At 53.7% G+C, this 110,340-nt stretch carries 127 protein-coding genes, 1 tRNA gene, 3 pseudogenes and 1 other annotated feature (1 of these 132 only partly in view); of the genes and pseudogenes, 60 read left to right on the top strand and 71 right to left on the bottom strand.

Translation table 11 applies throughout. The annotated features are described in order from the left end of the window. A protein-coding gene (locus M2407_RS00640) for a LysR family transcriptional regulator (RefSeq protein WP_165366287.1) crosses the window boundary here: on the bottom strand, nt 1–363 show its 5' end (the start). The gene continues 525 nt to the left of window position 1, outside the view; 363 of the gene's 888 nt are visible here — the first part of the coding sequence; it begins with the start codon at nt 361–363; the stop codon falls past the left edge of the window. 96 nt (nt 364–459) lie between these two features. Here M2407_RS00640 and M2407_RS00635 point away from each other — a divergent pair, with 96 nt between their 5' ends. The 5 genes and pseudogenes from M2407_RS00635 to M2407_RS26295 form a co-directional block, all read left to right on the top strand. Then, nucleotides 460–1,395: an NADP-dependent oxidoreductase gene (locus M2407_RS00635; RefSeq protein ID WP_128864454.1), complete on the top strand. Its 936-nt coding sequence runs from the start codon at nt 460–462 to the stop codon at nt 1,393–1,395. 92 nt (nt 1,396–1,487) lie between these two features. Continuing rightward, entirely contained in the window at nt 1,488–2,477 is a 990-nt protein-coding gene (locus M2407_RS00630; protein ID WP_259216537.1) for a zinc-dependent alcohol dehydrogenase family protein, read from the top strand. 41 nt (nt 2,478–2,518) lie between these two features. Beyond that, nucleotides 2,519–3,382 (top strand): SDR family NAD(P)-dependent oxidoreductase, encoded by an 864-nt coding sequence (locus M2407_RS00625; RefSeq protein ID WP_142815756.1) that lies wholly within the window; start codon nt 2,519–2,521, stop codon nt 3,380–3,382. A gap of 201 nt (nt 3,383–3,583) precedes the next feature. Then, nucleotides 3,584–4,003, top strand: a complete 420-nt coding sequence (locus M2407_RS00620) for a DoxX family protein (protein ID WP_142815757.1) — start codon at nt 3,584–3,586, stop codon at nt 4,001–4,003. A gap of 175 nt (nt 4,004–4,178) precedes the next feature. After that, a pseudogene (locus M2407_RS26295) lies at nt 4,179–4,286 on the top strand (hypothetical protein); the annotation flags it as partial. Nucleotides 4,287–4,624: 338 nt separating this feature from the next. Here the strand turns inward: M2407_RS26295 and M2407_RS26235 are convergent. After that, a complete protein-coding gene (locus M2407_RS26235; protein ID WP_169534190.1) occupies nt 4,625–4,771 on the bottom strand; it encodes a DNA polymerase III subunit theta in 147 nt (48 codons plus the stop codon). Between the two features lie 1,109 nt (nt 4,772–5,880). Beyond that, nucleotides 5,881–6,039: a hypothetical protein gene (locus M2407_RS00610; RefSeq protein WP_259216536.1), complete on the bottom strand. Its 159-nt coding sequence runs from the start codon at nt 6,037–6,039 to the stop codon at nt 5,881–5,883. Between the two features lie 160 nt (nt 6,040–6,199). Between M2407_RS00610 and M2407_RS00605 the strand changes: the two are divergent. Beyond that, nucleotides 6,200–6,616, top strand: a pseudogene (locus tag M2407_RS00605) (tyrosine-type recombinase/integrase); the annotation flags it as partial. Between the two features lie 260 nt (nt 6,617–6,876). Here the strand turns inward: M2407_RS00605 and M2407_RS00600 are convergent. After that, nucleotides 6,877–7,985 (bottom strand): IS3 family transposase gene (locus M2407_RS00600; protein ID WP_409049644.1). Its coding sequence is split into 2 segments (ribosomal slippage): nt 6,877–7,724 and nt 7,724–7,985, totalling 1,110 coding nucleotides; the frame shifts between segments, so codons are not numbered across the junction. Nucleotides 7,986–8,038: 53 nt separating this feature from the next. Between M2407_RS00600 and M2407_RS00595 the strand changes: the two genes are divergently transcribed. From M2407_RS00595 to M2407_RS00585, 3 genes are all read left to right on the top strand, one after another. Continuing rightward, entirely contained in the window at nt 8,039–8,311 is a 273-nt protein-coding gene (locus M2407_RS00595; protein ID WP_259216534.1) for a hypothetical protein, read from the top strand. Between the two features lie 597 nt (nt 8,312–8,908). Beyond that, the gene (locus M2407_RS00590; RefSeq protein WP_165801832.1) at nt 8,909–9,052 is read left to right on the top strand and encodes a hypothetical protein; all 144 of its coding nucleotides are present in this window, start codon (nt 8,909–8,911) and stop codon (nt 9,050–9,052) included. Between the two features lie 2 nt (nt 9,053–9,054). Beyond that, nucleotides 9,055–9,291 carry a hypothetical protein gene (locus M2407_RS00585; RefSeq protein ID WP_259216533.1) on the top strand — a complete coding sequence of 79 codons (237 nt, stop codon included), beginning with the start codon at nt 9,055–9,057 and terminating at the stop codon, nt 9,289–9,291. A gap of 215 nt (nt 9,292–9,506) precedes the next feature. Here the strand turns inward: M2407_RS00585 and M2407_RS00580 are convergent, their stop codons facing one another. Beyond that, nucleotides 9,507–10,343, bottom strand: coding sequence for an AraC family transcriptional regulator (locus M2407_RS00580; RefSeq protein WP_259216532.1), 837 nt, complete (start codon nt 10,341–10,343; stop codon nt 9,507–9,509). Nucleotides 10,344–10,485: 142 nt separating this feature from the next. Here M2407_RS00580 and M2407_RS00575 point away from each other — a divergent pair, with 142 nt between their 5' ends. From M2407_RS00575 to M2407_RS00535, 10 genes are all read left to right on the top strand, one after another. Continuing rightward, nucleotides 10,486–11,031: a GNAT family N-acetyltransferase gene (locus M2407_RS00575; protein WP_115059008.1), complete on the top strand. Its 546-nt coding sequence runs from the start codon at nt 10,486–10,488 to the stop codon at nt 11,029–11,031. Between the two features lie 98 nt (nt 11,032–11,129). Beyond that, nucleotides 11,130–11,564 carry an N-acetyltransferase gene (locus M2407_RS00570; RefSeq protein WP_259216531.1) on the top strand — a complete coding sequence of 145 codons (435 nt, stop codon included), beginning with the start codon at nt 11,130–11,132 and terminating at the stop codon, nt 11,562–11,564. A gap of 133 nt (nt 11,565–11,697) precedes the next feature. Then, entirely contained in the window at nt 11,698–12,234 is a 537-nt protein-coding gene (locus M2407_RS00565; protein WP_115059010.1) for a GNAT family N-acetyltransferase, read from the top strand. Nucleotides 12,235–12,784: 550 nt separating this feature from the next. Further along, nucleotides 12,785–13,042 (top strand): hypothetical protein, encoded by a 258-nt coding sequence (locus tag M2407_RS00560; RefSeq protein ID WP_115059012.1) that lies wholly within the window; start codon nt 12,785–12,787, stop codon nt 13,040–13,042. Nucleotides 13,043–13,267: 225 nt separating this feature from the next. Further along, entirely contained in the window at nt 13,268–13,453 is a 186-nt protein-coding gene (locus M2407_RS00555; protein ID WP_259216530.1) for a hypothetical protein, read from the top strand. 519 nt (nt 13,454–13,972) lie between these two features. Then, complete coding sequence (locus tag M2407_RS00550; protein WP_115059798.1) at nt 13,973–14,353, top strand: hypothetical protein; 381 nt, start codon at nt 13,973–13,975, stop codon at nt 14,351–14,353. A gap of 15 nt (nt 14,354–14,368) precedes the next feature. Beyond that, nucleotides 14,369–14,551: an ANR family transcriptional regulator gene (locus M2407_RS00545; RefSeq protein ID WP_259216527.1), complete on the top strand. Its 183-nt coding sequence runs from the start codon at nt 14,369–14,371 to the stop codon at nt 14,549–14,551. Between the two features lie 2 nt (nt 14,552–14,553). Then, on the top strand, nt 14,554–15,216 hold the full coding sequence (locus tag M2407_RS00540; RefSeq protein WP_259216526.1) for an MT-A70 family methyltransferase: 663 nt from the start codon (nt 14,554–14,556) through the stop codon (nt 15,214–15,216). Between the two features lie 158 nt (nt 15,217–15,374). Continuing rightward, on the top strand, nt 15,375–15,734 hold the full coding sequence (locus tag M2407_RS26290) for a helix-turn-helix domain-containing protein (protein WP_390901173.1): 360 nt from the start codon (nt 15,375–15,377) through the stop codon (nt 15,732–15,734). Beyond that, nucleotides 15,617–16,774 (top strand): tyrosine-type recombinase/integrase, encoded by a 1,158-nt coding sequence (locus M2407_RS00535; RefSeq protein ID WP_409049646.1) that lies wholly within the window; start codon nt 15,617–15,619, stop codon nt 16,772–16,774. The genes M2407_RS26290 and M2407_RS00535 overlap by 118 nt, the downstream gene beginning before the upstream one ends. A gap of 278 nt (nt 16,775–17,052) precedes the next feature. Here the strand turns inward: M2407_RS00535 and M2407_RS00530 are convergent, their stop codons facing one another. The 7 genes from M2407_RS00530 to M2407_RS00500 are packed head-to-tail and all read right to left on the bottom strand — an operon-like array spanning nt 17,053 to nt 23,849. Beyond that, entirely contained in the window at nt 17,053–17,853 is an 801-nt protein-coding gene (locus M2407_RS00530) for a hypothetical protein (protein ID WP_259216524.1), read from the bottom strand. Then, nucleotides 17,850–19,976, bottom strand: coding sequence for a hypothetical protein (locus tag M2407_RS00525; RefSeq protein WP_259216523.1), 2,127 nt, complete (start codon nt 19,974–19,976; stop codon nt 17,850–17,852). The genes M2407_RS00530 and M2407_RS00525 overlap by 4 nt, the downstream gene beginning before the upstream one ends. 31 nt (nt 19,977–20,007) lie before the next feature. Further along, nucleotides 20,008–20,991 (bottom strand): hypothetical protein, encoded by a 984-nt coding sequence (locus M2407_RS00520; RefSeq protein WP_259216522.1) that lies wholly within the window; start codon nt 20,989–20,991, stop codon nt 20,008–20,010. After that, the gene (locus M2407_RS00515; protein WP_259216521.1) at nt 20,992–21,570 is read right to left on the bottom strand and encodes a DUF2612 domain-containing protein; all 579 of its coding nucleotides are present in this window, start codon (nt 21,568–21,570) and stop codon (nt 20,992–20,994) included. It lies immediately after the preceding gene. Continuing rightward, complete coding sequence (locus M2407_RS00510; RefSeq protein ID WP_259216520.1) at nt 21,567–22,757, bottom strand: baseplate J/gp47 family protein; 1,191 nt, start codon at nt 22,755–22,757, stop codon at nt 21,567–21,569. Before M2407_RS00510 ends, M2407_RS00515 begins: the two co-directional genes overlap by 4 nt. Continuing rightward, nucleotides 22,750–23,100, bottom strand: coding sequence for a hypothetical protein (locus M2407_RS00505; protein WP_259216519.1), 351 nt, complete (start codon nt 23,098–23,100; stop codon nt 22,750–22,752). Before M2407_RS00505 ends, M2407_RS00510 begins: the two co-directional genes overlap by 8 nt. After that, the gene (locus M2407_RS00500) at nt 23,097–23,849 is read right to left on the bottom strand and encodes a Gp138 family membrane-puncturing spike protein (RefSeq protein ID WP_259216518.1); all 753 of its coding nucleotides are present in this window, start codon (nt 23,847–23,849) and stop codon (nt 23,097–23,099) included. The genes M2407_RS00505 and M2407_RS00500 overlap by 4 nt, the downstream gene beginning before the upstream one ends. Nucleotides 23,850–24,064: 215 nt before the next feature. Here M2407_RS00500 and M2407_RS00495 point away from each other — a divergent pair, with 215 nt between their 5' ends. Further along, nucleotides 24,065–24,424 carry a hypothetical protein gene (locus M2407_RS00495; RefSeq protein WP_259216517.1) on the top strand — a complete coding sequence of 120 codons (360 nt, stop codon included), beginning with the start codon at nt 24,065–24,067 and terminating at the stop codon, nt 24,422–24,424. On the opposite strand, the gene M2407_RS00490 is transcribed toward M2407_RS00495, so the two are convergent. The 32 genes from M2407_RS00490 to M2407_RS00335 form a co-directional block, all read right to left on the bottom strand. Then, the gene (locus tag M2407_RS00490; protein WP_259217296.1) at nt 24,425–24,754 is read right to left on the bottom strand and encodes a hypothetical protein; all 330 of its coding nucleotides are present in this window, start codon (nt 24,752–24,754) and stop codon (nt 24,425–24,427) included. A gap of 18 nt (nt 24,755–24,772) precedes the next feature. Then, nucleotides 24,773–25,858 carry a hypothetical protein gene (locus M2407_RS00485; RefSeq protein ID WP_259216516.1) on the bottom strand — a complete coding sequence of 362 codons (1,086 nt, stop codon included), beginning with the start codon at nt 25,856–25,858 and terminating at the stop codon, nt 24,773–24,775. Nucleotides 25,859–25,861: 3 nt separating this feature from the next. Next, nucleotides 25,862–26,167, bottom strand: a complete 306-nt coding sequence (locus tag M2407_RS00480; RefSeq protein ID WP_259216515.1) for a phage baseplate plug protein — start codon at nt 26,165–26,167, stop codon at nt 25,862–25,864. Beyond that, entirely contained in the window at nt 26,164–26,796 is a 633-nt protein-coding gene (locus M2407_RS00475) for a phage baseplate protein (protein WP_259216514.1), read from the bottom strand. The genes M2407_RS00480 and M2407_RS00475 overlap by 4 nt, the downstream gene beginning before the upstream one ends. Further along, nucleotides 26,796–28,787: a lytic transglycosylase domain-containing protein gene (locus M2407_RS00470; protein ID WP_259216513.1), complete on the bottom strand. Its 1,992-nt coding sequence runs from the start codon at nt 28,785–28,787 to the stop codon at nt 26,796–26,798. The genes M2407_RS00475 and M2407_RS00470 overlap by 1 nt, the downstream gene beginning before the upstream one ends. After that, entirely contained in the window at nt 28,777–28,929 is a 153-nt protein-coding gene (locus tag M2407_RS00465) for a DUF6889 family protein (protein ID WP_209638478.1), read from the bottom strand. The genes M2407_RS00470 and M2407_RS00465 overlap by 11 nt, the downstream gene beginning before the upstream one ends. A 35-nt stretch (nt 28,930–28,964) precedes the next feature. Continuing rightward, a complete protein-coding gene (locus M2407_RS00460) occupies nt 28,965–29,363 on the bottom strand; it encodes a phage tail assembly chaperone (RefSeq protein ID WP_259216511.1) in 399 nt (132 codons plus the stop codon). Between the two features lie 10 nt (nt 29,364–29,373). After that, nucleotides 29,374–29,814 carry a DUF3277 family protein gene (locus tag M2407_RS00455; RefSeq protein ID WP_209638482.1) on the bottom strand — a complete coding sequence of 147 codons (441 nt, stop codon included), beginning with the start codon at nt 29,812–29,814 and terminating at the stop codon, nt 29,374–29,376. Between the two features lie 11 nt (nt 29,815–29,825). After that, nucleotides 29,826–31,304, bottom strand: a complete 1,479-nt coding sequence (locus M2407_RS00450) for a DUF3383 domain-containing protein (protein ID WP_259216510.1) — start codon at nt 31,302–31,304, stop codon at nt 29,826–29,828. Nucleotides 31,305–31,307: 3 nt separating this feature from the next. Next, on the bottom strand, nt 31,308–31,850 hold the full coding sequence (locus M2407_RS00445; RefSeq protein WP_409049643.1) for an LIC_12616 family protein: 543 nt from the start codon (nt 31,848–31,850) through the stop codon (nt 31,308–31,310). After that, a complete protein-coding gene (locus M2407_RS00440; RefSeq protein WP_209638488.1) occupies nt 31,851–32,243 on the bottom strand; it encodes a head-tail adaptor in 393 nt (130 codons plus the stop codon). Continuing rightward, on the bottom strand, nt 32,243–32,749 hold the full coding sequence (locus tag M2407_RS00435; protein WP_259216509.1) for a hypothetical protein: 507 nt from the start codon (nt 32,747–32,749) through the stop codon (nt 32,243–32,245). Before M2407_RS00435 ends, M2407_RS00440 begins: the two co-directional genes overlap by 1 nt. Then, nucleotides 32,746–33,156, bottom strand: coding sequence for a DUF4054 domain-containing protein (locus M2407_RS00430; RefSeq protein WP_259216508.1), 411 nt, complete (start codon nt 33,154–33,156; stop codon nt 32,746–32,748). Before M2407_RS00430 ends, M2407_RS00435 begins: the two co-directional genes overlap by 4 nt. Beyond that, nucleotides 33,125–33,547 (bottom strand): hypothetical protein, encoded by a 423-nt coding sequence (locus M2407_RS00425; RefSeq protein WP_259216507.1) that lies wholly within the window; start codon nt 33,545–33,547, stop codon nt 33,125–33,127. Before M2407_RS00425 ends, M2407_RS00430 begins: the two co-directional genes overlap by 32 nt. Before the next feature lie 42 nt (nt 33,548–33,589). Then, nucleotides 33,590–34,537 (bottom strand): DUF2184 domain-containing protein, encoded by a 948-nt coding sequence (locus M2407_RS00420; RefSeq protein WP_259216506.1) that lies wholly within the window; start codon nt 34,535–34,537, stop codon nt 33,590–33,592. A 10-nt stretch (nt 34,538–34,547) separates the two neighbouring features. Beyond that, entirely contained in the window at nt 34,548–35,051 is a 504-nt protein-coding gene (locus M2407_RS00415; RefSeq protein WP_259216505.1) for a hypothetical protein, read from the bottom strand. Nucleotides 35,052–35,061: 10 nt separating this feature from the next. Next, nucleotides 35,062–36,327, bottom strand: a complete 1,266-nt coding sequence (locus M2407_RS00410) for a DUF2213 domain-containing protein (RefSeq protein ID WP_259216504.1) — start codon at nt 36,325–36,327, stop codon at nt 35,062–35,064. Between the two features lie 50 nt (nt 36,328–36,377). Next, the gene (locus M2407_RS00405) at nt 36,378–36,926 is read right to left on the bottom strand and encodes a phage minor head protein (RefSeq protein ID WP_310445069.1); all 549 of its coding nucleotides are present in this window, start codon (nt 36,924–36,926) and stop codon (nt 36,378–36,380) included. Between the two features lie 55 nt (nt 36,927–36,981). Next, a complete protein-coding gene (locus tag M2407_RS00400; protein WP_259216503.1) occupies nt 36,982–38,451 on the bottom strand; it encodes a DUF1073 domain-containing protein in 1,470 nt (489 codons plus the stop codon). 216 nt (nt 38,452–38,667) lie between these two features. Continuing rightward, on the bottom strand, nt 38,668–39,906 hold the full coding sequence (locus M2407_RS00395) for a PBSX family phage terminase large subunit (RefSeq protein WP_259216502.1): 1,239 nt from the start codon (nt 39,904–39,906) through the stop codon (nt 38,668–38,670). 71 nt (nt 39,907–39,977) lie between these two features. Beyond that, the gene (locus tag M2407_RS26285; RefSeq protein ID WP_259216501.1) at nt 39,978–40,691 is read right to left on the bottom strand and encodes a terminase small subunit; all 714 of its coding nucleotides are present in this window, start codon (nt 40,689–40,691) and stop codon (nt 39,978–39,980) included. 35 nt (nt 40,692–40,726) lie between these two features. Beyond that, nucleotides 40,727–41,167 (bottom strand): lysis protein, encoded by a 441-nt coding sequence (locus M2407_RS00385; protein WP_259216500.1) that lies wholly within the window; start codon nt 41,165–41,167, stop codon nt 40,727–40,729. Beyond that, complete coding sequence (locus tag M2407_RS00380; RefSeq protein WP_310445066.1) at nt 41,076–41,651, bottom strand: lysozyme; 576 nt, start codon at nt 41,649–41,651, stop codon at nt 41,076–41,078. The genes M2407_RS00385 and M2407_RS00380 overlap by 92 nt, the downstream gene beginning before the upstream one ends. Nucleotide 41,652: 1 nt before the next feature. Continuing rightward, a complete protein-coding gene (locus M2407_RS00375; protein WP_187961408.1) occupies nt 41,653–41,949 on the bottom strand; it encodes a hypothetical protein in 297 nt (98 codons plus the stop codon). Between the two features lie 265 nt (nt 41,950–42,214). After that, nucleotides 42,215–43,048, bottom strand: a complete 834-nt coding sequence (locus tag M2407_RS00370) for an antitermination protein (protein ID WP_259216499.1) — start codon at nt 43,046–43,048, stop codon at nt 42,215–42,217. Then, a complete protein-coding gene (locus M2407_RS00365; protein WP_259216498.1) occupies nt 43,045–43,239 on the bottom strand; it encodes a hypothetical protein in 195 nt (64 codons plus the stop codon). Before M2407_RS00365 ends, M2407_RS00370 begins: the two co-directional genes overlap by 4 nt. Further along, on the bottom strand, nt 43,236–44,210 hold the full coding sequence (locus tag M2407_RS00360; RefSeq protein ID WP_259216497.1) for a DUF968 domain-containing protein: 975 nt from the start codon (nt 44,208–44,210) through the stop codon (nt 43,236–43,238). Before M2407_RS00360 ends, M2407_RS00365 begins: the two co-directional genes overlap by 4 nt. After that, complete coding sequence (locus tag M2407_RS00355) at nt 44,207–45,229, bottom strand: helix-turn-helix domain-containing protein (RefSeq protein WP_259216496.1); 1,023 nt, start codon at nt 45,227–45,229, stop codon at nt 44,207–44,209. Before M2407_RS00355 ends, M2407_RS00360 begins: the two co-directional genes overlap by 4 nt. Continuing rightward, nucleotides 45,226–45,408, bottom strand: a complete 183-nt coding sequence (locus tag M2407_RS00350; protein ID WP_195869453.1) for a DUF4222 domain-containing protein — start codon at nt 45,406–45,408, stop codon at nt 45,226–45,228. The genes M2407_RS00355 and M2407_RS00350 overlap by 4 nt, the downstream gene beginning before the upstream one ends. Beyond that, on the bottom strand, nt 45,398–46,138 hold the full coding sequence (locus M2407_RS00345; protein ID WP_259216495.1) for a KilA-N domain-containing protein: 741 nt from the start codon (nt 46,136–46,138) through the stop codon (nt 45,398–45,400). The genes M2407_RS00350 and M2407_RS00345 overlap by 11 nt, the downstream gene beginning before the upstream one ends. Nucleotides 46,139–46,434: 296 nt before the next feature. After that, nucleotides 46,435–46,749 carry a hypothetical protein gene (locus M2407_RS00340; protein ID WP_234530822.1) on the bottom strand — a complete coding sequence of 105 codons (315 nt, stop codon included), beginning with the start codon at nt 46,747–46,749 and terminating at the stop codon, nt 46,435–46,437. Between the two features lie 41 nt (nt 46,750–46,790). Next, nucleotides 46,791–47,012 (bottom strand): helix-turn-helix transcriptional regulator, encoded by a 222-nt coding sequence (locus tag M2407_RS00335; RefSeq protein ID WP_259216494.1) that lies wholly within the window; start codon nt 47,010–47,012, stop codon nt 46,791–46,793. Nucleotides 47,013–47,118: 106 nt separating this feature from the next. Here M2407_RS00335 and M2407_RS00330 point away from each other — a divergent pair, with 106 nt between their 5' ends. The 20 genes and pseudogenes from M2407_RS00330 to M2407_RS00240 all read left to right on the top strand — a co-directional run bounded on the left by M2407_RS00330 (nt 47,119) and on the right by M2407_RS00240 (nt 57,594). Continuing rightward, nucleotides 47,119–47,799 carry a S24 family peptidase gene (locus M2407_RS00330; RefSeq protein ID WP_259216493.1) on the top strand — a complete coding sequence of 227 codons (681 nt, stop codon included), beginning with the start codon at nt 47,119–47,121 and terminating at the stop codon, nt 47,797–47,799. A gap of 334 nt (nt 47,800–48,133) precedes the next feature. After that, the gene (locus M2407_RS00325; protein ID WP_259216492.1) at nt 48,134–48,715 is read left to right on the top strand and encodes a hypothetical protein; all 582 of its coding nucleotides are present in this window, start codon (nt 48,134–48,136) and stop codon (nt 48,713–48,715) included. Nucleotides 48,716–49,119: 404 nt separating this feature from the next. Then, complete coding sequence (locus M2407_RS00320; protein ID WP_259216491.1) at nt 49,120–49,338, top strand: hypothetical protein; 219 nt, start codon at nt 49,120–49,122, stop codon at nt 49,336–49,338. A 139-nt stretch (nt 49,339–49,477) separates the two neighbouring features. Further along, nucleotides 49,478–49,714, top strand: coding sequence for a hypothetical protein (locus M2407_RS00315; protein WP_259216490.1), 237 nt, complete (start codon nt 49,478–49,480; stop codon nt 49,712–49,714). A gap of 3 nt (nt 49,715–49,717) precedes the next feature. Next, on the top strand, nt 49,718–50,560 hold the full coding sequence (locus M2407_RS00310; protein WP_259216489.1) for a chromosome partitioning protein ParB: 843 nt from the start codon (nt 49,718–49,720) through the stop codon (nt 50,558–50,560). Continuing rightward, the gene (locus M2407_RS00305; RefSeq protein ID WP_259216488.1) at nt 50,544–51,083 is read left to right on the top strand and encodes a hypothetical protein; all 540 of its coding nucleotides are present in this window, start codon (nt 50,544–50,546) and stop codon (nt 51,081–51,083) included. The genes M2407_RS00310 and M2407_RS00305 overlap by 17 nt, the downstream gene beginning before the upstream one ends. Further along, entirely contained in the window at nt 51,080–51,613 is a 534-nt protein-coding gene (locus M2407_RS00300) for a hypothetical protein (RefSeq protein WP_259216487.1), read from the top strand. The genes M2407_RS00305 and M2407_RS00300 overlap by 4 nt, the downstream gene beginning before the upstream one ends. After that, nucleotides 51,610–52,305 carry a site-specific DNA-methyltransferase gene (locus M2407_RS00295; RefSeq protein ID WP_259216486.1) on the top strand — a complete coding sequence of 232 codons (696 nt, stop codon included), beginning with the start codon at nt 51,610–51,612 and terminating at the stop codon, nt 52,303–52,305. The genes M2407_RS00300 and M2407_RS00295 overlap by 4 nt, the downstream gene beginning before the upstream one ends. Continuing rightward, a complete protein-coding gene (locus tag M2407_RS00290) occupies nt 52,298–52,489 on the top strand; it encodes a hypothetical protein (protein ID WP_259216485.1) in 192 nt (63 codons plus the stop codon). Before M2407_RS00295 ends, M2407_RS00290 begins: the two co-directional genes overlap by 8 nt. Then, complete coding sequence (locus M2407_RS00285) at nt 52,486–52,968, top strand: hypothetical protein (RefSeq protein ID WP_046372830.1); 483 nt, start codon at nt 52,486–52,488, stop codon at nt 52,966–52,968. Before M2407_RS00290 ends, M2407_RS00285 begins: the two co-directional genes overlap by 4 nt. Further along, nucleotides 52,968–53,189 (top strand): hypothetical protein, encoded by a 222-nt coding sequence (locus tag M2407_RS00280; RefSeq protein WP_259216483.1) that lies wholly within the window; start codon nt 52,968–52,970, stop codon nt 53,187–53,189. The genes M2407_RS00285 and M2407_RS00280 overlap by 1 nt, the downstream gene beginning before the upstream one ends. Then, nucleotides 53,182–53,550 carry a hypothetical protein gene (locus M2407_RS00275; RefSeq protein WP_259216482.1) on the top strand — a complete coding sequence of 123 codons (369 nt, stop codon included), beginning with the start codon at nt 53,182–53,184 and terminating at the stop codon, nt 53,548–53,550. The genes M2407_RS00280 and M2407_RS00275 overlap by 8 nt, the downstream gene beginning before the upstream one ends. Then, nucleotides 53,551–53,784, top strand: a complete 234-nt coding sequence (locus tag M2407_RS00270) for a hypothetical protein (RefSeq protein WP_259216481.1) — start codon at nt 53,551–53,553, stop codon at nt 53,782–53,784. It abuts the gene before it with no gap. Beyond that, nucleotides 53,777–54,031 (top strand): hypothetical protein, encoded by a 255-nt coding sequence (locus M2407_RS00265; RefSeq protein WP_259216480.1) that lies wholly within the window; start codon nt 53,777–53,779, stop codon nt 54,029–54,031. The genes M2407_RS00270 and M2407_RS00265 overlap by 8 nt, the downstream gene beginning before the upstream one ends. 9 nt (nt 54,032–54,040) lie before the next feature. After that, a complete protein-coding gene (locus M2407_RS00260) occupies nt 54,041–54,658 on the top strand; it encodes a hypothetical protein (RefSeq protein WP_259216479.1) in 618 nt (205 codons plus the stop codon). A gap of 57 nt (nt 54,659–54,715) precedes the next feature. Further along, entirely contained in the window at nt 54,716–54,973 is a 258-nt protein-coding gene (locus M2407_RS00255; RefSeq protein ID WP_259216478.1) for a hypothetical protein, read from the top strand. Between the two features lie 465 nt (nt 54,974–55,438). Further along, nucleotides 55,439–55,819, top strand: a complete 381-nt coding sequence (locus tag M2407_RS00250; RefSeq protein WP_259216477.1) for a hypothetical protein — start codon at nt 55,439–55,441, stop codon at nt 55,817–55,819. Nucleotides 55,820–55,834: 15 nt separating this feature from the next. Then, a complete protein-coding gene (locus M2407_RS26280) occupies nt 55,835–56,017 on the top strand; it encodes an ANR family transcriptional regulator (protein WP_409049642.1) in 183 nt (60 codons plus the stop codon). A 228-nt stretch (nt 56,018–56,245) separates the two neighbouring features. Beyond that, nucleotides 56,246–56,380: pseudogene (locus M2407_RS00245) on the top strand (helix-turn-helix domain-containing protein); the annotation flags it as partial. 92 nt (nt 56,381–56,472) lie between these two features. Then, nucleotides 56,473–57,594, top strand: coding sequence for a site-specific integrase (locus tag M2407_RS00240; protein WP_259216476.1), 1,122 nt, complete (start codon nt 56,473–56,475; stop codon nt 57,592–57,594). A gap of 24 nt (nt 57,595–57,618) precedes the next feature. On the opposite strand, the gene M2407_RS00235 is transcribed toward M2407_RS00240, so the two are convergent. The 3 genes from M2407_RS00235 to M2407_RS00225 form a co-directional block, all read right to left on the bottom strand. Then, a tRNA-Arg gene (locus M2407_RS00235) sits at nt 57,619–57,695 on the bottom strand. Nucleotides 57,696–57,840: 145 nt separating this feature from the next. Next, nucleotides 57,841–58,137: a hypothetical protein gene (locus M2407_RS00230; RefSeq protein WP_128864444.1), complete on the bottom strand. Its 297-nt coding sequence runs from the start codon at nt 58,135–58,137 to the stop codon at nt 57,841–57,843. Continuing rightward, nucleotides 58,134–58,343, bottom strand: coding sequence for a hypothetical protein (locus M2407_RS00225; protein ID WP_071844575.1), 210 nt, complete (start codon nt 58,341–58,343; stop codon nt 58,134–58,136). Before M2407_RS00225 ends, M2407_RS00230 begins: the two co-directional genes overlap by 4 nt. Nucleotides 58,344–58,551: 208 nt before the next feature. Here M2407_RS00225 and folD point away from each other — a divergent pair, with 208 nt between their 5' ends. After that, nucleotides 58,552–59,418: a bifunctional methylenetetrahydrofolate dehydrogenase/methenyltetrahydrofolate cyclohydrolase FolD gene (folD, locus tag M2407_RS00220; RefSeq protein ID WP_259216475.1), complete on the top strand. Its 867-nt coding sequence runs from the start codon at nt 58,552–58,554 to the stop codon at nt 59,416–59,418. Between the two features lie 10 nt (nt 59,419–59,428). Next, entirely contained in the window at nt 59,429–59,641 is a 213-nt protein-coding gene (ybcJ, locus tag M2407_RS00215) for a ribosome-associated protein YbcJ (protein WP_012005606.1), read from the top strand. 68 nt (nt 59,642–59,709) lie between these two features. Here ybcJ and cysS read toward each other — a convergent pair whose 3' ends face one another. Beyond that, entirely contained in the window at nt 59,710–61,095 is a 1,386-nt protein-coding gene (cysS, locus tag M2407_RS00210) for a cysteine--tRNA ligase (RefSeq protein WP_259216474.1), read from the bottom strand. Between the two features lie 309 nt (nt 61,096–61,404). On the opposite strand from cysS, the gene ppiB reads away from it, so the two are divergent. From ppiB to purK, 4 genes are all read left to right on the top strand, one after another. Next, nucleotides 61,405–61,899, top strand: coding sequence for a peptidylprolyl isomerase B (gene ppiB / locus M2407_RS00205; protein ID WP_020825563.1), 495 nt, complete (start codon nt 61,405–61,407; stop codon nt 61,897–61,899). A gap of 10 nt (nt 61,900–61,909) precedes the next feature. Further along, complete coding sequence (lpxH, locus tag M2407_RS00200) at nt 61,910–62,632, top strand: UDP-2,3-diacylglucosamine diphosphatase (RefSeq protein WP_020825562.1); 723 nt, start codon at nt 61,910–61,912, stop codon at nt 62,630–62,632. Between the two features lie 166 nt (nt 62,633–62,798). After that, nucleotides 62,799–63,323, top strand: coding sequence for a 5-(carboxyamino)imidazole ribonucleotide mutase (gene purE / locus M2407_RS00195; RefSeq protein WP_020825561.1), 525 nt, complete (start codon nt 62,799–62,801; stop codon nt 63,321–63,323). After that, entirely contained in the window at nt 63,320–64,387 is a 1,068-nt protein-coding gene (gene purK, locus M2407_RS00190; protein ID WP_259216472.1) for a 5-(carboxyamino)imidazole ribonucleotide synthase, read from the top strand. The genes purE and purK overlap by 4 nt, the downstream gene beginning before the upstream one ends. 65 nt (nt 64,388–64,452) lie before the next feature. Here purK and galE read toward each other — a convergent pair whose 3' ends face one another. The 4 genes from galE to ybbA all read right to left on the bottom strand — a co-directional run bounded on the left by galE (nt 64,453) and on the right by ybbA (nt 70,471). Further along, a complete protein-coding gene (galE, locus tag M2407_RS00185) occupies nt 64,453–65,469 on the bottom strand; it encodes a UDP-glucose 4-epimerase GalE (RefSeq protein ID WP_142815767.1) in 1,017 nt (338 codons plus the stop codon). A gap of 73 nt (nt 65,470–65,542) precedes the next feature. Beyond that, entirely contained in the window at nt 65,543–66,949 is a 1,407-nt protein-coding gene (locus M2407_RS00180; RefSeq protein ID WP_130016219.1) for a sugar porter family MFS transporter, read from the bottom strand. Nucleotides 66,950–67,355: 406 nt separating this feature from the next. Then, nucleotides 67,356–69,788 carry a putative ABC transporter permease subunit YbbP gene (gene ybbP / locus M2407_RS00175; RefSeq protein ID WP_259216471.1) on the bottom strand — a complete coding sequence of 811 codons (2,433 nt, stop codon included), beginning with the start codon at nt 69,786–69,788 and terminating at the stop codon, nt 67,356–67,358. After that, entirely contained in the window at nt 69,785–70,471 is a 687-nt protein-coding gene (ybbA, locus tag M2407_RS00170; protein ID WP_020825556.1) for a putative ABC transporter ATP-binding protein YbbA, read from the bottom strand. The genes ybbP and ybbA overlap by 4 nt, the downstream gene beginning before the upstream one ends. On the opposite strand from ybbA, the gene tesA reads away from it, so the two are divergent. The 3 genes from tesA to M2407_RS00155 all read left to right on the top strand — a co-directional run bounded on the left by tesA (nt 70,442) and on the right by M2407_RS00155 (nt 72,815). Then, nucleotides 70,442–71,080 carry a multifunctional acyl-CoA thioesterase I/protease I/lysophospholipase L1 gene (tesA, locus tag M2407_RS00165; protein ID WP_259217292.1) on the top strand — a complete coding sequence of 213 codons (639 nt, stop codon included), beginning with the start codon at nt 70,442–70,444 and terminating at the stop codon, nt 71,078–71,080. The genes ybbA and tesA overlap by 30 nt on opposite strands. Nucleotides 71,081–71,105: 25 nt before the next feature. Then, on the top strand, nt 71,106–71,882 hold the full coding sequence (locus tag M2407_RS00160; RefSeq protein WP_046374326.1) for an SDR family oxidoreductase: 777 nt from the start codon (nt 71,106–71,108) through the stop codon (nt 71,880–71,882). 78 nt (nt 71,883–71,960) lie between these two features. Further along, entirely contained in the window at nt 71,961–72,815 is an 855-nt protein-coding gene (locus M2407_RS00155) for a co-chaperone YbbN (RefSeq protein WP_259216469.1), read from the top strand. Between the two features lie 271 nt (nt 72,816–73,086). Here M2407_RS00155 and cfa read toward each other — a convergent pair whose 3' ends face one another. Further along, the gene (cfa, locus tag M2407_RS00150; protein ID WP_259216468.1) at nt 73,087–74,238 is read right to left on the bottom strand and encodes a cyclopropane fatty acyl phospholipid synthase; all 1,152 of its coding nucleotides are present in this window, start codon (nt 74,236–74,238) and stop codon (nt 73,087–73,089) included. Nucleotides 74,239–74,480: 242 nt separating this feature from the next. Between cfa and M2407_RS00145 the strand changes: the two genes are divergently transcribed. Beyond that, nucleotides 74,481–75,386, top strand: coding sequence for an SPFH domain-containing protein (locus tag M2407_RS00145; protein ID WP_020825551.1), 906 nt, complete (start codon nt 74,481–74,483; stop codon nt 75,384–75,386). Nucleotides 75,387–75,388: 2 nt separating this feature from the next. Beyond that, on the top strand, nt 75,389–75,850 hold the full coding sequence (locus M2407_RS00140; protein ID WP_020825550.1) for an NfeD family protein: 462 nt from the start codon (nt 75,389–75,391) through the stop codon (nt 75,848–75,850). On the opposite strand, the gene cueR is transcribed toward M2407_RS00140, so the two are convergent. Then, nucleotides 75,847–76,248 (bottom strand): Cu(I)-responsive transcriptional regulator, encoded by a 402-nt coding sequence (gene cueR, locus M2407_RS00135; protein ID WP_020825549.1) that lies wholly within the window; start codon nt 76,246–76,248, stop codon nt 75,847–75,849. The two genes, M2407_RS00140 and cueR, sit on opposite strands and share 4 nt — an antisense overlap. 107 nt (nt 76,249–76,355) lie before the next feature. On the opposite strand from cueR, the gene copA reads away from it, so the two are divergent. From copA to ybaK, 3 genes are all read left to right on the top strand, one after another. Then, the gene (gene copA / locus M2407_RS00130; RefSeq protein ID WP_259216467.1) at nt 76,356–79,076 is read left to right on the top strand and encodes a copper-exporting P-type ATPase CopA; all 2,721 of its coding nucleotides are present in this window, start codon (nt 76,356–76,358) and stop codon (nt 79,074–79,076) included. Nucleotides 79,077–79,225: 149 nt separating this feature from the next. Continuing rightward, nucleotides 79,226–80,029 (top strand): TraB/GumN family protein, encoded by an 804-nt coding sequence (locus M2407_RS00125; RefSeq protein ID WP_187962365.1) that lies wholly within the window; start codon nt 79,226–79,228, stop codon nt 80,027–80,029. Nucleotides 80,030–80,254: 225 nt separating this feature from the next. Next, nucleotides 80,255–80,734, top strand: a complete 480-nt coding sequence (gene ybaK / locus M2407_RS00120; protein WP_020825546.1) for a Cys-tRNA(Pro)/Cys-tRNA(Cys) deacylase YbaK — start codon at nt 80,255–80,257, stop codon at nt 80,732–80,734. A gap of 47 nt (nt 80,735–80,781) precedes the next feature. On the opposite strand, the gene M2407_RS00115 is transcribed toward ybaK, so the two are convergent. Together M2407_RS00115 and ushA are read right to left on the bottom strand one after the other, a co-directional pair. Then, nucleotides 80,782–81,522, bottom strand: a complete 741-nt coding sequence (locus tag M2407_RS00115; RefSeq protein ID WP_259216465.1) for an isoprenylcysteine carboxylmethyltransferase family protein — start codon at nt 81,520–81,522, stop codon at nt 80,782–80,784. A gap of 236 nt (nt 81,523–81,758) precedes the next feature. Beyond that, nucleotides 81,759–83,411 (bottom strand): bifunctional UDP-sugar hydrolase/5'-nucleotidase UshA, encoded by a 1,653-nt coding sequence (gene ushA / locus M2407_RS00110; RefSeq protein ID WP_116691044.1) that lies wholly within the window; start codon nt 83,409–83,411, stop codon nt 81,759–81,761. Nucleotides 83,412–83,591: 180 nt separating this feature from the next. Between ushA and M2407_RS00105 the strand changes: the two genes are divergently transcribed. Both M2407_RS00105 and ybaL read left to right on the top strand, forming a co-directional pair. After that, nucleotides 83,592–84,809: an MFS transporter gene (locus M2407_RS00105; protein WP_020825543.1), complete on the top strand. Its 1,218-nt coding sequence runs from the start codon at nt 83,592–83,594 to the stop codon at nt 84,807–84,809. A gap of 247 nt (nt 84,810–85,056) precedes the next feature. Beyond that, a complete protein-coding gene (ybaL, locus tag M2407_RS00100) occupies nt 85,057–86,748 on the top strand; it encodes a YbaL family putative K(+) efflux transporter (RefSeq protein WP_041414282.1) in 1,692 nt (563 codons plus the stop codon). Nucleotides 86,749–86,796: 48 nt separating this feature from the next. Here ybaL and M2407_RS00095 read toward each other — a convergent pair whose 3' ends face one another. The 12 genes from M2407_RS00095 to M2407_RS00040 form a co-directional block, all read right to left on the bottom strand. Next, nucleotides 86,797–88,101 (bottom strand): inosine/guanosine kinase, encoded by a 1,305-nt coding sequence (locus M2407_RS00095; RefSeq protein WP_020825541.1) that lies wholly within the window; start codon nt 88,099–88,101, stop codon nt 86,797–86,799. A 91-nt stretch (nt 88,102–88,192) separates the two neighbouring features. Further along, nucleotides 88,193–89,155, bottom strand: coding sequence for a ferrochelatase (hemH, locus tag M2407_RS00090; protein WP_044548739.1), 963 nt, complete (start codon nt 89,153–89,155; stop codon nt 88,193–88,195). 146 nt (nt 89,156–89,301) lie between these two features. Further along, nucleotides 89,302–90,450, bottom strand: coding sequence for a glycerate kinase (locus tag M2407_RS00085; RefSeq protein WP_258090309.1), 1,149 nt, complete (start codon nt 90,448–90,450; stop codon nt 89,302–89,304). 9 nt (nt 90,451–90,459) lie between these two features. Beyond that, nucleotides 90,460–91,725 (bottom strand): GntP family permease, encoded by a 1,266-nt coding sequence (locus M2407_RS00080; protein ID WP_020825538.1) that lies wholly within the window; start codon nt 91,723–91,725, stop codon nt 90,460–90,462. Nucleotides 91,726–91,843: 118 nt separating this feature from the next. Next, on the bottom strand, nt 91,844–92,977 hold the full coding sequence (locus M2407_RS00075; protein ID WP_048759556.1) for a sugar diacid recognition domain-containing protein: 1,134 nt from the start codon (nt 92,975–92,977) through the stop codon (nt 91,844–91,846). Nucleotides 92,978–93,143: 166 nt separating this feature from the next. Beyond that, nucleotides 93,144–93,788 (bottom strand): adenylate kinase, encoded by a 645-nt coding sequence (gene adk / locus M2407_RS00070; RefSeq protein WP_020825536.1) that lies wholly within the window; start codon nt 93,786–93,788, stop codon nt 93,144–93,146. 203 nt (nt 93,789–93,991) lie between these two features. Beyond that, nucleotides 93,992–95,857 carry a molecular chaperone HtpG gene (gene htpG / locus M2407_RS00065; protein ID WP_185959344.1) on the bottom strand — a complete coding sequence of 622 codons (1,866 nt, stop codon included), beginning with the start codon at nt 95,855–95,857 and terminating at the stop codon, nt 93,992–93,994. Nucleotides 95,858–96,000: 143 nt separating this feature from the next. Continuing rightward, nucleotides 96,001–96,606, bottom strand: coding sequence for a recombination mediator RecR (gene recR, locus M2407_RS00060; protein ID WP_020825534.1), 606 nt, complete (start codon nt 96,604–96,606; stop codon nt 96,001–96,003). Beyond that, the gene (locus tag M2407_RS00055) at nt 96,606–96,935 is read right to left on the bottom strand and encodes a YbaB/EbfC family nucleoid-associated protein (protein ID WP_020825533.1); all 330 of its coding nucleotides are present in this window, start codon (nt 96,933–96,935) and stop codon (nt 96,606–96,608) included. The genes recR and M2407_RS00055 overlap by 1 nt, the downstream gene beginning before the upstream one ends. Before the next feature lie 41 nt (nt 96,936–96,976). Then, complete coding sequence (dnaX, locus tag M2407_RS00050) at nt 96,977–98,929, bottom strand: DNA polymerase III subunit gamma/tau (RefSeq protein WP_046374335.1); 1,953 nt, start codon at nt 98,927–98,929, stop codon at nt 96,977–96,979. Further along, nucleotides 97,580–97,644: a sequence feature (DnaX frameshifting element), on the bottom strand. Its footprint overlaps the gene before it by 65 nt. An 83-nt stretch (nt 98,930–99,012) precedes the next feature. Then, nucleotides 99,013–99,564 (bottom strand): adenine phosphoribosyltransferase, encoded by a 552-nt coding sequence (gene apt / locus M2407_RS00045; protein WP_020825531.1) that lies wholly within the window; start codon nt 99,562–99,564, stop codon nt 99,013–99,015. 192 nt (nt 99,565–99,756) lie between these two features. Further along, complete coding sequence (locus tag M2407_RS00040) at nt 99,757–100,137, bottom strand: DUF454 family protein (protein WP_020825530.1); 381 nt, start codon at nt 100,135–100,137, stop codon at nt 99,757–99,759. 150 nt (nt 100,138–100,287) lie between these two features. Between M2407_RS00040 and priC the strand changes: the two genes are divergently transcribed. Continuing rightward, complete coding sequence (gene priC / locus M2407_RS00035) at nt 100,288–100,824, top strand: primosomal replication protein PriC (RefSeq protein ID WP_020825529.1); 537 nt, start codon at nt 100,288–100,290, stop codon at nt 100,822–100,824. Nucleotides 100,825–100,925: 101 nt separating this feature from the next. Further along, complete coding sequence (gene rsmS / locus M2407_RS00030; RefSeq protein ID WP_020825528.1) at nt 100,926–101,105, top strand: pleiotropic regulatory protein RsmS; 180 nt, start codon at nt 100,926–100,928, stop codon at nt 101,103–101,105. Nucleotides 101,106–101,142: 37 nt separating this feature from the next. Here rsmS and mscK read toward each other — a convergent pair whose 3' ends face one another. From mscK to acrR, 3 genes are all read right to left on the bottom strand, one after another. Beyond that, nucleotides 101,143–104,538, bottom strand: coding sequence for a mechanosensitive channel MscK (gene mscK, locus M2407_RS00025; RefSeq protein ID WP_128864429.1), 3,396 nt, complete (start codon nt 104,536–104,538; stop codon nt 101,143–101,145). 100 nt (nt 104,539–104,638) lie between these two features. Then, on the bottom strand, nt 104,639–104,992 hold the full coding sequence (locus M2407_RS00020) for a DsrE/DsrF/TusD sulfur relay family protein (protein WP_020825526.1): 354 nt from the start codon (nt 104,990–104,992) through the stop codon (nt 104,639–104,641). A gap of 10 nt (nt 104,993–105,002) precedes the next feature. Beyond that, complete coding sequence (gene acrR / locus M2407_RS00015) at nt 105,003–105,692, bottom strand: multidrug efflux transporter transcriptional repressor AcrR (RefSeq protein ID WP_197820158.1); 690 nt, start codon at nt 105,690–105,692, stop codon at nt 105,003–105,005. 142 nt (nt 105,693–105,834) lie between these two features. Between acrR and sdeX the strand changes: the two genes are divergently transcribed. After that, nucleotides 105,835–107,022 carry a multidrug efflux RND transporter periplasmic adaptor subunit SdeX gene (gene sdeX / locus M2407_RS00010; protein WP_020825524.1) on the top strand — a complete coding sequence of 396 codons (1,188 nt, stop codon included), beginning with the start codon at nt 105,835–105,837 and terminating at the stop codon, nt 107,020–107,022. Between the two features lie 17 nt (nt 107,023–107,039). Further along, a complete protein-coding gene (gene sdeY / locus M2407_RS00005; RefSeq protein WP_259216460.1) occupies nt 107,040–110,186 on the top strand; it encodes a multidrug efflux RND transporter permease subunit SdeY in 3,147 nt (1,048 codons plus the stop codon). The last annotated feature ends 154 nt before the right edge of the window (nt 110,187–110,340 follow it).

The raw sequence follows: 110,340 nt of genomic DNA, 5'->3' as shown, positions 1-110,340 counted from the left end.
TTCGACCAATGGGTAAAGCGCTCTGTAACGAGCAGCCAGTTTACCCAAGGTATCAAATGCAATAACGGGAGGAACGCTAATCCGTAATTTTCCTGAGGGGCTACCGGTCTGTTCCATCATGTCAGTTTTGATGTCGTTGAGCTCGTTAACCAAAGGCTTTATCCGCTCGAATAGCAGGGTTCCTTCGGCGGTCAAGGTGAAACCGGTATTCGTACGTTCAAACAAGCGCGTTTGCAGTTCATCTTCCAACTGACGGATCCGCCGTGAAATAGAGGCTTTAGGCGTCATCGTTGCGCGACTTGCCGCGCTGAAGCTGCCGTGTGTAATCACACTTATGAAGTCCTGCAATGCATTCATATTCATGAGCTGTCTCATTTTTGGTCCGCGGCGTCCATAATTTAGCATCTTATTAATTATTATTGGTACGGATATAGTGAAAAAATAGCTTAGGAGATCAACATGAATCAGCAATTAGCAGCAGTTATGTATAGTTATGGCGCTGAGGGCACGATCAAAATTCAGCCCATCAACAGGCCCCAGGTCTCACCGGGCAAGGTCATTGTGGAGATCGCCGCCGCAGGGGTTAATCCATTAGACTGGAAACTGCGTGATGGCCTGCTTAAGCATATATTCCCATTAACTTTTCCCTGTATTTTGGGTGGCGAGTTCGCAGGAAAGATTGTTGAAGTGGGGGCTGGCGTCACCACCTTCAACGTCGGCGATCGCGTGATAGGGAAGCCTGTGAACCGCGGGGCATTTGCCGAAACGATAGAAATTGAGCCGGAACTGTTAATCCCCATTCCCGATGATCTGGACGAAACCGTCGCAGCAACCCTGCCGGTTGCCGGCTCGACGGCGTGGACGGGGTTATTTGATATCGGGGAATTAACGGCTGGGCAAACCGTATTGATCCAGGGCGCGGCTGGCGGAGTAGGCTCTTTGGCTGTTCCTTTGGCTCATCGCGCAGGGGCAAAGGTCATCGCTACGGCTTCGCAAAAAAACAGAGATTACGTCAAGTCATTAGGTGCCACAGATGTCGTTGACTATAACGACGCTCATGCCTTATCGATGATAAAGGGAGTTGACCTCGTTCTTGACTTGGTCGGTGGAAGCTCCCTGGAAGCACTCTGGAACACTCTGGCGCCAAACGGCCGAATTGTAAGTTCAGTTGCCGTTGATATCGCAGAAAAAACACCTGACAGCCAACCAGGAAAAGGGACATTTTTTCAAATGAAATTTGACCCTGCCAAATTGAATTCTATAGCGAAAGAGATTGCCAAAGGTGAGATTCCCTTCACGCCTCCGCGAGTATTTTATTTAAAGGATACTTCGTTAGCGCTGGACTCCGTCAAGAGCGGAGGATACCGGGGGAAAACTGTGATACGCATGAAATAATGGAACAGGCATAAAATTACACTTATTTTTGTGTCAAAAATTCCAGTCATAAATTCGTATTAGTTTACGTGTTTTATATAAAGGGGAACAAAATGGCGCGGGTTATCCAGTTTGATCGTGTCGGTGAACCAGATGTATTAAAAATTGTGGACGTGGATCTCCCTGCCTTAGCCGCCGATGAAGTCAGTATTAAGGTGAAAGCTATCGGTTTAAATCGGGCGGAGGCGCTACTGCGTCGCGGTAAGTATGCATTTCCTCCGGTATTTCCGCAGCGAATGGGGTATGAAGCGGCCGGGATTATCGACGCCGTTGGTGCACAAGTGCAAGGCCTTATCCCTGGCGACGCGGTGAGTGTTATCCCTTCACTGGCTATGGATCGATGGCCCACCTATGGTGAAACTATTCACTACCCAGCCCGTTACGTGGTTAAGCATCCGGAAAATTTATCCTGGGAGCAAGCAGCCTCGGCGTGGATGCAGTACATCACGGCATATGGGGCACTGATTGACGTTGCAGAAGTGACCTCTGACGACTATGTCATGGTCACTGCCGCTTCCAGTAGCGTTGGTATCGCCGCGATTCAAATTGCCAACATGCTTGGCGCTCGGGTGATAGCAACCTCAAGAACCGAATCCAAACGCCAGGCGTTACTCGATATCGGTGCATCATGGGTTGTCACTTCCCAGGGTGAGAAAAGCGTAGCTGAAGTTAAAGAAATCACCGGCGATAGGCCGCCGCGAGTTATCTTCGATTGTATTGGGGGGGAAGGTGTGCCCACGCTATGCGAGATCTTGGCGCCCGGAGGCACGCTGATAGAGTACGGCAATCTGAGCGGTGAAAACACCCCTTTCCCGGCAAGTTTGGCGATCCCGAAAGGCCTGACAATCAGGGGATTTGCTTACAGCGAAATTGTAGGAAATGCGGCGCGCCTCGCCAACGCTAAAACCTTTATTTTGGCGGCGCTTAGTCGTGGCGAATTAAAGCCGGTTATAGCGAAATCCTTTGTGTTTGATCAGATAGTTGCGGCACATCAATATCTAGAAGCGAACGCCCAGCTAGGCAAAATTGTTGTCACCGTTTAAGCGAAGATGAAGGCCCTGGCCCTTGTCATCAGGAGCAAATAATGCAAACAGAAAAAGATGTCATCGCCGTTATTACAGGATCAAGCAAGGGAATAGGTAAGGGAATAGCAAAGGAACTGGGACGGCAAGGTGCGATTGTCTATGTTACGGGTCGTGACCAGGAGTCAGTCGAAAAGGTGGTCAGTGAAATAACCCACGCGGGGGGGCAAGGAGTAGCGGTTGTTTGCGATATGTCTGACGATGCACAGATAGCACGCCTATTTAAACAGGTGGAGCAGAAGCACGGTTATCTCAATATCCTCGTCAATAATGCCACCACGCTTAACAGCCAAATGGGAGTGAAACCCTTTTGGGAAGCCACCATCCATCTTGCCGATATACTGGATGTTGGCTTACGTTCTCATCATGTTGCGACTTGGCATGCGGCGCGCTTGTTGCTTGCCGGTGGGTGCGGGTTAATCGTCAACGTATCTTTCTATGCCGATGCGAAGGTGCATGATCCAGCCTATTACGCTTCAAAGGCTGGCCTGGATAAATTGGCCGCTTCCTACGCCGAACACTTCGCCCCCTTTAACGTTTCCGCCGTATCCCTATGGCCAGGTTTCGTAGCCACAGAGACGATGGTTGAGCTTGCCAACTCAGACCCGAAAACGCGCGCTCTCCGTGACACATTGGGATTTGAGAGCCCTGAATTCTGTGGACGCGTGGTTTGGGCGCTATTTAGCGACCCTAACTTAAAGGCCTTATCCGGCAGTACATTACTGACGGCTGAAATGGGTGAGCATTATAATATAATCGATAACAATGGGCATATACCAAAATCCTTACGTCAATTATATGGTAACCCTCCCGCCGAGCACGATATCATGAATAAGCAGGCGGGCAATGAGAATAAGAAGGTGTGAGCGTAATGCGAGGGGATAATAACGTCGTTAGTTTGCTGTTTAAGCACTCTTTACTTTTATTCAGGCCACAACCATTACTCCCCCAGCCCAGGGTTTAGCCACCACCATCAGCGAGCCATTGAATACGCGGCCCGGTGTGTAATTACAAACCGGTCGTTGATTTTTAATGTGTATATTATTTAATATTTTGAGGAAGCGTTAATGTCTATAAAAGGCAAAATTGACAATATCATCGACAACAAATTATTCTTCGGCTTAGTGTCAATTTTAATGAGAGTACTTCTCTCATCTGTATTCATTATTGCTGGAATAGGTAAAATTTCGGCTTATAACGCGACAGCTGAGTATATGGCGTCGATGGGCGTACCAGCAATATTATTGCCTTTGGTGATATTAACCGAGCTAGGCGGCGGTGTGGCTCTTTTACTGGGCTTTCAGACGAGGATTGTCGCCATTCTGTTCTTCGGATTCTGTATCATCTCAGGACTGATTTTTCACAGTGGTCCCGACCTACAAAGTCAGTTGATGCTGATGAAAAACATCACGATGTCCGGTGGTTTTATCGCCCTGTTTCTCTTAGGGGCTGGCGGGTTTAGTCTGGATAATAGAAACAACCCTTAGTCAGTATTCTCCGGCAAACCGCAGGCAAGCGTCTGAATGCACTAACACATCATGAGCCGCTCAGGGCGGCCATTATAGATTCATTTTCTGTGGGTCGTATTGGCTAGCGCTCGTGCGAGAAGTCTAGGGGGGCTGACACTTGCAGCAAGGTTCATGCTGCCAAGGCTGGTGCTCAGAGGGTAGCAAATCTGGCCGCGCGATAGTTGTCGCTCTCAACGACACCTATCGCGCAATTCTGCGGCGACAGGTTGGCAATCATCATATATGGTTATTTGTACATAAAGCTCCGGTGAAAAATACAGCAACGTATTACGCCGTTCCGTTCGTAACCGACCACTAACCACCACTGAACAACGGCTCAACTATCGCTGAAGAATTATCGTTGCCCCCAATCACGCACCTTGTTCGTAGGAATCTGGCCGATATATGGAGTAAGCTGATGGCCTTAAATAAACTGCAGTGGCGGATATGGCCATTTCATGGCTTTCATCCTTTTCTTTTTTTCCATGAATTGCTCCCATTTAAAAACCCGCCGTAGCGGGTTCTGTTATTTATTATGGTTGGCTTCTGCCATTTTCTGATAAATCGGCTCGGATCCTATTGATAGCCTTATACTCACCTCTAAGTAGTCCAATGTGCCACACGCTCAAGAAAGTATTCATGCAGATCTCTAGGCTGCTCTCTCCACCTAATAGCTATCACTGGCTGGTTAATACGCTCTTTGTTCGCTAAACCTGGCGCCGTAAGATCCAGGTTCACCTTGTCTATATTCTTCTTTTGGTTAATTTCCGAGATTGTATGACATAGGATCCTACTATTGAGGAGGATTATACGTCAGCATTGTCGATGACACGCACTGAATGCCCCTGCAATACCATCAGGCTAATCGCAGAACGTCGTCCAAATGCAAGTAATTGTTTATGCTAAATTTAAACGCTAAATCAAGTCTTTTCCCAAAATCATCTTTAACTTATAAGTCGCCGAACAAATGTATACAGGGATGAACTTATTTTTTATTTTTAAACACGAAGCACCTTCCCCACCAAATGAAAGAGTGATCAACCCTGCCGATGCAAGAGATAGAGCTAACCTATAATCCTCTTCTGTTTTCACTTCATAGTTATTTGAGCTCTTTAGTTCACAAACAATGCATCCCACGACCCCCTCCTTACAGAAGCTAATTATTCATATTCGTATAATTCATATTGGCAAGTGCAGAGAAATCATATTGCAATTTAATGGAACGCTCTTTTCAATGTGTGCGATTCTCACACCATTGGATCAGACTGGATACTGGGTTTGTGAGATTGATAAAGCTGGTTTCAATTCCAACGTATAACTGCCGATATTACCCTGATATCACCTTGCAACGCTGATTGTTCGTAAGGCTGAATAGTAATTCAAGGAGCAGAAAGACGATTGGCGCTGGCGACGTTTATATCCGTTCCACTCATTCATCAGGGTTGCGCTCAGCAGCGCATTTATTGTTTTTGATCGCATCCTGATTTCCGCTGATAGATTTCACTCTCCTGATGTAATGGCTGCTCTCTCTGCTGATGTTTTGCCATGATTGCGCAATTTCGGGTGTCTTCCGTGTGCAAGATGGTGATCGGTCCTGACTGCTGCACAAGCATATTTCCCTGCTCGGCGTTTTGTTACCAAGCAAGTTCCCGCCGGTGAGAAAGCTGCGAGAATGTCACTGATGTCATCCCAGCTATGGTAACCATTTGGCATTTCCATAACTTCCCCTCCCGGGACTCTGCCCCGATGCAGGGTGATAGAAATGAAAAAGGCCGCTTATGCGGCCTTGAATTATGTTTTGGGAAATTTTATGCATTCTTCCTTCATTTGCACGCAGCCCCCTGACTCTGGGTTGCTTACAGCCCAATCAGATTCTGAAGAACCAACGCCTGCACAACTGTCAGCAAATTACCTTGCTTGGTGCTTTCCAGTTGGAGTTTCACTGCTGTTTCGCGGCTTACACCAAATGCCTCGGCCAAGATTTTAGCGTCAAAACCAGAAAAGATATTATTCATGTTGAGCCTCACTAGGATTAGTTAATAAACTATGTTTGATAATTCATTGTTAACTTGCATTTTTAAGTTAAACAAACCCTAGTCTTCCTACCATTTAGATGAGTTGTGCCCTCTCTGATACAAAAACAAGATCATAATGCCATGACAATAGGGTTCCGCCCCAGACGTAAACGAGTCGATGAAAACCATTGGTACAGCTCCTAATGATACTGCTTACAAACGTGCGGGATCAGATTGGTCGCTACTAGGGGTATGTTTTTGTACATATTACAGCACGCAAACGTCCTGACGGAGGTATGGCACCAGCAAATGCGCGTTGACGATAACTCAGCATGGAATACAGGTAAGCAGCGGACTGGAATAACTGATTTTCGATTTCATGACCTTCGCCATACATGGGCAAGCTAGTTAGTTCAGGCAGGGGTACCTTTATCAGCCCTTCAGGAAATGGGCGGCTGGGAAAGCCTTGAAATGGTTCAGCGTAACGCGCATTTTAACTGAGCATGCGAGGCTGATAGATGCGATTTTTGGACCCTACAGGATTCGAATACATCGATTACTGACATGTTTTATATAGATAAAATTGTGTTCGATAAAATTTGTACCAACATTTATACCAACAGATAAATTTGTTAGGAAATACAGCCGATTATCGCTGGGCTAGCATGCCCGGATAATACTTGGCAATTATACCATTCATTCTCTCAGTCAGCTCAGGTCGCTTGAGTGTGATATGCGTGACCTGCTCCCCGTTGATTAATACACCGCGATGTTAGTAATGTCTTCATATGACCCGCTCCCCGTATGTGATCCATTCATAATCAGGAATAACCGGCCTCATTCTGGCTGCATATTCTGGCAACCGGCAGATTTCTCGGCAAATTCAGAAGGTGTCATCCAGCCCAGGGCAGAATGGGGACGGCTCTGGTTATAGTTTATGCGCCAGCCCTCGATTTTGCACCGTGCATCCTCCACAGACATGAACCAGTTCTCGTTCAAACATTCCTGCCGCAATCTGCCATTAAAGGACTCCACCGTAGCGTTGTCGGTCGGTGTTCCCGGGCGTGAGAAGTCGATCCTGATCCCTCTTTCATACACCCACTTGTCCAGCATTTTCCCTGCAAATTCAGAACCATTATCGGTTTTCAGCAACTGCGGTAAAGGACGCCTGAGCGCTATGCTGTTCAGCATCTCTGCCACTTCTGTCGAACGCAGATTCTGTCCCACACAGATCCCCAGGCATTCGCGGGTGTAAAGGTCGATAACCGTCAACAGGCGCAGTCGTCGCCCGTCAAACAACGCATCAGAAACAAAATCCATGCCCCAGACGTGGTTTGGATATAAGCCCTGAGGCTGCGGCTGCCGCCGCTGGGCAGATTTATTGCGACGTGGTCGTTTGAGGCGTAGCGAGAGCCCTTGCTCACAGTAGAGGCGGTAGATCCGTTTGTGATTGTCGCGCCAGCCCTCACGCCGTAGCATCACGTGTACCCGGCGATATCCGTAGTGAATTCGCGTTTCGGTGATCTCACGAATACGCAGGCGCAGTGCGCTGTCATCGGCAGCAACAGAACGATATCTAAACGAGCTGCGGCTGAGCCGTAGCGCAAAACAGATTTGTCTTTCGCTGGCACCGTATCGGGCCTGTAAATCCCTGACCCATTCGCGCAGGCGTGGCAGCGTCAGTTCTTTTTTGCGAGCACATCCTGCAGCATCGCCTTGTCGAGGCTCAGATCAGCAACCAGCCTCTTCAGCCTGAGATTTTCTTCTTCGAGCTGCCGCATGTGCTTCAGCTCTGAAGGGGAAATCCCGCCGTATTTTTTACGCCACGTGTAAAAGGTGGCATCAGAGATACCCAGTTTACGGCAGACTTCAGGCACCGATGTACCCAGCTCGGCCTGTTTCAGGGCAAAGACAATCTGTTCTTCGGTGAATCGTGACTTTTTCATCGGCACAACCTCCACTCAGGGGAGTGTTTATCATGCCGGAATTCTGTTTCTGAATGGAGCAGGATTTTGGGGTAGGGTCACAGAAACGCGGGTTAACGCTGACCGTTGAAAAACTGGATAGCGAGCATTGCCTCTGCGTTTGGGAGTCCAACAACGATATGGAATGGCTGTTCAGCTACACGCTGACCGGCGCAGGCCTGCAATGGAGGGGTAACGTTTACCTGCCAGATGACCTTAAGGCAGAGTTACCAGCGCTGATTACTACCGAGAAGAAGCTCCGCGAAATGGTCGAGTTCATCGGTACTAACCGTCACCTACTCAACTAATACCCACCGCGCCCTACGGGGCTCATGACCTTTAATCAAATCGTCTGGACTGGCGTGGTTGTCCTCTGCGTCGCGTTCTGGTCGGTAATTGGCATTCTCATCGCCGGGTAATACCGGCGTCTCACTTATCTGGTGGCGCATCATTCCGGTTCTAATTTTAACCCACACAGTATAAATCCCCGGTTCGGTGCGCCACCAGGTGCGTGAGTAATCACAAGCCTGCTCAGTAACACCTCCCTTGTCATCCTTTGCCCCGCTAGCCGGGGCTCTTTTTTACATCAATAAAGGCGCTGCCCACCGCTCCAGAGTGCTGGAAACGTAGGGAAACCGAGCGCGCGCATCAACTCAGGCAGTGCCTTTACCCATGTAAATTTCATTGAGAGGACATGTTATGCAAACCACCACACAATGCTGTGAGCACTGCGGTAAGACACGCGACGTAGAGAAGAAAGGCGTAAGCATTCAACGCTACGAAGATGGCAGATATAAGACCGTGAGAATCCTCGTCTGCGCCGACACTTGCTCCAGCTTCTATGTCACCCGCAACAACATTAAAACCCTGCAGCGCCGCCTGCACACAATGCAGCGGAGGCCAGCATGGTAACGCTCAACGCTCGCATACAGCATAAGTACGACCTCACCGGTGGCGATTTTTCCCCTAAACGCCACCACGGCAAGCACCTCTTCTATCTGCTTATTTTTACCCTGTGCCTGCTCACTGCTGGCGCTGTTTGGAGTTAATCATGGAAAAGAAACCTCTCCCGCCGAGCCTGTGCGAACCGCGTTACCACATTGGCACCATCGTGAATTACTCAGATCACCGGGGTAAGGATGTTCAGGGCCAGATAGTCAGCGCCTGCGCACGTTGGACAGGATTTAAAGACGGTTCGGCGTATGTTCTGACATATGCCATTACCCACCCTTCAACTAGCCGCCTGCAGCACCACAGCGAAAGCACAATTCACGGAGAGGTTGAATAACCGATGGCTAACTCATTTAAGCAGATGGCAAAAGACAGCACGATAAAACGTCCTAAGTTAGGCCTGTTTTTTGTACTGGCTACTATCCATTGAGCGTAACGCGCGGTGTTTTCCCTGTCCCATTTTGAGGTTTGTTCGCCAGACGTAATCCTCACTCATGTTTACGTCTGTCGGATTTACCTGCTGCTTCATTGCTTCAATAGAGACGCTGGCCTCTAAGATCTAAACTTCCTATATTCAGTTAGCCCAACGCCGGTTATGCGTTTAAAGTACCTTCCTAAATAGGATGCGTCCGAAAATTCAAAATCATATGCAATTTTCTGGATTGATTCATTCGACTGAGACAGTTTTTTTTTAATTTCCAAAACCATCTGCCTATCAATCAGAGTTTTAGGCGAGTCATTAAAAAACCTCCTGGTCAATTGCGATAAGTAATATGGCGTGATATGTAACAGGTCAGCATAAAACGCCACTTCTCGCTGCTGCTTACAGTGAACAGAGATCAGCTCCCAAAACTCCCAGCATATTGACTCTTGCCTGCTGTAATCATTTTTAGTGCTCGCACTCATATGCATAGTGCTCTGAGAGATCCATAAGAAAAAATTCTGAAAATGATTCACAATAATTTTTCGAGTATATTGTAATTCTTTCCTTGCAATTATAGATAGCAATCCCTCCCACGCATTCATAAAATCCATGAAATGCCTATCAGATTTGAAATGTGGGAATCTATTCAAGTATAAAAATAAACTATTAGGAAGTTCATACGCAACTTCAGCGGCTATTGATCGATTCATTAAATAGTAAGAGCACAAAAAATCGTCTGATTTACTATTTATGACTGCAATAGAATCTTCCGACAAAACCAAGAAATCATTCTTCCCGATTGGATATGACTGAAGATTTACATCCACATCCGCGCAGCCTTGCTGGCAGATCAGTAGTACAACATAGGCCAGCGGCAGGGGGGAGCCCACAAGCCCGTCGAGCCGACCGCAACCCATAACAAAATCCCCTGTATCGCCACGAAGGGTGTGAAGTTCAGTTTCCATTTGCACCATAAAATAGTCGCTTTATCGCCAAAAAATTGAGTTTTGTTTTCATAATTACATTTTTCACTCAGGTTCTTACATTGTCAAGCCGCCTGTGTGCGCTTACTCTGTGGCTTCGATGTAGACTAACGAGGGGATAAACATGTTAAGTACCGAACGCCTTATTCTACGGCCCTGGAAGGCCAGTGACGCTCCAAGCCTGTATCAGTATGCGAGAGACGAACGAGTCGGCTCCATGGCAGGTTGGCCGGCGCATACAAGCATTGAGAATAGCCTGGAAATAATCGAGAACGTCTTCTCGCATCCCGAGGTCTATGCTGTGGCTATGCGGACAGACAACATCGCGATAGGGTTGGTTGGACTGCTTTTCGGAAAACATAGCAATTTTGATATCGCCGACAATGAAGCGGAGATTGCTTATTGGATAGGCGTGCCTTTCTGGGGGCAAGGTCTAGTTCCCGAGGCTGTCAAAGAATTAATGCGCCACGCATTTGAGAGTCTGAATGTTGATACGTTGTGGTGTGGTTATTTTGCAGGCAATGAACAATCATTCAAGGCTCAGATCAAATGCGGCTTTAAACACCATCGCACGGAAAAAAATAAGTTCAATAAATTCTTGAACGATTATCGAACTGAACACATCAGTCGAATTACTAAGGATGAATGGCAAGCATTTCGCAATACTTGATCCAAAGACTACCTGAAGACCTTACCGTCTGACCTGATAGCCGTGTGAACTTACAACTGATTATAAAATTAACCACAGAATTAATACAAAGGAGTGCTATGAATATTACTTTGTCAAAAGTTACTAGAGACAATTATGAGGAAGTATGTGAGCTAGAAGTGGCCAAAGATCAGGAGGAATATGTTGCGGAGAATACGTGGTCCCTCGTTCAGGCGAGTTTCAATCCGAGCTACGAAACACGTGCAATCTGCCTAGAGGGTAAGCCTGTCGGTTTCTTCATGTGGGTACCTGAGCCTGACGGCGCACAATCGATATGGCGGTTCATGGTTGATCGGCAATACCAAAATAAGGGCATCGGCCGCAGGGCGCTAGAGATCGCGCTTGAAGAGATAAAAGCGGTCGGCCTTAAGAGGATATTGATTCTTTATGATCCAAAAAATGCCGTCGCGAGGGATTTTTACGCAAGCTTCGGCTTCATTGAAATCGGAATGGACGAAGACATCGACGAGATGTTGGCTGAGATCACAATCTAGGCCGCGTTGGAAGGGCTAACCTTTCCGGGCAGCACTGTAGGCATGCAGTAAAGAGTATTTCAGGTGATGTTATGTACATTTAGAGCATGCTGGTTCGGTGTCATCCGATAGTGTGGACGAAGGAGTGAAGGACATGGTGGATATTGAACAGCCGGTAATTCGTAGGGCCACGGTGCATGATGCACCGACAGTACTGGAGATCTTCGATGAAGTAATGGCCTGGTTTGTGCAGATGGGCAATGAAGGTCAATGGGGAAGCGAGCCATGGTCCGCATCGCCGCAGCGGATTCAAATATTGGAAGACGTCTGTGCCTTACCAGAGGCCTGGGTGGCGGAGGACGAGCGTGGTCACCTGTTAGGCATCTTGGTCTTGGGAGAGGCACAGCCCTACGTGTCTCCTGCAACGGAGCCGGAAATCTATGTGCGTGTGCTAGCCGCCTCGCGCGATGCCCGAGCGCGTGGGATAGGGCGGCGTTTGCTCGCTTTTGCAGATAGTCGCGCCCGGGCCGCAGGGGTACTGAGCCTGCGAGTAGACTGCTACGGTGGTGGATCCGGGGCACTGGTACGGTTTTATGAGTCTTGTGGGTATGTGCGCATTGCTGCCTTCGGTGTGGATGACTGGCCCTGCCAATTGCTGGGGCGCAGCCTCAAAGCTGCTGCCGAGAACTAGTTGATCTTGAAATAAGTCGTAGGAACATGCTGTTCCGCTACGTTGTGAGATGGATCCCGATGGGGACTGCCACGGCCGGCAAGATAACATTGCTGTTTGGAACGTTAAGTTTTGTCTACGGTGCTGCGGAGTTCCGGTCGGTGAAGAGAAGAGCTAAGGGGCCGAGTAGGAAATGACTAAAGTACGGGGTTGCATATTTTGCGGCGCACGGGCTGATCTGCTCTGTGACGGTGAGTTGGGGTATATGGGGGTGACGGATACGACAGGCAAAGAACCCCGCTTATGCATCGATATCCAGCAGCGTCTGAAGTGAGACGTTGAAATCTGCCAGGCCTGTGCCACACGTAAGGGGGTAATTCACTTCAAAATGGGGCGCTCCGGGTTCTGGGATTCAACAGACTATTGCCCTGTTTGTCTCCCGCATCACAAAGACGCAAGCACAGGCGAGCTACGCGGCGTTATCATGCCGGATGTGGTGGAGAGCTGTTTGATTGACTAGCCAGCGCTCTCAATTATACTGTACAGATAAACAGTATTTGCGGTGTGAGTTATGGCTTCAAAAGAACTCGGCTATCAAGTCGTCTATCGCGGCGAAACCCTCCCCCATTTCGTAGAGGGCGGCTGGGTGTTCTTCCAGCGCCTAAAAGAGTACGGCGGCGGCTACTGGCTCGGGCGAACCTATCACGATGTATTCATTCTGGAGTATGATCGACCAACTTCACTCTACGACGGGATATTGTTCATTTTCGAGATGAAGAGAGCAGAACATGGCTACACTGCATTCGATGATGACTTTACCCTTACATAGGATTTGGCTGTGCCATACAAGTTAGGCGACAGCTCGTCAGAAGAACGTTAGAAGGTTCACGTAGTTCCAGTAGTATACAAATGGCACATAAACATACCGGTGTAGGTAGAGGATCAACAGCCTAAATACTTACGCTAATGCTTCAGTGGGCGATTAACTCACTATCGTAGCATTTCTAAGCAATTGCCGTGCCCAGCTTTTATCCAACAGAGGAAGGTCGGTATAATGAAGATTATTTTTAGTGAAACCGGTATTGAAGAAGAACATGAGTTAGGTTTCGAACCGCGTGCAGGGCAAACAATAACTCTTATTCGCGATGGAACAAAGATCGATTACATCATTGATTCTGTATCTGGGCCGATTTACGAAAACGTATGCCAACCAACCATGGTGAGGGTTCGCCTAGCTTGAGCGTCACCTAGTTCACTCCATAACCGCCTCATGGCGGTTTTTTATTGCCAAAAACTAGGAAACTACACATTGATCTTAATGCCAGACGATAACGAGATCCTCGAACGGCTCAGCGCTACCGGATCCACCCCTGATTCAGTTGCAAACCTTCTCCGCTGTGCTGGTTACAAAGGTATGACCGGCATAGCCATACGCAGACGGCTAATCAGGCTGGAAAAAGAAAAGGCTGTTGAGCGCGTTCGCCGCCCAGACATCAAAAAAATCTGCTGGGCACCAACTACCAAATAACGCTTCCCCACCGGACAAAATGAAACCTCGAATTCCACAACGAATCAGCATCAAAGCTGAGGGGGTTCTATGCGCCTATAAGGCTGGCAAAAAGACACCCGCACGAACATACCAGCATAACCACTTAACACTGCCAGTGGCCCGCTGCTGGCGTTTGCTTTCAAAAGACAACGGCCATTCATGGGTAGTTATGAGTCATGAACGGTACAACACACAGATAAGGATCGGAGCATGACCAATTATGAACTCCTGCAGTACCTGATTGCTGACGGTGGTTTTTACATCCGGGATGAGCACATAACCTTGCTCAGAAAAGCCTTCCCTAACGAAAACATCACGCCATCCAGAATATCGGCGTTGCGCTGCTCAATAACCCAGTCCAAGTACGTCACTGCTGAAATCGTCTATATCAGATCTAATATCCGCGCCTTGAAGGTTTTAGCCGTAGATCCTCAGTACCAAACCTATGCCAGGGCCAGGCCAAAAGAAAGCTTCCAGAAAATCACTGATAGCTATCTACGAAGCGAGCCGCCAGAAGTTGTCCGTCACATTCTTCTCGTCCAGCAATTCAACAAGTTACTCGCACCAGTAACCCACCAGCGCGCCTACTAATACCGGAGCATCATCATGAAATTTGGATATAAAAACTTAGCGCACCAGGCTGCTGAGGCGGAACGCCGTGCCCAATATTCCGACGCGGCCAGTATTTGGCTTAAAGCTTACGAGGTAGCTCGCGCCGTCGATGTGGTGTGGGTACAAATCCGCATCGATTTTTGCGTTAACGCGGCATCGCGCAACTGGGGCAGATAACGATGGCCTATCAACTTATCTATGCAGATCCGCCCTGGAGCTACGGCAACACAATCAGCAATGGCGCAGCAGGTAATCACTACAGCACGATGACCATGGCCGATTTAAAACGCCTGCCGGTATGGGCAATCTCGGCACCTGATAGCGTTCTTGCAATGTGGTACACCGGCAATCACAGCCAGGAAGCGATAGCGCTGGCAGAAGCGTGGGGTTTTAGCGTCAGGACGATGAAGGCCTTCACGTGGGTAAAACTGAATCAGCAGGCCGAGCTACGGATCAATAAAGCGCTAGAGCAACAAACCATCTTCGATTTCACCGAATTGTTGGACATGCTGAATGCCGAAACCCGAATGAATGGCGGCAACTATACGCGGGCTAATTCAGAAGATGTGCTGATCGCTGTGCGGGGACAAGGACTGGAACGAGCCAGTGCATCAATAAAACAGGTCGTCTTCAGTTGTCTTGGTGAGCACAGCCAGAAACCGTGGGAGGTGCGTCGCAGGCTTGAGTTGCTCTATGGCGATGTGTCCAGAGTAGAACTATTCAGCCGGGGCGATGCGCCAGGCTGGGATCATTGGGGGAATGAATGCCCAGTAAACAACCTGACGCTGATTCCTGCAGCATTCAGAAAAACCTTCTCCGTAGCACAGCAAGAGAACTACTGAACGAATTCGAATCCCCCACCAACAAATTCACCTTTCGACAGCTACTCGACAAACACGCAGTGAAAATCGCTCCTTATTGGCCTAAGCATCCACCGGCGTGGTTGCGGCTTAACTGTGAGGTTCATAGAGTTCGCGAAGGTAAATAGCCGAGGCATCCAATGTCAGAATTAAATATCAACGATGAGCCATTAACGCTCACCGAAGCGGCGGCGTTCTTAAAAGTATCCCCCAGAACAGTAAGCAGCATGATAAAGCGTGGCGACCTTGTCGGGAGACAGACTTTCGGAACATCAGGTAAGTATCTCGTCCTTAGATCTGCATGTATTGATTATCTTCGTAATCCATCTCAGAATCGCCCAGCGAGCATGGGTGATGCCATAACTGGAGGCCCATCATGTCAATCACCCTTAGGGGGGGAGTATGGCACTGTCATTTCTTTACCCCGGCAGGAAAAAGAGTTAGGCGATCGCTTGGCACAACGGACAAGAAGCAAGCACAAGAACTCCATGACAGGCTGAAATCTGAGGCGTGGCGGGTTGATGAGTTAGGTGATTTACCCGTTAGATCATTTGAAGAGGCTTGCTTGCGCTGGCTGGATGAGAAAGAGCATAAGCGCAGTCTGGATGACGACAAAGTAAAAATGGAGTTTTTCGTTACCAAGTTTTCTGGTCGAGATATTGGAACGATTACAGGCGAGGAAGTGGCTCGAATAGTCAGCAAGATGACCGACCGAAACCACAAAAGGAAATGGTTAATCCGCAAGGATGCGGCTATTAGAGATGGGAAAACAATACCAGATTTTAAGGAAAAGGCATTGTCCGCTGGTACAAAGAGTCACTACCTCTCTTTTATGAGGTCACTACTCCGGGCAGCAGCTAACGAGTGGGGGTGGATAAAAAACGCCCCAGTGATTAAAACAAAGAAGCCAGTGAGTAAGCGTATTCGCTGGCTATCCAGGGAGGAAGCAAATCGGTTGATTGAGTGCTGTTCTGAAAGTATCAGACCAATAGTCACCTTTGCTCTGGTTACAGGACTTCGCCGATCTAACATCATTGATCTGGAGTGGAATCAGGTAGACATGCAAAGAAAGGTGGCGTGGATAAATCCTGAGAATGCAAAAGCAGGCAAGGCCATTGGCGTGGCCTTGAATGATACAGCCTGCAAAGTTCTGCGGGGGCAGATAGGGAAGCATTCACGATGGGTATTTGTCCACACCAAAGCATCAACGAGATCTGACGGCACCAAAACAGCAGCAATCAGGAAAATGCGAAAGGATGACAATAGTGCATGGCGTAGCAGCCTTAAGCGTGCGGGTATAACAGATTTCCGCTTTCACGATTTGCGGCACACTTGGGCTAGTTGGTTAATCCAGTCCGGCGTACCGCTTTCGGCATTGCAGGAAATGGGTGGTTGGGAATCCATTGAAATGGTTCGCCGGTACGCTCATCTGGCACCCAATCACCTAACCGAACATGCACGGAAGATTGACGCGCTATTGGGAGTTGGCGACACAAATACGACACAAGGAGGAAATCAGGCTGGTTTAAGAATTGCGTAAGTCATTGTTTCTTAATGGTACGCCCTACAGGGCTCGAACCTGTGACCTACGGCTTAGAAGTTCCTAGAACCACCTTTTAATACAGTCAGTTACCGCATCAGACCGCGCTCACACGTCCCAAGATGCAAAAAGTTAGAAAACTATATCAACAGATGCAAAAACATCCCTGTCCCAAGTTTGTCCCATCCTGCGGCCATTACTCCATGACCATCCCCGGAGTGAAACAATGGCGCATCCAAACACCCAAATTTATAGTCAGGGTCCATCCTGCGCAGTCGTCAACGCGGCACAGCTTTCACATCAAGGTAGTGATAACCCCAATCAGTGAGCGTAGTTTCTTCCGCTACGGCGATCTTCCTGGTTAGCAGAGCAGCCGCAAACACTTCAATGTCATACGGCGGCGGGGTACCAGTATTCTGACCAATAGAGCCCACTCTCGGTGGCGCGCCGCGCTGAATTGATGTTGCTGAGTTGATTGGTAGCGTCGCCTGAGTAGCCTGGCCGTTTACGACAATACGCATGACGTTTTCAGCTGCCGAATAGCTGCCGATAATGACGATAGGCTTGTCAGTAATCGGGATGCTGATTGATAACTGCGTGGTCCGACCCGTTGCTGGCGTACCCGGTGGCGATTCTGTTTGCGTCACCGCAAATGTAACGTTCATTTTCCCTTCGTCGCCATGGTCTGCAAAATACAGCGAAGTGCCGTTAGTGCCGCCGTCAGGGCCGTTGCTCAGGTTATTGGAGATGATGAACTCGTTGCCGACTTTCTGGTTTGCGAGTGTTCGCGCCGTTTTAGCAATGGCGAAAAATGTCATTGCGTAAACCTGCGCCACTTGGGTGCTAATGTAATTTAGATGGCGACGGAAAAGAGCGCTATTGGCATTGCGCGCCGGGGTTCCCGTAACAATGCCGCCAGGCATGTTGCGAGACAGATTCTGCTCGAGTTTTTCAGAAGTGCCGAAGAGATTGATATAGCCCCATCCACCCAAAGTCTCGTCCAGAGGGGGTTTAAACCATGCGCGAGTTGATCCCCAGTCTGCATCTGGTACGCGAACTGAAATGCCTGTAGTACTCATGAAATAATCTCCGGGTAAATGATTTGCGCTACAGCAAAGTTATTCTGTGGGTACGGCAAGCCCACTAGGTCAGGTATGTTAGTTTCTGGATACTTTGACTCTGTAAACTTGTATGGATACAACGATTCCATATCGTCAGAGTCGCAAACGTTCCCTGCGCCCTCATGGTTAAGTTTGGGGGCATACGTTATTTTTAGTTGCCCCACCGGCTTACGGTTAAGCTCAGCGCTAATAATGGTATCCGCTGCAATCTTGACATTATAAATAACCAATGCGCCTTCATCATCGTTAGCAATAAAACCTTTATCGGAAAAAACAACCCCACCGGCCGACTCATTAGTTAAATAATAAGAGGGCTTGAATTTTAATGGTGGTTCCCATACGAGATAACCAAACAATAAGGTAGTACCATAACATTTTGCCCAAATTATCTTTGTTGTGAAAAACGCCTGGCGTCGGTCAAGCACCATGTGCATAGCCTTGCCAAAGAACATGGCCGCCCAGCGAATTCCATTATTATCACGATGATTTGACTTGTCTGTTTCAAAGTAATTTGGCTTACACAGTGTTATATTTTCGTTTTCTTCATCCAATTCTATATGCGCTTGACCAATGGATTTATTCTCGATGTCAAACGTCCACCATTCACCCGTTTGCTCCGTGAACACTGCGAGCTTATCCCCAAACCCGAACACTGACCTACCTGCATTTTCCGTAGCTTCAAAAATGTCCAGACCTATCTCCTTGAACTCATCTTTATCAGGAGTTGTGTTCGGTCTGTTTCGGTCATAGTCGTACTCGTTCCCGCTATACAGCATGCCTACAACGGAAGCCCTGGCCCCTGCAGGGAGCGTATTTTTGATTTGTTGAAATGAACGAACCAGCCGGTTTTCGAAATGACCAGTGCTTGCGCCTGGTGCCAATTCTTTAATCGTCCGTCCGGGAACGGAAACATTCACAACGATAATTTTACGAGTAGGGTCAGCGTATACACCACGATATTTTCTCTGCAGCGCTCGCCAGAAGTTTACCGCCGGAATGCCGAGCTCTTCACCCTGGTTGTTTGCGCCACGCTCCAAAGCATCAATCTCATCATCAGTCATGATCCGTGCAATTGGCTGCTCAGTGTTTGGAACCGTCTGCGTCACGCTAACAGCATCTTTCAGCGTGGCCGCGCCAAGCGGGTTAAAGGTCCCTTCTACAGAATTACCGCGCACAGAGTCGCCAAGCATCAACACATTACCTGGCTCTATCGGCTCGCGTGTAAGATGGCGCCATGCTTGATAACCACTACCCCAGCTTTGTCCATAAACCACGATAATGTTGTAGTCATAGATGGCAGCGGAGATAGAAGAACTGATCGGCTTTTTCTTCGACTGCGCATACAGCTTGTTCTGCATGTCCATCACATCGAGAGAGTAATCAGGCTTGCTGTTATTAATAGACGTATCGATGAGCACGTTACCGATGCCGTCGTAAACAATAATGTTACCGCTAGTGTTGGTCATGACAGAATACCCGCCACAAGAGAAACCCTCTTTTGAGATATTAAAAGCACTTGAACCCATACCGCCATTCAGCAAAAACTCAAATAAAACATTGCCTATACCGTCCTGAATTAAAGCGCCATAATCATTTGTGTTAAAGGTGGATATTATTTTTAATAAAGCGTTAACCAAGTCAGCGCCAGCTAACTCGGCCACCTCTAACGCGACTCCATTATTATTTATGTAATATTTGAATCCTTTACCAACCCCAAGGCCAACGCGAAATGCTTGCTGGTTATTCGTGCCGGCAATGCCTGCGATCGTCCCATCGGGGTCTTCAGGTGTCGTATAGAAAGTGCTGCCTGCATCCGAGATTGTCTGCGCGTCCGCTGCGGCAGTCTCCGCGCGGTCAGCATCAGCAGAAACTCTTTCGGCCGTTTCAAATATACCATCTGCTGCGGCGACAGCCCCCAGTTCGGCCTTTTGTGCAACAGCAGCAGAATTGGCTGCAGAAAGGGCGCTGCCTTTTGCAGCTTCTGCATATGCATCACCAGCGGACGCGCCAGCTGTGCGGCGCTGACCGAGGGACACAGAAACCCCTACCACGTCAGTGACTGGCAAACCATTATTAGACATGATTTATTTCTCTGATTAATTCGAATGGTAATTAATACCCAGTGGCTTCCCAATAAGCAGATAATTCATTTGAGTTCATCCACACATTGAAACCTGAATTATTAGCACCTTGGGCAATAATATTATCAGCTGAACCGCCACTAGAAGTAACTTCTCGCAGAGTTAAGTTCACACCTAAAACACGATTGGGAAATTGAATTGGAAATATTACGGGGTTTGAGTTGGCGTTGCGATTAACAATTCCTCCTTGTGTTATTTTCCCACTTGAATCGCGAGACCACCAGCGGTCACCATCAACATGAAATTCATTCGGCTTATTGTTAGGGCTATAAACTCGCTGTTCACCCTCAAAGAAGCCACCATTTGCCCGCATGGAACCATCATTTCTAAACTCGAACCAGCCATCAGCACCACCATTGGCCACATGAATACCAAAGAAGTGATGCTGACCAATGCGTTCATGCTGGAATAAGTCAACAAACAAATCACCGCCACCCTGTATGCGCATACCGTTCGTTTGTCGTTCATTATTTATTGGGTCTTGCAGACCGCGTTTCATAATGAAATCCAGCCCATCGACTTTAAGGTTACGACTTGCCGTAATATCTGGGGATGTTACAGAGGCAGAACCCATATTTCCGCCAACACTAACATTACCATCAACTTCAACATCGGCCTCTACATGTAAATCACCGGACATCACATCACCGGTTTTTTTCACATATCTGGTATCTAAACTACTAGTATTATAATTAAATAAAGCCTTTGTGAGTGATACTTTTAGCCTTGCAAGATTTCCATCGTCGATAACATCATCACCAGACTGTTCACCGATGAAATCGCCTAGAACCGCAGCCATTACAGAAGACTGCCTCCAAACCTTATTTAGCTGTTCACTTTTAGCGATCCCTGAGTTGAAACCAGCCCCTACTGCTGGAAGTGCCTCATATTCTTCCTGCGATAGAACATTTGAATACTCACCGATTGCGAACGGTTTAAAATCATTCTTTGCCATTTATCCCTCCACAACTTCGTAATTGACGGTGATCCCCATCGGTTTTATCGAGAGGTAACCTTGTCGAATAATTTCTTTGGTAATTGCCGGTATGGTCGCTCCGCTGGCGGTGATCGTCATACTCATGTCCAGGTTGTCGGTAAACGAGATTGCGATACCCCCATCGGGATAGATGGCGGACAGGATGGCGGGTAACGTTTCTACCGTTCCATCCCAGTTATTAGCGCCAATTTTTGCGCGCAATACCGTTCGGTACGTATCGTCATCCAGGTCGATATAGGCGTCGCCGGTGTCGTAACGCCCTTTCCACGAGCCCAAATCGAAACCCAGCTCCGGATCATCGAAAGAGAAATAATGATTCACTGCCGGCGCACGAATGCGGCGACCACGCCCAACCCATAGGCCTATCACATCGAGCTGAGCACCGACGGCATCGTCGAGGTCAAAGGCTGCTACAATAGCGCGTATGCTTCCCTGCTGGCGGTATAAGGCCTCAGTAACGGCATTGACGGTGGCGTAATACTTTGGAAACTGGCAGTGATAGGAGGGGATCCGTGCGGTGTATTTATTGGTCATCATGCCACCGTGATAATTTCGATATTCGCCGACGAACAGGTCGCAGATTCGTTGAACGCGATCGAAATATTGGCTTCGTTCATCGTGACCGCGTCTTTGCCGATGCTGACCGTCATCAGGTCGTAGGTTTTCCCGCTGGCTGTATTACCGAGGTTAGCCGGGACATATAAGCGCGAGAAATAGACGGTATCGCCGATGTACAGCGTATTGATGTAGTCGGACACGGCCTTTTTGATGTCTTCGCCGATATCGCTGGTATAACCCGGAAGCACCTTAATCTTGATAGCGGCGTAAATCGTGACTTTGGTCGGCCGGAAAAAGTGGATTGCTTTGTCCACGCCGTAGGCATCCTTGACGATCACTTCCGTGGTGCCGAATGTCGGCGCGCCTGGTGACTTTTTCACGGCGATGATTTTGGCTATTTCTTCGGCGTCACCTCCATCTACCACCATCGAAACCGAATGCGCCGGCACGCCGTTAATATCGGTTTCCGAGGTGTCGTTGTCATAGCCCTTATAGCGCGTCACACCGGTGATATTGGCGATGGCACCTATCAGCCCTTCCATGACCGTGCGGGACGGTAGCGCGACGCTGAGCGCCTGCCGCTGGCGAAGTTCAGCGTCAGTTTCTACCGGCTTTCCGGCGGTGGCCGCCTCCGGGTTTGTGACTGACTGCCAGCCGCGGGTTGGTGTGGCGATTTGCGAAACGTCGCCAGGCAGCGCGGTAATCGCGCCCGCCTTCTGCGCCGTCGCCGTTACCACCGCCTGCCCGTGGATATCGAGCTCAACCTCTGCCGGCAGATCCCAGACATTCCCCGCGCTGTCACGCACTGAGGCATTTCTGATAACGATGCCGACCTGGCCGACCAGCCGCACATCCACCGTGGAGTTTGACGGCGCCTTGCGGCTGATCCCGTTAATTTTGACGTTGCTCGCCAGCCCTGCACCTGTGCCTGTCGCCGGGCTGAATGCGTTCCAGGTAGAGAGCGCCGCATTATTGCCACCGTGCATGGCATAAGCGATCAGCGACAGCAGCACGCCGTCTTTGCTGTCAGACTCGATGTAGATGTCATCCCCATAGATACCGCGAAAAATCGTTTTCCAGCCGGTGAGGATGCTCTGGAAATCGGGCGCACTCATCCCTGCCGCCGTTATTTTTGGCAGCATTGCATCAATGATGTCTTCATACATAGGCTGTTACCGAGGTTTGTCCGTATGCGGTGTTTAGGGTGGCGGTGACAAGCAAATCGCGGGTTTCTACATCCCGCTGGCTCTGGTACTCGACAATCTCCGTTACGTTCGGCGTGCCGAGGATGCGCTCGCGGATCACGATGTCGTAGAGGCCCGACGTGTATTTGCCGAGTATCTGTGTCCAGTCGGTACCGGCGGTGGTATCGAGGAACCACTCGCCCTTTCGCAGTTGCAGGCGGCTGATCACCGCCATGCCCACCGCCTCAGGCGTGTTGATGAAGAAATCGCCCTCGCCGCGCCCGAAGCTGTAATCGCCGTTCTTGTCTTCTTTGCGGTATCTCATAGCGGCTCACTCGTCTCAGGCCCGTCATGTTCACGATGTTTATGAGCCATCAGGCTCTTCCCACCGGCTTTGACATCGTTGGTCACGTTCACAGGCCCCAGCATCGTCGCCGTACCGCCGCCATCGCCCATGCCCTGCGACAGGTTGCCGTTGATGGTCACGTTGCCATTGAGCACTATTTCGGGGGAGTTAATCTCCGTGCCGCCCTGCGCGCTGGCGGTCAGCTTTCCCGATGTGGTGACGTTCACCGCGTGGCTGCCAGGGTCGAGTTCTATAAATGCGGCGCCGTCGTCGGTGCGCAGTTGTGCGGCGCTGGTGCTGATGCCGCTGATTTTTTTGTCCTGCGACTGTGGGCCGACGATAGCGAAGGCATCGGACAGATCGTGCATGCGGCTATCAACCGATTCCTGAACGCCGCCGTTCTGCCACCAGAAATCAATACAGCGGTCCGAGAACACCAATAGGCACTCATCCCCCGCCTTCACAGGAAACGTCAGCGTGACCCCCCCGCCGCGCGGGAAAATGACAGGTACATCCACCAGCAACGGCAGGCTTAGGGAAGATTTTTTCCCAGCATCGTCAGACTCGTAACCTTTGACCGCCGGCTGAACAACACAGGTCACGGCGTCAGGGTCGAATGATTGGATGATGCCAGGCAGCGCCACACGCAGATTAGACATAATGTCATCGGTCAGCGCGGTGGCCATGTTCTGCTCACTGCCAACCTGAGAAGGGATTGATACAGGCATGAATTTTCCCCATAAAAAAACCCGCCGAAGCGGGTTACTGATCAAATATCAGGATTACGAATTTATCGAAGAGGTGCTACTTCTTATCGATTGTCGAAAGGAGATCAGCGTTTTCCAGAGTTAACGTGGCTTTTCTGTTAAAGATAAGCACGCAGATAACTCCAGAGAGCGCCCAAACAGCCCTCACCCGAGAAGATAAGGAACCGCCAAAAGTTATGACTAAGTCAGTGTTCACGATTAGCCTCTCTAAGTCTGTTGGCGAGGAAATGAAGCCATTTATTGAAGAAATTATCGCTCAGGAAAATAGAACCCTTCGCATACGGGCCAGAACAGGCGATTCGGTAAAAGCCGTTACCGCCGTGATAGGGTATGTCTTCGAATTCATCCAGAGCAAAGAGGTTTGCTATACGGTCGGCGCCATAGTCATCGCGTGGATAAGGTCAAAACATGGCAAGCGGATCTCTATAAAAAAAGATGGCTACGAATTAGACGCAAGAAATTTAACAGAGCAAGAGTTGTTCAAATTACTCAGCGAGACGGAGTCAAAAATTTCTATATCCGAAAAGAGCGAATAGCTACTTTACCTTCTCGCAGTCATAGGTCCCGAACACTCGAGGGGCATCCATATTGTTGCGGACGGCTTCGGCATTAAGAATGGCTTTGCCGTCTCGCTTAACATATTCGATGCCCAACAAACGCCCTGTTTTAGGGTCTTCAACCATCCACTGGAACATGATGTTGTTGTAGTCCTCTTTCAGCTTTAGAAAGGTGACTTTTTGGCTCAATGGCTTGGCTCCGTTAATTCGCATAAGGCCATCGCCTGGGCCAGCACTTAACCTGAATGGCCCACATTGCCCATCAGCAAAAGATTGAGCGGATACCAGTAACATGGCGAACGCAGCCATTTTGCTTAACTTCACACGTCACTCCTGTGGTAATGCCTTATTCAAGGCCGAGGTGGTTTGCAAATCTTTCGAGCCGCGCGCAATACACATCAGGTCCATGTACCAGGCGTTGCCCCTCGTATCCCCATGATAGTCGATACTGTAGACGATGTAATCCCCATCCATGTTGATGCTGGACGGCGGGATCCTATCGCCACGGCCGGTGTTTACTGACAGGTTGCCGTTGTCTTCCGTTTCTGCCAGGCGACCGCCAGCCATGGCTATATCGTCGTTTGCAAGTGAGGCGCGGTAAACTGCCGTCTGGTCGATACGGATCAGGCCGCCAAGCTTAATGTTCGGGTTAATCAGGCACCGGGCGTTAATGCCGTTCCCCATCGTCTGCTGCGGTCGGTCAATCAGGCCGGTATTGGCATTCAGAACGATGGCCTCATTCAGATATTTGCTTTCCGGCAGAATATGCACCTGGTTGTTCTCGAACCACCAGTTCGCCTTACACTGCCCGGCGATATCGTACATCAGAGCCGATGTCGTTTTGAAAATGACCTTCCCTCGAGGGAAAACGGTCGCTGGCATGTCCGGCACCGAACCGGGAGAGATCCCGAACGGGGCATAGGACTTCATCCCCTGATCGAACAGGTCGGCATACGTCCAGCCGGCGGCTACGGTTGTTTTCGTCACCGCTCCGAGATGCCCTTCCCAGCTGTCGATACATTGAAGCAGGACCCAACTGTCGGTCACGTTATCCTTGCCGGTTATCGTGAAGCGCACATCGCCGTTGAATATCAGCCCGAAGTTTTGACCATCACGCTGGCCACTCTGCGACTCATCGACGGTGCGAACCTTACCAACCTGTTCGGCATCGACATTAGGTGCGATACCGTCATAGCCAGCGATCACCCGGATGCGTGAAAACTCCTTGCCCGTAATTTTGTTTTGGGTGTCTGGGGACAGATTGTAAATTTTGAAGTTGCCCACAAACCCGTTGAACACGGTCGCGGGCATTTTCTGAATATCGAACAAAACTTTAAAGTCGGTCAGGCTGACGCCTTTTCCTTGCTGGTCGAAAAGTTGCAGCTCAAAATGGCGCATCCAGTTTTGACTCATGACCTACTCCTGCACGTAGTAAAGATGGCAGCCGATCCCGAGGTTGGTTTTTGTCGGCAACTCCGGTTCGTTGTTGTCCACCAGCACCGCCAGCGCGCCTTTTAGCCCCAGATGGGCGTATTGCTCAAGCAGGTTGATACCAGGCACCAGCGGAATGCTGTTCACCAGCTCTGCTGCGGCACCGTCCATCAAGTCCAGCAACCAGCCTGCCTCATCACGCCACGTGATCCGCATGTTGAGCTGCTGCTCGCCAAGCGTGATGGCGAATTGCTGGTTAGTCGGCGTTAGCGGTATTTCCTGAATATTCATCCACCACCTCGGTTTAAAATCCCGAACAGGGGATTGAAGCCACCCTGAACTTGGAACAGCAGGCTTTCGTTTGTCGCCTTTGGTGATTTCACACCAGCATCCTGAACGGGCGCCGTGCTGACGCCATCGGCCATATCCGACTTATCTGCCACGGTAATGCTCTGGGTTTGCGTGATGATGACCTCACGTAGAGTCAGCGCGCACATCAGAACGTTCTCACTGATTTTGTCAGTGGTAACATCCAGCGATTTGATCAGCATGTTCTGATACTGACGTTTGCCGGTGGTGACGTCGAAGGGCTGACGGTCGCGCTGCATGTTGAGCAGTTTCTGGTATACGTCGCGAGGGCTATCACCCAATGATAGGCCGCTGCTGAGGTCAAACATCTGGGTAGTATCAACCCCATCCAGCAACGAGCCGCCACCAGCAAAGCCAAGCTCCATTGTCACCTCGGAGGGTCGCCGATACGCATGGTCTGAAATAAACCCCGCACCTTCAGCGGTAGGCCGCTCTACGGGGTGTTCAGTGATCTCCAGCGTGTCGTTGTGCTTTTCCGAGATAACGACGCTCGGCACGATGACGCCGATCTTTCTGGTCTGTTGCGAAAACAGCACCGAGAGAATATCCATTAACCCACCCTCTTCAGTTGCTGCGTAAGTTGAGAGTTAACCTCTACCTGTTTGCCGGCTGCAGCTTTACCCGCACTGACCGGATCACTCACGCCGTGGATGTGGATATTGGTTTCCTGTTGCACCGAGGCGCCGCCGGTTGCCGAACGAGCAGCCATTCCCACCACTTCGCTGCTGTAGGGGTTGCGGCCATTTTCATGATGGATAATGCCGCCCATCAGCGCCGACATGGTGCTCGGATCACGCAGGTTTAATCGAGCATTAGGCGAGACGCCCATCATGTCAGACAGCCGTTTGATGTAGGCGGCGGTGTTGTTCTCGTTCCCGGGCGCCCACGTCGTGATGATGTCTGAAATCGTCTGCAGACGCCGCCCCGTGGTTTTCCCGTCGAAGTAGCGCAGCAGTTGCCTCGCCATGGCCTTCAGGCCGTCGAATGCGGTTTCGAACCGGGCAAACCGGCCGCCGGGACGCTCCAGAGTAGCACCAGCCTGGCCGACATAGTCGATGTTCCCCGGGTTGTTGTTGCGTATTCCTCGCGGCGTACCGGCAGACTGTGCATGCTGATCGGGTTCACCCTGGCGCCATGGCAGCAGCTTGCGGCCCCATTCATCCACTGTATCGCTACCGGGTAAATGGTTGAGGAGATTCGCGACAACGTTGTTTTTCAGCCAGGGGTATTTTTCCTCAAGCGGCTTGGCGACATACTCCTCCAGCGCCAGCGCCCCACCAATCACCCCGGCCCGACCTATCCCCTTAAATGCTTTGGACAGGCCGCCAACACTCTTCGTCACGGAGCTGATTGCGCCAATCATCTTCGCCGCCCAGCTTACCGCGATAAACCCAGCCAAGATTTCCAGAGCCGTTTTCCAGCCGCCGACGGCATCTTTGAGATCGAGCAGTTTGTCGCGCAGCCAAATCATCGCAGCCTTGGCCTGGATGATTGCTGGCTCCCACGCCTTCCAGTCGATCAGGCTCTTGCCGCCTTCTTTCCAGGTCTGATAATCGTCCCAGAGCAGTGCAAGGCCAATCACCAACGCGGTGAGCATGCCGATAGGCGACATCAAGAATGCGCTGTTCAGCATTCGCCAGGCCACCAGCAACGCCCCGAACACACCCAGCAGTTTTTGCGATTCGGTATCGAGCCCTTTCCACCACTCGATCACCTTGTCGATTGCCTGGTAGCCTCGGTACAGCATTCGCCCGAATGCCTCCGCCAGCCAGAGGATGCTTTTCACCGTTTTGGTAATGAAGCCCTCTATCTTGGGGAAATTGTCCATGATGCGCTTGCGTAGCGACTCAAGCGAGCCGCTTAGACCTCCGGCAAGGTCAGAGCCTATCTTGTCCTTTGCCATGCCCAGAAGCGCCGTCAGGCTGCGCATAGAGGTCATGAATTTATTGGATTGAGCAGCCGCCTTATCCGAGTCCAGACCAACGGCCTTCAGCATGCCCTGGTAATCCGCCGTAAAACCGGAAATCCCCCGGCGCATCGCGAGCAGCGTGTTTTCATCAATGCCCAGCATCTGCGCGTACTGGTTAGCGCGGTACTGCGGCATGCTGCGCAGCTTGTCGCCGACGCCGGTAAAAATGGCGGCAGTGTCGCGCATCTGCCCGTTTGCGCCACGTGTCTGCACGCCCAGGCGGTTCAGGAAACCCTCGGCCCCTGGGTTATTGCGGATGAAACGAGCGAGGCTTTCCAGTGAGCTCTGCGCAGCGGCTGCGTCTGAACCTGTTTGTGATGCGGCATAACCCAGCGCGCGAATACCGGCAACGGATGCGCCGGTGCGCTGTGATGCCCAATACAGCTTGTCGGACGCCTGGGCGACCTTCGTAGTAAAGGCAATGACTGACAGCGCGGCTCCTTCTACCGCCACACCCATTTTGAGCACGTTAGCCGTAACGCCAGCGACGACGGCAGAAAATTTCCGCTCGCCGGCAGAGTCGATTTCGAAGCCCAGTGAGATCAGAAAGTCCTTGATGGTTTCAGCGTTCATTGTCCTGTCTCCACTTCTCTATCTTCGCTTCGTTATCGGCTTTCAGGTCCAGATAATCATTCATCAGTGCAATGTCGTAGAGGTCAATGCGCCCATCCTTGAGCGCCTCAAAATTGCACATACCCGCATCTACAGGCCGCATGATGTAATCCTCACCGCCAGGCAGAACGCCCAGCGTTATTCCTGCGCCTGGTCGTCCTTCTCGCTGCCTTGGAGTTCTTGCAAAAAATTTCCCAGCGAGTCCCCAACCACCTTGCCGACGATCTGCAGCATGGTCATCAGATCGATGTCATCAAACATCAGCTGGCCGCCGGTGAATACGGCGTTAAAGTTTTTGCCGTTCTTCCGCGACACCACCGCAAGGCATGGGTGGATGATGGCGTTGCAGTCTTCCTCCTTTAGGTCGGCAATAGACTGAGCGATGATCGGAAGCGCTGACTCAATGGTGATTTTCCCACCTTTCAGCTCGCCCAGAATGCCTGCCAGCACCGGCAGGAGTTTGCGGGAAACTTTCAGCTGTTCAAACACGCCCAATTTGACCGCGCTGTACTTCTGGCCCTTGATTTCAAATTCCATGAATTACCCCTTAAAACGTGCCTAGCAGCTGGTCAATCTTGCCACAGTCGAATACCCAGGCGACGGTGTTACCGTCTTTGGCGTTCGTGTGATCTGGTTGTTTCTGGAAAGCCACGCTGCGCGCGGTGGTGACGTCATTACTTGATTTATTTCGAACCACAATGACGTTATTGCCCCAGGTTGCTGAGGAAAGAGACTGGGCGTTGTACATCACCGATAACTTGGCGTGCACTGGGCTGGTTTTCAGCAGGCTGACAGTAATAGTGCCGGATTTGCTCGCGTGAAGGCTGTGCATCACCTCCCCGTCAGCACCGGTCACCATGGTGTTTTTGTTTTCCGACATGGTGATGGTGATCCCCTCATCGGAAGTCGCCGCACCGTTGCCGAGGTCGATTGAACCGCCGACGCCGGTGATGTTGGCCGATACGTCCAAAAAGCTGTAAGTAGACATTCCCCGGCTCCTTAGCGGTTAACGTTGATGATGACGTCGCCGAAATGCACGGCACCAGCCAATTTGATTGCGCACTGGATCACCGGCGCTTTACGCGCCTCACGCTCTGCCTGGGCCTGCTGGGCAATCGGTGGTGCGTAGGTGTAATATCCCTTGGTCAGTGTGTCGCCAGTGCTCAATGCGCCGAAGCTGTCACCTCCCCACACACCAGGAGCAATCAGGCCGTTTTCCACCCCCTGCGCCAGTGAGGCTTCGACGTTGGTCAGCAGTCGGGTAACACCCTCGTCGGTCTGAGGCACCTTGGTGTTGCTGGTATAGAGCAGGTTGTAATAGTTGGTCTGCACGTAGTTCTGCAGCCAGTCCAGGCCATGGCGTTCGTCGAAGAAGTCGGCGTTACACATCACCCCTTCCTGCAGGATCGCCGTGTCGTTGTCATAGTTGACGAACACGTTGCAGTTTTTCGCCTGCAGCGTCAGCGCCTGGGTTTGCGTCAGCGTTTCCGCTACGATGCCAGGCTCTTGTTTGAACTTTAGGGTGATAGTGGTATTGAAGCCGCTGAAATTGACGGTAAAGGCGCGGCCCAGAATCGACACGGCGGCGTAAGGGCTCTGACTTGAATACTGCACGCAGGTAGTACCAAGGAAGGCTGCTTTTAGGCGACTGGCAATGTCGGTGTTATTGTCAGCGTCCAGCACGGCGGTATTTTGCGTTGTATGGGCGTAGATACGGGTAACGCTGTCGGACTGAATTTGCTCGGCAACTGCTAACACCTCGTCATCGCTGATCGTGTCGGCGATATAGAGACCGTACCATTTAGAAGACAAGTCGATAAATTTCGCGACGCATTCAGCGATAGTTTCAGCCGGCTGCCGGGCGATAACCTTCGCGCCAGTACCTTCGAGGATACCCATCAGTACTGAAATATCGGTGCCTGTCGCGTTTGGCGTCGCATAGCCCACTGCCGATGTATCACCTGCAGTTTTTGACGTAACAACAAAGCGCGCATTGTTCGCATCCCAGACGACGGTCGCGGTGGTCAGCTTCTCCGCCACGCGGGCGGCGACGCCGTTCAGATTGGTTTCTGCCGACAGGTCCACGCCGGAAACCGTTTTAACCATTCCATCGACGCTGATTTTCATCGCGCCATCTGTCACGGCTGTAAAGTTGGTCATTGCCTGTTGCGCCGTGTTCAGGATTGCTCCACGCAGCGCCGCAGCGGTGTCATCTTTCACCCAGCGACCGACGTACAGGTCGATCGGCTGTGGTCGCTGCCAGTAGTAGACCTGCGCAGCCATTGCCTCCGGTGCTTGAATGCCAAAGTCAGATTGCACACCAGCGATACCGGAATAGGCGCGCATCCGCTCGCTAGCGTCGATCACTGCCGAAGAACCGATAATCAGCAATGAACCAAAGTTTCGAGCCTGCGCCGCGCGCAAGGCCATATTTACCGTGACGCCGACGACGTTACGGACAGGTAATCCCTGTGCCATAAATTATTCTCCGAAGAATTTAACAGATGCATCCACCAGCGACTTAATGTCGTATTCGCGGATCACTTTGCGGCGCAGGCGCACGGCTATGTCATACCGTCGCACCCACTGGTTATTGATGAGTTCTGGAAGGTTTAATATCCGACCGCAATCCAACAGGGTCAGACCGATTTTTTGCAGTTCGTCGTTGTTCTGCGAGACAAACAGCCCATTACGGAATTGAGTCGCGACAGACATCCCCTGCGGGCCATAGAAGCAACATAGAGTTTCGATAGTTTCATGCGACCACTGCTCGGCACTCTCAGCTCCCTGAACATGTGCCGGATACATATCATCAGGCAGACTGGTAATGCCGAACGCACACCAGGTGGTTCCGTTTTTCGGTATCTGGATTTGTGGGTCAGTCCAGCGGGGATAGACGACGTTTTTATCCAGCCCAGTCACTCCACGGATCCAGCGACTAAGTAGTCGCTCCAGTTCCTCGTCGTAGGCAGGGCCGTTACCGGTCGGAGTGAGATATCCGGGTGTTGTGCTGTCGTTACTCACTTAACCCCCTTCCTGCCCCACCAGCTCACAGTGGGCCTGAACAAAACCGGCGCCATAGCGGGTGTACGGATCGACAAACGTTACCCGATACAGTCCGCCGTTATAAACGACAAGGTCGGCATCAAGATTGGGGCCATCAGCGGCGCTCTTGCGGCCCTGAGTGAGCCTGAATTGCGTCACGATAAGAATGGCACCGTTAATGTTCTGGCCGGCGGCCATACGCCTTGCTTCTAGCGAACGGTCAACGGTCACTACGCCGGTAAATGGGATTTCCTGAGGGGTGTTGATCGGAAAGTTGTCATCGTCCGTCGTCTGTATCTGCCGACGGCAAACCAGAGAGAAATCGACAAAGTCCGGATCCAGCAGCACCTCGGTCACGTCGAGAAGCGGCATTATTTACTCCTTACCACGTAAGTGATTGAGCGCAGCAGGTAGCCGTGAGCATAGAGCGGCTTATCGCCTGGTAGTCCCTGGGCTCGTCGGTTTTCGAGAGTTTTCTCAGAGAGAGGGTGAAGCCTGTCACCCGCACCAATAACCGCCTTGGCACCATCCCGCGCAATCTGGCCAGCGCTTTCAAGTTCTCGCTGAGCCACGTCCGTTTTCCCATTGAGAGCAGCTACAGCAGCCGCCTTTAGGTGTTCAGTGGTTCGCGGCTTGGTGTCCTCGACACCCATATCCAGAAACGGCCGAGGCGGCAGCGTGACGGTTTGGCCGTCAAGTTGTACCGTTGCCCCGGTAGACTGCAGATAACCGATCTCCGCATTGTTCAGGGCTTCCCCATCCTCCCGCGTGGCGTTGGCCTCTGGTATGCCCACCAGCACATCCATTTTTGAAAGCGAGCGCAGGGAGGACAAAACCGATTCGGCGTTATCCTTCCTGACCTTGAGCCCGCTTTTCATAGCAACTGCCTCCCGCCCGCTCCGAACATCGACCACCACCAGAAGAATTCACGGCCATAGCCGGTGTTATTCCAGAAGCCGGCATCCGGGTTAATCACCCCAGACACGTCATAGCTGACGCTGACCTTATCGACCGACTTGGACGTCGCCACCCCTGCCGAACCATTGCTGTTAACCATGCCAACAGATGCCCCAGCCAGCGCGCGGCCACGCAGTTCGGTGTAATGCGCTATAAAAAGCTCGGCGAGATACACGAACTGGTCACTCAGCACGTCCTGATTGAGGATGGTGTCGGCCTGGCCAAGGTAGAAATTTACAGCGGCGTCGGGATAGCGGGTTTTATCGTTGAATTCGGGAAAGTCAGTGCGGAACTGCTCATTTGTTGGTAGCAGACTGTTTTTTGGCATTCTCGGCCCCTTTTTCGCCGTCAGGCTCTTTAGCGGGTTCCTTTCCCAACTCCAGCAGCTTCTGCAGATCGGCGATAGTGGCCAGGTGCTCGTCAATTGTCTGATCGCGCACATCACGCTGCTCGGTCAGCTCAGCAACCTTGTCTTTTTCCAACTCCAGCAGCTTCTGCAGATCGGTTACTTCACCTTCCAACGCGGTAACACGCAAAGATAAATCGGCGGACTGCTGCTCCTGCTGCAAATCGGATTCAGTCAGCGGCTTTACATGGTGGGTGAATGCCCAGTGTTTCTTAACGTGCTCGGGGAAGCCGTCGTGAATGCCGGGCGTCAGCTCATAGCGGCTGCCATCAGCAAAGCTGAGAGAGGCGGCCGAAGATACGATGTATTTCATTTGCAATGCTCCATGAAAGGCGGGTTTCCCCGCCATCAGTTATCAGGCCGCCGGCACGTCAAGGTAGGCGATGGTGTTGGAATAAGGCGTTTCCACCTGGCCCAGTTTGCCGTAGTACACAGTGAGCTGCTGCATGCCGCGATACTCAAGCGGAGTGCTCAGCAGTGGAACCATCGGGAAGCGAACATATTGTTCGTCCTGGGTGTAAGCGACAATACGATGCGCACCACCTGCACCACGTTTGGACGCCCACTTCATGGAGACGATTTCCAGCGGCTCCCCGTTTTCCTGGAACGCAATAGTGTTAATCTTCACGTATTCCAGTACGGAGATGTTGCCAGCAGAAGAAACCTTCTTGCTTGCCAGCAGGCCGAACAGTTCAGGCGCAAGGCCGATTTTCGCCGGGCATATTGCATAACCTGAGCGTACCCAGCCGTCGGTCAGCACCAGGTTGATGTCCTGCACAATAACGTCAGGATCGGTTGTTGCTGTCCAAGCAGCCGACGCAGCGATCGGCGTTACCGATGGCAGATTAAGCAGACCAGAAACACCCAGCTCAGTATCGCCGATGTACACCTGTTCGTCGGTGTCCATGTTCCATTTCAGCTTCATGCCTTCGTACTTCTGTGCGTCAATAGGACGGCCAAGCTGTTGAGCCGATGCCAGCTCCAGCACGGTCCAGCCCACTTCCTGTGCCCACGGAGTCAGGTTGTTTCTGGTTGGCTGAATATCCAGCTCAATGCCCGGGATCGCCGTTCCTTTCTTACCCATCCAGTTTTTACCATGTGGATTCGGGCCACCGACGCTTGCGAAGTCGGTGTTGGTAAAGGAGGACACTTCATCCGCGATGGAGATGTCGCTACGCAGCGGCATATCGCGCGTCCATTTCGTAGATACCAGTGGCATATTCAGCCGCTGATCCATGCGCTCCAGTTCGCCGACGAGGAAAACGCCGGCGGAGTCGATGGTAGCTCGGTCAATAGTAAACATTCAGTATTCCTCAGATGTTAAAGGCAATTTCGACACGGCCATCAGCTTCGCCTGGCCCCATTACCTCTGCACTTACCAGCTGAGGCGTGTTCTCTGCGGTGGCGTCCGGTGTCAGCACGAAAGTGCCCACAGGACTGCCAGTAGTACCACCAGCGACACGAACGTAAATTGGATCGCCTTTCTTAGCGCTCGTCGCTGTGCCGGCGGTCGCTTTAACGCAGATGTAACCGCGCTTCAGGTTGTCGGCCACCTGGTTCACATTGACACCCAAGTACGCCAAATCGGCATATGAGGTGATCGGATACGGACGAACCAGAATTCCCTTTACCTTGTCGATAGTGTCGCCTGATTCCAGCGGCACAAACTTGTCGCTCACGTATTTTCCGGCCAAGCCATATGAAGCGAATTGCTTCAGGTGGTCGAGGGTCACCGGCTCAACGGTGAGGTCGCGGGGACGCGTCACGGCCCCGGCAATGCCCATAGGCATCCGCGTTAAATAAGCATTTCCAGCCATGTTGATTACCTTATTTGCGTTCGTTCCAGAATTTACGGTTCAGCTCATTAATCTGGGCTGGTGTGAGATTTTTAGGGGCAGCTGCACCGTCGATGGTGTGCTTATTGATTGGCAGTGGCGTGATCTGGTTTTTCACCTTGTTCATCTGCACGGCAGCAGTGAATACCGCATCAACGGTCGCCTTTGGTGCCTTACTGAAGTCTTCAACACCGAATGCCTTCATGCTGTCACCGGTGCGCAACGCGTGGTTTAGCACCTGGCGCTTGAGCCCTTTATCACCTTTCGGCTGAAAGCCAGGACAGATGATTTCTGCGTCCGAAATGATGTTGCGTTTGAACGCCGCATCACCGGTCACCTTCTTATCTTCTTCGGCATCTTCATCACCCGTAGGCGTGTCATCGTCCGGATCCGCGTCGGTGGTTTTACCCTCCAGCTTGTCCAGTCGAGAAAGAATAGCGTTGGCCCACTCAGGAACTTCCGCATCCCCCGTTTTCGCTGGGTCTTCTGGATCTTCATCAGTGGTCGTGCGGTTCTCTGCTGGCAGCGATGTTGCCTGCGAAGGCATGTTGATGTTGATAGTGGAACCGGGGATATTGCCCATGCCGTCAGATGGCAACTCCGGCGCTTCGTCGATGAGTTTATTCAGCGCATCCTCATCTTTCGTTTTAATGGCCTTAGCCAGGTTTTTAAGCCATGACATTATCGGCTTCTCCTTTTTGGTTGATGGGGCAGAATCCCCGATAGCACAACGAGAACCCGCCCGACCACGGTCTATGCCGACAGCCAGATGGTTTCCTGTGATTTGGTACTGCTTACCTTTGCCAGGTGATAACTGCTTGTATTGGGCGTCATAGCCGCAGCTGACGTCGGTCAGCCCTGAGTTAATCCGGTCAATAGCCTCCTGCCGTTTCACCAGCACATCGGCGATCAACAGATCTGATTTATCGCCAGTACCGCGACGGACGTTCTGGATGTGCCCGTGGGCCAATTCCGCGAAGTTGGACGGATTGACGAAAACGATATTGCCTTCACCGTCATCCGGGTGTTCCACCGTGACGGCTACCCCCTCAAAGCTCGCGATGGTTTCCGTGGAGAAAACCTCGTCTTCGGTGCGGTAGACGTGCACCAGTCCATCCAGTCCAGGATCGAGGTCAATCTCTTCCGGCAGGTACGTTTGCACACCGGTGCGGGCGATCGGCACGTCCTTGCATAACAAGGCACCGTCCGCCGTCTGGTAGCGGGTTTCGCCCAGACGGGTCGTGAAGAAATATTTCATGGGTTACCTGCTGAAAGGCGGGCATAAAAAAACCGCTCAGAGGCGGCTCGTTATTTTCTCGGCCTGGGGATATCTACCTCAGACCAACATTTGCAATTTGGCAGGCATCCAGCGTGCCCTGTCATGCCGTCTAGCGTCGGCGGGTTATGCCAGTAAACGAACTTATCTCGCATTTTTTTATGTGATGGCCGTGTGCCTACCCCCTCGATACGCCACCAATACCCCTCAGAACCCACTGACAGCGCGCGGGCCTGCGTCAATGCGCCTGTTGCTCTACCAATCTCAGTACGAGCAATCATCTTTGCCCTGCTGGCTGCGACGTCGCCAGACTGCATAATCATCTCGTACAGTGCATCAGGCCGTTCACCGTTGATGGTTGCCTCTATCGCTCGCTGCTGTATCTCACGAACTCGGTCGGCGGCCTCCAGCGGTAGGGATTTCATTAATTGGATTTGCCGGTAGACAATGTCCTGCGTCACCTGCCCGATCGGCGTGTTACCGACTACATCACGCAAGCCCTCGGAAATCTGCTGCGATACCGACTTCCACTGGTTCCACTCCTCACGCTCCACCTGCAGGAACATTTTCTGCCCCACCATAGCGGCCCAATCGTCCAACACATGCGAGTAGTCGATGAGGTGATCAGCGGCTGTCTCAGCGCTGGTCTGGGAACCATCGTAGGAACCAGTTACGATTTGGTTTATTTGGCTGACTATCCCCAGTAGGCTTTTCTGATACTGGATTTCCGAACGCCGGCGGAGGGCCGGTTTCAGATTCAGACTCCGCATACTGCGACTTCGCATCTTCAATATCCTTGTCGGTGATAGAACCGCCAATGCCGATCACGTCAGACAGGTTGCGCAGGTCGTTCAGTGCTGCTGCAGGCGACATTCCAATATCACGAACGGCCGTTGCAAGCGCACTGGCCACGTTGTTTGCCATCGTCGCGCGGTCGGTGTCCGACATCTCCCAGAGCTTATTGAACTCGAAGGAAAAATCCTCCGGCAGCTTTTCACCGAACTGCGAACGCCAGGTGATATCCATGAGCCAGCGAATATGACGGCGTAAACGGCGCTCCTGCAGTGAGTTAATCCGGCTGTAGTAGTTCTCCAAATCCCCATCACCGGTACTGAAACCGGATGGCGACTGCCCGAACAAGCGCACCAAGGGAATGCCTGTGGCGCCGGAAACCTGCTCAGCAAAACGCAAGATGACATCGGCGATGCCAGAGAACGAGTAGCTATGCGTCGCGAACTCATCGTTTTTGTCCATGATGGTCATGCCTTCGATGGTCTGGAACTCACGGATCATGTCCATGTGCTTCATCAGCCCCTCTTCCAGCGCGCCACCGGTAGCCAGAATCTTGCGCAACCCTTCAATGCTGTACGTGCGCAAATGCGCTTTATGGATCAGTTGTGTCACGCCAGCTGTTGCTGTATCGAAGCCCTGAATGCGCTCGAAGATGCGTTCAATAACCGACATGCCCCAGCCGTTTTCTGTTATCGACTGCTGGTAGGGGAGTGAGTCACCATCCATGCGGATCAGACGGCTGTGGTGAATATTCCAGGCAGGAACCCCTTTCTGGTTCGTCACCACCTTGTAATACTTCGGCTTGCCAAACTCTGGCCCGTAGTCGGTAACCGGGTCGTTGTAACTCGGATCGAGCTGCCAGCGGTCAAAGCACATTAGCCCCTTGAACTGCCCCTCTTTGATGCGGTCGAGGTTCAGAGGCGTGCTCATGTTTTGCCCTTCAATCAGCACCACAAGTACCGCACCACCGTACAGACGCGACCATTTAACCAAATCGTTAAGGCCGTCCCAGACTGCTGCGGAATCCCAGAAGGTTTCTACCTGACCTTTCTGCCCCGGCTTGAGCTTTGAGCTGATGTTAATGCCCTTGCGGGTCATATCGTCAGCGACAGCATCAACGGCAGCGCCTACCAGAAACGATGAACGATAGGCGAATTCCAGCATTACTCTGTTGCGGGTGATATACCCCGGCGTGTAGGTGCCAGCGGACTGGATATTTTGTGCCTGTGCGCCTAACTTGGCGGGGAAATTGTTATACCCGTCAGCAGTCGCAACGGGCTTTTTAGCGCCGTTTCGGCGATTTTTGCGGGCCATCTTTCCCTCACTGAAAATTGTCGTTTTTTGGGACTTTTTAACATAAAGACCGTTACGCGCCCCGCCGCAACAACACTCAGCCCCTGATTTATCTCAGTGGCTGATTTATCGTGGTTTTGTCGTCGGAATTGCCGAAAACGGACTGCATAAACAATGCATAAATCAGGGGTGAATTTGCATAGCTGTTTTATTGTTCCAAACGGCCATTTTTGAGGCTTATTGCTGCTTTCCGAGTGCGGCCCATACGCCCAAGTCGCCCTCACTGGTGATGTAGCCATCAAGCGAGTAACGCACCGCATCCCACATGTGATTGTGCTTGTCCAGAACGACGGGGAGCACTTCACCTGTCATACGGTCGGTTTTGTACGAATAGAGACGTGCCTCATCGGCCATGTGCTTGCAGCGCTCATGGATGATGATTTCTTCAAAACCTTTCAGATACGCGATACCGTCTTCAACACTACCAGGCCATTTAGCTGCAGCATCGATAACGAAACCTTGGCGGGATAAGTAACTGATCGTCTCAGGTCGGCTGCCATCGCCATGTATTGGCCATCTGCGAGCTAATGGAATGCCGGGATACTTTTTCTCATCACCGGTTTTCCACTGGCTTAACTGATCGGCCGTTGCGCCCTCCTTCCCTGCGTAGAACTTCCACAGGTCGTCCAGCTCAACGCCTACGCCATATGCTTCATACTCGATATAGAGTTTTCGGCCGATAATGAAACAGCGCACCAAGGTGGATGGGTCGTTCGCGAAACCGAAGTCCGCACCGAAGAACAACCGATCCGCTTCACGCCAGAGCTCATCAGAAAAAGCTTCTACGCGATATTTGCCAGAGAAGATCACCGCTTCACTGATGGCTCGCGGCATCCCTAACCAAATGTGTTCGTAGGCCTCAAAGTCAATGCGCTTGCAATACTCCATTTCCTGCCGGAGTACGTCCGGGAAAAAGGCGTTATCACAGTAGTTGACCTTGCGGACAATCACGCCACCATCCGGCGGATCTTCCTGGTGCCTGGTCATCAGCTTGTAGGTGGGGTCGCTCTCTTCTCGCGGGTTGAACGATACCCAGACTTCTGATTTGTTGGCACGAACCGTAGGGCCGAGAATATCCCAGCTATCCTGCGATACCGTCTGCGCTTCCTCTACCCAGCAAATTTTGATGCCGAACATCGATTTGATGGACTGAATATTGTTGCGGAGACCTTTGAAGGTAAATCGGGTGCCGTTCCGCCCGGTGATTTCGTTATTTTTTACTGTGTAGAAGTGATTGAGGCCCAGCGCATAAATCTCTGCCTCCAGCAGCGCCAGCACGGAATCACCGATTGAGTTTTGGAACTCACGCGCGCAGAGGATGATCATCGGGTCAATGGCGCCATGAATAACCAGGGCGCGCGCAATCTCTACCGACTTACCACCACCACGGCCGCCGAATGTCCAGCGCCAACGCACAGAACCGATCGGGGCGTCATACAGAACGTCTGTCGCCCAGTCACTACTAAAGGCATACAGAACGCCGTCAATTATGACTGGGCTGTCTGCTTTCCCTCGCGCAGCTTTTCCATATGAGCGGCCCAGACGTCAGCTGAGCAGTTCGCCGGTGTCACAATGCAAACTTTGCCGTAACTCAACCCAGCCAGATCGACGTTCACCTCGGTTTTATTCGTGCTCATGTCAATGCCGGTCAGTTGCGCGGCGTTCTTCACGTTTGGCGCGACCTGTCCGAATTTTTGATTTTTCAGCGCCTGCTGCGCGGATTTGTACGACAGCTCTGCCAAGTGGCCAGCGTTGAACGAAACCAGCAGAGCAGCATCGTTGCGCAGCTCCTTTACCCTGGCTTTTATATCCGGCCGGCGCAGTAACACTGAGGCCTGAGATTCTGCATTCGTTGGCGCGTAGCCCGCACAGACAGCAGCGTCTTTCCCCGGCATGCCCTGCGCAATATTTTGCGCAAACTGTTCGTGCTGAGGTTTTAACAGGCTTGGGTTTTCTTGGCGGTCGCCGGCTGCTTCACTACCAGTGGCAGGCTCACCGGCCTTAGGCGCAGTTGGGGTTTGACTGTTTTGCGCAGTCTGCGCACTGCGCACTTTCTTCTGCGCAATTGGCTTTTTGATGTAGCGTCGCGCAGATGCATAATTAAGTCCCTGCGCTTCACACCAATCTTTCGGGGATACACCAGTTTTGGCATGCTCGGCGAGGAACTGGTCTTGCAACGCTCCCCAGTCCGGTTTTGCCATAACTCCTCCACAAACATTCAGCTATCAAGTTGGCTCTATCGTTTCAAACAGACGTCTTTGATGTAGTCCTGCAGTCCAGCTATTTGGCTGCGGGCTATTTCGATTCGCTCCCTGAGACGGTAATAATCCCGCTCAGCGGCGTCAGTAAGTCGGGGGCCGGTTGCATCAGCCACGCCGGCGGTGCCGGAGGTTGGGCACGTGGCGGAGAGCTGCAACTTGAGAGCACCAGCGGCAACAAGGCGCTGCAGATCATTAATCTGATTCTTGGCATCATTTAGTTCCTTGGTGCGGTGCTCATCGATAGCGGCCACCGCTCGTTGCGTGCTGTTCTGCCAGCCTATTTGTTCAGACAGTTGGCTATTGGATTTTCGAAGCTCTGCATTTTCAGAAAAAACCCGGAACAGGAACAGAGACGCCAGGAATAATCCCACCACCAGAATCAGAGCTGTGATCAACTTGGCTTTTAGCGTTAACATTTAGGATGCTCCAATTACATATCTCACGCTCAACCTCGCGCCGGTTAATCAGACCTTTCCAAACCTTGCCACCAGCTTTATTCCAACGCCGCATTTCGTCACAAGCACCTGAACTATCTCCGGCATTGAGTTTTTTCAACAGAGTGGAAGTTTCGAAAGCTTTAACACCAACGTTGTAGCTGAAACTAATCAGCGCGGCCTTTTGGTACTCGCTTGCGGGCACCTTGACTGATCGTTCAACAGAACGGGCGAAAGGCACCAGGTCTTTATCCAGTAGGGCTTTGCATTCAGCAGAGGTGTAGGTCTTGGTGGGTATAATGTCGGTGCCAGTGTGCCCGTAGCAGACTGTCAGCACACCTACTACATCACGATAAGGTTTGTACTCAACCCCCTCCAGAGAAGGAATGAGCACTGCAGCGATTGCCATGGCTCCACCAGCAAAAGCTCCGATAAGTCTTTTCTTTAACGTCGAAGATATCGCCATGTCATCCCTCAGCTCTGCGCATTGCTTCCGCCACTACTTCCACCGCTGCCGGACGCTCACCTTCTGGCTTAACTGAAACGCCGTGCAGGTAGTCCTGCATTATTTGAGTGCGGCGACGTTCCTCTGCTAAACGCTCTCGCTCTTCTTTCCGTTTGGCGTAGTACGTCTTGATCGTGAAGAAGGCTGATATCACTGCGCCAATGATGAATATGTAATCCTGCAGCGACAGCAACGAAAAGAAGCCGAGCAGTGCCGACCACCAGTACGGCAGGTTTGGGTTGTCTGGGTGCATTTTCATGACTCCACCTCCCGGTTATCGGGCTGTGCTGTAGGTAGGAATGGATCAGCCACCAGCCGTAAACGATTCGGCGATACGGGGTTTGCCAGGTGTGTGTCGGATGTTGGCTGGGGCTGAAATGCAAAAAGGCCACCCGAGGGCAGCCTTTGAAATCTTTGAATCCACCTTAACAATCAGACGGATTTCTAGTGTTAGGAAGATAATTACCCAGTTTTCGGAAAAAGTAAATAGCTCACGATAAAATAATGCACTATTTTTTAATGCGCTATGCAGTCACTCTCTGCAATGCAAGCTCTGCGTGGCTCTCTTCGCTTTCCAGTGTACGGATTAAACCGTCGTAGAATGGCTTAACAGTCTTGTCCCAGGTCGCCGGGGAAATGTCTGCTGTCACCTGCTGTATGGCTTCGAAAGCGCGGGATGCTGGTATCCGCTCATACCCACGGCCTGAACATCGCTTGCAGGTTCCTCTTACCGGCACACCCTGCTTCTCCGTCTCCTTCTTATCAACTGCTGTACCTCTGCCAGAGCAATCTCTGCAGGCTGTTGAAACCCAACCTTTCCCGTCGCAGTTTTTACACTTAACGCGAACAACCTCTCTAAATTCCCGCCGCACCTCGTACTCGGACGGTTTAAACCCTTTCACACCCCACTTCACCGACGCCTTTACGATTTCTTTTGCCGGGAACGGAGTGTGAACTTTGTTTGTAAACACTTCGGCCTCAATGAATCCAGTGCCAGAGCAGCAATCACAGGAAACCTCGCTCGCTGCACTGCGTGAGTAGTCCAGAAATGCGAAAACAGACATAACCAGAATAACCTTTTCTCTAATGTCGTCCTGTAGCTTTCTCAATGGTGCCACACGGATGGATTCCGCCATGCCCTTCTCTGCCAACAGCAACACAGCCTTAACCTTGTCTGCGTCGCTTACCCCCATTTTGCCAAGGAATGCGGATAGACCGAGCGCTGCCTGCGCCTGACACATGCCGACAGCCGCCATCAGATCGGTACCGGTCAAGGAGTCGGAGGCAGTGGCGCGCGGAGAATCACTAAACGTTGGCGATTTTGGTGCAAAGTATTTTGGAATCGACTCTAATCTCATGCTTTTTCTCCCACGGCTTCCGCCAATTGCTGCTGAATGCTTTTCAAAATTTCACTTGCTTGGTTGCGGATGCGTTCTGATTTCTTGTTGGGTGTTGAGAGCAGCAAAAGCTGCTCATTCAAATTGGTGATATTGATCAGCGCGTCGCAGACTTTTCTGTACTGTTGCCGGGTGATAGTGACCTGTTTCATGCAATTGCCCCTACGCCAAAAGAGAAGTCGAGGAACTCGAACAGCAGTTCAATCTGGCTGCCGTGCTCCGCTTCCCAAGCAGCAACATCGTCATGCAGTGCGTCATGACATTTCCGGCATAACGGGATAGTGAAAAAATCGTGGGCTTTGGTTCCCATTCCACCTTGCCCATGCCCGATGATGTGGTGAGGGTCATCAGAACGCGCACCGCAGCCGCAGCATGGCCTTGTCTTCACCCATCGGGTGTACTTGCTATCCTCGGCTCGGGTTCTTTTTGGACGCAGCATAAAGGCTCCTGGGACTTCTGCATCGACCTTGAAAACTTTCATTGCGGTCTTTGCCAGAATTTCTGTAGGTGCAGGCCCAACAGCCATTTCGGATTCCTTGCGTGCTCCAGATACCCTTACCGGGTTCGGGAGAGCTAAAAGCTCTGCTGATATCTCATTGGGGATCAGATCAACCACCCCGGAAATGGTCGCCCACAGAACAAGCTCCGGGATAGTTAACTGCCCTTCTGACTTGAGCCGCCATTTCGCAGTTTCAACAACCCAGCGCGCCATGTTCACGTTCGCTATTGCATCAAGCTTTGGTGATGTATGCCCGTCAGTCCTGTTGTCACAGCTCCAGCAGATACGCATAGCAGCGTTGCCATAACGACGCGTGGTCAGGTTGGATGAGTGGCTTTCGTTGGCGTATTGGCATTTGGTGAAACGCGTTGCCCAGGCTTCCATCGAGTTGATACCACCAGCAGCATTGATAACCCGCTCATGCTGAAAGAATGGCTGCAGGCGCGGGTCGTTCGCTATCTCATGCTCTACCTTCGGCAAAATCCCATCAGGCAGGTCTTTCATCTCGTCCGGCAGTGTTGATACCAGAACACGGCCCGTCAGGTGTGAGAGCAGCTCGCCACCAGCTTTGATCATCGCGATGCCCAGATCGCGCTGTACGTTAGATTTCACTATTGCTCTCATGCCTGCGCTCCTGCCATTGCGTATGCTCGGGTTAAAATTGGACGCCACATCTGGCGGGCCTTACTTTCGTCAACATTGCCAAAACCGTTTTTGCGTACCTGCTGCTGAGCTCGTTTTTCTGCTGCGTTAGCTGGCATTGCTGCATCACGGATTAAGCGGTCAAAGGACTCATCAAAATCTATCTCTGGGGCTTCACCAGTAGGGATGTCCTGACGTTGTTGTTCTACTGCATCGGCCATAGCTGCTTTGCGAATGCGCTGTACCTTCCAGGTGTTGGCCGCAGCCAGGTAGCCGCTGAAACGTACCGGGTCAAAAATCATCTTGGCACTGAGCATGTGTCCCATCGTTGGGTCGCCCAGCAGCAGGCTAGCGCGGTGTTCTGCAACCAGTTTCAACTCGTCCATGGTGTTTCCCTCCGCCAGGCGCTCTGTGATTTCTCTCAGGGTGTTAACCCGCTTCGGTGTCTTGCCGTTGATTTTCTCATTCAAAAAATCCAGCACTTCCCCAGCCATGCCCGATGTATCTGCCGCAGGTTGTTCACTCTGGGGGGCTACAGGGGGTTTTTCTTTTGGTTCAATGACTGGTTCAAAAGAGTGACTGGTTCTGGTGCCACCTGCTGGCATAGGGGGTGTGCTTTCTGACGGCATACCCTGTGCCTCCTGCTGGCACACCCCTGTGCTTTTTGGCGGCATAGGGCTATGCTTTTTGACGGCACAGGGGGCTGTGCTTTCTGACGACACAGGGGTATCCAGCGTCAGGTAATACAGGTTAGAGGTGTTACCTTTGCCGTTGTTAACACCCAAACGGTTCTCTTTGGTGATTAATCCCATCTTAATCAACGCCTCAATGTGCGCCCTCACAGCGCTTTTGCTGCACTCGCAGTGGTCAGCGACATGCTGATAGGAAGGCCAGCACTCGCCCTTGTCGTTAGCGTTGTCGGCTATCTTGATCAGCACCAGCTTGCGCAGTGGGTTACCCACTTTGATGCTCATAGCCTGCGCCATCAGGTTCATGCTCATACTTCGACTCGCTTAAATTTCTCTTTAAATCGCTCAAGTGGCTGCATGCATTCATACGGGTAGCCCTCTCGCATAAAAATCACCTGTTGCTCAGCCCGATCCCACCGAATGACGGTCACGCGTTTACCGTGATCATCAAGGTATTTCCGGTTTAATGGCACAGAGTGATTAGTTGTCATGGAGTTCTTTCATCTCGAAACGACCGAGGCGCGGGTGATACCAGTATTTGCTTCTACAGGCCCGCGTGGACGTCTTCCGCACCTCACTGAGTGCAGATAGAAAGTCATCCTCTTTGGCTACCGTCGCGTTCGTCAGGATGCCGCCAGGAGCGTTAAAGGGGATTTTCTTACTGGGAACATGAAATGAGCAGATCAGCGCACGAACCTTGCTATCAGACAGCCCAGACAAAGCCACCAAGTTGCGCACCGTCTGCCAGCCAGGAGGAATAGCGCCAGTTGAGATTTCCTCTATCTGCTGAGTTACACCATTGACCTGCTGCTGCAACGCCTGCATCTGGCGTTGCTGTTGCGCAGCGTTCGTAGCCATAGCGGCTATCATTTCCATTTCAGTTAGAACTGATGGGGCCTGTACTGCGTCAAACGTGCGGATCACCTTCAGGTTGAAGGTCGCGCTAATCCACATGGCGTATGAGTAAACGAGCTCTTTGCAGGCATAGCTGCCCTGCTCTAATCCGCCACGAATAACGTTAATTGGTTGATTTTCAATCGAGGGAGGAATTCCCCCCTCGGTCAAAAGGCGCACCAACTCCTGCGTTTGCTGCGTCGCAAACCAATATTTCGGCTTATGTCTTTCTTCGCCACCAGCAGCACGATGCAAGTCATTCAGGCAGTAACGCCCTACGGCATCTTGACGAATGGCGGTCTTTTCAATCACAATCAGGTTGTTCATAGCAGAACTCCAAATCAGATTAGTGAAGGCCGTGCAGCTGTAACTGCTCGGCTTTTTGCTTTCTTACCCGCCTTCTCTGGCTTTTCTTCCTTCGTACAACTCGCAAGCGCAAACTGCCTGGCACGGGTGAGACAGTCGTCGAATGCCATCCCCTTCCGGCTCGCCTGCGACATACGGCGATAGTGATCAGAACCATGATTTGCCCCCCCCCTGAGCGACTGCCTCGCTGAACCCTTCAGCCACCAGTTGTCGCTTGATGTTGTCGTAAACAAAAGTGTCCCAGGCCATAAAGCCCCCTATTCCGTCTTTGGTTCCCGGATGCCTTCCAGCATTGAGATCAGCTTTTTTGCCACCTCTCCGGTAAGCACCACGTTTTGCTCGCACCCTGCTGGAGTAACGCAGCCTGCTGGCAGGCCAAGCTGGGAAATCAAGCGGCAGGCCAAACCCACCAGCCTTACCTTCTCCCGGCTCAGCCCTGATGGATGAATACCCATATCGAGTGCCAGCGGCTTGTTACCGCGCAAAATTGCCTCTTTGTGAAAGAAGCTCTCCAGCAACTCAGGTTTGCAGTTGATACGTACTGAATTGCGACTTGTTGCGATTGATTCCATTTACAATTTCCGTTGTCTTACAGTGATGGTTGAAAGTGCTGTTAAGCTGAAAGTTTGGCTTTCCCATACATCAGCCATTGAGCTGTACATTTGAGAGCGGATGAGATTTCCAATAGATTTCTCGGCCTCTTTGTTTCTCCAGCTTCAAGTTGTTGATATGACTGCTGGGTAATGCCCGCTAACTCCGCGACTTCAGCTTGCGTAAGCCCAAGCTCAATTCGCCGTGACTTAGCTCGATTAGAAATGGTGTTACCTGTATTCATCTCTTCCTCCTACAGTTTTATCTGTATTGTTCTACAGGCAAGCCTGTTTGTCAAATACAGTATTTGCTGTGAAGATTTGTTCTAGTTATTTTTAGTGGAGAGGGCTATGAGCCTCGCGGAACGGGTCAAAGCAAGGCGTGAAGCACTGAATATCACGCAAACTGAATTGGCTGATTTAGTAGGGATCCGGCAGCAATCCATTGCCAGCATTGAAAATGGGGAAACAAAGAACCCTAGGAAAATATTTGAGCTTTCACAGGCTCTGAAATGTTCAATGCAGTGGCTTAAGACCGGGATCCAAGAGTCAAATGCCACACAATTAGAAGGCGTGTCTCTCTGGACTGATGATGATGAAGTTGATGACGATGACGTCTACTTGCCATTCTTTAAAGAGGCACAGCTAGCGGCAGGGAATGGCAGAGTGGTAGAACTTGATTGTGACGGTAGGAAATTAAAATTTTCATTACGCAGCTTGAAAAAACTCGGTGTTAAGCCTGAAGAAGCCGCATGCATGTCTGTTTGGGGCAATAGCATGGAGCCAGTGTTACCAGATGGTGCTACCGTCGCTATTAATACAGGTAACACAGAGATTAAAGACGGAAAAATTTATGCATTGGATCATGAAGGAATGGCTAGGGTTAAGATTATGTATCGCTTACCTGGCGGCGGCGTAAGGCTTCGATCATTCAATACGGAAGAGTTTCCTGATGAAGTTTATTCAGGCGAAGAGAGCAACAAGATCAGAGTAGTAGGCGCCGTATTTTGGTATGGCGTGACAATCGGCTAACTTCCCCCCTTCTCAATTAAAACAACCTCGCTTCGGCGGGGTTTTTTTATGCCAAAAATTCAAACTTTATTCTGTTCAAAATCATCCAATTACATCAAAAGCTGTAAAAATAACAGTTTTGACTGTTTACGAAATACAGTTTTGCCTGTACATTCATCCCATCGACAGCAACAACGTCACCGGCAGGAAGCCAAACAGGTAAGACGCCCAGGGGTGAGCGATGTAATCACTCCCCGGCCCCGAGAGGGATCGACCGGAGACGTTCTTTAGGGAAAGAGTGAACTTATAAAGCGTCCTGTGGGGCGCTTCATTAAGACCACTGAGGAGTAACGTTATGGGATGCGATATCCATTTGTACAGAGAGAGGCAGGTTGGCGGTCAGTGGGTGACCGCTGACGTTTGGGAAGAAGATGATGACGGCGAGGGGGGAACTTACTCAGAAGTCCCATGGGAAAACAGATTCACAGACCGGAACTACAAGTTATTCGGCCTGCTGAGTAAAGGCGTCAGGGCTGATTATCCCTTCTCTTTCGAGCCGCGTGGGTTGCCGTTCAATGCCTGCGCTCAGGTTGAAGCCAATAGTGAGCGCTGGGGTATCGACGGTCACTCACACAGTTATCTGTACCTGCACGAGTTGAAGGATATGCGGGAGTTAATGAAGGTCGCGACCATTAAGGTCAGCGGCATGATGGACCGCAATCAACTGACGGCACTGCGTGCGTCTATTGCATCAGGAAAGCCGAATTGGGGCCAGCTTTACCCTTATTGCCAATGGGCGGGACTTGATAGCTACGAAGAGTTCGAAATCGACGTACCGGCTGACTTCATAATCGGCAGCAGCATGGACGAGATTATCGCCTTATTCGACGGTATCGATGGCGACAACCACCGGATCGTTTTCTGGTTCGATAACTAACACCCACCGCGCCCTACGGGGCGCACTGAGGCAATCATGACATTCAATCAAATCGTTTGGCTGGGCGTGGTTGTCATCTGCGTCGCGTTCTGGTCGGTAATTGGCATTCTCATCGCCGGGTAATACCGGCGTCTCACTTATCTGGTGGCGCATCATTCCGGTTCTAATTTTAACCCACACAGTATAAATCCCCGGTTCGGTGCGCCACCAGGTGCGTGAGTCATCACAAGCCTGCTCAGTACCACTTCCCTTGTTACATCCTTTGCCCCGCTAGCCGGGGCTCTTTTTTACATCAATAAAGGCCACTGCCCTGCTCCAGAGTGCTGGAACCGTAGGGAAACCGAGCGCGCGCATCAACTCAGGCAGTGCCTTTATCCATGTAATTTTCTTTGAGAGGACATGTCATGCATACCATTGCCCAGATCACCTGTGAGCACTGCAGAAAGCAGCGCGAAAGAACAGAGTGCAAATTTGTGACCGTTCAGCGTTGGGAAGGCGGCAGATATAAAAACATGAGCATTCTGGTGTGTACAGACACCTGCGCCAGCTTCTACGTCACCCGCAACAACATTAAAACCCTGCAGCGCCGCCTGCACACAATGCAGCGGAGGCCAGCATGGTAACGCTCAACGCTCGCATCCAGCATAAGTATGACCTCACCGGGGGCGATTTCGCCCCTAAACGCCACCACGGCAAACACCTCTTTTACCTTCTCATTTTTACCTTGTGCTTGCTCACCGCTGGCGCTGTTTGGAGTTAATCATGGAAAAGAAACCTCTCCCGCCGAGCCTGTGCGAACCGCGTTACCACATTGGCACCATCGTGAATTACTCAGATCACCGGGGTAAGGATGTTCAGGGCCAGATAGTCACCGCCTGCGCACGCTGGACGGGATTTAAAGACGGTTCGGCGTATGTCCTGACGTATGCCATTACCCACCCTTCAAGCAGCCGCCTGCAGCACCACAGCGAAAGCACAATCCACGGAGAGGTTGAATAACCAATGGCTAACTCATTTAAGCAGATGTTCAACAACGGCACTATCAAGCGTCCTGATGGCCGCATGACGATGCTTCTGGATGACATTCACGTCCAGGAGGGGTTTAACAAGCGAGTAGAAAACGAACACACCCTGGCGGAAGACGAAAAACTTTTTCAGCACCTTATGAAGGGTAAGCAAGTCCCGCCGTTAGAAGTCAGGCCGCGTGATGATGGCGGTGTTTGGGTCGTAGAAGGCCACCGCCGTCGCCGTGCATATAGTCGCTGCCGTGACGCTGGCAAGCCGATACAACGCATACAGATAATTCAATTTACCGGGAACGATGTAGAGCGCATCGCTCGCATCATGAACAGCAACACCCAGTTACCGCTATCACCTTATGAGCAATCGCTCGTCGTCAAAGAGCTGGCAGGGTTCAACCTTTCTCCTGATGAAATCGCTGCCCTGGTCGGCAAGAGCCGCGCAACGGTCGATAAGCTGCTGGCATTCAGCCAGGCAAATCACGACGTTCAGACGCTCGTTAGAGAAGGCTCCGTTGCCGTTGATGCTGCTGTAGACCGTGTGAAAGAGCACGGCGAAGCAGCGGGGAAAGTTCTTGCCGTTGACGTCGAAAAGGCAAAGAAAGCAGGCAAAAAGAAGGTCACCAAGTCCTTTATCACTCCCTTATTCAGCGCCACCCGCGCACGCAGATTATGCGAACTGCTCTATGACGCCTCGCCAATGCTCCGCGAAGAGGGAGACGTTCTGCTGCTCACACCGGGAACCAGAGAGGAAATAAACAAGATCCTCAACGAGTACCGGCAACAGAACCCAGCCCAGGAGTCCATCGATGATCAAGCGCTTTAATCCTGACTTTTCGTTGAGCATTTCTCATGAACTCGCTTACATGCGTGAAACCCAGGAGGGCGGCTACGTGGCGCACGGTGACTATGCAACGTTGTTTTCTGAACTGGAATTGGTGAAGGCTGATCGCGACGCGCTGGAACGCCAGCTTTTAATTTCGGAAGCCAAATGCAAAGGGTACTTTTCTGATGCTGCGACTGCGCTGATCAAGTGCGATGCGCTGGCTGTGGAGAATGGGCAACTCAGAGAAATGAACAGCCGCCTGTGCGCTGAGCTGCAGGAGTATGAGAGCGATAACGATGATTTCGGACCAGTACCTCAGTCGGTTGTTAACTGCTTCGCACTGCTCACTCCCAACACTGACGCCGCCCTTGCCGCTATCGAAGCTCGGGGAGTGGAGAAGTTTGCTGACTTCCTCGGCAAAAAATATCAATGCGAGAAAGGAGCCACTGCTAGAGCAAAGGCACTTAAGCACATCGTGTTCCTGTCTTGCCGATTCGCCGCCGAGCTGCGGGAGGCCAAATGAAAGTCACTGAAACCAAAGTTCAGAGCCTCGAAATCACCGAAGTCGAACGCCTCGACCCTATCCGCGTTATGGCTGAGAACTACGAGCCAGGACGCGGGAGAATCACGATCACCTGTTACGGAAAGGCATGGACATCAGCGTGGTTTGCGATGGGTGGTGACACCGTGCAGGCGTTCTTCATTCGCGTGTCGAATGACTATCTGATCGACAACTTCGCACCACAAATGCAGAGCGAGGTTGATGACGACAACGACGCCAATACTGAGTTTGTTAAATCTGAAATCTGCAAGCTGCGTCGTGATGGTGAAATCGATAAAGATAAGGCGCGGGACATGTGGGATTCCGCAGAGTGCAGCGATGACGTTAAGACGGATTGCTGCTCATGGAGCAACGGCTCCGTGCTTCTTGAGCTACTTGGTGACGATCCCTACTACGCCAAATGGCCTACCGTCCCTAACCACGAATACCAATACCTTGAGCGCATTCTGGATGCTGTACGTGAAGCACTGAAGCAAGTGGAGGCCAAATGAAAGAGCGCCCAGTGATGCCTGACAATAAAATCGCTCAGCTCATTCACGCAGATTGCATGGAGACCATGAAACATATCGCCGATGGATCTGTTGATATGGTTTTGTGCGACATACCGTATGGAGAGGTAACACAGAAAAGCAGCGGCCTTCGCCTTCTTGATCGCGGAAAGGCTGATGAGTGCAGCATAGATCTTAAGGCGATGGCTGATGAATTCAATCGCATTTGCAATGGAACTATTTACGCATTTTGCGGAACAGAGCAAATCAGCACTTTAGTAGGCCACTTTAAACGCCACGGCATGACAACGCGAGTATGTGCATGGGAAAAAACCAATCCCAGCCCAATGAATGGGAAGCGATTATGGCTGAGTGGTCTTGAATTCTGCGTATTTGCCAGAAAGCCAAATGCGACATTTAACGAGCATTGTAAAAAAGCGCTGTGGCAATTCCCATCCGGACGCTCGAAAATTCATCCAACTGAAAAACCTGTCAAATTAATGGAGCGCCTAATACTCGCGTCAAGCAATCCTGGTGATGTGGTGCTTGATAACTGCATGGGGAGCGGAACAACAGGAGTTGCCTGTGCCAATACCGGGCGCAGATTCATAGGTATCGAAATAGACAAGATGTATTTCGAATTGGCACGCAGTCGGATTTTCGGTGAATTAGTCGAGGAGGCCCAGCATGGCTAAGCGTAAGAGCAACAGAGCGGCCCCACACGTCGATCCAAACTGGCCCAAGTGCCACTTCAAAACAATGACGCTACACGAATCTGATTCCGATATGAGCGGCAATAGTGACGGTTTTCAGTGCGATCACTGTGGCCATGAAGTTGGATTGGTTGAATGGCTTAAAGCCCAGGAGAAAGCATTATGAGCAGCAAAAAATATTGCTACCGGTATGTGGACGGCAACGACAGTCAAGGCCGACCGATCGTCATGCTGTGGGAGCGAGTTATTCTGCGCGAAACCGAAAAGACCTTCTGGCACGTTCACGATATGCCGCTCATGTCACTTGAGAACATGCGCCAGTATCACTCCAGACCAGGCAATAAGCAGGTTAAACGCTGCCTGAAAAATGCGGCTCGCTCCGGATACCATCTGACCAAAGAACAGGCAATGCAGGCGTTTATCTACCGCAAGGCGTTCCAGCTCAATCGTATTTGGTTGACTGCTGAAACCGTCGAACTTTGTCTGAAAGGGCTTCAAGGCGCTGGCCATATTCGCAATGTAAGCCTTGATGATGGCCTGCAGATCAATCGTCACGGAGAGGTTGTCAGCGTTCCTAACAGTGAATTTCTGGCCTCTGAGCAGCCTGGGCCAATCGCATCAAATTACAGCTGGGGTGAGTACTGATGGACAATAAGCTGAGCGAACTGAGCAAGCCGGTAAATATATTCATTGATGGTAAACCTCTCTACTCGCAAGAGTACGTATCCGCCCTGCTACAGGACATCTCAACTCTGGAACAGGTTCTGCGGCACATCCACGGTGCAGCGCTCGACATAACCGTCCCCAGAGCGGCAATAGCCAAAGCCGCTGAATACGCTACCAAGAAGGAAAATCGCAATGGATAAATTCAGCGGACTGAAAGCAATCGCAGAGAAAGCCAAAGAATTGGGCGGCATTAACAACTACAAGAAGGGGAAGGATGCTGTTGCTGCATTTCAAGCCGCAGCAACCCCTGCCGCCATTCTCGCCCTGCTGGCAGAGCTGGAAGCGTCAAAAACAAATGCCGAATATTATAAATCAGCATTTGAAGAACAGCGCGACCATGCCGATCAGTTAGAAAAGCGGCTGGCTACGCCGGTGCGGTTGCCTGAGTTATGCGGTGATGGCGAGAACGACAACGAATACACCGAAGGGCTTAATGACGGAATAAACCAAAGCGCCAAGGCTATCCGCGCCGCTGGCTTCACCGTAGAGGGGGATGAGTAGATGGCAAAGCCAATCGTCAAAACGACAACCAGCGCAAAGGTAACGCTGACTCTTGAGCTGACAAACCTCGGCTCATGGGGGCCTGATTGCCAAATTGATCAGGTATACCGGCAGGCTCTGGCGCAAGCCGTTGGCAAATTGGGCAGGCTGTTTGAAGGGCAGCGCGATTTACGGATTGTAGGTCGGCCAATCGTGCAAGCCATCACTACAGATACCGAGGTGAAGAATGGCTGAACTAACCACTGCAGAAAAGAAATGGGTAAATGACGTGCAGAAGGTGCTGAACCGCTGCCCGTCAAAGCGCCTGGGATTCGCAACTGCTGGCGATCACGACATCACTGTTTACGACAGCAGTTTTAGCGATGCTATTTTCGTGGTTATAGAGCACGAGGGCGGGGACTACATTCCTACCGCAACTAAACTCGGTGCCGTATTTGGGGTTATTAACTTCCCGGCCCCGGTCGAATCAACAGCAGCTTAAGGGGGATGCATGACACAGACACTAACGACTGATCGGTTGAAACAGATTACCGACGCGATATCGGCAGAGCCACACGATTACGAATCAATCTACGACTCTATCAAGCATGGCGAAATTGCTGCAATGGCCCGCGAACTCCTGGCTAACAGGGAGGCGCAGCCGGTGGCGTATATCGGTGCTCAAATGCTAGAGGATTTAACCGATGGGGCGCGGAGTTGCGGTCGTGTTTGGGTAAGATCTAAAGACGAACTTAGCGCAGATGACAGATTGGCGCTCTACACCGCCCCGCCAGCGACAGCAGTGGTAAAGCTTCCGACCGAGTTCTACAGCGATGAAGGAGTTGTGGTTCGATTGGAAGAAGTAATGGCCGCACTGGCCTTGGTCGGGGTGAAATACGAACGCAAGGGTAACGCCTGCCGCGCCGCAATGCTGGCTCAACCTGTTAGCCAGGGCAAGTTGCCGGACAACGTGCGCGAAGCTCTTGTGCTGGCGTTACAGGCTATGGAATTTATGGGCGACACGCTGAATAACATCGACGCGGTATGCACCGAAGATGTTGAGTATGTGACTCCAGCCTTCACGGCGGTACGCGGGTTGCTGGCAGCAGCACCGGAGGGCGGCAATTGACTCCCGCTCAACCATAATTATACTGTATGCATAAACAGTATTTTCATGGTGTGCATTATGGGCTCAAAAGAACTCGGCTATCAAATCGTCTATCGCGGCGAATCACTTCCCCATTTCGTAGACGGTGGCTGGGTGTTCTTCCAGCGCCTAAAGGAGTACGGCGGCGGCTACTGGCTGGGACGCACATACAACGATGCGTTCATATTCGGACTTGAGCGGCCTACGTCTCTATTTGAAGGTATCCAATTCATCCTAGCGTCAAGGTCAGTCGAGCGAAACGCAGATAAGTTTGACGACGATTTCACCCTCTTCTAAGAAGGAATCCACACGTTGCTGCTTATGCCAGACGACAACGAAATACTCGCAAGGCTCAGCGCTACCGGCTCCACACCTGATTCAGTTGCAAACCTTCTCCGCTGTGCCGGTTACAGCGGCATGACTGGCATAGCCATACGCAGACGGCTGATCAGGCTGGAAAAGGAAAAGGCCGTTGAGCGAGTTCGCCGCCCAGACATCAAAAAAATCTGCTGGGCCCCAATCACAAAATAACACTTCCCCGCCGGACACAATGAAACCTCGAATTCCACAACGAATCAGCATCAAAGCTGAGGGGGTTCTATGCGCCTATAAGGCTGGCAAAAAGACGCCCGTACGAACCTACCAACACAATCATTTAACGCTGCCAGTGGCCCGCTGCTGGCGTTTGCTTTCAAAGGACAACGGCCATTCATGGGAGGTCATGTCCCATGAGCGCTACAACAACCAGATAAGGATCTGAATATGACCAATTGTGAGTTACTAAAACACCTGGTTAAAGACGGTGGCAGTTATACCTGCAGCGAACTTCGCACACATCTTAATGCTGTTTTCCCCGGAGAAAATATTGATGTGAAGCGCACCCGCACGTTACGCGCCGCAATGGTTAACTCATGCTTTGTGAAATGCGAATGGGCTCATGTTGGGAAAGGAGAGAAATCAATCAAAGTGGTCAGTGTCGATCCGCGATTTGGTGACTACGCAAGAGCAAAACCAAAGGGTATTCAGCAGAAAATCACTGATAGCTATCTACGCAGCGAACCGCCAGAAGTGGTACGCCAAATGCTGCTCGTCCAGCAATTCAACAAGCTGCTCGCACCAGTAACTCACCAGCGCGCCTACTAATACCGGAGCATCATCATGACATTTGGATATAAAAACTTAGCGCACCAGGCCGCTGAGGCAGAACGCCGTGCCCAATATTCCGACGCGGCCAGTATTTGGCTTAAAGCATTCGAAGTGGCTCGGGTAGTCGATGTTACATGGGTACAAACCCGCATCGATTTTTGCGTCAACGCGGCATCGCGGAACTGGGGTAGATAAAATGCATCCTGTCGCTGATACCGGCAGCATTCAGAAAAACCTTCTCCGTAGCACAGCAAGAGAACTACTGAACGAATTCGAATCCCCCACCAACAAATTCACCTTTCGACAGCTACTCGACAAACACGCAGTGAAAATCGCTCCCTATTGGCCTAAGCATCCACCGGCATGGCTGCGGCTTAACTGTGAGGTTCATAGAGTACGAGAAGGGAAATAACAGAGGCATAGATGGATAAATACAGCCTTACAAGGGATGAGGCTTGCGCTTTCCTGGGAGTGTCCGCGCCAACCCTAACCGCGTGGATTCGCTCAGGAAGGTTATCAGCCACCCGCAAAGATCCGACCAAGTCAAAATCCCCTTACTTAATAACCCGACAAGCCTGTATTGCCGCGCTTAGCAATCCGATCCACACTGTGCCGGTGAGCGCGGATGATGCACATGAGGAGAAAGCACCATGTCATTATTCCGCCGTGGAGAAATCTGGTACGGCAGTTACACGTCGCCAAGCGGCAAGCGAATTAAGGAATCGCTTGGGACATCGGACAGACGCCAGGCGCAGGAGCTGCACGACCGTAGAAAAGCTGAACTTTGGAGAATAGAGCGTTTGGGGGACTTCCCGAATGTGACATTTGAAGAGGCTTGCTTGCGCTGGTTAGAAGAAAAGGCGCACAAGAAATCACTCGATGCAGACAAGGGCCGGATTGGATTCTGGCTCATGCATTTTGAAGGGGTTTTATTGAAGGATATAACCGAGGCAAAAATCTATACCGCAGTTAGTCGCATGACCAATAGGAAGGCAGAGGAGCGCTGGCAGATGCGTGTTGATGCAATGGCTAAGAAAGGCATTGTGATACCGCCGCGAAAATCTGAAGCCGTTTCAACTTCAACAAAGGCTAAGCACCTTGCCTTGATGAAGGCACTTATGAGGGCTGCGGAAAGGGATTGGAAGTGGATAGAAAAGTCACCAGTGATCAAGGTGCCGCAGGAAAGAAATAAGCGAGTTCGGTGGCTCGAACCCGCTCAGGCACAACGATTAGTAGATGAGTGTCCAGAACCTCTTAAATCTACCGTTGAATTTGCACTAACCACTGGCCTCCGTCGCTCTAACATTATCGAACTTGCCTGGTCGCAGATCGATATGCAGCGCAAGGTGGCATGGATTTACCCAGAGGATAGCAAATCTGGCCGCGCGATAGGAGTCGCTCTCAACGACACCGCCTGCGCAGTTTTACGGCGACAGATTGGCAATCATCACAGATGGGTGTTTGTTCATAAAGATCCGGTGAGAAAAATGCGAGTCGATTCTAACACTGCTTGGCGAGCAGCATTAAAACGTGCTGGCATTGATGACTTCCGTTTTCATGACCTTCGCCATACTTGGGCAAGTTGGTTAATTCAGGCCGGTGTTCCATTATCAGCGCTGCAGGAAATGGGAGGATGGGAAAGCATTGAAATGGTTCAGCGATATGCACACTTAGCACCCAATCATTTAACTGAGCATGCGAGGCAGATAGATGCGATTTTTGGAGGCTTAGTCCCAAATCTGTCCCATGTAGAAATTGAGAAGCTTGGGTGATTGTCGTAAGTCGTTGTTTCTTAATGGTACGCCCTACAGGGCTCGAACCTGTGACCTACGGCTTAGAAGGCCGTTGCTCTATCCAACTGAGCTAAGGGCGCATTGGGATGCGGCAACCGGGAGTTGCGGGTTGGATTATACGGTCAGAGATCATTGAGTCAATGCCTTTTCATGACGTTACGTCAGCAGCCGTGCTTTATGATGAATTTTCAGTCATTACCGCCGCCCTGCATTGAGTTAACCGCGTCATTTCCCTTGGGTTAAGTCCGGTAACAGGCTGCTGTTACGCTGTACCAGGCCGGCATCAGCCTGTTCTGGCATACGATCCGACTGTTGCTGTTCTGCCGGACGCTGCAGGCAAACGCGAGCCGAGCGCACCATCGCGTTGATGTTTCCCCAATCGGCATGCTGGGCCGCCAACGGGTTGCAAGCCGCCGATAACGGCTGCAGTAAAGCTGCGCTAACCGGTGCGGCATTTAACGAAGCCTGCGCCATTGGCCCCCATACCAGCAGCATAAAACCCATCCCTTTGATGTTTCTCATGCACGCAGCCTCCGGCACAATGCGCCCAGGCGCGTTCTCCATGAAGGCGGCGTTTTGTGTGCGGCAAGCTGATGCAGGGCAATCAGCTGCGCAACGTCAGCCGGATGCAAGGACGAATCGAATACCGTTTCCCCCACGTGTCTTGGTTGGCATGCCTGGCTATCAACAGGCAGGTGTAAAAAGTGCAACCGGGTAATGAGCATCATGATTTTGACTCCCGTCCTCAGTGTGAATAGCCACAGCTTACGCAGCGAGCGGTAAAAAAGGCGTAGAGGATCCTGACGTTGGCATAAAAAAAGCGTAAATCACACCTGGCAAACACCGTCGATCGCGATTCAGCGCCTGACAGCGCGCTCCGCTTCTGACAAAATAGCGTCATCCCCCGCTTTTCTTAATTGATGGATTTCCTCACTGATGTCAGCAAAGATTATTGATGGTAAAACGATTGCGCAGCAGGTTAGAAACGAAGTGGCTGAGCAAGTTAAACAACGTCTGGCCGCCGGAAAACGCGCTCCGGGCCTGGCTGTCGTATTGGTTGGCGAGAACCCCGCCTCACAGATTTACGTCGCCAGCAAGCGCCGCGCCTGTGATGAAGTGGGCTTCCTCTCCCGCTCTTACGATCTGCCTGCCACCACCAGTGAGGCTGAACTGCTGGCGCTGATCGATCGGCTGAACGACGACGGTGAGATCGACGGCATTTTAGTGCAGCTGCCGCTGCCGGCCGGTATCGACAACGTCAAGGTGCTGGAGCGTATTCATCCGGATAAAGACGTCGACGGTTTCCATCCGTACAACGTTGGCCGCCTGTGCCAACGTGCGCCAAAACTGCGCCCCTGCACCCCACGCGGTATCGTCACCCTGCTTGAGCGTTACAACATCGATACCTATGGCCTGAATGCCGTCGTGGTTGGCGCGTCCAACATCGTCGGCCGCCCAATGAGCATGGAGCTGCTGCTGGCCGGGTGCACCACCACCGTAACCCACCGTTTCACCAAGAACCTGCGCCACCACGTTGAAAACGCCGATCTGCTGGTCGTGGCGGTCGGCAAACCGGGCTTTATTCCGGGCGACTGGATAAAACCTGGCGCTATCGTGGTGGACGTCGGCATTAACCGTCTGGAAAGTGGTAAAGTGGTCGGCGACGTGGATTTTGACGCCGCAAGCGAACGCGCCGCCTACATTACTCCGGTTCCGGGTGGCGTGGGTCCAATGACCGTTGCTACACTGATCCAAAATACCTTGCAGGCCTGCGAGGAATATCACGACGTTCAACCTAAATAAGTAAGGCAGTATGGAAACTTTTAATCTGGATAATCACCCGCACGTCGAACTGTGCGACCTGCTCAAATTCCAGGGCTGGTGTGAAAGCGGCGGTGCCGCCAAAGAAGTCATCGCCGATGGGCAGGTGAAAGTGAACGGCAAAGTCGAAACGCGCAAACGCTGCAAAATCGTTGCCGATCAGGTCGTGGAGTTTAACGGCGGTAAGGTTGTAGTTAAGCCGTAATCCCCGCTCCATAGAAAAAGGCGCTGAAGATTAACTCAGCGCCTTTTTTGTTTGTAGCCTAAAGCGGATTACTTACGGCGCCAGGTGGTTCCCTGCGGGCCATCTTCCAGCACGATGTTCATCTCGTTCAAGCGATCGCGCGCGGCATCCGCCAACGCCCACTCTTTGGCTTTACGCGCATCGTTACGCTGCTTGATCAAGGCTTCGATCTCCGCCACTTCACCATCATCGACCTGTGCGCCGCTCTGCAGAAACTGTTCAGGTTCCTGCTGCAGCAGACCGAGCACCTTCGCCAGCTTGCGCAGTTCTGCAGCCATGCCGTTCGCCGCCGTCATGTCTTCAGCTTTCAGACGGTTAACCTCACGCGCCAAATCAAACAGCGCCGAGTAAGCTTCCGGCGTGTTGAAGTCGTCGTCCATGGCTTCACGGAAACGGGCTTCAAACACGTCGCCGCCGGCCGGTTGGGCGTTGGCATCTGTGCCACGCAGCGCAGTGTACAGGCGTTCCAGAGCGGTACGGGCCTGCTTCAGATTCTCTTCGCTGTAGTTCAACTGGCTGCGATAGTGGCCGGACATCAGGAAGTAACGCACGGTTTCAGCGTCGTAGTAACCCAGCACGTCGCGAATAGTGAAGAAGTTATCCAGGGATTTCGACATTTTTTCTTTGTCGATCATCACCATACCGGAGTGCATCCAGTAATTGACGTACGGGCCGTCATGGGCGCAGCTCGACTGGGCAATTTCGTTCTCGTGGTGCGGGAACATCAGATCGGAACCGCCGCCGTGGATATCAAAATGGGTGCCAAGCTGCTTGCAGTTCATGGCAGAACATTCAATGTGCCAACCCGGACGCCCTGCGCCCCAAGGCGACGCCCAGCTCGGTTCGCCCGGCTTGGACATCTTCCACAGCACGAAGTCCATCGGGTTGCGTTTCACGTCGTCGATTTCTACGCGCGCACCGGCCTGCAGCTGATCCAGATCCTGGCGTGACAGCAAACCGTATTGCGGATCGCTGTCGATGGAGAACATCACGTCGCCGTTGCTGGCTACATACGCGTGATCGCGATCGATCAGGCGCTGGGTGATCTCAATAATCTCAGCGATATGCTGGGTCGCACGCGGTTCAATGTCCGGTCGTTCGATCAGCAGAGAATCGAAGTCGGCGTGCATCTCCGCCAGCATGCGTGCGGTCAGTTGATCGCAGCTTTCGCCATTTTCAGTCGCGCGGCGGATAATTTTGTCGTCAACGTCGGTGACGTTACGCACATAGTTCAGCGAGTAGCCGAGATAGCGCAGATAACGTGCCACCACGTCGAAAGCAACGAAGGTACGCCCATGTCCGATATGACACAGGTCATAGATGGTTACCCCGCACACGTACATGCCCACTTTACCGGCATGAATGGGTTTAAATTCCTCTTTTTGACGACTCAGGGTATTAAAAATCTTTAGCATCGGGACATTCCGTGGTGTGCGTGATAACAAAAATGATAACCAGGGTTAAGGTTGTTCACCCAGCAGCGTATTGAAACCCGAAGCCTGATCTAATGCAAGGTTAAGGCCGCGCTTTGCTGAGCTCAGAGGTGGAAAACGGTGATAAATCAGCGATTGCCACCAATGTTATAATATAACAAATTGCCATTTACCACAGCCTGAGCGCGGTTTAGCCGCTGCTGACTCATTACAGGAGATATGTTATAACGGCGGTCTGATAGTTCACTCGCTCCATGTGACATCTCACTTCATCTTGTTAGGACTAAAACTATGGTTACTTTCCACACTAATCACGGCGACATCGTTATCAACACCTTCGCGGACAAAGCACCGGTTACCGTTGAAAACTTCCTGAACTACTGCCGTGACGGTTTCTACAACAACACCATTTTCCACCGTGTTATCAATGGCTTCATGATTCAGGGCGGCGGTTTTGAGCCGGGTATGAGCCAGAAAGACACCAAAGCCACCATCAAGAACGAAGCCAACAACGGTCTGAAAAACACCATCGGTACCCTGGCAATGGCGCGTACCAACGATCCACACTCCGCGACCGCACAGTTCTTCATCAACGTAGCAGACAACGACTTCCTGAACTTCCGCGGCGAAAACGCCCAGGGTTGGGGCTACTGCGTGTTTGCTGAAGTGGTTGAAGGCATGGACGTGGTTAACAAGATCAAAGCCGTGAAAACTGGCCGCAGCGGCATGCACCAGGACGTACCGGTAGAAGACGTGATCGTCACCAGCGTTACCGTCAGCGAGTAATCGCAGCTGAATGAACACGCTGTTCATTGCAGATCTGCACTTAAGCGCACAGGAACCGGCAATTACTGCCGGTTTTCTGCGTTTTTTGCGGCAAGATGCCATACACGCCGAAGCCCTGTACATACTCGGCGATCTGTTCGAAGCCTGGATCGGCGATGACGATCCCGAACCGCTGCATGCTGAAATCGCCGCGGCGCTGAAGACGCTGCAACAGGCAGGCGTGCCCTGCTACTTTATCCACGGCAACCGTGATTTTCTGGTGGGCAAGCGCTTTGCCCGTGCCAGCGGCATGCAACTGCTGCCGGAAGAAAAGGTGCTGGACCTGTATGGCCGCAAAATCCTGATCCTGCACGGTGACACGCTGTGTACCGACGATCGGGCCTACCAACAGTTCCGCCGAAAAGTACACAACCCACTGATTCAAAAATTGTTCCTGGCAATGCCTTTACGCTGGCGCCTTAAGATCGCCGCTAAAATGCGTGCCCGCAGCCGGCAAAGCAACCAATACAAATCGGACGCCATCATGGACGTCAACCCGCAGGCGGTTGAGCAAACCATGCTGAACCACCAGGTTCACTGGATGATCCATGGCCACACGCATCGTCCGGCCGTGCATGAGCTGACGCTGAGCAACGGCAAAGCTCACCGTTTAGTGCTGGGTGCCTGGCATGAAGAAGGCTCGATGATCAAAGTCAGCGCCGACGCCGTCGAACTGATCCAATTCCCTTTCTAAGCTTCTGACTTCACGCGCGGGTATAAAAATTCGCGCTTTTGACGATCAAAACCGGCGACGCAACCGTTTTCCTTGCCGTTCGCTCATGGTATGCTCTACGCCCTCATTCGGCCTCCCGCCGCAGGCAATCGGCCGTCGTTTGTACAATTACAGGAGCCTTACACCCATGGGAGCCAACGCCGCTTCAGCCACTCACGCTGAGGTTAAAATCGCAATTGTAATGGGATCGAAAAGTGACTGGGCCACCATGCAGTTTGCGGCCGAAGTCCTGACCTCACTCGACGTCCCGTTCCATGTCGAAGTCGTTTCCGCTCATCGCACGCCAGACAAGCTGTTCAGCTTTGCCGAACAGGCAAGCGCCAAGGGTATTGACGTGATCATTGCCGGTGCGGGCGGTGCTGCGCACCTGCCGGGCATGCTGGCGGCGAAAACCCTGGTGCCGGTGCTGGGTGTGCCGGTGCAAAGCGCTGCCTTGAGCGGCGTGGACAGCCTGTATTCCATCGTGCAAATGCCGCGCGGTATTCCGGTAGGCACCCTGGCGATCGGCAAGGCCGGCGCCGCCAATGCTGCACTGCTGGCAGCGCAAATTCTGGCGTTGCATGACGCTGAGTTGGCGCAACGCCTGGCCGATTGGCGTCAGGCGCAGACTGACGAGGTGCTGAATAACCCGGACCCGCGGGAGGAAGCATGAAGCCGGTTTGCGTACTGGGTAACGGTCAACTGGGGCGTATGCTGCGCCAGGCCGGTGAGCCGCTGGGGATCGCCGTCTATCCGGTTGGCCTCGACGCTGAGCCGGAAGCGGTACCTTATCAAAACAGCGTGATCACCGCCGAAATCGAGCGTTGGCCGGAAACCGCGCTGACGCGTGAGCTGGCGACCCACAACAGCTTCGTTAACCGCGATATTTTCCCCCGTCTGGCGGACCGCCTGACGCAAAAACAGTTACTCGATCAGCTCGGCCTGGCCACTGCCCCCTGGCAGTTGCTGACCGACGTCGCCGAGTGGCCGCAGGTTTTCGCGACCCTGGGCGAACTGGCTATCGTTAAACGTCGCGTCGGCGGTTACGACGGCCGGGGTCAGTGGCGTCTGCGCCCAGGTCAGGAAGCCGAACTGCCGGCCGATGCCTATGGCGAATGCATCGTCGAACAGGGGATTAACTTCTCCGGCGAGGTCTCATTGGTCGGCGCACGCGGACACGACGGTAAATCGGTGTTCTATCCGCTGACCCATAACCTGCATGAAGAAGGCATTCTGCGCACCAGCGTGGCGTTGCCGCTGCCCAATCCTGCGCTGCAACAGCAAGCTGAACAGATGCTGACGGCGATCCTTGATGAACTGAACTACGTCGGCGTCATGGCGATGGAGTGTTTTATCGTTGGCGATCGTCTGTTGATTAACGAACTGGCGCCTCGGGTACACAACAGCGGCCACTGGACGCAAAACGGCGCGTCTATCAGCCAGTTCGAACTGCACCTGCGTGCCATTCTCGCCCTGCCGCTGCCGAAGCCGGTCGTGAGCACCCCGTCGGTGATGGTCAACCTGATCGGTACCGCGGTAAATCAGCAGTGGCTGGCGTTACCGCTGGTGCATCTGCACTGGTACGAGAAAGAGGTGCGCGAGGGCCGCAAGGTTGGGCATCTCAACCTGAACGATCCCGACGCCGGTGCGTTGCAACAGGCATTGCAGGCTTTGGCGCCGCTGTTACCGGCCGAATACCAAAGCGGTTTGGCCTGGGCGCAACAAAAGCTGGCTTAAGCGTTACGTCGCACTAAAAACAAAGGGTTCAGCAAGCTGAACCCTTTTTTACTGTCGATGAAAAACTATTGGCGGTAGCCCTGCGGGTTTTTACTTTGCCAGTTCCAGGTATCGCGCATCATCAGATCAAGGCCGCGTTGCACTTGCCAGCCCAGCTCCTGTTTCGCCAGGCTGGCATCGGCCCAGAAGGCAGGCAGATCGCCCGCACGGCGCGGTAAAATCTGGTAGGGAATGGTTACCCCCGAGGCTTTCTCAAACGCCTGCACCATTTCCAACACCGAATACCCTACCCCAGAGCCCAAATTATAGGCTTTGAAACCGGCGATCAGTTTTAAGTGGTCCATCGCCGCCAGGTGGCCCTGAGCAACATCCATCACGTGAATGTAATCACGCACGCCGGTGCCGTCTTTGGTCGGGTAATCGCCGCCGAACACGCTCAGGCTTTCACGCTGGCCAATAGCGACCTGCGCGATATACGGCAGCAGGTTATTGGGAATGCCGCTGGGATCTTCACCAATCAGCCCCGACTCATGGGCGCCTACCGGGTTGAAGTAGCGTAGCGCGATAATCGAAAATGCCGGTTCGGCCTTGGCAAAATCCTGCAGGATCTGCTCCACCATCCATTTTGAGGTACCGTAAGGGCTGGTAGTGCCGCCAATCGGCATATCCTCGCGATAAGGCACCGGCGCATTTTCACCGTACACCGTGGCGGAGGAGCTAAAGATAAACCGGTGAACGCCGGCCTGACGCATCGCTTCCAGCAGGACCAACGTGCCCGTCACGTTGTTTTGATAATACTCCAGGGGTTTCTGGGTCGACTCCCCTACCGCTTTCAGACCGGCGAAGTGGATCACCGAAGCAATCTGCTGCTCGTTAAAGATCCGCTGCAAGCAGCCTGCGTCCTGTATATCACCCCGATAGAACTTTGCGGCTTTGCCCGTCAGCTGCGCTACGCGTCGCAAGGACTCTTCAGACGCATTGACCAAATTGTCCAGCACCACCACATCTTCACCCCGTTCCAGCAGCGCCAATACGGTGTGCGAACCAATGTATCCGGCACCGCCGGTCACCAAAATCGCCATAATATCCTCCTGTCGTCAGCATCTGGCGTTAACGCCAGATGCCTGAACGAATATCCTATGCCCAGCCTGTCGGCTAGCGCGAACCAATATTGCGTAACGGTTTACCGGCCATCAGATTGCGTTCGATATGCTCCAGCGAGATATTTTTGGTTTCCGGAATCAACGCCAGCGTGATGAAGATAAATACCAGGTTAAGCGCTGCGTACACCCAGAAAGTGTGCGCGCTACCCAGCGAATTGAGCATGGTCAAGAACGTCGCCCCGACGATCATGTTGGCAATCCAGTTGGTGGCAGTAGAACAGGTTATGCCAAAATCGCGGCCTTTCAGCGGCTGGATCTCTGAACACAGCACCCAAATCAGCGGGCCGGCGCTCATGGCAAAACCGACAATAAACATCAGCAGCATGATGATGGCAAAGTATTGCTCGGCCGGCGAGGTCATGCCCACATTCATCATGGTCCCCAGCGCGCCCATGCCCACCGCCATGACGACAAAGCCCAGCGTCAGCGTCGGTTTGCGCCCCCAGCGGTCAACCAACCCGATGGCAATAAAGGTCGCCAGCACGTTAACCAGGCCGACAACCACCGTCCCCCACATCTGCTGTGCGGTACTGGCAAAGCCCGCCAGGCCAAAAATTTTCGGTGCGTAGTACATGATGACGTTCATCCCGGTGAACTGTTGCATCACCTGCAGCAGGACGCCAAGGAACACGGCGCGGCGGAAGTTTTTATTGTCTTTAAACAGCGCCCAGCCGCTCTGTTTCAGCTTAAGGCTTTCGCGAATTTCATTCAGTTCGTGCTGCGCCTGAGCGCTGGTATCACGCAGCTTTTCCAATACCTGGCGCGCCTGCTCATGGCGATTGCGCGAAGCCAGCCAGCGCGGGCTATCCGGCAAGAAGAACACGCCGATCAACAGCAATACCGCAGGGATGGTGATCACGCCCAGCATCCAGCGCCAGGCGCCGGTATAGCTGAATGCGGTATCCGACAGGTAGGCCGCCAGAATGCCGATGGTAATCATCAACTGATACATCGAGATCATGCTGCCGCGAATTTTCTCCGGGGCAATTTCAGACAGATAAATCGGCGCGGTATAAGAAGCCACCCCCACCGCCAGTCCAAGCAGCACGCGAGAAATCAGCAAGATTTCCACGTTGGGAGCCGCGGCTGAGCACAGTGAACCGACGACAAACAACACGGCGCCAATCATCAGGCTGTATTTACGCCCGATACGGAAGTTCATCCAGCCACTGCCCACGGCGCCAACCGCCGCCCCAAACATCATTGAGCTGACCACCCACTCCTGCTGGGAGCTGGTGATGTTAAACGAGTCGGTGATAAACGGCAGAGCACCCGCAATAACCCCGATATCCAGACCGAATAGCAACCCAGCCAGTGCGGCCAGAAAACAGACGAAAAAAGTCATCCCTGCATTGCTCTGGCTCTTTTCAGCCGCCGACACTTTGACGGTAGTACTCATACAGCCTCCAAACGATAACGTGCTTAAGTTGCCCGTATGATAGGAGGCAATTCGCCAGAGAGAAGTGAGTGCGATCACATTAGTGGAAACGATTACATTTATTATTTGTTTAGATAAAAACAGAAACACAACCTTAAAAACAACACTCACCACTGATTTTAAAGGCTAAACATAAGCATTCATGCCCTAATATGGCGGTGACAGCAATATCATTTTACCTTGACCGCTCCCAATAAATTGAGTAACCCGAAGGAAGAGTGTAACCGATTTCACACAGAGTTCGGCCAAGAGGATGGCCGACAGATCGAGGCAGGGATTGAAAGCGGTAGTGTTAACGAGAAACGGGTCGTGCGGAGAGTAACGTCGACCGGCCCCTGACAATGGGCCGGTCGATAACCTGAAGGAACTAGCCGTCGTAGCTGCGGAACAGCGCCTGACCACGTAGCAAACGCACGCCCAGCCAACCGCCACACAGCGACAGCAACAGCGCGCTGAGCAACGGCAGTGCCCACCACAGCACCGGTGTCGGTGCCCACGGGAAGTCAAACACCTGGCTTTGCAACAGCCACAGTGCCGCCTCGGCGCCCACCGCAGCGGCGATGCCCGCCACCAGCCCCAGCAGGGCAAATTCACACCACAGCGTACTGCGCAACAGGCGCTTGCCTGCGCCCAGCGTGCGATACACCACCAACTCCTGACGTCGCTGACGCATCCCCACCTGCACCTGAGCCATCAGCAACAGGCCGCCACACAACACCACCAGCACCACCATCACTTCCAGTGCACGGCTGACCTGCTGCAGCACGCCGCTCACCTGTTTGAGGATCGAGCCGATATCCAGCAGGCTGAGCGTCGGGAACTGACGGTTGAGCTGGGTTAACATCTGGCCGTCCCCGTCATAGCGGAAACTGGTGAGCCAGGTTTGCGGCTGACCGTCCAGTGCACCCGGCGGGAAGATAAAGTAAAAGTTCGGCTTCAGACTTTCCCAATCCACCTGCCGCAGGCTGGTCACCTTGGCGCTGAACGACTGGGTATCGCCACTGAAGGTCAGCGTATCGCCCAGCTTGATCTTGAGCCGCCCGGCAATACCCTGATCCATCGACACTTCGCCGGTCTTAGGCGGCCAACTGCCCGCCAGCAAAGGATTGTGCGCCGGCAAATCCGCCAGCCAGGTCAGGTTCAGTTCGCGATTCACCGCTTCACCGCCCGGATCGTCCTCGTGCACCCGTTCGGTCGCCACCTGCTGGTTAATCTCGGTCAGGCGAACACGGACAATCGGATAGTAGGTCTCAGGTGCAATTTGATGCTGTTGCAGGAAAGTCTTCACCTGCGGCACCTGCGCTTCGGTCAGGTTCAACAGGAAGTAGTTTGGGCTGTCCGGCGGCAGTTGTTGCTGCCAGCGCTCGAGCAGATCGCCACGCAACACCAGCAATAACGCCAACAGCATAAACGACAGCGAAAAGGCCGCCAGTTGGCTCACCGTCACCCAAGGCTGATGCAACAGACGGTTAACCGCCAGACGCAGCGCCAGGTTTTTAAGCGTAATACGGCGCAGCAGCAGCAGGCTGCCCCAACCGATAGCGCCCAACAGCAAGGCCAGCACCAGAATACCGGCCAGGATCGACCACAGCAGCGTGCTGGCGCCCATCAGCGCGGTCAGCAACGCTACCACAATCACCGCCGTCACCGGCAGGAAGTAGCGCAGCCGCCAGACGTTAGCCACCACATCGCGGCGCAGCACCCGCAGCGGCTGAGTCGCCAACAGCTGCCGGTATGGCCGCAGCCCCACCAGCAGCGAAATCATCAGCAACGCGCCGATCGCCCACAGCCACGGCCAGGTCCCGGCGGCAGGCAGCTCCCCCGGCAACACCGGAGCCAGCAGGCGGATCAACACCGCCTCAAATCCCAACCCGATAATCCCCCCGCATACCGCAGCCAGCAGGATCACCGCCAGCCACTGGCCGACAATCAGCTTACGCAACGCACTACGACCGGCACCCAGCGTTTTCAGCACCGCGATCAGATCGTAACGACTGCGGCAATAGTGGCTCATCGCCACCGCTACGGCGGCAATCGACAGCAGCAAAGTCAGCAATGCGGACAACAGCAAGAACTGCTGCGAACGCTGCAGCGATTTGCCTAATGCGCTGCCGGATTCCTGCAGTCCGAACCAGCGCTGATCCGGCCCAAGCTGCGGCGTCAGGCGATCTTCGTAACGCTGAATATCCTGCGCAGCTCCGGCAAACATATAACGGTAGGTCAGGCGACTGCCTGGCTGCACAGCCCCGGTTTTATCCACATCCGCCAGATTGATCATGATACGCGGCGCGGTCTGGAACGGGTTAAAGCCGGAATCCGGCTCCTGAATGATTTCACCGGCAATCCGCAGTTGGGTGTCGCCCACGTCCAACGTATCGCCCACCTTTACGTTCAACAGCGCCAGCAAACGCGGTGCGACCAATACGCTGCCCGGCGTCAGCTTGGCATTAGCCGGACGGGTCTCCAGCTTGCCGTACAGCGGATAGGCCAGATCGGTGGCCTTCACGTCCGCCAATTGCGGCCGGTCTCCGGCGTAGGTCATGGTGGTGAACGACAGCTGCCGGCTGACCTTCAGCCCCTGCTGCTGCGCATCCAGCAGCCAGCCTTCCGGTACCGGCCGGGCGCTGCGCAGCACACGGTCACCGGCGATAAAATCGCGGCTCTGTTGGCTCAGGCCCTTGTCCATACGATCGCTGATGCTGCCCAATGCCAGTACGCAGGCCATCGACAGCGTCAGCGCCAGCCAAACGATCAGCAGCGACGGCGAGCGCCACTCGCGCCAGAACCAGCGCCAGATCATGCTTCCTCCCACAGCTTGCCTTCGCGCAGGCGCAGCCGCCGCTGGCAGCGCGCCGCCAGGGTTTCATCATGGGTGACCAGGATTAAGGTGGTGGAGAAATCGCGGTTGAGTGAAAACAGCAAATCGGCGATGCGCTCGCCGGTCTGGCGATCGAGATTGCCGGTCGGCTCATCGGCGAACAGCACCCGTGGCCGCCCGCTAAACGCCCGCGCCAGCGCCACCCGCTGCTGTTCGCCACCGGAGAGCTGCGCCGGCAAATGATCAAGGCGCTTGCCCAAACCCAACTGTTCCAACAGTTGCACCGCCTGCTCACGGCTCTGGCGGTCACTTTCACCGCGCAGGAGCGCCGGCAACTGCACGTTTTCCAGCGCATTGAGCGTCGGTACCAGCATAAATGATTGAAATACAAAGCCGACATTTTTGGCACGCAGCGCGGCGCGGCCCTCTTCGTCCAGCGCGGTCAGCGATTCGCCCAACAAATGCACCTCCCCTTCGCTGCCGTCGTCCAGCCCGGCGAGGATCCCCAGCAGCGTTGACTTGCCCGAACCGGACTCGCCAATCAGGGCAATTGTCTGCGCGGGTTTGACAACCAGCTCGACTCCGGTAAGGATGGAGAGCTGATGCTCACCCTGACCAACGTGTTTACTAAGATGATGAACTTCAAGAACGTTTTCCGCTGGCATCTTCCCTTCCTTTTGCTGTTGGGATTATTCAGTTTACGCGCTGTCGCCGCCGATACCCTGTTGATTTTAGGCGACAGTTTAAGCGCCGGTTATCGCTTGCCGGTGGCGCAGGCCTGGCCGACGCTGTTGGCCGATCAATGGCAGAAAAAGCCGGGCGATCCGCAACTGGTCAACGCCAGTATCAGCGGCGACACCGCTGCACAGGGGCTGGCCCGCTTGCCCGAATTGCTAAAACAGCACCAGCCGCGCTGGGTGCTGATTGAATTGGGCGCCAACGATGGTCTGCGAGGTTTCCCGGCAAAGGACCTGCAGCGCGATCTCGGCCAAATCATCACCTTGGTACAGCAGGCCGGCGCACAGCCGCTGCTGATGCAGATCCGCATCCCGCCCAACTATGGCCGCCGTTATACCGAGGCCTTCAGCGCGGTTTACCCTCAGTTGGCCAAACAGTTCAACATTCCGCTGCTGCCGTTCTATATGGAACAGGTGGTGGTAAAAGCGGAATGGATGCAGGATGACGGATTGCATCCCAATAAGGATGCCCAACCGTTTATCGCCACCTGGATGGCGGAACGTCTGGAACCTCTAGTAAAACATGAGTCTAACTAAATAGCGTTGTACACTAGGTAAAGTTATGCAAAAAGCAGTGTTGATAACCGGCTGTTCCAGCGGGATTGGATTGATTGCGGCACAGGATCTGCGTAACCGTGGCTACCGCGTGCTGGCCGCCTGCCGCAAACCGCAGGACGTGGAAAACATGCGCCAGCTTGGGCTGGAAGGCATTGAGCTGGATCTGGACGACAGCGACAGCGTCGAACGTGCCGCCGCACAGGTGATCGAACTGACCGGCAATCGGCTGTACGGCCTGTTCAACAACGGCGGCTTTGGTGTTTATGGACCGCTGAGCAGCATTTCGCGCCAGCAGCTGGAACGCCAATTCGCCACCAACCTGTTTGGCACCCATCAGTTAACCCAGTTGCTGTTGCCGGCGATGCTGCCGCACGGCGAGGGGCGCATTATTCAGACCAGTTCGGTGATGGGGTTGGTTTCCAGCGCCGGACGCGGTGCCTATGCCGCCAGCAAGTTTGCGCTGGAAGCCTGGTCCGATGCTCTGCGCATGGAGCTGCACGGTACCGGCATTCAGGTCAGTCTGATTGAGCCCGGCCCCATCTCCACCCACTTTACCCAGAACGTCAATCAGGCGCAGAGCGACAAACCGGTGCATAACCCCGGTATTGCCAAGCGCCTGACGCTGCCGCCGGAAGCCATTTTGCCCAAATTGCGCCACGCGCTGGAAAGTCCAAGGGCTAAACTGCGTTACCCGGTGACCCTGCTGGCGCACGCGCTCAGCGTATTGCGTCGCATCCTGCCGGGCCGCTGCCTGGACTGGCTGCTGCGCAGCAACGGTTAATTGGGCCGGCGGGGTTGAAGAACGCCACTCCGCCCCCATTTAAAAGCCAATGGCTCCGCAAGATCAGAGAGAAAATACATGCTAGCTCAAGCTGTTGTTGATATTAACGAAACTAACCTGCACCAGACGCTGGAACAGTCAATGTCCCTGCCGGTGGTGTTCTACTTCTGGTCGGATCGCAGCCAACACTGTCTGCAGCTCACCCCGATACTGGACAAACTGGCGGCGGAATATGCCGGTCAGTTCGTGCTGGCAAAAGTGGATTGCGACGCCGAACAGGCCATCGCGGCCCAGTTTGGCCTGCGTTCTTTGCCGACGGTGTACCTGTTCAAAGACGGCCAACCGGTCGACGGATTCCAGGGCCCGCAGCCGGAAGAGATGATCCGCGAATTCCTGCAGCGTTTCCTGCCTAAAGAAGAAGATTTGAAGCTGGCGCAGGCGACTGAATTGCTGGCCGAAGGCAATGCCACTGAGGCGTTACCGCTGTTGAAAGACGCCTGGCAAGCCAGCCAGCAACGCAGCGATATTGGCCTGACACTGGCAGAAACCCAGATAGCGCTGAACCGCACTGAAGATGCCGAAACCGTGCTGGCGACCATTCCGCTGCAGGATCGTGATACCCGTTATCAGGGTCTGGTGGCGCAGATTGAGCTGCTGAAGCAGGCTGCCGACACGCCGGAAATTCAACAGTTGCAACAGCAGGTGGAACAGCAACCGGAGAACGTCGATTTAGCCGTGCAGCTGGCGCTGCAACTGCATCAGGTCGGGCGCAACGAAGAAGCGTTGGAGCTGCTGATGGGGCATCTGAATAAAGATCTCGCCGCCGCCAATGGCAACGCGCGCAAGACGCTGATGGATATTCTGGCCGCGTTGGGCACCGGCGACGCATTAGCAGCTAAGTACCGCCGTCAGTTGTATTCATTACTGTATTAATACCCGTCATACTTGAAGCTGCATCTGTGTTGGCTGCGTTTGCTCACCCCAGTCACTTACTTAAGTAAGCTCCTGGGGACTTACAAACTTGCCGCCGTGATGCAACTCCAATTATTTAGGGTATGGCCTTAGTTATTTGGGACAGATCCCCAATGGATTTCCCGCCACATCTAGGCGGCAAACGCGAGAAGCCCTGGGAGCTTAGATAACTAAGTGACCAGGGCTCGAGCGTGCAGCCAACAACGATGTGGCTGGAAAGACGAAGGGGATATCAGCGGTAAACACGAACCCCACCGTCCACCCCCTTCGGGCTGAACAACACCTGCCATAGCTGAATATCCCGTGCACGGAACGCGCCGGCGCAGGCATTCAGGTAATAGGTGAACATCCGCTCGAACCGCTCGGAATACTCTTCGGCCAGCTGCGGCCACGCCCGTTTGAAATTCTCATACCAGGCCATCAGCGTTCGATCGTAATCGGCGCCGATATTGTGCCAATCCTCCATCACAAAACGTCCTTCGCTGGCCTCGGAAATATGCCGTACCGATGGCAGGCAGCCGTTGGGGAAAATGTATTTGTCTATCCAGGCGTCGACGTGCAAATTGGTTTGATTGGCACCTATGGTGTGCAGCAGGAACAGCCCATCGGGCTTGAGGTTGCGCGCTGCTACGCGGAAATACGTGTCGTAGTTCTTCGGCCCCACGTGTTCGAACATGCCGACGGAGACAATGCGGTCAAACTGACGGTCAAGATCGCGATAATCCTGCAGTTGTATCTCCACGTCTAATCCCTGGCAGCGTTCCTGCGCCAGCTTTTTCTGTTCGGCGGAAATCGTCACGCCATACACGGACACGCCGTAGTTTTCTGCCGCATATTGAGCCAATCCGCCCCAGCCACAGCCGATATCCAGCAGTGACATACCGGGTTTCAACTGCAACTTCTCGCAGATCATTTTCAACTTGGCCTGCTGCGCCTGCTCCAGCGTGTCAGCGTCTTTCCAATAGCCGCAGGAATATTGCATATAGGGATCGAGCATCGCGCGGAACAGATCGTTACCGATATCGTAATGCTCCTTACCCACCTGCCAGGCGCGTTTACGCGACTGACGGTTAAACAGCCGGGCATAGGCGATGCGCGCAATGTCGCTCAGGTTTTTAGGCAAACGCTCATCGACGCCCGCCTGCAGAATGCGGGTAAATAGCACATCCAGTCGCTCACAGTCCCACCAGCCATCCATGTAGCTTTCGCCGAACCCGAGCGATCCCTCCTGCAAAATGCGTTTAAACAACGCCGGATTATGTACCTTGATATCGCAGGCGCGGTTGCCGTTGATGGCTACATCGGCGGAGGACAACAATTCCTCCACAATGCGATACCAACGATCTTTTTTCGGGGCGAGTTCATCAACACTGATTGAGTCCATAACAATCCTTGGCGCTAGATGTCATTTCAAAAAGCATAGTCGCAAATATAAATGACAAATATTTGAAGTGAAAAACGGCAATGCTTTTTACTCTAGCCAAGGCGGACAACGTCATGAAATGAATTAAAATTATTAGAAACATGCCAATTTGGAATGTTAATGGCACAACGCCCCTGATTTATTAGTCTTTGCACGGTAGCTGGCGTAATATTCGTTTACATATGTCCGACAGGAGGTTTGCCATGTTTACCCTTATTCCCATCGTGATTGTCGTCGCGCTAATCATCGTATTTGCCGGCGTCAAAATTGTTCCGCAGGGGTTCCAATGGACGGTGGAACGCTTCGGCCGCTACACCAAAACGCTGATGCCCGGTTTAAACCTGGTGGTGCCTTTTATGGACCGCATCGGCAGAAAAATCAATATGATGGAACAGGTACTGGATATTCCATCTCAGGAAATCATCTCGCGCGATAACGCCAATGTGGCCATCGATGCGGTGTGTTTTATCCAGGTGGTGGATCCGGCCCGTGCCGCTTATGAGGTCAGCAACCTGGAACTGGCGATCGTCAACCTGACCATGACCAACTTCCGTACCGTGCTCGGCTCGATGGAGCTGGACGAAATTCTCTCGCAGCGTGACAGCATCAACAGCCGCCTGCTGCACATTGTCGATGAGGCCACCAACCCCTGGGGCATTAAAATCACCCGTATCGAGATCCGTGACGTACGTCCACCGGCAGAGTTAATCTCGGCAATGAACGCCCAGATGAAGGCCGAGCGAACCAAGCGTGCGGATATTCTGGAGGCTGAAGGCGTACGTCAGGCTGCTATCCTGCGTGCCGAAGGCGACAAACAGTCGCAAATCCTCAAGGCGGAAGGTGAGCGTCAGTCTGCGTTCCTGCAGGCGGAAGCCCGTGAACGTGCCGCGGAAGCCGAAGCTCGTGCGACTCAACTGGTGTCCGATGCTATCGCCAGTGGCAATATCCAGGCGGTGAACTACTTTGTGGCGCAGAAATACACCGATGCGCTGCAGAAGATCGGCTCCGCCAATAACAGTAAAGTCATCATGATGCCGCTGGATGCCAGCAGCCTGCTCGGTTCAATTGGTGGCATTGCCGAGCTGTTGAAAGACACCAAAGGCAAGTAATCATGCTCGAACAAATTGCAGCAAACCCGCACTGGTTCTGGCTCTCCCTTGGCGGGCTGCTGCTGGCGGCCGAAATGCTCGGCGCCAGCGGCTACCTGTTATGGAGCGGCGTATCTGCGGTGGTGGTCGGCGCGATTGTCTGGTTGTTGCCGCAGTTGGCCTGGGAATGGCAGGGGGTGATTTTTGCCGTGCTGACCGTGGTGGTGGCCTACCTGTGGTGGTATTGGCTGCGCCAACGTCCGGCGGCGGCCTCCAGCGGTTCGCAGGTACTGAACCAGCGCAACCGCCAGCTGATTGGCACCCGCGCCACGCTGACGGAACCCATGCACAACGGCATGGGGCGCATTAACATCGGCGACAGCAGTTGGCGTGCGCAGGCCAGTGACGATCTGGCGGTGGGCACCGAGGTGGAAGTGATCGCCGTCGAAGGCATAACGCTGGTGATCCGCGCCGTTATTCGTTAATGGTTGTGGCAACACCCTGCCAGGTTATTAATGATCGGGCACTCTGCTCCGTCATCCCCCGGGCACTGATCCGCCAGCGCCAGTAAACGCTGGCGCATCTCACCCAACTCGGCGATGTGTTTTTCAATGTCCGCCACTTTTTGCAGGGTGCGTGCTTTCACATCGGCGCTGTGACGAGCCGGATCGTTGAACAACGCCACCAGTTCGCCGCATTCGTCCAGGTTAAACCCCACCTGCCGCGCCTGACGCAGCAACGTCAGCTCCTCAATGTGCTTCGGGCTGTAGCTGCGGTAGCCGTTATCGGTGCGGATCGGCGCGGTAACCAGCCCTTTCTCTTCATAGAAGCGGATTGCCTTGCTGGTTAAACCGGTTTTTTTCGCCACGTCGCTGATATTCATTTATCCCCCTTGACCTTCCCCTTGCTGGAAGGTTTAGACTCCATTCTTAGTGAAAATAGGCTAAGCGGTCAACCTTTAAACACCGCACCTGAGCGAGGAATCGAATCATGTCACAAACCACAGTGCTGGCATTGCAGGGGCTGACCTGCATGAACTGCGCGCAGCGGGTGAAAAAAGCCCTGGAAAGCCGCGAAGATGTCGAACAGGCAGAGGTCAATGTCCACTATGCCAAAGTCACTGGCGAGGCGTCGAGCCAGGCGCTGATCGACAGCGTAGTCGCTGCCGGCTATCAGGCCGCCGTGGCGCAACAGCCGGATACCGAGCTGCAGTTGAACGGTCTGAGCTGCATGCACTGCGCTGCCAGCACCCGCAAAGCGCTGGAAGCGGTGCCGGGGGTGATTGCCGCCGACGTCAGTATCGACAGCGCCAAGGTTTACGGTGACGCCGCTTCCGAGGCGTTGATCGCCGCAGTTGAAGACGCGGGTTATCACGCCAGCCTTGCCGGAGCCGCTACCTCCCCAAAAACTGAGCCGTTGACTGAATCAGTCCCTGTATTGCCGGAAACCCAGGCAACGGCCTCGTCTCCCCTTCCGGCAACCTCTAATGGCGATGATGATGACAGCGTGCAGCTTTTGCTCAGTGGCATGAGCTGCGCCAGCTGCGTCAGTAAAGTGCAAAATGCACTACAAAGCGTATCCGGTGTAGATCAGGCGCGCGTCAATCTGGCGGAACGCAGCGCGCTGATCACCGGCAGCGCCGATCCGCAAGCGCTGGTCGCGGCGGTCGAGAAAGCCGGTTACGGCGCAGAAATGATCCAGGACGAAACCGAACGCCGCGAGCGCCAACAGCAAACTGCGCAGGCCAATATGAAGCGTTTTCGCTGGCAAGCCGCGCTTGGCCTGGCGCTGGGTATTCCCTTGATGGCCTGGGGGCTGTTTGGTGGCAGCATGTCACTGACGCCGGAAACTCAGCGTCCGTGGCTGCTGGTCGGCCTGCTCACGCTGGCGGTGATGGTGTTCGCCGGCGGGCATTTCTATCGTAATGCCTGGCGCGCGCTGATGAACGGCAGCGCCACCATGGACACCCTGGTCGCACTGGGCACCGGTGCCGCCTGGCTGTACTCAATCAGCGTCAACCTGTGGCCGGATTTCTTTCCGATGGCGGCGCGGCATCTGTACTACGAAGCCAGCGCAATGATCATCGGTCTGATAAACCTGGGCCATGCGCTGGAACAACGCGCTCGCCAGCGCTCATCACAGGCGCTGGAACGGCTGTTGGATCTGACGCCGCCGACGGCGCGCCTGGTGACCGACGATGGCGAGAAAAGCATCCCGTTGGCGCAGGTGCAGCTCGGCATGACGCTGCGGCTGACGACCGGCGATCGTATCCCGGTAGACGGTGAGATAATTCAGGGTGAAGTCTGGCTGGATGAAGCAATGCTGACCGGCGAGGCGGTGCCGCAACAAAAAAGCGTGGGTGATACCGTACATGCCGGGACGGTGGTCGATGACGGCAGTGTGCTATTCCGTGCCGGCGCTATCGGCAGCAAAACCACCCTGGCACGCATCATCAAGCTGGTGCGTCAGGCGCAGAGCAGTAAGCCTGAGATCGGCAAGCTGGCGGATCGCATTTCTGCGGTATTCGTCCCGACGGTAGTGGCTATCGCCCTGTTCAGCGCCGCAATCTGGTATTTCTTTGGCCCGCAACCGCAGCTGGTTTATACGCTGGTGATCGCCACCACGGTCTTGATCATCGCCTGCCCTTGCGCACTGGGTTTGGCGACGCCGATGTCGATCATCTCCGGAGTGGGCCGCGCCGCCGAATTTGGCGTGTTGGTACGTGATGCCGATGCCTTGCAGCAGGCAAGCCAACTCGACACCCTGGTGTTTGATAAAACCGGCACCCTGACCGAAGGTCAGCCGCGGGTGGTAGAAATCCTCACGTTTAACCAGGTGAGCGAGCAGCAGGCACTGCGCTGGGCTGCCGCATTGGAACAGGGCGCCAGCCACCCGCTGGCCCGTGCCATCGTTGATCACGCCGAAGGACAAGCGCTGCCGCATGTTGAGCAGTTCCGTACTCTGCGCGGTGCAGGCGTTAGCGGCGAAGTGGACGGCATGAAGTTGCTGCTGGGCAATGCTGCGTTATTACAACAGCATCAGGTGGCCACCGCCGAGCTGGACACACAGATGCAGCAACAGGCAGAGCGTGGCATTACGCCGGTGCTGCTGGCCGTCGAGGGTAAGCCGGCCGCGCTGTTCGCCATCCGTGATCCGCTGCGCCGCGACAGCGTTGAAGCGCTACAGCGCTTGCACCGTCAGGGCTATCAGTTGGTGATGTTAACCGGCGACAACCCGGTGACCGCCAACGCCATTGCCAAAGAGGCCGGTATCGACCGGGTGATTGCCGGCGTGTTGCCGGAGGGCAAAGCCGAAGCGATCAAACAGCTGCAGGCGCAGGGTCACCGCGTAGCCATGATCGGCGACGGTATCAACGACGCGCCGGCGCTGGCGCAGGCCGATGTCGGCATTGCCATGGGAGGCGGCAGCGATATCGCCATTGAGACTGCCGCCATCACCCTGATGCGCCACAGCCTGAACGGCGTCGCCGATGCGCTTGAGCTGTCTAAAGCCACATTGCGCAATATGAAGCAGAACCTGCTGGGAGCCTTTGTTTACAACACGCTCGGCATCCCGATTGCCGCCGGGGTACTGTATCCGTTGACCGGCACCCTGCTCAGTCCGGTGGTGGCGGGCGCGGCTATGGCGCTGTCCTCCATTACCGTGGTCAGTAACGCCAACCGACTGCTGCGTTTTAAACCCAAACGCTAAATACCCAAGGGGCGCAAATAGTGCGCCCCTTTTTCTTTGGGATAATTCCTTCACTCTTCAGGCTTTCTTGTCCAGCGGATAGCGTTTAGCATGGGGAATCCTCACCTTGCCAAGCCAAGGGTGAACACGCTATTCAGGAGCCACGCTGTATGGGTCAACTGTTACGCCGAATCGCCGCCTTTCTCGGCCTGATATCCCCGATGACTTACGCCTACCCGGCGCTGGATATTCGGCTGCCCGGCGATCGTCAGTTCCATCTGGTGGGCAGCATTCATATGGGCACGGTGGATATGTCGCCGCTGCCGGCCAAGCTGGCAGCTCGCCTCAAACAGGCAGATGCCCTGATTGTTGAAGCCGACATCACCGGTTCCGCCTCGCCCTTTGACCACATCGAACAGCAACCGGAACTTGAACAGCGGCTCTCAGAGTCAGAATTTCAGCAATTACTGACGCTGTGCCAGGAGCTGGGTGCCGACGTCGACAGTTTTTCCACCCTGCCCGGCTGGCAGGTAGCGTTAATGATGCAAGCCCGTCAGGCTCAGCGATTGGGATTACGCGCCGAATACGGCGTGGATTATCAACTGTTGCAGGCGGCCAGAGACCAGCATAAAAAGGTGATTGAGCTGGAAGGGGCGGAACACCAGATGAGTATGCTGGAACAGTTACCGGAGGGAGGAATAGCACTGCTGCGCGACACGCTGGAGCACTGGCACACCAACGCACGCTTGCTGCAAACCATGGTGAGTTGGTGGCTAGACGCAAAACCCAGCGGTATGCTCGAAACCCTGCCCGCCACATTCAGCGCCGATCTGTATGACGTGTTGATGCACCAACGAAATCGCGACTGGCAACAAAAGCTGGAGGCGTTACCGCCAGGAAATTACGTGGTGGCGGTAGGCGCACTGCATCTGTATGGCGAGGATAATCTGCCGGCGATGCTGCAGGCGCAGTAAAAAAGTGGCCAATATCGCTACTGGCCAGTCAAAGAGGAATTTCTTGTATTTTAGTTATACGCATAGCAACCGTGTTAACGGTTACAACAGACAGGGTAGCAACCCAGTGAACATCTTGGCAACCCGCTTTACGCGGCTGCCACTCAGGTTGCTGTTACCGTTATATTTTTGTAATTTTGTTGCATCCGTTTGCAACCTCCCGCTTAACGGGGAAGAGGAAAACACATGACGCCCGCAGTGATCCTGCTTGAGAAACAAAAAGTCGCTTTTACCCTTCATCCTTATCATCACGACAGTGCTGAAACCAACTTCGGCGATGAAGCAGTGAAAAAATTGGGGCTGGATGCAGACCGTGTCTATAAAACGTTACTGGTGGCGCTGAACGGCGACGCCAAACATCTGGCAGTGGCGGTCACACCGGTAGCTACACAGTTGGATCTGAAAAAGGTCGCTCGTGCGCTCGGCGCCAAAAAGGCAGAGATGGCCGATCCGCTACTGGCGCAGCGCGTGACGGGTTATCTGGTCGGCGGCATCAGCCCGCTGGGGCAAAAAAAGCGGCTGCCAACGGTGATCGACAGCCCGGCACAGCAGTTCGCCACCATTTATGTCTCCGGCGGTAAACGCGGGCTGGACATCGAACTGGCGGCGCAAGATCTTTGCCGGCTGTTGGCCGGCAGCTTCGCCGATATCGCCAAGCGCGACTAGAAGCCTGATGACGCGGCCGCAGTCCCAACGTCGGCCGCGGGATCTGATTACTCCGTCGGCTTATTCCGTATCCCCATTCGCGGCAACAACATGGGAACATGTCGGCAATACCGCTGATAATCCGCCCCTAAAGCTTTAAGCAGGCTACGTTCTTCAAAATAAACACCCACCAAAATATATAATGTCATACCTGAATTAAATAATAGACGCCCAGCGGTCATCTCTGGCGTGAACCAAAATGCCAGTAACATTCCCGTCATCATGGGATGCCGCGTCAACCGGTAAAATCCTCTTACCTGAAAAGGCAAATCGGTATATTGGCGTTCTCTCCATTGCAGCCAGGATTGTCGCAAGCCAAATAAGTCGGTGTGGCTGATCATGCAGGTTGACGCAAAGACCACGAGCCACCCTAGCGCACTAATACCGTTAAGCCCCCATGCGGCAACACTGTCTGGCGGTAACCGCCACAAGACGCCCGGCAGTGGTTGCCACACAAGCGCCAGTAGCGCCAACGACGCACCGGCAATTAACACATAGGAGCTTCTTTCCAATGCCGGAGACAGCGCCAAACGGGCCTTGAACCTCTCATGGGCCATAACGGAATGCACCAAGCCAAACAGCAAAAGCAAAACGATATTCACCAGCCAGAGCCGTACGTCGGTATACTCCCTAACGGCGACCATATTTCTCAGCCCCCAGCCGTTAAGTAATAAAATAAGCAAAACAAAGCCAACCAACCCAAAAAAATAGCCGACGACGCCATATAAAAGCACTGCTGTCCTGTACATTTCATTTCCTCTTCAATCACGATTATTTCGCTGAGTTTTATTCCCTGAAAAAATTATGATTTAAGAAAGATAAAATCATTAACCCTAAAGGTATAGACAAAGAAAATAGAAATACAATTATGCAAGACAGGGAAAACAATATTGAAATTAATAATATTAGAATTCTTTTATACTAGAAGTGTGGTAATGCGGGGAAAATCGACGGCGGCTTTTAACCGGTAAAAGCCGCCATAATATTATTGATAAACGATCTCGCCTTTAGGCTCATAAGCCGCTGCGTCCAGCGGTGAGTGCTTCTCGATGTATTGCTTCAAGACTTCGGCATCGATAAACCCGGTGTTGACGTAGCTTGGCAGGGTATCCAGCTTCGGATAACCGTCGCCGCCCAACGCATTGAAGTTCAACGTGGCCATACGGTAGGTTTTGTCCGCCTGCAGCGGTTCCCCCTTGATCTTGACGTTGCTGACGCCCTGACCGTCCGCCGTTAGGCTAACGTTGGCAAACTGCGCATAGGCCCCGGAATCTACCTTCATGTTGGCGACTACAGCCAGGTATTTTTCCACGTCGCTGCCTTTCATCTCGACGTAGACCAGCGTATTGCCGAATGGCTGCACTTTCAGCACGTTTTTATAGGTGATATCGCCGCCTTCAATCGAGTCACGCACCCCGCCACCGCTCATCACCGCAAAATCAGCCTCGGCACGTTCCATCTGCGCTGCCAACAAGACGCGTGACAGGTTGGTCTGTACAAAGCGCACTTTGCTGCGGTCTCCTTCCAGCTTGCCGTTGACGCTGCCAATCTTGACGTCCAACTGCGCCTTACCTTTTTCCTGGAACGGCGTCAGCAGCTTCATCATGGAAGGATCTTCTGCGATCTGTTGGGTGTAAAACACGCGCTCACTGGTGCCGTCGGCTTTCTCCACCTTCTTCTTCAGGTTGACCGGAATCAGTTGGTAATGCACCAGCTTCAGTTCACCGTTACGGAACTGGAAATCGGCGCGGCCCACGTACTTGCCCCACTCATGCGCCTGCACAATCCAGGTGCCGTTCTGACGATCCGGCGCGCACGGCGTGCCCGGCACATAATCCACCTGCTTGTGGTTCTCGCTCGCCATACAGACCGGATCCTGCGAATGACCACCAACGATCATGTCCAGATAGCCGGCAGGCAGGCTGCGCGCCATCTCAACATCGCCCGGCGCGTTGGAGCCGTGATTGCCGTCATCGTAATGGCCCATGTGCGTTGCTGCGATAATCACGTCCGGCTTTTCGTCCTTACGCAATTGCTCCACTACCTGTTTGGCTTCCTGTGCAGGAACACGGAACTCGATGTCGGTAAAATACTCCGGGTTGCCAATCTTGGCCGTGTCATCCGTCGTCAGGCCGATGACCGCAATCTTGATCCCCTGCTTGTCAAATAAGGCATAGGGCTTGAACAGACGCTGCTGGGTGCTTTTTTGATAAATATTGGCCGACAGCAAGGGGAAGGTCGCCCACTTTTCCTGCTGACGCAGCACGCTGAGCGGGTTGTCGAATTCATGGTTACCGATCGCCATTGCGTCGTAACCCACCAGATTCATGCCGCGGAAGTCCGGTTCGGCATCTTGCAGATCGGATTCCGGCACGCCGGTGTTGATATCACCGCCCGACAGCAGCAACAGACTGCCCCCCTGCGCCGCGACTTCCTGACGGATGCTGTCTACCAAGGTTTTCTGTGCACCCAAGCCATATTCGCCATGATCGTTCTGCCAGAAATGGCCGTGGTGATCGTTGGTGTGCAAAATGGTGATGTCGTAGGTCTTATCCTTTTCCCAGGCGCTGGCGGCTCCCGACAGGAAAGTCAGGGATACGGCCAAAGCGCATGCGGTGGTTTTTAACGAAAAGCGCATGGCAGAACTCCATATGATCATTAACGGCTTTTTTGAGGTGACCGAAATTGTAACGCGAAACAAAGCCCTTTGATTTCAAATTTTTGCGATATACGTCAAATTATGTCGGATATGGCAAATATTGAACAACTTGCTAAGATATCTGCTCTGTCCTCTAAAACTTACCAGGCTAATAATAAAATGACCGACCGTAGCGATACTGCCATGCCACCGGCCAAGGGCAGCGCGGTTAAAGGGACTGCATTCTCGATTCTCGGTGCCATCAGCGTCTCTCACCTGCTTAACGACATGATTCAATCGCTGATCCTGGCGATTTACCCGATCCTGCAGGCTGACTTCAGCCTCAGCTTCGTGCAGATCGGCATGATTACTCTGACCTATCAGCTCACGGCTTCCTTATTGCAACCGTTAATCGGTTACTACACGGATAAACACCCGCAGCCCTATTCGTTGCCGATCGGCATGGGCTTTACGCTGTGTGGGCTGCTGCTGCTGTCCGTCGCCAATACCTTCCCGCTGGTGCTGCTGGCAGCGGCGCTGGTCGGCACCGGTTCCTCGGTATTCCACCCTGAGTCCTCCCGCGTTGCGCGCATGGCCTCCGGTGGCCGACATGGCCTGGCTCAATCGTTGTTCCAGGTCGGCGGTAACTTTGGCAGCTCTCTCGGCCCCCTGCTGGCCGCGCTGATTATTGCGCCTTATGGCAAAGGTAACGTGGCCTGGTTCTCACTGGCCGCGCTGTTGGCTATTGTGGTGCTGTTGCAAGTCAGCAAATGGTATCAACATCAGCACCGGGCAACAAAAGGTCAGCCAAAAGCCTCCTCGACGGTGAAACCGCTGCCAAAACGTACTGTCACCTATGCGCTGGGCATCCTGCTGGTACTGATTTTTTCCAAATACTTCTACTTGGCCAGTATCAGCAGCTATTACACCTTTTATTTGATACATAAGTTCGGCGTTTCCGTGCAGAATGCGCAGTTTCACCTGTTTGCATTCCTGTTTGCCGTAGCAGCAGGAACCATAATTGGCGGGCCTCTCGGCGACAAGATAGGGCGTAAATATGTTATTTGGGGCTCAATACTGGGTGCCGCGCCATTTACGCTGGCTTTACCCTATGCTTCTCTCTACTGGACCGGCATTTTAACCGTCATTATCGGGGTAATTCTCGCTTCGGCATTTTCGGCCATTCTGGTTTATGCACAGGAGCTGATCCCCGGGAAAGTGGGTATGGTTTCCGGTTTATTCTTCGGTTTTGCTTTTGGTATGGGGGGATTAGGCGCAGCCGTTCTTGGTTATGTCGCAGATTTGACCAGTATCGAATTGGTCTACCAAATCTGTGCTTTCTTGCCACTGATCGGCATTATCACCGCATTACTGCCTAATATGGACCATAACTCGTAATAACCCTGATAAAACCCGGCTGAATCATTGCGCTCAGTCGGGTTATCTCCCGAACAAACCAACGTTATTTGACTTATTTAGTGTTAAATCCCCTTACTGCCCTGCCCAAAGCGGAATCCTCTGCTTTTTCGCAAAAAAGCTCAATTTAGCTAAGCAAGACGCGAACAAATGCAATAAACTAAATGTATCTTTTCGTAACTTTGTTGCGTTTCCCCTCTGCTGCCATGCATAGCTAGAAGGAGTCTGGATGCATAATTCAACACCCTTAATCACCACCATTGTCGGAGGGTTAGTACTTGCCTTCCTCCTCGGAATGCTGGCGAATCGCCTGCGCATCTCCCCGCTGGTGGGGTATCTTGCCGCAGGCGTGCTCGCCGGCCCTTTTACCCCCGGTTTTGTTGCCGACACCTCGCTGGCACCGGAACTGGCGGAAATCGGCGTGATCCTGTTGATGTTCGGTGTTGGCCTCCATTTCTCGCTTAAAGACCTCCTGGCAGTTAAACATATCGCTATTCCCGGTGCCGTGGCACAGATTGCCGTCGCCACTCTGTTGGGTATGGGGCTATCAAAGCTGCTCGGCTGGGATTTGATTTCCGGCCTGGTGTTCGGTCTCTGTCTTTCTACCGCCAGTACCGTGGTGCTGCTGCGTGCGCTGGAAGAACGCCAACTGATCGACAGCCAGCGCGGGCAAATCGCCATTGGCTGGCTGATCGTTGAAGACCTGGCGATGGTGCTGACGCTGGTATTGCTGCCTGCGTTCGGCAACATGCTTGGCAATGACAACGCCAGCAGCGGCCAGTTGCTGACTGAGCTGGCAATCACCATTGGTAAAGTCATCGCCTTTATTGCGCTGATGATTGTGGTAGGCCGCCGGCTGGTGCCGTGGATCCTGGCGAAAACCGCCAGCACCGGCTCGCGCGAGCTGTTTACCCTTGCCGTGTTGGCACTGGCGCTCGGCATTGCCTATGGCGCGGTGAAGCTGTTCGACGTTTCCTTTGCCCTGGGAGCCTTCTTCGCCGGCATGGTGCTGAACGAGTCGGAGCTGAGCCATCGCGCGGCCCACGATACCTTACCGTTGCGCGATGCCTTCGCCGTGCTGTTCTTTGTGTCGGTCGGCATGCTGTTTGATCCGATGATCCTGATCAACGAGCCGCTGGCGGTGCTGGCAACGCTGGCGATTATCGTGTTCGGGAAATCGGCGGCAGCGTTCCTGTTGGTGAAAATGTTCGGCCACTCCAAACGCACCGCGCTGACCATTTCTGCCAGTCTGGCGCAGATTGGCGAGTTCGCCTTCATTCTGGCCGGCCTTGGGATCACGCTGGGCATGATGTCGGAGCACGGCCGCAATCTGGTGCTGGCCGGGGCTATCTTGTCGATTATGTTGAATCCGTTGCTGTTCACGCTGCTTGAGCGTTATCTGGCCAAAACCGAAACCATGGAAGACCAGATAATGGAAGAAGCGGTGGAAGAAGAAAAGCAGATCCCGGTCGATATGTGCAACCATGCGCTGGTGGTCGGCTATGGCCGCGTCGGCAGCCTGCTGGGGGCAAAGTTGGCCGAAGCCGGTATTCCGCTGGTGGTGATTGAGAACTCCCGCCCACGGGTGGAAGCCCTGCGTGAACAAGGCATCAAAACGGTGCTGGGCAACGCTGCCAATCCGGAAGTGATGGATCTGGCGCGACTCGACTGTGCACGCTGGCTGTTGCTGACCATTCCCAACGGTTACGAGGCCGGTGAAATCGTGGCTTCGGCACGTACCAAGCGGCCGAACATCGAGATCATCGCCCGTGCGCACTACGATGACGAAGTGTCTTATATCTCCGATCGCGGGGCGAATCAGGTAGTGATGGGCGAACGAGAAATCGCCAACAGCATGCTGAATATTCTCAAACTGGATACGCTGAGCGAAGAAGAGAAAATGGGCGGTTGCCCGATCTGATCGGCGATTCGATATAAAAAAGGTCCGGCTTGCCGGACCTTTTGCTTGTTAGCGTTCCCAGTAAGACTCTTCCAGACTGTCTTCCCGCTCCGGCAGGCCACGCGTCAGGCGTGGCGAATGCTGATTCAGCACCTGATAGCTGACACGGTTAGCGTATTTACACACCTGCGCCAGCGAGGAATAGGTCAGATAGCTGCGAACGTGCTTGCTGGAGTTAGGCACGTTATTGCGGTGATAACCGTTGGCGGCGATATCATGCAGCAACGCCGACAGTGCGCCATCACCGGCACCGTTGGTGTTCATGATTTTCTCCGGCCCGCCCATGTAAGGCGCGATGTGCGAATAGATGCGGAACGGATTTTCACAGCTTTCACGGCGCATGGCGCGGCTGAACTCATAGCGGTTGAATTCGGCAATATGCCCCGGCAGCAGCGGATGCTGGGTTTCCCGCTTATTCGACTCTTCGGTATAACCCGCCATATACAGACCGTTTGGCCCGGCGGTGCACAGCACCAGATCCACCCATTCAAGCGCCATGTCAGAGGCAGTCAATGGATCGCTCAACCCGGTCAATTCCAGCGCTTCATCTTCGTTCATCGCCAGGATCGACACGTGTTGTTGCAGGAAGTCGCGCCACCATTGCGGGTTATCGGCGATCACGTACTTGGTGCCCAGCGTCAGTACCACCGGTACGTCGTGCTTTTTGGCAAATTCAATTGCCTGCATGGTGGCAGCCGGCATCGGCTCCCCTTCCTTACAGCGCACCAAATATGACGTCAGCACCAGCGCCGAAGCACCGGCAATCACCTCTTCCTTCACGCTTTCCGGCCGCAGTTGATTCATCTGCCCGGGGCTGATGGCAAAGGTCCGTTCGCCGCTTTCGCCGATCAGCGTAAAGCAGCGGCCAATAGCACCGTCAACCGCCTGCAGGTGGTTAAGATCGGTACGGCTGGAGGTGTTGCACAGATAGCGATAGGCGTAGCTGCCAATCTTGATATTGCTGCACATCACGCCGAGCAGAACGGAACGGTCGTCCGCCAGCACGGAGTAGTTGTGCAGAGTATTGCCGATGGTGCCGCCGGCAAATTGGTGGGTGATCAGATTATTGTCGATCAGTTCCTGATACAGCGCCTCGGCGACGTCATCCTCAATCACCAGGGAGTGCCCCAGGCTCAGACCGTAACGCTGGACGAAGGCATCGTCCACTTTGGCTTCGATATCCACCAGCGTCTGATCGATACCGACGATATAGGAGGTGCTGATTTCATTTTCAGGCTGAGCTTGCTGCAAGAGCGGATCGCGGGCGTTCACCGGAAAATAGTGTTTGGACTTACGTTTACCAGGAAATTTCATTTATTTGGCGGCAGTGGCAGTTAACAGGCAGAGAATGTTAGCACATTCCTGCCCGATTGATGATGACTGTCACTATTTTGCGCTCTGGGGATCAGAGGTGCTGCGCCACCAGTTGCTGCATCATATCAATGTGCGCCGGTTCGTCGTTCAGCGCAGAAATGTACTCAAACTTCTCGCCGCCCGCCTCGAGGAAGATTTCGCGGTTTTGCTCTTTGATTTCTTCCAGCGTTTCCAGACAGTCCGCCGAAAAACCTGGGCAGATAAGCTGAATATGTTTAACGCCTTGCGCAGGCAGGCCCTTGAGGGTTTCATCGGTATACGGCGTCAACCAGGGTTCACGGCCAAAACGCGACTGGTAGGTCATCATGACCCGATCCGGCGCCAACGGCAAAGTGTCGGTCAATGCACGAAACGTATCCTCACAACGCTGCGGATAATCGTCGCCGAGGCGTGCATAGCGCTTGGGAATGCCGTGGAATGACAGCACCAGCCGGTCCGGTTGGCCATGCTCGGCAAACGAACGCTCCACGCTTTGACGCAATGCGGCGATGTAAGCCGGGTGTTCGGCATAGTCACGGATAAAGCTGATCGACGGCAGGCGGCGATAGCCTTTCAATATGCGCGCCACGCCGTCCCACACGGCTGCACTGGTTGAACAGGAGTATTGCGGGTACAACGGCAGTACTACCAGATTGGTCACGCCCTGTGCCAACAGCTTGTCTATCGCTTCGCCCAGGCTCGGTGAACCGTAGCTCATGCCCAATTCAACCGGCGTGTTCGGCATACGTGCGGCCAATGCGCGCTGCTGACGGCGGCTGTAGACCAGCAGTGGTGAGCCTTCGTCCATCCATACCGACTTATACAGCTTGGCAACGCGCGGCGAACGGATCGGCAGGATCGCACCGTTGAGGATCGGCCACCAGATCAATGGGGCTGTATCCACTACGCGGTCGTCACTGAGGAATTCCTTCAGATAGCGTTTTACCGCCGACGAGGTCGGAGCATCCGGCGTGCCCAGGTTCACCAGCAATACCCCGTGTTTCTCTTGCTTCATCTCAGTTCCCCTTGATTCCTTGCAAGCTAACCCCCTGTTCTGGGTCAGGGGGTTAACGTCGATTAATGGCGCCTATTGTAACGGAAAAGCGCCTCGTCGGAACCGATATCAGCAACAGGCGTTGCCCATGATAAAGGGGAATGATATTAACTCTGCGCCAGTCGCCAGACCGCCGCCACATTACGCGCCGTCACCTCCAGGTTATCGGCCGCTTCCGCCAACGCTTCCTCCAGAGAGACAACGCGATCGAGCACCGAAAAAGCGGCGTCAATGCCGTGCTGGTGCACCACCTGATAATCTTTCGACAGGCTGCCGGCAATGCCGATCACCGGCAAACCAAAGCGTTTAGCCACCCGCGCCACGCCAATCGGCGTTTTGCCGTGGATAGACTGACTGTCCAGTCGCCCTTCGCCGGTGATCACCAGGTCGGCATCGCGCAACGCCTCTTCCAATTGAAGGGTTTCGATCACGATCTCAATGCCGGGGCGCAATCGGGCGTTTAGCATGCCAAGCAATGCCGCACCCATTCCCCCTGCCGCTCCTGCCCCGGGCGCGTTGATAACCTCGCGACCGGTAGCCTGTTCCAGCAATGTGCCGTAATGGCGCAGCGCCGCATCCAACTGCGTGACCATTTCCGGCGTGGCTCCCTTCTGCGGGCCAAACACCGCGGAGGCTCCGTTAGCACCACACAAAGGATTATCCACGTCGCAGGCCGCCGTGATGCTCACCTGCTGCAGACGCGGATCCACCCCGGAAAGATCGATATAGGCCAACTGCGCCAGCGCGGCCCCTCCAGGCGGCAAAGCCTGTCGATTCTCGTCCAGCAGTCTGGCCCCTAGCGCCTGCATCATGCCGGCCCCGCCGTCGTTGGTGGCGCTGCCGCCAATGCCAAGAATAATCGTCTTAACGCCGCGCTCCAGCGCAGCCAGGATCAGCTCACCGGTGCCATAACTGGTGGTCATGCGCGGATCTCGCTGCGCTTTGGGAGCCAGATGCAACCCGGAAGCCGCCGCCATCTCGATAACGGCAGTTTCTCCCTCTCCCAGCAAACCATAGAAGGCCTGTACCGGCTGGCCCAACGGCCCAGTGACCGTGACCCTGACGATTTCCCCGCCCGTAGCTGCCACCATCGAATCCACCGTGCCTTCGCCGCCGTCCGCCATGGGTAGCTTCACATACTGTACCTGCGGGAAGATCTGGCGGAAGCCGCGTTCGATGGCTTCTGCCACCTCCAACGCACTCAGGCTTTCTTTAAACGAATCCGGCGCAATCACCACTTTTTTCAGCGTTTTCATTACTCTTCCTTATCCCGCCAGATTAAATACGCCAAACATCAACGCTGAGACGGCCGCGATGGTAAAACCGACCAGTGTTTCATAAGGCAGTAGCTTCAACCGTTGATGCACGGCCATATTGACGCTGCCGCCGGTGGCATGGAAGAAGCTGCCGTGCGGCAGGTGATCCAGCACCGTCGCGCCGGCATGGATCATAGCCGCCCCCGCCAGCCCGCTGACGCCCAGCTCCAGCAGAGTGCTGCTGAAGACCCCGGATGCCACGGCGGTACCGGCGGTTGTCGAAGCGGTGGCCATCGACATTAATGCCCCGGAGAGTGGGGCCAGCAGCCAGGCCGGCATGCCGGTGCTGGTCAACCCGCTGATGAGCACGTCCTTCAGCGAAGAGTTGGCGATAATGCCTGCCAGCGTACCGGTGCCAAGCAGCATAATCGCCACCGGCGCCATACGGGACAGGCCGGAAACCATAAACTGGTTGCACTGGCGGATGCGGCCCATCAGCAATGCGCCCACCAGACCGCCCAGCGGCAGCGCTATCAGCGGATCGATGGCAATACCGGCGATCGGCCGCAGCGACAGCAGAACAATGGCAACCAAGGGTGCGCTGATCGCCGCCGCAAAGCCCGGACGAATGCCTTCGGCTTGCTGCGTCAGCTCTTCCGCCATCACCTTATCGCCCTTATCACTCAAACGGCGGGCCAGCAGATAGGCCACGATTAATCCGCACAATCCTGGCACGATACCGGCCATCATCACCGAGGTCAGCGGCACGTGGAAGTTGTCGGCTGCGGCAATGGTGTTGGGGTTTGGTGACATCACGTTACCGGCCTTGCCGCCGCCGATCATCGCCAGCAGGATCGCCGCACGCGAGATCCCGGCCTTCTGAGCGATGGAAAGGGCAATAGGCGCCACGGTGATCACCGCAACGTCGATAAATACGCCCACTGCCGTCAGGATCAGTGTAGCTACCGCAAGCGCTAACAGCGCACGGGTTTCCCCGACTTTGCGGACGATGGTTTCAGCGATGGTGTGCGCCGCGCCGGACTCGATCAACACCCCGGCCAGCACCCCCGCCGCCAAAATGCGCATCACGGCATTGGTAATGCCCTGCGCACCGGTGATCATCAGCGTCACGGTCTGCACCAGATCGGCGCCGCCGCATAATCCGCCCGCCAGCGCACCGGCAATCATGCCGTAGGCAGGCGGGACCTTGCGTAAAATCAGAACGATAGCGACGACCAATGCCACCAGCGCCCCAAGCGTGGATACCGTTGTCATTATTGTTTTCCCCGTTGTTGGTGTGGGGAAAACATATCCTGAGCGCCGGACATTGGCGTGAGAGAAAGCCACAAAAACATGCGCGCGCACACAGCGGAAAGTTGTGGTTTTACACAACTCAGCCGTGCATCAGCATGCCGATATACAGCTGCAAGGCGTCCGTTAACTGATTGATTTTTAATTCAGTAATGGCTTCAATACGCTGCAGGCGATAGCGCAAGGTATTGACGTGAATATGAAGCTCGGCGGCGGTCTGCGTCTGATCACAATTCCGCGAAAAATAGTGCCTCAGCGTGCTGCGTAATACCCCTTTTTCATCCTGTTCGCCCAAAACCTGCCAGGGGCGGGAAAGCTCTTGAGCCCGCCAGTCTTCACCCAGATCGCACAGCAGTGACGGTAGCGGATAATCTTGGTAAAACAGCGTCTTGTGCCGTAACTTCAGGCGTTTCGCCATCGCCTGGGTGGCGCGAGCCGTCAGGCTTGAACGGTGCAACCCTGCTTCGCCGCTAAAGAAACCACCGACAATCAACCGCAGGTTGAAACGCGACTGAAGCTGGCTCTGCAACTGCTGCGCCTGTTTGCGCTCCTGCTTCACATTCCACTCCCCCTGCACCAGACTGGCAGGACGCAGCAGGATCATTTCGTTGAACCCGGTGATGGCGATCAGCGCTTCGCGCTGAGTCTGCTCCAGCTCCGTCAGCAATTCACGCAGCAGGTGCGGCTGCGTGTCCTGTAATTCCGCAATCCAGACAATCCGTGGCTGCTGCAGATCTAACCCCAGGTAGGCGGCCATCGCCTCCAGCGAGCCTGATGCCGGCTGCGGTTGCAGCAACTGATTGGCCAGTTCCTCGCGGTAGCGTTTTTCCCACTGATGTTGATCCAGCAACGCCGCCTGCTCCACCATCATTTCGGCCGCCATTTTCACCAGTTCGGCATAGGCACGTACCTGCGCGGGTTCACCGGAAATACCGATCACCCCCACCTGTTGGCTGTGAAAACTGAAGGGCAAATTGATGCCGGGCCGCACTCCCTTGAGGTGCGCGGCAGTCACCGCATCGATTTCCACCACCCGGTTTTCGGTCAGCGCCAGAACAGCGCCTTCATGACGCTGAAACAGGCGTGCGGGGTTGCCGGAAGCGATGATGACGCCGTTGCTGTCCATCACATTGACAGAATGGCTGATGATGCTCATCGCCCGCTGCACGATCTGGCGTGCGGTGGATTCTGCCAGCAAATGGGTTGGTCTGAGCATGCGGATTGTCCCCGGGGATTAAGATGGGGGAGTTATACGCCATTTATCTCGGTGGATTAAAGGGCACAGGCGCAACAAGCCACGGCGATCACAATTCGGCGGGTAAATAATAAAAAAAACGCCAGGCGGATGAGGCCTGGCGCTATGCACAGCAATGAAAAACCGATTAGCCGAGGATGTTCGCCAGTTCGGCGCTCACTTCGGTCACTTTGCGGGTGCCGTCGATTTTACGGTATTGGGTGTTACCTGCAGCAGCTTCTTTGCTGTAGTAGGAAATCAGCGGTGCAGTCATCTGATGGTATTCCACCAGACGTTTACGTACGGTTTCTTCCTGATCGTCTTTACGAGTTGTCAGTTCTTCACCGGTCGCGTCGTCTTTACCTTCCACCTTCGGTGGATTGAATTTAATGTGGTACACGCGGCCAGAAGGGGCATGTACGCGACGGCCAACGATGCGATCGATAATCAGCTCGTCCGGTACGTCAAATTCCAGCACGTAATCCACATTGATGCCGGCTTCTTTCATCGCGTCAGCCTGTGGAATGGTGCGCGGGAAACCGTCCAGCAGAAAACCTTTACGGCAATCTTCCTGGGTGATGCGTTCTTTAACCAGTGCAATGACCAACTCATCGGTCACCAGCTTGCCGGCGTCCATGATTTCTTTCGCCTGCTTGCCCAATTCACTGCCGGCCTTCACGGCTGCGCGCAACATATCACCCGTGGAGATTTGCGGAATACCGTATTTCTCCATGATGAATTGAGCCTGAGTACCTTTACCAGCGCCCGGAGCGCCCAGCAGAATGATACGCATTGCGTAAATCCCCTTGCTATGTAGTTTTTATAAAATTGCGAAAACGCTCAACCATACCATTTCAGGGGGGGCTGGCTCAAGGTACGCGAGGAAATCGATTGCGGCGCCAAAGGGAGGAAACAGAGAATAAAGCGCGGAAAATCGGCAGGAAAAACAAAAAAATACGCCCAAAATTCGCAGATTTTGGGCGTATATACTCGGAATTATGCGGACAACAGTTTATTCATACGACGGATAAACTGATTTGGATCCTCCAGGGTGCCGCGTTCAGCCAGCAGTGCCTGATCCAATAACAGCTCAATCCATTCGGCGAATTGTTCGTTATCGCCCACATCGGATGCGCGTTTGACCAACGCATGCTCCGGATTCAGTTCGAAAATGTACTTCACCGCCGGCGCTTCCTGGCCCGCAGCGGCAAACAGCTTCGCCATCTGGGTGCTCATTTCGTCGGCATCGGTGATAACGATAGCCGGCGTGTCGGTCAGACGGTGCGTCAGACGCACGTCCTTCACGCGATCGCCCAGCAGGGTTTTCACACGGTCAACAAAGGGCTCCAGCTGCTTCTCGGCGGCCTTCTGCTCTTCGGTTTCGTCTGCCAGCTTGTCCAACGCGTCATCTGCCTTGCTGACGGATTGGAACGGCTTGCCGTCGAACTCGGTCAGGTAGCTCATCATCCATTCGTCGATGCGGTCGGAAAGCAGCAGCACTTCAATGCCTTTCTTGCGGAACAGTTCCAGGTGCGGGCTGCTCTTGGCGGCAGCATAGCTGTCGGCGGTGATGTAATAAATCTTCTCCTGCCCTTCTGCCATGCGGCCCACGTACTCTTCCAGCGAGACGGTTTGCGCCGAGCTGTCATTGTGGGTGGAAGCAAAGCGCAGCAGCTTGGCAATGGCTTCTTTGTTGCCACCATCTTCCGCCGGGCCCTCTTTCAACACCAGACCAAACTGCTGCCAGAACTTCTGGTAGCCTTCCGCATCGTCTTTAGCCAGTTTCTCCAGCATCTGCAACACACGCTTGGTCAGCGCACCGCGCAGGTTCTGGGTCACACGGCTGTCTTGCAGGATCTCACGCGAAACGTTCAGCGGCAGATCGTTGGAATCTATCAGGCCACGCACGAAACGCAGGTAGTTCGGCATGAACTGTTCAGCGTCGTCCATGATGAACACGCGCTGCACGTACAGCTTCAGCCCGTGCTTGTGATCGCGGTTCCACATGTCCCATGGCGCCTGGGCAGGAATGTACAGCAGGCTGGTGTATTCCTGCTTGCCTTCCACCCGGTTGTGGCTCCAGCTCAGCGGATCGGTAAAGTCGTGCGCGATGTGCTTGTAGAACTCTTTGTATTCTTCATCGGTCACGTCAGCCTTGCTGCGGGTCCACAGGGCCTGCGCCTTGTTGATTTTTTCCCAGGTGACGGTGCCGTCTTCTTCGTTTTTGCTTTCAATCTCAACCGGCAGTGCAATGTGGTCGGAGTATTTGCCGATCACGGAACGCAGACGCCAGGCATCGAGATACTCATCTTCGCCTTCGCGCAGATGCAGGGTAATTTCGGTACCGCGATCTTCTTTGCTGATATCGGCAATGGTGTAATCGCCTTCGCCGACAGATTCCCAGAACACGCCTTGATCGGCCGGAGCGCCCGCGGCACGAGTGCGCACGGTGACTTTATCCGCCACGATGAACGCGGAGTAGAAACCCACGCCGAACTGACCAATCAGCTGGCTGTCTTTGGCCTGATCGGAACCGATGGATTCCAGGAAGGCTTTGGTACCTGACTTGGCGATGGTACCCAGGTTTTCAATCACTTCCTCACGGCTCATGCCAATACCGTTGTCGGCAATGGTCAACGTACGCTGTTCTTTATCGAAGGAAAGGCGCACACGCAGCTCGCCGTCACCTTCATACAGCTCAGGCGTCGACAGTGCGCGGAAACGCAGCTTATCGGCGGCATCCGAGGCGTTGGAGATCAGCTCGCGCAGGAAAATTTCTTTATTGGAGTACAGCGAATGAATCATCAAATGAAGCAGTTGTTTTACTTCAGACTGGAAACCACGGGTTTCTTGACCTTTCATACTCATTGATTACCTCAAAGACAATAGCTACCAAAAGCGAACAATGAGGATTAAGTGGGGACAAGGGCGTTGTTTTTCAAGCGGCTGGCGGGAAATTTTTGCAGATAGCTGACGGGGCCAAATAGCCCCATCAGAGGAAAACATCAAAACTTGATAACGTGACGACCGGCCAATGAATGCGACAACGTGGTACCGTCGACCATTTCCAGTTCACCGCCCACCGGCACGCCGTGGGCTATGCGGCTGGCGACCACGCCATACTGGCCGCACATCTCGGCGATATAGTTGGCGGTTGCCTCACCTTCCACCGTCGGGTTGGTGGCCAGGATCACTTCAGTGATGCTTTCTTTTTCCAGCCGTTGCTCCAGCCGATCCAGACCGATATCACCGGGCCCAATGCCGTCCATCGGCGACAGATGGCCCATCAGCACAAAGTAACGTCCGGCAAACTGGCCGGTCTGCTCGATGGCGTGAATATCCGCCGGGCTTTCCACCACGCAGATCTGGCCGTTTTGCTGACGGCGCGGATTGGCGCAGATGGTGCAAACGTCCTGCTCGGTGAACGTACGGCAATCGGCACAGTGGCCAATCTCTGACATGGCGCGGGTCAGCGCCTGCGCCAGACGCATCCCACCACTGCGATCGCGCTGCAACAGCTGGAACGCCATACGCTGCGCCGACTTCGGGCCAACGCCCGGCAGGCAGCGCAACGCCTCCATCAGTGTTTCAAGGAGCGGGCTGGTCTGCATTAGAACGGCATCTTAAAGCCAGGTGGCAGTTGCATGCCGCTGGATACAGACGCCATCTTCTCTTTCTGGGTTTCGTCGATACGGCGCGCAGCATCGTTAATCGCAGCGGCGATCAGATCTTCCAGCATGTCTTTGTCGTCTTCCATCAGACTCTGATCGATCTCCACACGACGGCAGTTGTGCGCACCGTTGATGGTGACTTTCACCAGACCGGCGCCAGATTCGCCAGTCACTTCCAATTTGGCGACTTCTTCCTGCATCTGCTGCATTTTTTCTTGCATTTGCTGGGCTTGCTTCATCAGGTTGCCCAGACCGCCTTTACCAAACATAGTCGTCTCTCGTCGCTAGGGCCGCGCACTTTACGCGGCGTTTAAATGGGGCGAATACTCTCTTCATCCAGGTCTGCGTCGAAGAACCGGCGCAGCGTTTGGATATTGGTATCCGCAACGATCGACTGGCGCGCCTGCGCCAGTTTTTCTTCATAAATGGCTTGGCGCCACTCCAGCGGAGTCCGCTCCGCCGGATTATCGTCTTCCACCACGGTCAGTTCAACCGGACTGCCGTACAGCTCGGTGAGTGCATCGGTCAACACCTTCTGCGCCGAAGGCGAGTTCAGATGGCGCTGCGACGACCGCAGATGGAGACAAATTTTACCTGGTTCCAGCACTTCTTTAACCGCGTTCAACGCCAGTTGCTGCACCAGTTTTGGAATTTTCAGCTTATCGATTTCTGCCGCCCAGGCATCGCGTTCCAGCGACTCCACCACCAGCTTGGCTGACAGTTCGGGCGTTTTTTCATGCTCAAGAGCCGTGCGCAGCGCTTTTGGCGTCGCCAGCGGTTCCGGCTCTGCCTCGGGCTCGGTCTGTGCACGCCAGCGATAAGCTTCCGGCTTGGCCGGTTTTTGCTGAACAAGTTTTTCCGCCTGGCGCTGCTGGCTGCGCTCAGTCACGGAAGCCAACCGCTCCAGTGCTGAGTTTGCCGGCCGCGCTTTTCCTGGCGCCGCCGGTTCACTCTTTTTTGGTGTGGATGCTCCCTGCCGCAACAGCTGGGTGCGCGCCTTTAATAATTGTGCTGTGGCATCCGGTAAATTAGCCTGCTGATTATTCTGTGGCGCAACCTGGCCTAACGGCGGTGGCGCGTCCTGAAACTGTGGTGGCTGAGCCACCTGCTGAGCCTGCGGTTGCGCCATCTGCGCCGGTGCGGTTTGCACCATCGCCACCGGCTCAGGGATCACCGCTTTCGGGTGAAATGCCAGCGCACGCAGCAGGGTCATCTCAACCCCCATACGGCGATCCGGGGCAAAGGCCAGCTCTTTACGGCCGACCAGCAGGGTTTGGTAATAAAGCTGTACGTCCGTCGGCGGCAAAGTACGCGCCAGCTCACGCAGCCGCTGTTCAATGGCGGCGTAATGATTGTCCAGTACCGATGGCAGTAACTGCACCATCGCGATCCGGTGTAGCAAGGCCAGCGTTTCGATCAGCAGGTTTTCCCAGTCAACACCGCGTGAAGCGGCTTGCGCGACCTGCGCCATCACCTTTTCGCCATCAGCGCTCACCAGCGCTTCGAGGATTGCCAACGGCTGTTCGTCGTCCAACGTACCGAGCATTTGGCTGACGGTGGTGGTGGTCACCTGCCCTTGCCCCATCGCGATAGCCTGGTCGGTGAGGCTCAACGCGTCACGCATACTGCCGTCGGCAGCACGTGCTATCAGCTGCAGCGCGCGCTGGTCGCTGGTGATTTGTTCTGCCTGCAGAACCGTTTCCAACTGGTTGCGGATCTGCTCGACATCCAGAGCCTTAAGATGAAATTGCAGGCAGCGCGACAGGATAGTGACCGGCAGCTTTTGCGGATCGGTCGTCGCCAGCAGGAATTTGACGTGAGAAGGCGGCTCTTCCAGCGTTTTCAACAGCGCATTGAAGCTGTGACGCGAGAGCATGTGCACTTCGTCAATCAGGTAAACCTTGAAGCGGCCGCGGGCGGGTGCGTACTGGACGTTATCCAGCAGATCGCGGGTATCTTCCACCTTGGTTCTGGACGCGGCGTCGATCTCGATCAGATCAACAAAGCGCCCCTGCTCAATCTCGCGGCAGTTGTCGCATTGACCGCACGGCGTGGCGGTGATGCCGGTTTCACAGTTCAGGCCTTTGGCCAGCAAGCGCGCAATGGTGGTTTTACCCACGCCGCGCGTGCCCGAGAACAGATAGGCGTGATGAATCCGCCCCAGCGAGAGGCCGTTAGCCAGCGCAGTCAGGACATGTTCCTGTCCGACAACATCTGCAAACGTTTGAGGGCGCCACTTACGGGCAAGAACCTGATAGCTCATTAATACCGGAAAAGTCGAGTAATCTGGAGGGTCATGCTAACACAGCCCCGCGGCGATCCGCGAGGCCGTTGTGGTAATGCAGATCAGTGGCCGGCGAAGTTCACCAGGCAGTAGCATTCAATACCCAGTGAGTTCAAACGCGCTTCACCGCCGAGATCCGGCAGGTTAATGATGAAAGCAGCGTCTTTAACTTCACCGCCCAGACGGCGGATCAGTTTTGCGGTGGCTTCGATGGTGCCACCGGTTGCCAGCAGATCGTCCACCACCAGCACTTTATCACCGGCACTGATGGCATCGGTGTGTATTTCCAGTTGGTCAGTACCGTATTCCAGCTCATAGCTTTCGCTGAGCGTCGCGCGCGGCAGCTTACCCGGTTTACGCACCGGAACAAAACCTACGCCCAGCGCCAATGCTACCGGTGCGCCAAACAGGAAACCACGCGCTTCGGTGCCAACCACTTTGGTCACGCCCGCTTCGCGAAAGCGCTCAACCAGCAATTCGATGCTGGCAGCATAAGCCAGCGGGTTTTCCAGCAGGCTGGTGACGTCACGGAACAGTATGCCCGGCTTAGGGTAATCCGGAATGGTTTTGATACTGTCTTTAATAAACTGAAGCTGCTGTGCAGTAGCGGTCATAATTATTGCCTGATAAAACTGCCTGATGACTTGCGCGCCGATCGTCTGGAACCCGATCCCGGCATAAACAGGGAATGGGAGGCCACCCGCGCACGAAAACGCCCAAATCTATGCAAACTGACGGACAAATGCAACTTTCCCCTGCATCTTTCAAAACGCAGCCTGAAAGCTATTGAATATCATAGGCCACAATCAGCGCTGTTTTTGTTGCGATAAGTCAACAACCGGCAAGCGCAACATGAAGGTCAGCAAAATAGCCAGCATCAGCAACAGCACTCCACGCACCCACCAGATTTTCACTAGCCACAACGAAAGTGCGAATGTCAGCACAATCACCACCACCGCCTTCCATTTAGCCCCTGGCGGTAAGGCGCGATGCTGCTGCCAATGGCGCAGATAAGGCCCGAACCAGGAGCGGTACAATAGCCAACTGTGGAAGCGTGGTGACGAACGGGCGAAGCACCAGGCGGCCAACAGCAGAAACGGCGTCGTCGGCAGCAGTGGTAATACCACGCCCAACGTCGCCAACACCACCGCCAACCAACCGAGGATAATCAATAACCAACGCGTCATGCGAGCCCTTGTCCATCAACCTGTCTGGCGTTACTTTATCACCGCCTTCCCCCGTGCCACCAGCCGCAACGGGCGGAATATATGCACGGCGCTTGTTTCACGACGCGATCGCGGGCAAGCTGAGCCCACTAACACCCCAATGGAGCCGACGTGAGCACCCAGCGTCTTTTAGAAGCGTTAGAACAACAAATCAAGGTATTGGCCAGCGAGATCACGCCCCGCGGCGACGCGCCGATCCCTCAGGCACGCTTCGATACTGCGCTGTTTTCTAACCGCGGTACACGACTGCGCGATTATCTGGCCGAAGTGCAAAAGAACTTCGCCCAGTTGCAGACGGCGGCCAACGACAATCGCACCACTCAGGTGGCCTTTCTGGCTGAAAAGTTGCTGGCACAGCTCACCGCCCTGCAACGCGAGCTGGCAACCCAGACGCTGCGCCGTAAGAATCAGCCCAAAGAGGTGGCAGCGGTCGATCTGTATCACAAGCTGGCCGAACATCAGGATTATGAACGTCGGATCATTGCAATGATTCAGGATCGGGAAAGCCTGCTGGGAAGGCAGACGACGCTGGCGGCACAGCAAAAGCTTCAACATGAGCTGGCTGCGTTAGAAGGCCGACTGACGCGTTGCCGTCAAGCGCTGACGCGCATTGAGCGCAGTATTGAACGTAAAGAAAACGGTTTTTGAAGATTTATCACAATATTTTAATGATTATTCCCCCCAATCGGGCTTGTTCACTATACTCAGCCGAACGAAGTATCATTCATCTCAATTAAAACGTGGGTTTTATGTCTCTAGAAAATGCCTCACCAGAATTGCAACTGGCGGTAGATCTGATTTACCTGCTGGAATGCAATGAGATCGATCCCGCCACCGCGCTGGCGGCGCTGGATATTGTCAAACGTGACTACCAGGAAAAGCTGCAGCGCAACGGCGTTACCTCCCCATATCTGCCCGTCGGGCAGTGAAAAGGGTTCAGCCTGCGCTGAACCCAGGATCCTCGTTCTACTCCCCTACCGATGAGCCGTCCTTATCCGACGATAGCGTCCGTTTTACTTCCTGCACCTCGTTGCCCTGCTGATTGTGCAAATAGACCTCGAGCTGGTTGAAAGCAATGTTGATGTCGTTTTCGCGACACAGGCGTTCGATAGAGCGATTCAGTTCGTCAACGGTATAGCTGCGGTCGCGTAGCTCACGCACGTAAAGGCGCAGTTCATGATCCAGCGTGCTGGCACCGAAATTCAGGAAGAACACCTGCGGCTCCGGATCGCTCATCACGCGTGGGTTATCATGCGCCGCCTTGAGCAGCACCGCTTTCACCTTATCCAAATCGGAGCCGTAGGCCACCCCTACCTTGATTAAAACGCGGGTGATGGTGTCCGACAGCGACCAGTTGATCAGGCGTTCGGTCACAAATGCCTTATTCGGAATGATCACCTCTTTGCGGTCAAAGTCAGTGATGGTGGTGGCACGAATGCGGATTTTGCTGACCGAACCGGAGAAAGTGCCAATAGTAATGGTGTCGCCGATACGGATCGGCCGTTCGAACAGGATGATCAGGCCGGAAACAAAGTTGGCGAAAATCTCCTGCAGCCCGAAGCCCAACCCGACGGTCAAACCGGCGGCCAACCACTGCAATTTATCCCAGGAAACACCCAGCGAGCCCAGTGCAGTGACCGCGCCCACAGTGGTGATCAGGTAGGTGAGTATGGTGGTGACGGCGTAAGACGTCCCCTGCCGCAGTTGCAGCCGCGACAGCACCACCACTTCCAGCAGACCGGGCAGGTTGCGCGTCATCACGTAAGCGACAATCACCGCCGCTATCGCTACCATCATGTTGCCCAGCGTCACCGCCTGCGCCACGCTGCTGCCGGCGACAGTGGTGGTGTAATGCCACAGCGTAATGCTGTCCAGGTACGAAATGACCGTCACCAAATCTGACCAAATGCCATACAGGGCGCTGGCGAAGATAATAAACAGCACCATGGTGGTCAGCCGCAGCGACTGCTGGTTGATCTGATCGAGCGCCAAAGGCGGCTCCTCAACCGGTTCAACCCCTTCAGCCCCCTCTTTCTCCTTCGCCAGGCTCTGACGACGAGCTATCGCGCGGCGGTAAGCCAGACGGCGCGCCGCGACGCTCAGCCCGCGAATGGCGGTCAGATAGACGATATTCCACAGGAAGAACAGATACAGGCTGTCGATCCAGCGGCCGGCTAACCGCAACGTGGTATAGAAATAGCCGGCGAACATCAGCCCCAGCAGGATCAGCGGCGTAGCGGCAATGGCGGTGACAATGATCAGCCTTACCGCGTGCGAGCCCTTTTCACGCCAGCTGTCGCGGCACAACGGAAACACCAGCACTGCCAGCAGTGCCAACGTCAACATCACCACCACCTGGCCGATAACGTCTTCCACCAACCGCAGTGGTGCTTTCTCGCCCAGCACCGACCAGAAAATCAGCGGTAACAGCGCCAGCCCAAGGCGCACCGTCTGACGACGATAATGCGCACAAAGCTCGGCGGCGAAGTTGAAATGCCGTTCGCAGATGCCGCCAGGTGCCAGCGTGCGGTAGGTAAAGCCGAATATCAGCCAGAACAGCGCCAACTGTTGCGACAACGCCCAGAGAAAGTCACTGAGACCGATTTCTGCACGGTAACACCAGAACCCCACCCCCAACAGCAATGCCGAACCGGGCAGGACCTTCAGCAGAGTCAACACAATGGCCCTGGGGGTGTGCATCTGGCTATCACGCTTTAACTGCCCCACGTCATTGGCCAGTTTCTGCAAGTGGGTGTCTATCAGCTTGTAACGCCAGCGCAACAGGCCGATCAGCAACAGCAGCGGGATCAGCATGACCAGTGAATTCAGTCCGCCCTGCAGTATTTTGCCAAAGTCGACTTTGAAATCGAGCGCAGCCAGTTGATCTCTAACCGCCCCTGGCAAAGCTTTCAGCCACGCCAGATCGACCGGTTTGTTGCTGTTTACCCAGAAAATCTGCTGAGTCAGGGTATCGCGCAGCGAGCTGTTAACGCTGGTTAACTGCTGTTGGTTGATCTGCAGGCTGATCGATTGTGCCAACTGATTACTGAGCTGTTTGTTTAACTGATCCAACAGTTCACGGCGCATATCGACGATTTCATTCAGAGCATCCAGCACGTCGGCGCTGGCTTTTTCTTTGCTGTCGGCGACCAGTTTGTTGATGTAATCGTCACCCTTGAACAGGTCGTCGCGCTGCTGGTTGATATCAAACTGTTCCAGGCGCAGATCGGCAATACGCGTGCCCATATCCGCCACCAACGTGCCCTGCGGCAGGCTTTGTTGCTGCTGATACAGAATGCGCGACAGCACCAGACTGCCTTTCAGCACCTGGATCTGCTCCTTGAGATTACGCTCCGCCTGCAGGCCGCGATCCAGCCAGTTCTTCACCCGAATATTCTGCTGGAACAGTACGTTGCTCTCTTCCGTGGCGGCAATCAGCCGCTGGCTGAGCTGGCGGTTAACGTCCAGCTCTTTGCTGACCAACTGGTCGTGCTGGATATCCGTAGCGTCTTCCGGATTCTGCGCCTCTTTGGCGGTTTTTTCCGACAGCGTCAGGCGCTTGCTGTTGACCACTTCTTGCAACAGTTGCACGTTGTGGTCGAGCGCATCGATATGCCCGGTCGTATAATCGCGCTGCTTCTGCAGCAAATCTTGCAGGGTAGTGTTGGCTTCCAGACTTTTGCGTTGCAGATCTATCTGCGCGTTGAGCAGCGTTTGCTCGGTGGCCAGCATCACCAGTTGGCTGTCACGCAACGAGTTTTGTCCCGGCGTCTGATCGTTGATCTGGTTACGAATTTCCTGCAGCCGCTGAGACGCGGTATACATGCTGCTCTGCACCCGTTCCGGTTGAGTCTGTAGCGAAACCAGCTGGCTGTTATAGGTGGACAGGTTTTCCTGCGCCGTCTGCAGGTCATCGAGCGTCTGGTAAAGCCGGGTTTCCAATTGGCGCAGGGAAAGCTGCAGCAGTTCGGCCCGGGCGGCCGCACTGTCGACCGGCGTTTTGAGCGCCGCCAGATCGTCGGTGACCTGGCGCAATTTGCCCGGTGCCAGCTGCAGCTGTTGCTTAAGCTGCGCGCCATCCTGCCTGGTGCGATCGATGGCATCCAGCAGTTCTAGGGTTCGGGTAAGGTCTTGCTGCGTGAGTTTATTGACCGGCGTCAGCGTCTTTTGCTTATTCAGCGCATCAAGCTGGCTTTGTATTTCACTGCGTGACGGCACATCGCCATTGAGTGCCGCATAGGCTGCAGGTTGGCAAACCGCACAGAAAGCGATCAACAAAAACAGGGCGAAGGCGCGGGAGAACTCCACACCGAACAACGACACGAGCGGCAGAAAAAGGCGTTTGGCTAACCTGCGATGCATGATTTGGCTTCGAATCAATAAAGAAGCCTAAAGATTATCACGATCGCAGAGAGCCAAAGAATAAGAAAAGCGTTGCGGGTGATGTACAAATGTCGCGGGCTTAGAAGGTCAATACTTTCTCCGCCGCCAACGTCCACTGTGCCAGTTCCACCAGCGTTCCGATCTCCACCCCGTCCGCCAGCGGCAGCCGACTGACTCCGCGCGCATCGGCACAGGTTTTACACAATTTCACCGGCACCTGCTGCGCGGTAAGGATTTCCAGCATTTGCTGCAGGTGATAGCCTTCATGCGGCTGCTGCCCGGCAATGCCCGCGACCACCGCATCGGACATCAAAAACAGTTTCAGGTTGAGATCGCTCTGCTGCTCTTTCAGCGCAATCGCCAGACGCAACGCGTTAAACAGCGATTCGTGACCATAAGCGGCGCCATTGGCGATCAAAACAACGGATGACATGGTATTTCTCCTATAAATGATGATGTTCTGCACTCAACGGCTGTGCCACCAGCTCCCCCTCCTCCGGTTTTATTCGCAAGGTGGGGCTGAATTGGGCCATTTCGATAAATGAGTCGATCAACACCGCCGCCTCGGCTTTCAGATCAAAACTTTCCGGCATAAAAAGCCAGTTTTCCATCAGGCCGGTAATGTAGGCGCGCAGAATGATAGAAGCGCGGCGGGTATGTAAATCAGCCGGCAGTTGGCCGTGGCGCATACTGTTGCGCAGCACGGACTCAATACGGTCGTAACCTTCCAGATAGAGGACTTTACGGGCATCTTGCAACGGGAGCATCTCACCGACAAATTCACACTTATGGAAAACGATCTCCATCAGGGCACGCCTGCGTGCGTCATCTACCGTAGCCGTCAGAATATAAATTAGAATTTCGCGTAAAATACGCAGTGGATTCTCAGGGTACTTTGCCTGATACTCTAGTTCGAGATCGCCTATTTTCGACTCTGATAACTCCCAAACTTCGTTAAACAGGTCTACCTTATTCTTGAAGTGCCAGTAAATTGCGCCACGCGTCACCCCAGCAGCGGTGGCTATATCGGTGAGGGACGTTGCAGAAACGCCACGTTCAGAGAATTCTCGCACCGCAGCGTCAAGAATGTGCTGTCGAGTTTCTTGCGCTTGCTGTTTGGTTTTTCGTGCCATGGCGTTGTTTTTTCGGGGAAGTGAGATTTACATACATTCGTGTATGTATGTACCATAGCACGCACTAATAATTAACGCAGCAATGGGTTTTAAAGCTTGTGATCCATTGATCATTTTGAAATCGGACACTTGAGGTTTTTCTATGAACAAAAACAGAGGGTTAACGCCTCTGGCGGCAGTTCTGATGCTTTCAGGCAGCTTAGTGCTAACAGGATGTAACGATAAAGAAACCCAACAGCAAGGCGCCCAGGCACCGGCTCCCGAAGTGGGTGTAGTGACATTGAAGGCAGAACCTCTCAACATCACCACCGATCTTCCTGGTCGTACCGCTGCGTATCGTATCGCCGAAGTTCGCCCTCAGGTTAGCGGCATTATCCTGAAACGTAACTTCGTAGAAGGCAGCGATATCAAGGCAGGTACTTCCCTGTATCAAATCGATCCTGCTACCTATCAGGCAGCCTATGACAGCGCTAAAGGCGATTTGGCGAAAGCCCAAGCCAGCGCGTCTATCGCACGCGTGACGGTTAACCGCTACAAACCATTGCTGGGTACCAGTTACATCAGTAAGCAAGATTACGACACCGCAGTCTCCAACCTGCAGCAGGCGGAAGCCGCTGTTGTGGCAGCCAAAGCCGCTGTGGAAACCGCGCGCATCAACCTGGCTTACACCAAGGTGACTTCACCAATCTCCGGCCGTATCGGCAAATCTGCCGTGACCGAAGGGGCACTGGTCACTAACGGCCAAGCTACCGCTCTGTCTACCGTGCAGCAGCTTGATCCGATGTACGTCGACGTGACTCAGTCGAGCAACGACTTCCTGCGTCTGAAGCAAGAACTGGCAAGCGGTGCGCTGAAGCAAGAGAACGGCAAAGCCAAAGTGAAACTGCTGCTTGAAAACGGCGCGCAATACGCTCAGGAAGGCACGCTGGAATTCTCTGACGTCACCGTTGATGAAACCACCGGTTCCATCACCATTCGTGCGGTGTTCCCTAACCCGAACGATACGCTGTTGCCGGGCATGTTCGTTCGCGCCCGTCTGGACGAAGGTGTGCGCAGCGACGCATTGCTAGTACCGCAGCAGGGTGTGACGCGTAACCCACGTGGCGATGCTACTGCACTGGTGGTAGGTGCTGACGACAAAGTTGAATTGCGTACGCTGAAGGCCGATCAGGCTATCGGCGACAAATGGCTGGTTACCGACGGTTTGAAAGCCGGCGACCGCGTGATTGTCACCGGCTTGATGAAAGTCCGTCCGGGCGCTCAGGTAAAAGTGCAGGAAGTTGACACTCAGGCGCAAAAGCAGCCGCAGTCTGAAGCGCAGAAGTCATAAAAAGGAGCCGGTAAGACATGGCTAAGTTCTTTATAGATCGCCCGATTTTCGCCTGGGTAATCGCCATCATCATCATGTTGGCGGGTGTGTTGTCAATAATGAAACTGCCGATTGCGCAGTATCCAACTATTGCACCACCGGCGGTCAGTATTTCCGCAAACTATCCAGGCGCGGATGCCAAAACGGTGCAAGATACCGTCACTCAGATTATCGAACAGAACATGAACGGTATCGATAATCTGATGTACATGTCTTCCACCAGCGATTCCTCTGGTAGCGTCACCATTACATTGACGTTTGAATCCGGTACCGACCCTGACATTGCGCAGGTTCAGGTCCAGAACAAACTGTCGTTGGCCACCCCATTACTGCCGCAAGAAGTGCAGCAGCAGGGCCTGAAAGTAGAAAAATCCAGCAGCAGCTTCCTGATGGTGGCCGGTTTCGTTTCCGACGATCCGAACATGACCCAGGATGACATTGCGGACTACGTAGCTTCCAACATCAAAGATCCTATCAGCCGTTCATCCGGCGTGGGTGAAGTGCAGCTGTTCGGTGCCCAGTACGCCATGCGTATCTGGCTGGATCCGAACAAACTGAATAATTTCCAGTTGACCACTTCGGATGTCACCTCATCCATTACCGAGCAAAACAACCAGATCGCCGCAGGGCAGCTGGGCGGTATGCCACCGGTGCCGGGGCAACAGCTGAACGCCTCGATCATCGCGCAGACTCGCCTGACCTCTCCTGAAGAGTTCGGTAAAATTCTGCTGAAGGTGAATAGTGATGGTTCTCAGGTTCGCCTGAGTGATGTTGCGCACATTGAACGCGGTGCAGAAAGCTACGCGGTAACCGCACGCTATAACGGTAAACCGGCAGCAGGTTTGGGGATCAAACTGGCCACCGGCGCCAACGCCCTGAACACCGCTAAAGGCGTAAAAGATGCACTGACCAAAATGGAACCCTTCTTCCCGCAGGGGATGAAAGTGGTTTATCCGTACGACACCACGCCGTTCGTTAAAATCTCCATCAACGAAGTAGTAAAAACGCTGATGGAGGCGATCTTGCTGGTGTTCCTGGTCATGTACCTGTTCCTGCAGAACTTCCGTGCGACGTTGATCCCAACCATCGCGGTACCGGTAGTATTGCTGGGGACCTTTGCGATCCTGGCGGCGTTCGGCTTCTCGATCAACACCCTAACGATGTTCGGTATGGTGCTGGCGATAGGCCTGTTGGTGGATGACGCCATCGTGGTGGTGGAAAACGTCGAGCGTGTAATGTCCGAAGAGGGACTGTCGCCGAAAGAAGCCACCCGCAAATCGATGGGCCAAATCCAGGGTGCGTTGGTCGGTATCGCCATGGTGCTGTCAGCGGTATTCGTACCAATGGCGTTCTTCGGTGGTTCAACCGGTGCTATCTATCGTCAGTTCTCGATCACCATCGTTTCCGCGATGGCCCTGTCGGTTCTGGTAGCGATGATCCTGACGCCGGCACTTTGCGCCACCATGCTCAAACCGGTTCCGAAAGGCGATCATGGGATTAAAACAGGCTTCTTCGGCTGGTTTAACCGCATGTTCGAAAAGAGCACCAACCACTACACCGACAGCGTAGCCAATATTCTGCGCAGTACCGGGCGTTATCTGGTGATCTACCTGCTGATCGTCGTTGGCATGGGCCTGTTGTTCCTGCGCCTGCCGTCCTCGTTCCTGCCGGAAGAAGACCAGGGCATCCTGTTAACCATGGTTCAACTGCCAGCGGGTGCGACTGAAGCGCGTACCGCTAAAGTACTGGAAGAAGTCACCGACTACTTCATGACCAAGGAAAAGGACAACGTGGTCTCGGTGTTTACCGTAGCGGGCTTCGGCTTCAACGGTAACGGCCAGAACAACGGTCTGTCATTCGTCAGCCTGAAAGACTGGTCCGAACGCTCCGGTGAGCACAATAAAGTGCCTGCGATTGCCGGCCGCGCGATGGGTGCGTTCTCTCAGATTAAAGAAGGCCTGGTATTCCCGTTCAACCTGCCGGCGATTATCGAACTCGGTACTGCGACAGGTTTCGACTTTGAACTGATCGATCAGGGTGGCTTAGGCCATGAAAAACTGACCGAAGCGCGTAACCAGTTGTTGGGCATGGCTGCCGAACATCCGGACCTGCTGGTAGGCATGCGTCCTAACGGCCTGGAAGATACGCCACAGTTCAAACTGATCATCGATCAGGAGAAAGCCAAGGCGCTGGGCGTGAGCATCACCACCATCAACAGTACGCTGACTACCGCGCTGGGTGGCACCTACGTCAACGACTTCATCGACCGCGGTCGTGTGAAGAAGGTCTACGTTCAGGCTGATGCGCCATTCCGTATGCTGCCAGAAGATATCAATAAATGGTTTGTTCGTGGCGGCACTGGCCAGATGGTTCCTTTCTCCGCGTTCTCTACGGCGAAATGGGAATACGGTTCTCCGCGTCTGGAACGTTATAACGGCCTGCCATCCATGGAAATTCTTGGACAAGCGGCACCGGGTAAGAGTACCGGTGAGGCGATGAACATGATGGAAGAGCTGGCGTCCAAACTGCCGAGCGGTATTGGTTACGATTGGACCGGTATGTCCTATCAGGAACGTCTGTCCGGTAACCAGGCGCCTGCGCTGTACGCCATTTCGATTCTGGTCGTATTCCTGTGTCTGGCAGCGCTGTATGAAAGCTGGTCGATTCCGTTCTCGGTCATGCTGGTACTTCCGCTAGGGGTTATCGGTGCTCTGCTGGCAGCAACCATGCGCGGCATGAACAACGACGTTTACTTCCAGGTGGGGCTGTTGACCACCATAGGTCTGTCGGCGAAGAACGCCATCCTGATAGTGGAATTCGCCAAGGATCTGATGGAGAAAGAGGGCAAGGGTCTGATCGAAGCGACGCTCGATGCGGTACGTATGCGTCTGCGTCCAATCCTGATGACCTCACTGGCCTTCATCCTCGGGGTACTGCCGTTGGTTATCAGTAACGGTGCAGGCTCCGGCGCACAGAACGCGGTAGGTACCGGCGTTATGGGCGGGATGATTACCGCCACCGTGCTGGCCCTGTTCTTTGTTCCGGTGTTCTTCGTGGTGGTTCGCCGCCGCTTCGGCAAGAAGTCTGAAGACATAGAACACAGCCATCCGGTCGAGCATCACTGATAACTCAGTGCTGTTTCCCTCCTGAAAAAAGGCCGCTTATGCGGCCTTTTTCTTTTGCTTGACCCGTCCTGAATAGCGTTGACACATTTTACTCACGCACAGAGGAAAATGTGATGAACCAGTATGTTAAACGCACACAACGCGATTATTCTCT

The sequence above is a fragment of the Serratia sp. BIGb0234 genome, assembly GCF_024809915.1.
In the GTDB taxonomy this organism is placed as follows: Bacteria; Pseudomonadota; Gammaproteobacteria; order Enterobacterales; family Enterobacteriaceae; genus Serratia; species Serratia liquefaciens.
This window is presented reverse-complemented; position numbering and strand designations above follow the sequence as displayed.

Excerpts from the sequence above, each read along its gene's own strand:
- M2407_RS00635 (WP_128864454.1), top strand. The coding sequence starts at position 460 with ATGAATCAGCAATTAGCAGCAGTTATGTATAGTTATGGCGCTGAGGGC.
- M2407_RS00630 (WP_259216537.1), top strand. The coding sequence starts at position 1,488 with ATGGCGCGGGTTATCCAGTTTGATCGTGTCGGTGAACCAGATGTATTA.
- M2407_RS00625 (WP_142815756.1), top strand. The coding sequence starts at position 2,519 with ATGCAAACAGAAAAAGATGTCATCGCCGTTATTACAGGATCAAGCAAG.
- M2407_RS00620 (WP_142815757.1), top strand. The coding sequence starts at position 3,584 with ATGTCTATAAAAGGCAAAATTGACAATATCATCGACAACAAATTATTC.
- M2407_RS00610 (WP_259216536.1), bottom strand. The coding sequence starts at position 6,039 with ATGAATAATATCTTTTCTGGTTTTGACGCTAAAATCTTGGCCGAGGCA.
- M2407_RS00595 (WP_259216534.1), top strand. The coding sequence starts at position 8,039 with ATGGAGCAGGATTTTGGGGTAGGGTCACAGAAACGCGGGTTAACGCTG.
- M2407_RS00590 (WP_165801832.1), top strand. The coding sequence starts at position 8,909 with ATGGTAACGCTCAACGCTCGCATACAGCATAAGTACGACCTCACCGGT.
- M2407_RS00585 (WP_259216533.1), top strand. The coding sequence starts at position 9,055 with ATGGAAAAGAAACCTCTCCCGCCGAGCCTGTGCGAACCGCGTTACCAC.
- M2407_RS00580 (WP_259216532.1), bottom strand. The coding sequence starts at position 10,343 with ATGGAAACTGAACTTCACACCCTTCGTGGCGATACAGGGGATTTTGTT.
- M2407_RS00575 (WP_115059008.1), top strand. The coding sequence starts at position 10,486 with ATGTTAAGTACCGAACGCCTTATTCTACGGCCCTGGAAGGCCAGTGAC.
- M2407_RS00570 (WP_259216531.1), top strand. The coding sequence starts at position 11,130 with ATGAATATTACTTTGTCAAAAGTTACTAGAGACAATTATGAGGAAGTA.
- M2407_RS00565 (WP_115059010.1), top strand. The coding sequence starts at position 11,698 with ATGGTGGATATTGAACAGCCGGTAATTCGTAGGGCCACGGTGCATGAT.
- M2407_RS00560 (WP_115059012.1), top strand. The coding sequence starts at position 12,785 with ATGGCTTCAAAAGAACTCGGCTATCAAGTCGTCTATCGCGGCGAAACC.
- M2407_RS00555 (WP_259216530.1), top strand. The coding sequence starts at position 13,268 with ATGAAGATTATTTTTAGTGAAACCGGTATTGAAGAAGAACATGAGTTA.
- M2407_RS00550 (WP_115059798.1), top strand. The coding sequence starts at position 13,973 with ATGACCAATTATGAACTCCTGCAGTACCTGATTGCTGACGGTGGTTTT.
- M2407_RS00545 (WP_259216527.1), top strand. The coding sequence starts at position 14,369 with ATGAAATTTGGATATAAAAACTTAGCGCACCAGGCTGCTGAGGCGGAA.
- M2407_RS00540 (WP_259216526.1), top strand. The coding sequence starts at position 14,554 with ATGGCCTATCAACTTATCTATGCAGATCCGCCCTGGAGCTACGGCAAC.
- M2407_RS26290 (WP_390901173.1), top strand. The coding sequence starts at position 15,375 with ATGTCAGAATTAAATATCAACGATGAGCCATTAACGCTCACCGAAGCG.
- M2407_RS00530 (WP_259216524.1), bottom strand. The coding sequence starts at position 17,853 with ATGAGTACTACAGGCATTTCAGTTCGCGTACCAGATGCAGACTGGGGA.
- M2407_RS00525 (WP_259216523.1), bottom strand. The coding sequence starts at position 19,976 with ATGTCTAATAATGGTTTGCCAGTCACTGACGTGGTAGGGGTTTCTGTG.
- M2407_RS00520 (WP_259216522.1), bottom strand. The coding sequence starts at position 20,991 with ATGGCAAAGAATGATTTTAAACCGTTCGCAATCGGTGAGTATTCAAAT.
- M2407_RS00515 (WP_259216521.1), bottom strand. The coding sequence starts at position 21,570 with ATGATGACCAATAAATACACCGCACGGATCCCCTCCTATCACTGCCAG.
- M2407_RS00510 (WP_259216520.1), bottom strand. The coding sequence starts at position 22,757 with ATGTATGAAGACATCATTGATGCAATGCTGCCAAAAATAACGGCGGCA.
- M2407_RS00505 (WP_259216519.1), bottom strand. The coding sequence starts at position 23,100 with ATGAGATACCGCAAAGAAGACAAGAACGGCGATTACAGCTTCGGGCGC.
- M2407_RS00500 (WP_259216518.1), bottom strand. The coding sequence starts at position 23,849 with ATGCCTGTATCAATCCCTTCTCAGGTTGGCAGTGAGCAGAACATGGCC.
- M2407_RS00495 (WP_259216517.1), top strand. The coding sequence starts at position 24,065 with ATGACTAAGTCAGTGTTCACGATTAGCCTCTCTAAGTCTGTTGGCGAG.
- M2407_RS00490 (WP_259217296.1), bottom strand. The coding sequence starts at position 24,754 with ATGGCTGCGTTCGCCATGTTACTGGTATCCGCTCAATCTTTTGCTGAT.
- M2407_RS00485 (WP_259216516.1), bottom strand. The coding sequence starts at position 25,858 with ATGAGTCAAAACTGGATGCGCCATTTTGAGCTGCAACTTTTCGACCAG.
- M2407_RS00480 (WP_259216515.1), bottom strand. The coding sequence starts at position 26,167 with ATGAATATTCAGGAAATACCGCTAACGCCGACTAACCAGCAATTCGCC.
- M2407_RS00475 (WP_259216514.1), bottom strand. The coding sequence starts at position 26,796 with ATGGATATTCTCTCGGTGCTGTTTTCGCAACAGACCAGAAAGATCGGC.
- M2407_RS00470 (WP_259216513.1), bottom strand. The coding sequence starts at position 28,787 with ATGAACGCTGAAACCATCAAGGACTTTCTGATCTCACTGGGCTTCGAA.
- M2407_RS00465 (WP_209638478.1), bottom strand. The coding sequence starts at position 28,929 with ATGCGGCCTGTAGATGCGGGTATGTGCAATTTTGAGGCGCTCAAGGAT.
- M2407_RS00460 (WP_259216511.1), bottom strand. The coding sequence starts at position 29,363 with ATGGAATTTGAAATCAAGGGCCAGAAGTACAGCGCGGTCAAATTGGGC.
- M2407_RS00455 (WP_209638482.1), bottom strand. The coding sequence starts at position 29,814 with ATGTCTACTTACAGCTTTTTGGACGTATCGGCCAACATCACCGGCGTC.
- M2407_RS00450 (WP_259216510.1), bottom strand. The coding sequence starts at position 31,304 with ATGGCACAGGGATTACCTGTCCGTAACGTCGTCGGCGTCACGGTAAAT.
- M2407_RS00440 (WP_209638488.1), bottom strand. The coding sequence starts at position 32,243 with ATGCCGCTTCTCGACGTGACCGAGGTGCTGCTGGATCCGGACTTTGTC.
- M2407_RS00435 (WP_259216509.1), bottom strand. The coding sequence starts at position 32,749 with ATGAAAAGCGGGCTCAAGGTCAGGAAGGATAACGCCGAATCGGTTTTG.
- M2407_RS00430 (WP_259216508.1), bottom strand. The coding sequence starts at position 33,156 with ATGCCAAAAAACAGTCTGCTACCAACAAATGAGCAGTTCCGCACTGAC.
- M2407_RS00425 (WP_259216507.1), bottom strand. The coding sequence starts at position 33,547 with ATGAAATACATCGTATCTTCGGCCGCCTCTCTCAGCTTTGCTGATGGC.
- M2407_RS00420 (WP_259216506.1), bottom strand. The coding sequence starts at position 34,537 with ATGTTTACTATTGACCGAGCTACCATCGACTCCGCCGGCGTTTTCCTC.
- M2407_RS00415 (WP_259216505.1), bottom strand. The coding sequence starts at position 35,051 with ATGGCTGGAAATGCTTATTTAACGCGGATGCCTATGGGCATTGCCGGG.
- M2407_RS00410 (WP_259216504.1), bottom strand. The coding sequence starts at position 36,327 with ATGAAATATTTCTTCACGACCCGTCTGGGCGAAACCCGCTACCAGACG.
- M2407_RS00405 (WP_310445069.1), bottom strand. The coding sequence starts at position 36,926 with ATGGTGGGGCAGAAAATGTTCCTGCAGGTGGAGCGTGAGGAGTGGAAC.
- M2407_RS00400 (WP_259216503.1), bottom strand. The coding sequence starts at position 38,451 with ATGGCCCGCAAAAATCGCCGAAACGGCGCTAAAAAGCCCGTTGCGACT.
- M2407_RS26285 (WP_259216501.1), bottom strand. The coding sequence starts at position 40,691 with ATGGCAAAACCGGACTGGGGAGCGTTGCAAGACCAGTTCCTCGCCGAG.
- M2407_RS00385 (WP_259216500.1), bottom strand. The coding sequence starts at position 41,167 with ATGTTAACGCTAAAAGCCAAGTTGATCACAGCTCTGATTCTGGTGGTG.
- M2407_RS00380 (WP_310445066.1), bottom strand. The coding sequence starts at position 41,651 with ATGGCGATATCTTCGACGTTAAAGAAAAGACTTATCGGAGCTTTTGCT.
- M2407_RS00375 (WP_187961408.1), bottom strand. The coding sequence starts at position 41,949 with ATGAAAATGCACCCAGACAACCCAAACCTGCCGTACTGGTGGTCGGCA.
- M2407_RS00370 (WP_259216499.1), bottom strand. The coding sequence starts at position 43,048 with ATGAGATTAGAGTCGATTCCAAAATACTTTGCACCAAAATCGCCAACG.
- M2407_RS00365 (WP_259216498.1), bottom strand. The coding sequence starts at position 43,239 with ATGAAACAGGTCACTATCACCCGGCAACAGTACAGAAAAGTCTGCGAC.
- M2407_RS00360 (WP_259216497.1), bottom strand. The coding sequence starts at position 44,210 with ATGAGAGCAATAGTGAAATCTAACGTACAGCGCGATCTGGGCATCGCG.
- M2407_RS00355 (WP_259216496.1), bottom strand. The coding sequence starts at position 45,229 with ATGAGCATGAACCTGATGGCGCAGGCTATGAGCATCAAAGTGGGTAAC.
- M2407_RS00350 (WP_195869453.1), bottom strand. The coding sequence starts at position 45,408 with ATGACAACTAATCACTCTGTGCCATTAAACCGGAAATACCTTGATGAT.
- M2407_RS00345 (WP_259216495.1), bottom strand. The coding sequence starts at position 46,138 with ATGAACAACCTGATTGTGATTGAAAAGACCGCCATTCGTCAAGATGCC.
- M2407_RS00340 (WP_234530822.1), bottom strand. The coding sequence starts at position 46,749 with ATGGAATCAATCGCAACAAGTCGCAATTCAGTACGTATCAACTGCAAA.
- M2407_RS00335 (WP_259216494.1), bottom strand. The coding sequence starts at position 47,012 with ATGAATACAGGTAACACCATTTCTAATCGAGCTAAGTCACGGCGAATT.
- M2407_RS00330 (WP_259216493.1), top strand. The coding sequence starts at position 47,119 with ATGAGCCTCGCGGAACGGGTCAAAGCAAGGCGTGAAGCACTGAATATC.
- M2407_RS00325 (WP_259216492.1), top strand. The coding sequence starts at position 48,134 with ATGGGATGCGATATCCATTTGTACAGAGAGAGGCAGGTTGGCGGTCAG.
- M2407_RS00320 (WP_259216491.1), top strand. The coding sequence starts at position 49,120 with ATGCATACCATTGCCCAGATCACCTGTGAGCACTGCAGAAAGCAGCGC.
- M2407_RS00315 (WP_259216490.1), top strand. The coding sequence starts at position 49,478 with ATGGAAAAGAAACCTCTCCCGCCGAGCCTGTGCGAACCGCGTTACCAC.
- M2407_RS00310 (WP_259216489.1), top strand. The coding sequence starts at position 49,718 with ATGGCTAACTCATTTAAGCAGATGTTCAACAACGGCACTATCAAGCGT.
- M2407_RS00305 (WP_259216488.1), top strand. The coding sequence starts at position 50,544 with ATGATCAAGCGCTTTAATCCTGACTTTTCGTTGAGCATTTCTCATGAA.
- M2407_RS00300 (WP_259216487.1), top strand. The coding sequence starts at position 51,080 with ATGAAAGTCACTGAAACCAAAGTTCAGAGCCTCGAAATCACCGAAGTC.
- M2407_RS00295 (WP_259216486.1), top strand. The coding sequence starts at position 51,610 with ATGAAAGAGCGCCCAGTGATGCCTGACAATAAAATCGCTCAGCTCATT.
- M2407_RS00290 (WP_259216485.1), top strand. The coding sequence starts at position 52,298 with ATGGCTAAGCGTAAGAGCAACAGAGCGGCCCCACACGTCGATCCAAAC.
- M2407_RS00285 (WP_046372830.1), top strand. The coding sequence starts at position 52,486 with ATGAGCAGCAAAAAATATTGCTACCGGTATGTGGACGGCAACGACAGT.
- M2407_RS00280 (WP_259216483.1), top strand. The coding sequence starts at position 52,968 with ATGGACAATAAGCTGAGCGAACTGAGCAAGCCGGTAAATATATTCATT.
- M2407_RS00275 (WP_259216482.1), top strand. The coding sequence starts at position 53,182 with ATGGATAAATTCAGCGGACTGAAAGCAATCGCAGAGAAAGCCAAAGAA.
- M2407_RS00270 (WP_259216481.1), top strand. The coding sequence starts at position 53,551 with ATGGCAAAGCCAATCGTCAAAACGACAACCAGCGCAAAGGTAACGCTG.
- M2407_RS00265 (WP_259216480.1), top strand. The coding sequence starts at position 53,777 with ATGGCTGAACTAACCACTGCAGAAAAGAAATGGGTAAATGACGTGCAG.
- M2407_RS00260 (WP_259216479.1), top strand. The coding sequence starts at position 54,041 with ATGACACAGACACTAACGACTGATCGGTTGAAACAGATTACCGACGCG.
- M2407_RS00255 (WP_259216478.1), top strand. The coding sequence starts at position 54,716 with ATGGGCTCAAAAGAACTCGGCTATCAAATCGTCTATCGCGGCGAATCA.
- M2407_RS00250 (WP_259216477.1), top strand. The coding sequence starts at position 55,439 with ATGACCAATTGTGAGTTACTAAAACACCTGGTTAAAGACGGTGGCAGT.
- M2407_RS26280 (WP_409049642.1), top strand. The coding sequence starts at position 55,835 with ATGACATTTGGATATAAAAACTTAGCGCACCAGGCCGCTGAGGCAGAA.
- M2407_RS00240 (WP_259216476.1), top strand. The coding sequence starts at position 56,473 with ATGTCATTATTCCGCCGTGGAGAAATCTGGTACGGCAGTTACACGTCG.
- M2407_RS00230 (WP_128864444.1), bottom strand. The coding sequence starts at position 58,137 with ATGAGAAACATCAAAGGGATGGGTTTTATGCTGCTGGTATGGGGGCCA.
- M2407_RS00225 (WP_071844575.1), bottom strand. The coding sequence starts at position 58,343 with ATGATGCTCATTACCCGGTTGCACTTTTTACACCTGCCTGTTGATAGC.
- folD (WP_259216475.1), top strand. The coding sequence starts at position 58,552 with ATGTCAGCAAAGATTATTGATGGTAAAACGATTGCGCAGCAGGTTAGA.
- ybcJ (WP_012005606.1), top strand. The coding sequence starts at position 59,429 with ATGGAAACTTTTAATCTGGATAATCACCCGCACGTCGAACTGTGCGAC.
- cysS (WP_259216474.1), bottom strand. The coding sequence starts at position 61,095 with ATGCTAAAGATTTTTAATACCCTGAGTCGTCAAAAAGAGGAATTTAAA.
- ppiB (WP_020825563.1), top strand. The coding sequence starts at position 61,405 with ATGGTTACTTTCCACACTAATCACGGCGACATCGTTATCAACACCTTC.
- lpxH (WP_020825562.1), top strand. The coding sequence starts at position 61,910 with ATGAACACGCTGTTCATTGCAGATCTGCACTTAAGCGCACAGGAACCG.
- purE (WP_020825561.1), top strand. The coding sequence starts at position 62,799 with ATGGGAGCCAACGCCGCTTCAGCCACTCACGCTGAGGTTAAAATCGCA.
- purK (WP_259216472.1), top strand. The coding sequence starts at position 63,320 with ATGAAGCCGGTTTGCGTACTGGGTAACGGTCAACTGGGGCGTATGCTG.
- galE (WP_142815767.1), bottom strand. The coding sequence starts at position 65,469 with ATGGCGATTTTGGTGACCGGCGGTGCCGGATACATTGGTTCGCACACC.
- M2407_RS00180 (WP_130016219.1), bottom strand. The coding sequence starts at position 66,949 with ATGAGTACTACCGTCAAAGTGTCGGCGGCTGAAAAGAGCCAGAGCAAT.
- ybbP (WP_259216471.1), bottom strand. The coding sequence starts at position 69,788 with ATGATCTGGCGCTGGTTCTGGCGCGAGTGGCGCTCGCCGTCGCTGCTG.
- tesA (WP_259217292.1), top strand. The coding sequence starts at position 70,442 with ATGAACTTCAAGAACGTTTTCCGCTGGCATCTTCCCTTCCTTTTGCTG.
- ybbA (WP_020825556.1), bottom strand. The coding sequence starts at position 70,471 with ATGCCAGCGGAAAACGTTCTTGAAGTTCATCATCTTAGTAAACACGTT.
- M2407_RS00160 (WP_046374326.1), top strand. The coding sequence starts at position 71,106 with ATGCAAAAAGCAGTGTTGATAACCGGCTGTTCCAGCGGGATTGGATTG.
- M2407_RS00155 (WP_259216469.1), top strand. The coding sequence starts at position 71,961 with ATGCTAGCTCAAGCTGTTGTTGATATTAACGAAACTAACCTGCACCAG.
- cfa (WP_259216468.1), bottom strand. The coding sequence starts at position 74,238 with ATGGACTCAATCAGTGTTGATGAACTCGCCCCGAAAAAAGATCGTTGG.
- M2407_RS00145 (WP_020825551.1), top strand. The coding sequence starts at position 74,481 with ATGTTTACCCTTATTCCCATCGTGATTGTCGTCGCGCTAATCATCGTA.
- M2407_RS00140 (WP_020825550.1), top strand. The coding sequence starts at position 75,389 with ATGCTCGAACAAATTGCAGCAAACCCGCACTGGTTCTGGCTCTCCCTT.
- cueR (WP_020825549.1), bottom strand. The coding sequence starts at position 76,248 with ATGAATATCAGCGACGTGGCGAAAAAAACCGGTTTAACCAGCAAGGCA.
- copA (WP_259216467.1), top strand. The coding sequence starts at position 76,356 with ATGTCACAAACCACAGTGCTGGCATTGCAGGGGCTGACCTGCATGAAC.
- M2407_RS00125 (WP_187962365.1), top strand. The coding sequence starts at position 79,226 with ATGGGTCAACTGTTACGCCGAATCGCCGCCTTTCTCGGCCTGATATCC.
- ybaK (WP_020825546.1), top strand. The coding sequence starts at position 80,255 with ATGACGCCCGCAGTGATCCTGCTTGAGAAACAAAAAGTCGCTTTTACC.
- M2407_RS00115 (WP_259216465.1), bottom strand. The coding sequence starts at position 81,522 with ATGTACAGGACAGCAGTGCTTTTATATGGCGTCGTCGGCTATTTTTTT.
- ushA (WP_116691044.1), bottom strand. The coding sequence starts at position 83,411 with ATGCGCTTTTCGTTAAAAACCACCGCATGCGCTTTGGCCGTATCCCTG.
- M2407_RS00105 (WP_020825543.1), top strand. The coding sequence starts at position 83,592 with ATGACCGACCGTAGCGATACTGCCATGCCACCGGCCAAGGGCAGCGCG.
- ybaL (WP_041414282.1), top strand. The coding sequence starts at position 85,057 with ATGCATAATTCAACACCCTTAATCACCACCATTGTCGGAGGGTTAGTA.
- M2407_RS00095 (WP_020825541.1), bottom strand. The coding sequence starts at position 88,101 with ATGAAATTTCCTGGTAAACGTAAGTCCAAACACTATTTTCCGGTGAAC.
- hemH (WP_044548739.1), bottom strand. The coding sequence starts at position 89,155 with ATGAAGCAAGAGAAACACGGGGTATTGCTGGTGAACCTGGGCACGCCG.
- M2407_RS00085 (WP_258090309.1), bottom strand. The coding sequence starts at position 90,450 with ATGAAAACGCTGAAAAAAGTGGTGATTGCGCCGGATTCGTTTAAAGAA.
- M2407_RS00080 (WP_020825538.1), bottom strand. The coding sequence starts at position 91,725 with ATGACAACGGTATCCACGCTTGGGGCGCTGGTGGCATTGGTCGTCGCT.
- M2407_RS00075 (WP_048759556.1), bottom strand. The coding sequence starts at position 92,977 with ATGCTCAGACCAACCCATTTGCTGGCAGAATCCACCGCACGCCAGATC.
- adk (WP_020825536.1), bottom strand. The coding sequence starts at position 93,788 with ATGCGTATCATTCTGCTGGGCGCTCCGGGCGCTGGTAAAGGTACTCAG.
- htpG (WP_185959344.1), bottom strand. The coding sequence starts at position 95,857 with ATGAAAGGTCAAGAAACCCGTGGTTTCCAGTCTGAAGTAAAACAACTG.
- recR (WP_020825534.1), bottom strand. The coding sequence starts at position 96,606 with ATGCAGACCAGCCCGCTCCTTGAAACACTGATGGAGGCGTTGCGCTGC.
- M2407_RS00055 (WP_020825533.1), bottom strand. The coding sequence starts at position 96,935 with ATGTTTGGTAAAGGCGGTCTGGGCAACCTGATGAAGCAAGCCCAGCAA.
- dnaX (WP_046374335.1), bottom strand. The coding sequence starts at position 98,929 with ATGAGCTATCAGGTTCTTGCCCGTAAGTGGCGCCCTCAAACGTTTGCA.
- apt (WP_020825531.1), bottom strand. The coding sequence starts at position 99,564 with ATGACCGCTACTGCACAGCAGCTTCAGTTTATTAAAGACAGTATCAAA.
- M2407_RS00040 (WP_020825530.1), bottom strand. The coding sequence starts at position 100,137 with ATGACGCGTTGGTTATTGATTATCCTCGGTTGGTTGGCGGTGGTGTTG.
- rsmS (WP_020825528.1), top strand. The coding sequence starts at position 100,926 with ATGTCTCTAGAAAATGCCTCACCAGAATTGCAACTGGCGGTAGATCTG.
- mscK (WP_128864429.1), bottom strand. The coding sequence starts at position 104,538 with ATGCATCGCAGGTTAGCCAAACGCCTTTTTCTGCCGCTCGTGTCGTTG.
- M2407_RS00020 (WP_020825526.1), bottom strand. The coding sequence starts at position 104,992 with ATGTCATCCGTTGTTTTGATCGCCAATGGCGCCGCTTATGGTCACGAA.
- acrR (WP_197820158.1), bottom strand. The coding sequence starts at position 105,692 with ATGGCACGAAAAACCAAACAGCAAGCGCAAGAAACTCGACAGCACATT.
- sdeX (WP_020825524.1), top strand. The coding sequence starts at position 105,835 with ATGAACAAAAACAGAGGGTTAACGCCTCTGGCGGCAGTTCTGATGCTT.
- sdeY (WP_259216460.1), top strand. The coding sequence starts at position 107,040 with ATGGCTAAGTTCTTTATAGATCGCCCGATTTTCGCCTGGGTAATCGCC.